The 82,769-nt window shown below is 52.8% G+C and carries 77 protein-coding genes and 1 pseudogene (1 of these 78 running past the window's edge); 58 read left to right on the plus strand and 20 right to left on the minus strand.

The window, feature by feature from the left end:
• From J2X61_RS19145 to J2X61_RS36405, 3 genes and pseudogenes are all read left to right on the plus strand, one after another.
• On the plus strand, window positions 1–31 hold the 3' portion of the coding sequence (locus tag J2X61_RS19145; protein ID WP_274469547.1) for a hydroxysqualene dehydroxylase. 1,616 nt of this gene lie to the left of the window's left edge; 31 of the gene's 1,647 nt are visible here — the last part of the coding sequence; its start codon lies off the left edge, out of view; the stop codon is at window positions 29–31.
• Window positions 32–119: 88 nt separating this feature from the next.
• A pseudogene (locus J2X61_RS19150) lies at window positions 120–4,808 on the plus strand (AAA family ATPase); the annotation flags it as partial.
• Window positions 4,809–4,811: 3 nt separating this feature from the next.
• Window positions 4,812–5,315 (plus strand): sensor histidine kinase, encoded by a 504-nt coding sequence (locus J2X61_RS36405; protein ID WP_379240343.1) that lies wholly within the window; start codon window positions 4,812–4,814, stop codon window positions 5,313–5,315.
• Window positions 5,316–5,353: 38 nt separating this feature from the next.
• On the opposite strand, the gene J2X61_RS19155 is transcribed toward J2X61_RS36405, so the two are convergent.
• Window positions 5,354–5,692 carry a L,D-transpeptidase gene (locus J2X61_RS19155; RefSeq protein ID WP_274469541.1) on the minus strand — a complete coding sequence of 113 codons (339 nt, stop codon included), beginning with the start codon at window positions 5,690–5,692 and terminating at the stop codon, window positions 5,354–5,356.
• Between the two features lie 124 nt (window positions 5,693–5,816).
• Between J2X61_RS19155 and J2X61_RS19160 the strand changes: the two genes are divergently transcribed.
• The 5 genes from J2X61_RS19160 to J2X61_RS19180 all read left to right on the plus strand — a co-directional run bounded on the left by J2X61_RS19160 (window position 5,817) and on the right by J2X61_RS19180 (window position 11,521).
• Window positions 5,817–6,983, plus strand: a complete 1,167-nt coding sequence (locus J2X61_RS19160) for an iron-containing alcohol dehydrogenase (protein WP_310189836.1) — start codon at window positions 5,817–5,819, stop codon at window positions 6,981–6,983.
• Window positions 6,980–7,906, plus strand: a complete 927-nt coding sequence (locus J2X61_RS19165) for an EamA family transporter (protein WP_310189838.1) — start codon at window positions 6,980–6,982, stop codon at window positions 7,904–7,906. Before J2X61_RS19160 ends, J2X61_RS19165 begins: the two co-directional genes overlap by 4 nt.
• A gap of 289 nt (window positions 7,907–8,195) precedes the next feature.
• A complete protein-coding gene (locus tag J2X61_RS19170; RefSeq protein ID WP_274469536.1) occupies window positions 8,196–9,668 on the plus strand; it encodes an RICIN domain-containing protein in 1,473 nt (490 codons plus the stop codon).
• A gap of 368 nt (window positions 9,669–10,036) precedes the next feature.
• The gene (locus J2X61_RS19175) at window positions 10,037–10,561 is read left to right on the plus strand and encodes a pentapeptide repeat-containing protein (RefSeq protein WP_310189839.1); all 525 of its coding nucleotides are present in this window, start codon (window positions 10,037–10,039) and stop codon (window positions 10,559–10,561) included.
• 168 nt (window positions 10,562–10,729) lie between these two features.
• On the plus strand, window positions 10,730–11,521 hold the full coding sequence (locus tag J2X61_RS19180) for a sporulation protein (RefSeq protein WP_310189841.1): 792 nt from the start codon (window positions 10,730–10,732) through the stop codon (window positions 11,519–11,521).
• A 42-nt stretch (window positions 11,522–11,563) separates the two neighbouring features.
• On the opposite strand, the gene J2X61_RS19185 is transcribed toward J2X61_RS19180, so the two are convergent.
• Both J2X61_RS19185 and J2X61_RS19190 read right to left on the minus strand, forming a co-directional pair.
• On the minus strand, window positions 11,564–13,339 hold the full coding sequence (locus J2X61_RS19185; protein WP_310189843.1) for a cache domain-containing sensor histidine kinase: 1,776 nt from the start codon (window positions 13,337–13,339) through the stop codon (window positions 11,564–11,566).
• A 46-nt stretch (window positions 13,340–13,385) separates the two neighbouring features.
• Entirely contained in the window at window positions 13,386–15,041 is a 1,656-nt protein-coding gene (locus J2X61_RS19190) for a response regulator (protein WP_310189845.1), read from the minus strand.
• Between the two features lie 219 nt (window positions 15,042–15,260).
• Here J2X61_RS19190 and J2X61_RS19195 point away from each other — a divergent pair, with 219 nt between their 5' ends.
• From J2X61_RS19195 to J2X61_RS19220, 6 genes are all read left to right on the plus strand, one after another.
• Window positions 15,261–16,646, plus strand: a complete 1,386-nt coding sequence (locus J2X61_RS19195) for an ABC transporter substrate-binding protein (protein ID WP_274469531.1) — start codon at window positions 15,261–15,263, stop codon at window positions 16,644–16,646.
• A 73-nt stretch (window positions 16,647–16,719) separates the two neighbouring features.
• Window positions 16,720–17,616: a carbohydrate ABC transporter permease gene (locus J2X61_RS19200; protein ID WP_310189847.1), complete on the plus strand. Its 897-nt coding sequence runs from the start codon at window positions 16,720–16,722 to the stop codon at window positions 17,614–17,616.
• 9 nt (window positions 17,617–17,625) lie between these two features.
• Window positions 17,626–18,519: a carbohydrate ABC transporter permease gene (locus J2X61_RS19205; RefSeq protein WP_310189850.1), complete on the plus strand. Its 894-nt coding sequence runs from the start codon at window positions 17,626–17,628 to the stop codon at window positions 18,517–18,519.
• Between the two features lie 343 nt (window positions 18,520–18,862).
• Complete coding sequence (locus tag J2X61_RS19210; RefSeq protein WP_310189851.1) at window positions 18,863–19,789, plus strand: dihydrodipicolinate synthase family protein; 927 nt, start codon at window positions 18,863–18,865, stop codon at window positions 19,787–19,789.
• Window positions 19,786–20,469 (plus strand): N-acetylmannosamine-6-phosphate 2-epimerase, encoded by a 684-nt coding sequence (locus J2X61_RS19215; RefSeq protein ID WP_310189853.1) that lies wholly within the window; start codon window positions 19,786–19,788, stop codon window positions 20,467–20,469. The genes J2X61_RS19210 and J2X61_RS19215 overlap by 4 nt, the downstream gene beginning before the upstream one ends.
• A 42-nt stretch (window positions 20,470–20,511) precedes the next feature.
• The gene (locus J2X61_RS19220; protein ID WP_310189855.1) at window positions 20,512–21,498 is read left to right on the plus strand and encodes an ROK family protein; all 987 of its coding nucleotides are present in this window, start codon (window positions 20,512–20,514) and stop codon (window positions 21,496–21,498) included.
• A 38-nt stretch (window positions 21,499–21,536) separates the two neighbouring features.
• Here the strand turns inward: J2X61_RS19220 and J2X61_RS19225 are convergent, their stop codons facing one another.
• Together J2X61_RS19225 and J2X61_RS19230 are read right to left on the minus strand one after the other, a co-directional pair.
• Window positions 21,537–22,961, minus strand: coding sequence for a discoidin domain-containing protein (locus J2X61_RS19225; protein WP_310189858.1), 1,425 nt, complete (start codon window positions 22,959–22,961; stop codon window positions 21,537–21,539).
• A 593-nt stretch (window positions 22,962–23,554) separates the two neighbouring features.
• Complete coding sequence (locus J2X61_RS19230) at window positions 23,555–23,962, minus strand: hypothetical protein (protein WP_310189859.1); 408 nt, start codon at window positions 23,960–23,962, stop codon at window positions 23,555–23,557.
• A gap of 744 nt (window positions 23,963–24,706) precedes the next feature.
• Here J2X61_RS19230 and J2X61_RS19235 point away from each other — a divergent pair.
• Entirely contained in the window at window positions 24,707–25,549 is an 843-nt protein-coding gene (locus J2X61_RS19235) for an SDR family oxidoreductase (protein ID WP_310189860.1), read from the plus strand.
• Between the two features lie 70 nt (window positions 25,550–25,619).
• A complete protein-coding gene (locus J2X61_RS19240; protein ID WP_274469521.1) occupies window positions 25,620–26,129 on the plus strand; it encodes a hypothetical protein in 510 nt (169 codons plus the stop codon).
• Between the two features lie 86 nt (window positions 26,130–26,215).
• Here J2X61_RS19240 and J2X61_RS19245 read toward each other — a convergent pair whose 3' ends face one another.
• Together J2X61_RS19245 and J2X61_RS19250 are read right to left on the minus strand one after the other, a co-directional pair.
• The gene (locus J2X61_RS19245; RefSeq protein ID WP_274469520.1) at window positions 26,216–26,527 is read right to left on the minus strand and encodes a hypothetical protein; all 312 of its coding nucleotides are present in this window, start codon (window positions 26,525–26,527) and stop codon (window positions 26,216–26,218) included.
• Between the two features lie 44 nt (window positions 26,528–26,571).
• Window positions 26,572–27,579 carry a LacI family DNA-binding transcriptional regulator gene (locus J2X61_RS19250; protein ID WP_274469519.1) on the minus strand — a complete coding sequence of 336 codons (1,008 nt, stop codon included), beginning with the start codon at window positions 27,577–27,579 and terminating at the stop codon, window positions 26,572–26,574.
• 159 nt (window positions 27,580–27,738) lie between these two features.
• Here J2X61_RS19250 and fucU point away from each other — a divergent pair, with 159 nt between their 5' ends.
• The 9 genes from fucU to J2X61_RS19295 all read left to right on the plus strand — a co-directional run bounded on the left by fucU (window position 27,739) and on the right by J2X61_RS19295 (window position 39,020).
• Window positions 27,739–28,164 carry an L-fucose mutarotase gene (gene fucU / locus J2X61_RS19255; protein ID WP_310189862.1) on the plus strand — a complete coding sequence of 142 codons (426 nt, stop codon included), beginning with the start codon at window positions 27,739–27,741 and terminating at the stop codon, window positions 28,162–28,164.
• Window positions 28,165–28,248: 84 nt separating this feature from the next.
• Entirely contained in the window at window positions 28,249–30,039 is a 1,791-nt protein-coding gene (locus J2X61_RS19260; protein ID WP_310189864.1) for an L-fucose isomerase, read from the plus strand.
• 20 nt (window positions 30,040–30,059) lie between these two features.
• On the plus strand, window positions 30,060–31,571 hold the full coding sequence (locus J2X61_RS19265; protein WP_310189866.1) for a rhamnulokinase: 1,512 nt from the start codon (window positions 30,060–30,062) through the stop codon (window positions 31,569–31,571).
• 7 nt (window positions 31,572–31,578) lie between these two features.
• Entirely contained in the window at window positions 31,579–32,238 is a 660-nt protein-coding gene (locus J2X61_RS19270; RefSeq protein ID WP_310189868.1) for a class II aldolase/adducin family protein, read from the plus strand.
• Window positions 32,239–32,403: 165 nt separating this feature from the next.
• Window positions 32,404–33,726, plus strand: a complete 1,323-nt coding sequence (locus J2X61_RS19275) for a response regulator transcription factor (RefSeq protein ID WP_274469514.1) — start codon at window positions 32,404–32,406, stop codon at window positions 33,724–33,726.
• Between the two features lie 109 nt (window positions 33,727–33,835).
• On the plus strand, window positions 33,836–35,263 hold the full coding sequence (locus J2X61_RS19280; RefSeq protein WP_310189871.1) for an ABC transporter substrate-binding protein: 1,428 nt from the start codon (window positions 33,836–33,838) through the stop codon (window positions 35,261–35,263).
• A gap of 65 nt (window positions 35,264–35,328) precedes the next feature.
• Entirely contained in the window at window positions 35,329–36,240 is a 912-nt protein-coding gene (locus J2X61_RS19285) for a carbohydrate ABC transporter permease (protein ID WP_274469512.1), read from the plus strand.
• Entirely contained in the window at window positions 36,237–37,118 is an 882-nt protein-coding gene (locus J2X61_RS19290; RefSeq protein ID WP_310189873.1) for a carbohydrate ABC transporter permease, read from the plus strand. The genes J2X61_RS19285 and J2X61_RS19290 overlap by 4 nt, the downstream gene beginning before the upstream one ends.
• 117 nt (window positions 37,119–37,235) lie before the next feature.
• On the plus strand, window positions 37,236–39,020 hold the full coding sequence (locus tag J2X61_RS19295; protein WP_274469510.1) for a sensor histidine kinase: 1,785 nt from the start codon (window positions 37,236–37,238) through the stop codon (window positions 39,018–39,020).
• A 743-nt stretch (window positions 39,021–39,763) separates the two neighbouring features.
• Here the strand turns inward: J2X61_RS19295 and J2X61_RS19300 are convergent.
• A complete protein-coding gene (locus J2X61_RS19300) occupies window positions 39,764–39,958 on the minus strand; it encodes a hypothetical protein (protein WP_274469509.1) in 195 nt (64 codons plus the stop codon).
• 449 nt (window positions 39,959–40,407) lie between these two features.
• On the opposite strand from J2X61_RS19300, the gene J2X61_RS19305 reads away from it, so the two are divergent.
• The 3 genes from J2X61_RS19305 to J2X61_RS19315 all read left to right on the plus strand — a co-directional run bounded on the left by J2X61_RS19305 (window position 40,408) and on the right by J2X61_RS19315 (window position 42,448).
• Window positions 40,408–40,734, plus strand: coding sequence for an HPr family phosphocarrier protein (locus J2X61_RS19305; RefSeq protein WP_274469508.1), 327 nt, complete (start codon window positions 40,408–40,410; stop codon window positions 40,732–40,734).
• A 65-nt stretch (window positions 40,735–40,799) separates the two neighbouring features.
• Window positions 40,800–41,807: an LLM class flavin-dependent oxidoreductase gene (locus J2X61_RS19310; RefSeq protein WP_274469507.1), complete on the plus strand. Its 1,008-nt coding sequence runs from the start codon at window positions 40,800–40,802 to the stop codon at window positions 41,805–41,807.
• A 167-nt stretch (window positions 41,808–41,974) separates the two neighbouring features.
• Entirely contained in the window at window positions 41,975–42,448 is a 474-nt protein-coding gene (locus J2X61_RS19315; RefSeq protein ID WP_274469506.1) for a GlcG/HbpS family heme-binding protein, read from the plus strand.
• Between the two features lie 48 nt (window positions 42,449–42,496).
• Here J2X61_RS19315 and J2X61_RS19320 read toward each other — a convergent pair whose 3' ends face one another.
• From J2X61_RS19320 to kduI, 4 genes are read right to left on the minus strand one after another with little or no spacing between them, the layout of a single operon-like run.
• Window positions 42,497–43,324 (minus strand): sugar phosphate isomerase/epimerase family protein, encoded by an 828-nt coding sequence (locus J2X61_RS19320; RefSeq protein ID WP_274469505.1) that lies wholly within the window; start codon window positions 43,322–43,324, stop codon window positions 42,497–42,499.
• Window positions 43,324–44,076: a 2-dehydro-3-deoxy-D-gluconate 5-dehydrogenase KduD gene (kduD, locus tag J2X61_RS19325; protein ID WP_274469504.1), complete on the minus strand. Its 753-nt coding sequence runs from the start codon at window positions 44,074–44,076 to the stop codon at window positions 43,324–43,326. The genes J2X61_RS19320 and kduD overlap by 1 nt, the downstream gene beginning before the upstream one ends.
• 18 nt (window positions 44,077–44,094) lie before the next feature.
• The gene (locus J2X61_RS19330; protein ID WP_310189879.1) at window positions 44,095–44,850 is read right to left on the minus strand and encodes a DeoR/GlpR family DNA-binding transcription regulator; all 756 of its coding nucleotides are present in this window, start codon (window positions 44,848–44,850) and stop codon (window positions 44,095–44,097) included.
• 35 nt (window positions 44,851–44,885) lie between these two features.
• Complete coding sequence (kduI, locus tag J2X61_RS19335; RefSeq protein ID WP_274469502.1) at window positions 44,886–45,719, minus strand: 5-dehydro-4-deoxy-D-glucuronate isomerase; 834 nt, start codon at window positions 45,717–45,719, stop codon at window positions 44,886–44,888.
• A 173-nt stretch (window positions 45,720–45,892) separates the two neighbouring features.
• Between kduI and J2X61_RS19340 the strand changes: the two genes are divergently transcribed.
• Window positions 45,893–46,048: a hypothetical protein gene (locus J2X61_RS19340; RefSeq protein ID WP_274469501.1), complete on the plus strand. Its 156-nt coding sequence runs from the start codon at window positions 45,893–45,895 to the stop codon at window positions 46,046–46,048.
• Between the two features lie 614 nt (window positions 46,049–46,662).
• On the opposite strand, the gene J2X61_RS19345 is transcribed toward J2X61_RS19340, so the two are convergent.
• Window positions 46,663–47,532 carry an AraC family transcriptional regulator gene (locus J2X61_RS19345; RefSeq protein WP_310189883.1) on the minus strand — a complete coding sequence of 290 codons (870 nt, stop codon included), beginning with the start codon at window positions 47,530–47,532 and terminating at the stop codon, window positions 46,663–46,665.
• A 132-nt stretch (window positions 47,533–47,664) separates the two neighbouring features.
• Between J2X61_RS19345 and J2X61_RS19350 the strand changes: the two genes are divergently transcribed.
• A complete protein-coding gene (locus J2X61_RS19350) occupies window positions 47,665–48,501 on the plus strand; it encodes a phytanoyl-CoA dioxygenase family protein (RefSeq protein WP_310189885.1) in 837 nt (278 codons plus the stop codon).
• Between the two features lie 73 nt (window positions 48,502–48,574).
• Here J2X61_RS19350 and J2X61_RS19355 read toward each other — a convergent pair whose 3' ends face one another.
• A complete protein-coding gene (locus tag J2X61_RS19355; protein WP_274469497.1) occupies window positions 48,575–49,786 on the minus strand; it encodes an aspartate aminotransferase family protein in 1,212 nt (403 codons plus the stop codon).
• A 204-nt stretch (window positions 49,787–49,990) separates the two neighbouring features.
• Here J2X61_RS19355 and J2X61_RS19360 point away from each other — a divergent pair, with 204 nt between their 5' ends.
• From J2X61_RS19360 to J2X61_RS19380, 5 genes are all read left to right on the plus strand, one after another.
• Complete coding sequence (locus tag J2X61_RS19360; protein WP_310189887.1) at window positions 49,991–50,896, plus strand: AraC family transcriptional regulator; 906 nt, start codon at window positions 49,991–49,993, stop codon at window positions 50,894–50,896.
• Window positions 50,897–51,003: 107 nt separating this feature from the next.
• On the plus strand, window positions 51,004–52,509 hold the full coding sequence (melA, locus tag J2X61_RS19365) for an alpha-glucosidase/alpha-galactosidase (RefSeq protein WP_310189889.1): 1,506 nt from the start codon (window positions 51,004–51,006) through the stop codon (window positions 52,507–52,509).
• Between the two features lie 154 nt (window positions 52,510–52,663).
• Complete coding sequence (locus J2X61_RS19370; RefSeq protein ID WP_145657127.1) at window positions 52,664–52,981, plus strand: cupin domain-containing protein; 318 nt, start codon at window positions 52,664–52,666, stop codon at window positions 52,979–52,981.
• Window positions 52,982–53,056: 75 nt separating this feature from the next.
• Window positions 53,057–54,901: a cache domain-containing sensor histidine kinase gene (locus tag J2X61_RS19375; protein WP_274469493.1), complete on the plus strand. Its 1,845-nt coding sequence runs from the start codon at window positions 53,057–53,059 to the stop codon at window positions 54,899–54,901.
• Window positions 54,902–54,906: 5 nt separating this feature from the next.
• Window positions 54,907–55,623 carry a response regulator transcription factor gene (locus J2X61_RS19380; RefSeq protein ID WP_274469492.1) on the plus strand — a complete coding sequence of 239 codons (717 nt, stop codon included), beginning with the start codon at window positions 54,907–54,909 and terminating at the stop codon, window positions 55,621–55,623.
• A gap of 49 nt (window positions 55,624–55,672) precedes the next feature.
• Here the strand turns inward: J2X61_RS19380 and J2X61_RS19385 are convergent, their stop codons facing one another.
• Genes J2X61_RS19385 through J2X61_RS19395 form a run of 3 tightly spaced genes read right to left on the minus strand, consistent with a single transcriptional unit; the run spans window position 55,673 to window position 58,564 of the window.
• Window positions 55,673–56,728, minus strand: coding sequence for a TRAP transporter substrate-binding protein (locus J2X61_RS19385; protein WP_310189892.1), 1,056 nt, complete (start codon window positions 56,726–56,728; stop codon window positions 55,673–55,675).
• A 40-nt stretch (window positions 56,729–56,768) separates the two neighbouring features.
• Complete coding sequence (locus tag J2X61_RS19390; RefSeq protein ID WP_310189894.1) at window positions 56,769–58,061, minus strand: TRAP transporter large permease; 1,293 nt, start codon at window positions 58,059–58,061, stop codon at window positions 56,769–56,771.
• Window positions 58,061–58,564, minus strand: coding sequence for a TRAP transporter small permease (locus J2X61_RS19395; protein WP_274469488.1), 504 nt, complete (start codon window positions 58,562–58,564; stop codon window positions 58,061–58,063). Before J2X61_RS19395 ends, J2X61_RS19390 begins: the two co-directional genes overlap by 1 nt.
• A gap of 99 nt (window positions 58,565–58,663) precedes the next feature.
• Between J2X61_RS19395 and J2X61_RS19400 the strand changes: the two genes are divergently transcribed.
• Complete coding sequence (locus J2X61_RS19400; RefSeq protein WP_274469487.1) at window positions 58,664–58,801, plus strand: hypothetical protein; 138 nt, start codon at window positions 58,664–58,666, stop codon at window positions 58,799–58,801.
• A 143-nt stretch (window positions 58,802–58,944) separates the two neighbouring features.
• Here J2X61_RS19400 and J2X61_RS19405 read toward each other — a convergent pair whose 3' ends face one another.
• Window positions 58,945–59,553 (minus strand): LysE/ArgO family amino acid transporter, encoded by a 609-nt coding sequence (locus J2X61_RS19405; protein WP_483861668.1) that lies wholly within the window; start codon window positions 59,551–59,553, stop codon window positions 58,945–58,947.
• A gap of 133 nt (window positions 59,554–59,686) precedes the next feature.
• On the opposite strand from J2X61_RS19405, the gene J2X61_RS19410 reads away from it, so the two are divergent.
• The 14 genes from J2X61_RS19410 (at window position 59,687) to J2X61_RS19475 (ending at window position 74,622) form a co-directional block, all read left to right on the plus strand.
• Window positions 59,687–61,135, plus strand: coding sequence for an aminotransferase-like domain-containing protein (locus J2X61_RS19410; protein WP_310189896.1), 1,449 nt, complete (start codon window positions 59,687–59,689; stop codon window positions 61,133–61,135).
• Between the two features lie 54 nt (window positions 61,136–61,189).
• Window positions 61,190–61,870, plus strand: coding sequence for a ribose-5-phosphate isomerase RpiA (rpiA, locus tag J2X61_RS19415; protein WP_310189898.1), 681 nt, complete (start codon window positions 61,190–61,192; stop codon window positions 61,868–61,870).
• A gap of 27 nt (window positions 61,871–61,897) precedes the next feature.
• The gene (locus tag J2X61_RS19420) at window positions 61,898–62,623 is read left to right on the plus strand and encodes an SDR family NAD(P)-dependent oxidoreductase (protein ID WP_274469484.1); all 726 of its coding nucleotides are present in this window, start codon (window positions 61,898–61,900) and stop codon (window positions 62,621–62,623) included.
• A gap of 27 nt (window positions 62,624–62,650) precedes the next feature.
• A complete protein-coding gene (locus tag J2X61_RS19425) occupies window positions 62,651–63,289 on the plus strand; it encodes a ThuA domain-containing protein (protein WP_274469483.1) in 639 nt (212 codons plus the stop codon).
• A gap of 72 nt (window positions 63,290–63,361) precedes the next feature.
• Window positions 63,362–63,832: a DinB family protein gene (locus tag J2X61_RS19430; protein WP_274469481.1), complete on the plus strand. Its 471-nt coding sequence runs from the start codon at window positions 63,362–63,364 to the stop codon at window positions 63,830–63,832.
• A 156-nt stretch (window positions 63,833–63,988) separates the two neighbouring features.
• Window positions 63,989–65,167: an MFS transporter gene (locus tag J2X61_RS19435; protein WP_310189901.1), complete on the plus strand. Its 1,179-nt coding sequence runs from the start codon at window positions 63,989–63,991 to the stop codon at window positions 65,165–65,167.
• A gap of 136 nt (window positions 65,168–65,303) precedes the next feature.
• Window positions 65,304–65,630 (plus strand): L-rhamnose mutarotase, encoded by a 327-nt coding sequence (locus tag J2X61_RS19440; RefSeq protein WP_274470857.1) that lies wholly within the window; start codon window positions 65,304–65,306, stop codon window positions 65,628–65,630.
• A gap of 206 nt (window positions 65,631–65,836) precedes the next feature.
• On the plus strand, window positions 65,837–67,609 hold the full coding sequence (locus J2X61_RS19445; protein ID WP_274469479.1) for a cache domain-containing sensor histidine kinase: 1,773 nt from the start codon (window positions 65,837–65,839) through the stop codon (window positions 67,607–67,609).
• Between the two features lie 3 nt (window positions 67,610–67,612).
• Window positions 67,613–69,166 carry a response regulator gene (locus J2X61_RS19450; RefSeq protein ID WP_310189903.1) on the plus strand — a complete coding sequence of 518 codons (1,554 nt, stop codon included), beginning with the start codon at window positions 67,613–67,615 and terminating at the stop codon, window positions 69,164–69,166.
• A gap of 114 nt (window positions 69,167–69,280) precedes the next feature.
• Window positions 69,281–70,603, plus strand: a complete 1,323-nt coding sequence (locus J2X61_RS19455; protein ID WP_310189905.1) for an ABC transporter substrate-binding protein — start codon at window positions 69,281–69,283, stop codon at window positions 70,601–70,603.
• 78 nt (window positions 70,604–70,681) lie between these two features.
• Window positions 70,682–71,569, plus strand: coding sequence for a carbohydrate ABC transporter permease (locus J2X61_RS19460; protein WP_274469476.1), 888 nt, complete (start codon window positions 70,682–70,684; stop codon window positions 71,567–71,569).
• A gap of 12 nt (window positions 71,570–71,581) precedes the next feature.
• The gene (locus J2X61_RS19465; protein WP_274469475.1) at window positions 71,582–72,427 is read left to right on the plus strand and encodes a carbohydrate ABC transporter permease; all 846 of its coding nucleotides are present in this window, start codon (window positions 71,582–71,584) and stop codon (window positions 72,425–72,427) included.
• Between the two features lie 43 nt (window positions 72,428–72,470).
• On the plus strand, window positions 72,471–73,496 hold the full coding sequence (locus J2X61_RS19470; protein ID WP_310189907.1) for a glycoside hydrolase family 88/105 protein: 1,026 nt from the start codon (window positions 72,471–72,473) through the stop codon (window positions 73,494–73,496).
• A 13-nt stretch (window positions 73,497–73,509) separates the two neighbouring features.
• Window positions 73,510–74,622: a rhamnogalacturonan acetylesterase gene (locus J2X61_RS19475; protein ID WP_310189909.1), complete on the plus strand. Its 1,113-nt coding sequence runs from the start codon at window positions 73,510–73,512 to the stop codon at window positions 74,620–74,622.
• A 60-nt stretch (window positions 74,623–74,682) separates the two neighbouring features.
• Here J2X61_RS19475 and J2X61_RS19480 read toward each other — a convergent pair whose 3' ends face one another.
• Window positions 74,683–76,956, minus strand: coding sequence for a carbohydrate-binding protein (locus J2X61_RS19480; protein WP_310189911.1), 2,274 nt, complete (start codon window positions 76,954–76,956; stop codon window positions 74,683–74,685).
• Window positions 76,957–77,193: 237 nt separating this feature from the next.
• Here J2X61_RS19480 and J2X61_RS19485 point away from each other — a divergent pair, with 237 nt between their 5' ends.
• The 3 genes from J2X61_RS19485 (at window position 77,194) to J2X61_RS19495 (ending at window position 79,217) form a co-directional block, all read left to right on the plus strand.
• Complete coding sequence (locus J2X61_RS19485) at window positions 77,194–78,162, plus strand: glycosyltransferase family 4 protein (RefSeq protein ID WP_310189913.1); 969 nt, start codon at window positions 77,194–77,196, stop codon at window positions 78,160–78,162.
• A 112-nt stretch (window positions 78,163–78,274) separates the two neighbouring features.
• Complete coding sequence (locus J2X61_RS19490; RefSeq protein ID WP_274469468.1) at window positions 78,275–79,042, plus strand: C1 family peptidase; 768 nt, start codon at window positions 78,275–78,277, stop codon at window positions 79,040–79,042.
• 34 nt (window positions 79,043–79,076) lie between these two features.
• Window positions 79,077–79,217, plus strand: coding sequence for an N-acetylmuramoyl-L-alanine amidase (locus J2X61_RS19495; RefSeq protein WP_274469467.1), 141 nt, complete (start codon window positions 79,077–79,079; stop codon window positions 79,215–79,217).
• Between the two features lie 184 nt (window positions 79,218–79,401).
• On the opposite strand, the gene J2X61_RS19500 is transcribed toward J2X61_RS19495, so the two are convergent.
• The gene (locus J2X61_RS19500) at window positions 79,402–79,608 is read right to left on the minus strand and encodes a DUF1657 domain-containing protein (RefSeq protein ID WP_274469466.1); all 207 of its coding nucleotides are present in this window, start codon (window positions 79,606–79,608) and stop codon (window positions 79,402–79,404) included.
• Window positions 79,609–79,805: 197 nt separating this feature from the next.
• Here J2X61_RS19500 and J2X61_RS19505 point away from each other — a divergent pair, with 197 nt between their 5' ends.
• From J2X61_RS19505 to J2X61_RS19525, 5 genes are all read left to right on the plus strand, one after another.
• Complete coding sequence (locus J2X61_RS19505) at window positions 79,806–80,666, plus strand: DUF421 domain-containing protein (RefSeq protein ID WP_274469465.1); 861 nt, start codon at window positions 79,806–79,808, stop codon at window positions 80,664–80,666.
• A 27-nt stretch (window positions 80,667–80,693) separates the two neighbouring features.
• A complete protein-coding gene (gene spoVAC / locus J2X61_RS19510) occupies window positions 80,694–81,167 on the plus strand; it encodes a stage V sporulation protein AC (RefSeq protein ID WP_310189918.1) in 474 nt (157 codons plus the stop codon).
• A 4-nt stretch (window positions 81,168–81,171) separates the two neighbouring features.
• Window positions 81,172–82,191 (plus strand): stage V sporulation protein AD, encoded by a 1,020-nt coding sequence (gene spoVAD / locus J2X61_RS19515; protein WP_274469462.1) that lies wholly within the window; start codon window positions 81,172–81,174, stop codon window positions 82,189–82,191.
• Window positions 82,188–82,538: a stage V sporulation protein AE gene (gene spoVAE, locus J2X61_RS19520; RefSeq protein WP_274469460.1), complete on the plus strand. Its 351-nt coding sequence runs from the start codon at window positions 82,188–82,190 to the stop codon at window positions 82,536–82,538. Before spoVAD ends, spoVAE begins: the two co-directional genes overlap by 4 nt.
• Window positions 82,539–82,561: 23 nt before the next feature.
• Window positions 82,562–82,769: hypothetical protein (locus J2X61_RS19525; protein WP_310189921.1), on the plus strand; the 208-nt coding region annotated here is incomplete at its 3' end.

Below are 82,769 nucleotides of genomic sequence, written 5' to 3' on the forward strand. Positions count from 1 at the left end.
AGGGCTTCCGTGGGACGGGAAATTGTTTTAACTACATAACCGCCGGCAATGCGCGCCCGGAAGCGGAGGGGCGCTTGTCTGCGACAGCATTTGGCAGCTAGGTTTACTAGGAGGAATGTATGTTAATTTTGCCGGAATACGAATTGATCAGACAGATTTATCAAGGCGACCGGACCGTGCTCTACCGGGCCATCCATAAGCCGACGATGGAGAAAGTGATTATCAAAACGCTGCGGTCGGATTATCCGGTTTCAGCAGATAGCGCGCGATTGAAGCGTGAATATGAAATCGGTAAAATGCTGGATATTTCCGGGATTGTGAAACCGTTGGCGCTGCCCAAATATCAGAACAGCGTCGCGCTCATTCTGGAGGATTTCGACGGAGATACGCTGTCGGCGTATTTTCCTATGTTCCGCCAATCGCTTGAAGCATTTCTGACGGCAGCTATTCAATTGGTCAAGATCGTCGGAGATATTCACCAGCGTTATGTTATTCATAAAGATATTAAACCGGGCAATATCATCATTAATCCTGATAAAAAGATCATGAAGATGGCGGATTTCAGCATTTCCTCCTTTACACGCGAACGTCAAGAAATGATAGACCCCCTCATGCTGGAAGGTACGCTCAGTTACATGTCTCCCGAGCAGACGGGGCGCATGAACCGGATGATCGATTATCGTTCCGATTATTATTCGCTCGGCGTGACCTTCTACGAAATGCTCACGGGCAGGCTTCCGTTCCAAACGGAAGATCCGGTTGAGCTTATTCACTGCCATTTTGCCGTGACGCCGACTCCTCCGGACAAGATCCGCATGGATATTCCGAAGCCGCTATCCGAGATTGTGATGAAGCTGCTCGCCAAGAATGCGGAGGACCGTTACCAAAGCGCCTACGGCATTATTCAGGATTTGGAGCATTGCCTCATGATGGTGAATGCGCCGCAGGAGTATCCCGATTTCCCTATTGGCCTATATGATATGACGGATATGTTTCAAATTCCCCAGGGGTTATACGGCAGAGCCCAGGAAACCGAAAGGCTGCTTCACGTCTACGGGCGCGCCGTGCATGGCTCGCTCGAGGCCGTCTGGGTGACGGGAGAGTCGGGATACGGCAAATCGTTTCTCATCGCCGAGACGATGAAGATGATTATGAAAGATAACAACTGGTTCTTGTCCGGGCGGTTCGAGCCTGGCAAACAGCATGTATCTTACCATGCGCTGTCCAGAGCGCTGCGCCAGCTCGTCCGCCAGCTGCTGACGGAGAAGGATCAGCAGATCGAAGATTATCGCGGGAAATTGCTCAAGGTGCTCGGCACGAGCGGCAAGGTGCTGACCGATCTGATACCAGAGCTGAGTCTGCTGATCGGGGAGCAGCCCAATGCGAAGCAGCTTCCGCCGCAGGAAACGCAGAATCGGCTGCACTTCTTGCTGCAGCAATTTCTGCTCATCTTCTGCTCCAAGGAAAGACCGATCGTCCTGTTCCTCGATGATTTGCAATGGGCGGATGCGGCGTCTCTGCAGTTCATCGATCTGCTGCTGAACGATTCGCAGATGAAGCATTTCCTGTTCATCGGCTCTTACCGGAGCGAATACGATACGAATTGGTTGTCCACCACGCATGTGCAGCTGCTTGACAAGCTGCCGGAGCGGCTCGTCTCGGAACGCATTGCGCTGAAGGCTTTCGAAATGACCGACGTGACGCAGCTCATCGCCGAATCGCTGAAGACCGAGCAGCGGCAGGTTGCCGATCTGGCGCAGCTCATTCTCCAAAAGACCGGAGGCAATCCGTTCTTCGTCAAACAATTTCTTACTGCGCTCTACGAGCAAAATTTGCTCGCTTACAGCTATGAAGCGAACCGCTGGATATGGGATATGAATGAAATCCAGAAGCTCCGCATAACCGATAATCTCATGTTCCTGCTCGCCGAGAAGCTGCAGCGCATGCCGGCCAGAACGCAATATCTATTGCGGCAAGCGGCATGCTTGGGAGCCACCTTCGATCTGGAGGCGCTCGGCATCATTGCGATGACCTCATTCGCCGAGGTGCTGCAGGAGCTGGAAGTTTCCATCCAGACGGGCTTGATCATTCCGGTCGGTACGGATTATAAATTTTATAATGATTCGCAGGGCAACTCGGCCGCTCAAGACATCCGCTTCATGTTCGTGCACGATTCCATCCAGGAAGCCGTTTACGGTTCGATCGAGCAAGCTCAGCTGCCGGAGATGCATCTGAATATTACGCGTCAACTGCTTGCGCATTTGTCGGAGGATCAGATCGAGCAGCGCTTGTTCGACATCGTGAACCATATGAATTTCGGATCCGTTCTATTAACGGAGCGGCAGGAGAAAATCAATCTGCTGGAGTTCAATCTCCGCGCAGGCCGCAAAGCCAAATCGTCCAACGCTTATCGTTCCGCGCTGCAGTATTACAACAAAGCCTTGGAGCTGCTCAAGCAGGTTGAGAACCAAGATATGGCGGAGTTCAGCTTCTCGATCCGGTTGGAGAAGTCGGAAGTGCTGTACCTGAACGGGCAAGCGGACGAAGCGGAAACTTCTTACGAGCAGCTGCTGCAGGATGCGCGCACGAGCGAGCTGAAGCTCGAAGTCTATAACCTGCAGGTCATTTTGTATACGAATGTCGGCAAACAGCGCAAGAGCGTCGAAGTGGGCTTGAAGGCGTTGGCCGAACAAGGGCTGCGCATTCCGAGCGAACCGACGGGCGTGAATATTTTCGCTGCATACATGAATTTGAAGGCCAAAATCGGTCGCAAAAATACACTGCAGCTGTACGATTTACCGATCATGGAAGATGAATACCGCTTCAAACTGATGAACTTGATGATGAGTATTGCGATCGCCGCTTATTTCGTCAATACGAACCTGTTCGTATTATTTATGCTGATCATGACCAAGCATGCCCTGAAATACGGCAATACGCCGGTTATGGCGTATGTATACGGCTCCTATGGCCTTATTCTCGGTTCCGGCTTCGGGGATTATCAGCTTGGCTATCAGTACGGGCAGCTCGGCGCCAGATTGAACGAGCGATTTCAGTCGCATCAATACCGCAGCAAAAGCCATTTCTCCTTCGGCTTATTCGTCACGCCGTGGGTGAAGCCGCTTAGCGTAAGTCTGGAGCATCTCAAAGATTCCTTCAAGAGCGGCATTGAGGACGGCGATTTGGTTTTTGCAGGCTATGCGCTGACTTACCAGGTGCTGGCCAAAGACTTCCAAGGGGTTCCGCTCCCCGAAGTGCAGGAGGATTTGAACAAGCACTATCGGATTTTGGAACAGACGAATCATCATGATACCTTGCTTATGTTGGAAATGCTGCGGATGGTCAACGAAAACCTGGAAGGAAAAGCCGGCAATCCGCTGATCCTCGGTGCTGACGAGGAACAGGAGGAGCGGTTTATCCGGAAGCTGGAGATTCATCCGAACCAAGTGATTTTGCACGAATATAAAGTTAAGAAAATGATGCTGTATTATTTATTCGGTCAATATGCGGATGCCTTAAAGACGGGCAAGGAAGCGGAGCCGATGCAGTCTGTTTCTTTCGGACTGTTCCACATCCCGGAGAATTACTTCTATTATGTGCTGGCGATTGCCGCCATGTACAAGGAAGCAGCAGTCCATGAGCAGAAGCAGCTCGCCAAGCAGGTCGGGAAGATGCTGCGCAAGATGGACAAATGGGCCGCGCACTGCCCGGAGAATTTCTCTCATCTCGTTTCCCTGATGCGGGCTGAATGGTACAGGGTTACCGGCAGCTTCCAGAAGGCCGAGCAGGAATACGAAACATCGATCCGGTTGGCGCGGGAACAGGGCTTTATCCAGCATGAGGCGATTGCGTGCGAGCTGGCGGGCAAGCTGTACCGGGATGCCGGCCGGGAGAAAATCGCGAAAACGTATCTCATCGATGCCTATTACGGGTATTTGAGCTGGGGGGCCAATGCCAAGGCGGATGAGCTGAAAATGCGCTACCCGAACTATTTGACCTCGCTGAAGGAACAGCAGGACTGGAGTGCGACGAATATTAGCGATTACTCGCTGCAGGCGCTCGATTTCATGACGATTATGAACACGTCGAGATCGCTGTCCAGTGAAGTGAATCTGGAGCAGCTGATTAAACGGCTCATGGAGATCGTTACCTATTCGTCAGGCGCGGAGCGCAGCATTCTTGTCCTGAAAGAAAAGGACAGTTTGTATGTTGAGGCCGAAATGCTCGCTATTGACGGCAAAGATTCCTGCATTGTAAGCTCAGTGGCCCTTGAGACGAGGGAGGACCTGCCGACGGCGGTCATTCAATTCGTTGCGCGCACGAAGGAAGGCGTCGTTCTCGACGATGCGGCGAACAAAGGGATTTTTACGCATGACCCTTATATTCGGGCAGCGGAAGGCCGATCGATTTTCTGCGAGCCGATTCTGCATCAGGGCAATCTGGTCGGCGTTTTTTATTTGGAAAATAATTTGATCCGCAATGCGTTCACCTCCGATCGGCTCGATATTATTAAGCTGCTGTCCGCTCAAGCGGCGATCTCGATTGAAAATGCAAGGCTGTACAACGATCTGGAGTCCAAGGTGAAAGAGCGGACGAATGAACTGATTTTGATGGAGACGTCGCGCAGAGACTTGCTGTCGAACATCTCCCATGATTTGGGGACGCCGTTAACGTCCATTCAGGGTTATGTCGAGGCGATTCTCGACGGGGTGATCCAGGAGCCGGAAGAACAGCGGAAGTATTTGTCCGTCGTTCATATGCGGATCGTCGGTATACAGCGATTGATTACCGATCTGTATCAACTGAGCCGGATGGAGACGAAGCAGTTTCATTTCCAACTGGCGCCGACCTCTTGCCAGACGATGGTGCGTCAACTGTTTGCCAAGTATGAGCTGGATTGCGCGAATGCGGGAATCACCTACACGCTGGAGATGGACCAAACCGATGGCGAGGAACTGCTGCTGACTGTGGATGCGGACCGGATCGAACAGGTCTACGCCAATATCATTTACAATGCGATCAAGTTCTCACCGCGAGGCGGGTTCATTCATGTCCGGGTAGAAATGAAAGGGGATCCCCAGGAGCTGGTCATTCGGGTGTCTGATACGGGTGTGGGTATTGGCGAAGAAGATTTGCCGCACATTTTCGAAAGGTTCTATAAGGTTTCCAAATCACGCAGCACATCCGGCGGCAGCGGCTTGGGCCTGGCTATCGCCAAAGAGATCGTCCAGTACCACGGGGGACAAATCTGGGCGGAGAGCCGGCTTGGCAAAGGCTGCACGATTTCGTTCTCCTTGCCGGTGCACCGGATCTAACCGTCAAAAACCGCACAGCTTGGCTGTGCGGTTTTTATTCATGGCCGAATTGTCACTCGCGTGTGGATGGGAACCAGAGCGGACAGCTGAAGCACATCCTCGTTATACATCCGGATGCACCCATGAGACGTATGCTTGCCGATGGAGGAGGGGTCATTGGTACCGTGAATGCCATAATGCGGCTTGCTTAAACCCATCCAGAGGACGCCGAAGGGCCCGCCGGGGTTAGGCTGTTTGTTAATGATGGTAAACTCGCCGGTAGGCGTTGTGGTCACCATCCGGCCGATGCCGACAGGGAAGCCCCGTACGACCCGGTTCCCATCGAGCAGGTACAGTTGGAAATCGGACAGGTCGATGATGATGCGGTAATTGGGCATGAAATCTTCACCTCAATCTATCATATGAGCCGGTTAGGCAAAGGAACTGGGCTGTTTTCGATATTGCATCGGACTTGTGGTATACTGCTGTAGTTAGACATCAGACATCAAGGGAGTAACAGGCATGCAATCATTTTTACAATGGAATCCTACCAAATTGTGGTTCGGCAAAGGGCAGATCGAGATGCTCGCGCAAGAGCTGGGCACAGCCGGCAAGAAAGTACTGCTCGTCTACGGCGGCGGCAGCATTAAGACCAACGGAGTTTATGAGGCTGTTAAGGCGCAGCTTAGCCATATGCAAGCGGAAGTCGTTGAGCTGTCCGGCGTTGAACCGAATCCGCGTCTGACGACGGTGAAGAGAGGCATCGACCTGTGCCGTGAGCATGGCATCGAGCTTATCCTGGCCGTTGGCGGCGGCAGTGTTATCGACTGCGTGAAAGCCATCGCGGTCGGCGTTTTTTACGAAGGCGACATGTGGGACATCATAACACGCAAAGCGGCTCCCGCCAGAGCGCTGCCTTTCGGAACCGTGCTGACGCTTGCGGCGACAGGCTCGGAGATGAACAATATTTCCGTGATTACCCACTGGGAGAAAAATGAGAAGCGCGGATGGAGCAGTCCTCTGGCATATCCGGCTTTTTCCATTCTAGATCCCGAATATACATACTCGGTTCCAATGGATCAGACTGTTTACGGCATCGTAGACATGATGACTCACGTGTTGGAGCAGTATTTCCACCTGACGGACAATACGCCGATGATGGACCGGTTCATGGAGTCTGTGCTACAGACGATTATCGAGGCTGCACCTAAGCTGCTGGAGAATCCTAACAGCTACGACCACCGGGCAACGATTATGTACGCAGGCACAATGGCTTTCAACGGGTTATTGTCGTGCGGGACGGACGGCGGGGACTGGGCTTCGCACCAGATCGAGCACGGATTGTCTGCTGTGTATGACATTCCGCATGGCGGCGGACTGGCCATTATTTATCCGAATTGGATGCGTCATTGTGCGGAGGACGATCCGTCGCGGATGAAGAAGCTGGCGATGGCCGTTTTCGGTGTGGACGGGATTGGCAAATCGGATCTTGAGATTGCGAATGAAGGAATTGACGCGCTGCGGTCCTTCTGGAATGCATTAGGTGCGCCGAATTGCTTGGCGGACTATGGGATCGATGATACGAAAATCGAAGAATTAATTCACAAATCATTTATGAAAAATCAAGTCGGACAATACAAGTTGATGACCCGTGATACGGTCAGAGATATCTTGATGCGATCCTTATGATGAAATATTATTTGTACGTACTCGCTGGCGCTTGTTCCTTCGGGCTGTTATCCACTTTCGTGAAGAAAGCGTATGAGTCGGGTTTTCATGTCGGAGATGTGGTGGGCAGCCAAAACTTGTTCGGCGTGCTCATGATCTGGACACTGGTCCTCGTCACCTCGAAGTCCGACAGAGGTGGCACGGGGGCTTCAACTGCGAAGTATAGGGTGTCGCCGCGGCAAGCTTTGTCGCTGATGGCGGTGGGCACGACTTCAGGATTGACCGGTATTTTTTATTATGGCGCCTTGCAGTATGTCTCGGCGTCCTTCGCTATCATCTTGCTTTTTCAATTTACATGGATAGGCATCGTGCTGGAAGCCGTGATCGAACGCAGGCGGCCGGGCAAGGAGAAAATATTCGCTCTCTGCCTGTTATTCGCCGGTATCCTTATGGCAAGCGGTTATTTGCACGGCGGGCAAGAAGCTCCTTCCTTGATCGGCATTGTGCTGGGACTATTGTCAGCTCTGACTTACGCGCTATTCATTTTGTTCAGCGGCAAAGTTTCCAGCCGTGTCGCGCCAATCACGCGAAGCGCCATTATGCAATCCGGCTCCATCATTCTCGTGATGGCGGTATATCCGCCGCACTTCCTATGGAACGGCTCTCTGCATGGGGAATTGCTGCCGTGGGCACTGCTGCTAGCTTTCTTCGGCGTAGTCATACCGCCGCTCTGCTTCGCCATCGGCGTCCCCCGGATCGGCGGGGGGATGGCAACGATCATGAGCGCGGCGGAATTGCCAACGGCCGTTATCATGTCTTATGTGGTGCTGCATGAGACCGTCCAAGCGGTTCAATGGATTGGCGTCGTTGTCACAATGCTTGGCATCGCACTGCCGGAGCTGATGAAATTCAGACAGCGGCAGAAGCAGCAGAATGCGGGCTAAGGAAAGAGCGAAATTGAACCTTCATCGGATGATGGGGGTTCTTTTTTGCGTAAAAATGAATGCGTTCACGTCTCCCAAAGTGCATCGACGAAAAGTTCACTCCGAAAAGTATGAAAAGTTCATAGATGTTCGCTTTCTGCAGTGGAAGCAGAGCCATGAATTCTTATATCGTAAAGGAGGAGGAGGTGATGGGAAAGTATAATTGTAAGCGCTTCATAATTAGCGGAGCTATTGTTGCGGCAGCAGGAAGAGACAGGAAACAAAATCGATGAGAGGACGGATGAATGTGATGGAAAAAAGGAAAAGACCGGCGCTGCGCTTATTCGGGTTCATACTGGCGATTGTTTTAACATGGCAAGTGCTGGGCGCAGCCTTGTTCGCCAAGGAGACGGAAGCTGCTGCCGTCACGCTTCAGAACGGCATCCAGTTCAAGGATACAAGCGGCAATGTCATTCATGCCCACGGCGGCGGCGTCATCAAGGTTGGCAGCTATTACTATTGGTTCGGTGAGAACCGGAACACGGACGGAACCTTCAATGCCGTGTCCTGCTACCGCTCGACGGATCTGAAAACATGGGAATTCCGCAGCAATGTGCTGACGAAAAATTCGGCGGCTGAGCTGAACGTATCCAATATCGAGCGGCCGAAAGTGATTTATAACAGCTCCACGGGCAAATTCGTGCTCTGGATGCATTGGGAGAACGGCGTTGATTACGGGCAGGCGCGAACGGCCGTCGCTTCCTCGAGCACCGTAGACGGCGCCTACACCTACCACGGCAGTTTCCGGCCGCTTGGTTACGATTCCAGGGATATGACCGTTTACAATGATAACGGCACCGCTTATTTGATTTCGGCTACGCGCGTCAATGCCGATTTGAACATCTACAAGCTGACTTCCGACTTCCTGGGCGTCGATTCTTTGGTTCAAACGCTCTGGACCGGCCAGTACCGGGAAGCGCCCGCCATGTTCAAGCGCGGCAGCGTCTATTTCCTGGTCACCTCCGGCGCAACCGGCTGGGATCCGAATCAGGGCAAGTATGCTACGGCCACGTCCATTGCCGGTACTTGGAGCGGCCTCAGCAACTTCGGCGACGGTACGACATATGACTCGCAGAGCGCTTATGTGCTCCCGGTTGAAGGCTCCAGCACCACCTCGTACTTGTATATGGGGGATCGCTGGGCGGGAGCATGGAGCGGGAAAGTCATGGAGTCCCGTTATGTTTGGCTGCCTTTGCAATTCCCGACGAGCACCTCGCTATCAATGAACTGGGGCAGCTATGTCACAATTGATACGAGCACGGGTACGATCAGCGCCTCTTCGCCGGCGATCGATACGAACGCGTACTATTGGCTGGAGAACCGGAATGGCGGCAAAGGGCTCAATGTCGTTGGCCAAGGTACGGCGAACGGGGATAACTTGGAGCAGTATATCGACAGCGGCTGGTACAGCCAGCAGTGGAAATTCATTAGCGCGGGAAGCGGCTACTATAAAATTCAGAACCGCGGCAGCGGCAAACTTATCGGCGTCGAGAACGGATCCACGACGAACGGGGCCGTGATCGAACAGTGGGATGACGGCGGCTGGACCAGCCAGCACTGGCAGGTTATCGACAGCGGAGCCGGCAGCTTTAAACTGAAAAACCGGGCGACCGGCAAGTTGATCGACATCTCCGGCGCTTCCGAAGAAAACGGGGCTCCGGCCATCCAATACACCGACAACGGCGGCAAAAATCAACAGTGGCGGCTGTTGAAGGTTGAATAAATGAAAACTTAAGGTACTCGAGGAATACCTGGCAGGTTCGATAATTTCGACGTGATGCATCCCGTGAGGGGCATCGCGTTTTTTTATGGATGTATGTAGATGATTTTTTGAATACAATATACCGATTTTGGTTCACTAGCGCCGAATGTGTATGATTTTTCGAATATATGTAACGATTTTCCCCCAATAGAGTAAAATTGCACATGATTTTTCGCATATAATTGCGCGAGTGGTAATTAGCGCCCTATCTGGATTGTTTCTGCGCCCGCGCTGCGCTGATGTGCCGAGGAGGCTTTGTCCGTTAGTAGCATAGTCTCGTAGAGATAAAAGAGAGTTTCGTGTAAAATGAAGGGGTATCACCCTAAATAATGAAACATGCATGGCATTTTAAAAAAGAGAGGTTGAGCGGTGTGGACTTGAAAACGGATCGTTTGAATGTGCAAATGAGCGATATCACAGGGTCAACGTTTAGCAAATTGCGTGCGGAGAATATGGCCTTTCACGATGTGAATCTGGCAGGGACAAGCATTCATAATGCGAATATGAGCGGCATGGCTTACAATGACATTAATATGCAGCGGTCGATGATCACCAACGTGAACTTGTCTAACACCCGAATTCAACATGCAAATCTAAGCAACGCTCAAGTGGATCATATCCACCTCTTCGGGACGACGTTCACGAATGTGGTTCTCCCGCAAAAGGGCGACGGCAATTACCGCGAAGATGGCGGCTACGCGCCAATCACTTTTGATCATTGCCAGTTATCCAATACGAGAATTACCAATTGCGATTTAAGCGGAGTAGAGATCGCGGACTGCGATATCACGGGTTTAAAAATCAATGGAATCCCGGTGGAACAATTACTTAAGCACTATTCATCCCATTCATAACGACAAGACGTCTTATCCGGGGGCGCAAATTTTTCAGTATACTGAAACCGCAATCGAGCCAATCGCGTATGAAGATACGGATCATTTTAATTTAACTAGAGATTTTTTGAATCAGCGGGAGCGGTAGTTTCGGGCTCTTTTTGATCGGGACGAAGAGGAGGAAGAACGATGTCTTTTTTTAAGAAAATGCTGGCAAGTGCAGGTATCGGTAATATTGAGGTGGATGCGCAGTTTCATACGAATCGATTCGTTCCGGGTGAGCTCGTTGATGGCATCGTCCTGATGAAAGGCGGCAGCGTCGAGCAAAAAGTGGAGAAGATTTATTTCCAGATCATGACGGAGTACTTGAAGCCGTCCCAGAGCGACTCTGATCGCAAGGAGAAAGTAACGGCGGCCGTAGCGAACATCCTGCTGGGAGAGCGGTTAACGATTGCAGCCGGAGAATCGGTTGAGATTCCGTTTCATTTCGAGCTTCCTCATGAGACGCCGATCTCGATCGGGGCTGGCCGAATCTGGATTCATACGGGACTGGATATCGATAACGCCGTGGATCCGTCCGACCGGGATTATATCCAGGTAGCTCCGCATCCGCACACCGCAATTTTATTCGAAGCGCTGGAGGAGATCGGCTTTCATCTGCATAAGGCCGAGAACGAGTATTATCCGCAGCGCAATTATCATCTTCCGTTTATTCAAAATTTCGAATTCGTGCCGTATCAGAACGGCGAATACCGCAGCTCGGTGGATGAGCTGGAGCTTGTCTTCTACCCGAACGAGAACGGCGTAGAAGTCATCATGGAGCTTGACCGCAGAGGCCGTGGTTTCGGCGGCATGCTGGCGGATTTGATGGACACCGACGAATCGCTTCACCGCTATTATTTCAGCATAGACGAGCTGGAGGCAGGCGCCGGGGCGGTAGCGGATCAATTGAGAGGCATTCTGGACGATTTGCTTGGGTAATAAAAGGAGCTAAGCGGCAGCGCTTAGCTCCTTTCATATTTCTCATGCCTCTCGCTTCCTCATCGGCAGGCGGATCGTGACGGTCGTCCCCTCACCGGCTTGACTCCGAACGGTCAGGCCATACGGCTCCCCGAAATAGAAACCAATCCGGTCGTGGACATTCTTGATCCCGATATGAGCCTCACCCAGTGTATCGGATGATTGGGCAAGCCGCTGCTGCAGCTGCTGCAGCTGTAGCTCATCCATCCCGGCCCCGTTGTCCTTGATGACGATCTCCATGTCGTTACCGGAACTTTGCGTCATCACTTCCAGCAGACCGGGGTGGCTGACCCGTTCCAGCCCGTGAATAATTGCATTCTCAACGAGCGGCTGTAGAGAGAAATGAAGTACCTGCTGCTCTTCGCTAGCCTCCGATAGCCGCTCCAAGTACTGAATTTTATCTGGAAAACGCAGCTGCTGGATCTTCACGTATAACCGGATATGCTCCAGTTCTTCCCGTAAGGTGACGGTCTCTTTCCCGGATTGAATATGAATCCGGAACAACCGCCCGATCATGCCGACCATATCGCTAATTTCCCGCTGCCCGTTCATAATCGCCTTCATTTGGATGGACTCCAGCACATTGGCCAGAAAATGCGGATTAATTTGGCTTTTCAGCGCGCCGAATTGGGCGATCTTCTGCTGCACCATCGCTGTGGCGGAACGCTCGATATAGCTTTGCAGATCCTCGGCCATCTTGCGGATGCCTTGGTACAGCACGCCGAATTCATCCTGCCGGTCAGTGCTCAAATCGACATCGAGCTTCCCTAATCCGATCAGTTTGACCTGCCGGCCCAGCAGAATGATTGGTTTGGTGACCCGCGCGGATAGAATGAACATGAACAACAACGCCGTTCCGAGCGATAGGATCGCCAAGGTCAGTATGATTTTGATTAAAATGTCGGCCTGCTTCGTCATCTCCTTCTCGTCGATATACTGAATCACTTTCCAGCCGGAGTAAGGGGAAGCGACATAGTTGAAGAAGGTATCCACACCGGCGAAGTCTGAGTAGAAGCTGCCCGAATCATGGTCCAGAGCGGCATGTATAGCGGGAGCTTGCAAGGAAGCCGAGATATCGGTCATCACTTGACTGCGCTCCGAATTATAGATCATGCCGCCCTTGTCGTCGAGGATGAGAAAAGACCGTTTACTGTCCTCCGAAAGCTTCAAAATCTCCCGCAGCGAATCAAGGCGGATATCGATCAGCATGACCCCGAGCGGCTGCTTGGTGCCGACTTTGTTAATGACTCTGGCGATCGAAATGACGGATTGTTTGGCATTCACGCGGTGAAACGGAAGATGTGCTCCGAAGAGCACGATGCCTCCCGCTTTACGTTGGGTCTGCAGGTACCAGTCTTCGTGCGTGAAATCGTTGACATCGTAATCCGAGCGATTGAAATTCATCGAGTAGAAGACGCGCGATCCGGCATAAATTTGGACGGAGTCCACATTTTTGATCGTCATCTCAATGGAAGAAATAAAATGCTCGATGATGTTGCCGTAGGCAATCATCCGGTCGCTGCCGCTGTCATCGCCAGCTGTCGTCCAATGCTCCAGCGCCGCTTGCAGCTGCCCGTCCATTTGAGCGTTGAGCGTGCCTTTCTCGATACTCTGCAAATATTGGTCAATATTGAAGGACAAGTTTTTCAAAATTAAATTGGAACTGTTCTGGTATTCGTTTTTGACCGCTTGAATGGAAAATACATAGATGATGACGGAGATAAGCAGCAACGGAACAGTGATGATAAGAATCGTCAGCACAAAGATTTGATGATTCACATGTTTCATCCGGATGGGAAAAGATAACCGCTTTGATTTGAACATATCAGGCCCAGCCCCATTTTTTTCGATATTCCGTAGGCGTCATCCGGGTGAGGCTGCCGAACGTTTTCACAAAATGCTTATAGCTTTTATAGCCGCACATCGTACAAATATCCGTAACGAGATGGTCGGGCTTCTTCAGCAGTTCTTGGGCATATGCCATACGGATTTCCGTCACGAAGCGCATATAGTTTTTGTTCAGTTTACGTTTGAACAGCCGGCTTAAATATGACGGGTTATAGTAGAACCGGTCGGCTACCATCTGCAGCGTCACTTCTTCGGCGATATGCTGCTTGATATAGGATGCGATCAGTTCGAAGATCAGCATGTCCTGCGGAGAATCAGACAGCGAGCTCTGGCGGCACATCATGCCAAGCTGAACCATCCATGCGCCCAGCCATTCGAACAGAGCCTCCAGCGTAGGGAAGTCGTCTACGAATGCCAGGCTTAACAATTTATCACTGTAAACGCCTTCATAAGGGACGCCGTTCCTGCCTGCGAATTGAAGGCAAGCGCTGATCAGCTCCTGCAGAAAGGCAAGCCAGCGTGCAGGCGAGAGCTGCTGCATGGGTTCCGCATGCTGCCCGGCGAAATGCTGGAGAAGCGCCTTGATTTGTTCGGCATCGGCATTCTCCAGGCATGCCAGCAGCTGCTTCTTGTTCGGCTCGTCCAGCTGCAGGAGAGCGGCGGATGTGATGTCGGTGATGTCATGTTGGCCGTTGCCGCTTCCCGCCATAAAGATATGCCTGTCAGGTATGAAATAGCGCTGCAGCAGCGCTTTATCCGCCTGTTTCATAGAAGGACCGAGTTCGGCTATCGAGGAGGTCGGTAAACCGACTGCTAGATAGAAGGAGGCTTGCGCGGTTAGCCCCGCCTGCTTGATCAGTTGCTCAGAAGGTCCTTCCGGCAGCCCTTGCTCATCTTGACTCCAGTTATGGACGAAGGCAATACCGTACAGCTTGTTCTTGTGCAGATAGGTCATGCATGGACGAACAAGCAGAGAGCTGTATAGGTTGGAAATCGCGCTTTCGATAATCGAGGCGGCCGCCTCTTTGACTGCATTTCTGGAAACGGGGGAAGCGGCAAGCGGTGGCAGCCAAGTCAGAACGAACGGCAAACAGCCGGCACTTGGCGATCCGAAGAGGCTGCTTGCCATCTCCTCGTGAAACGACTCGGACGGCTCATCCTCTAGCAGCAAACGAATCCATTCGCTTTCTCGGAACCGCTTCGTTTCTTGCACGGCAAACTCCATTTCCGCTAGCGCTTCGCGCTTCTTATGCCGGTTGGAAACCACCTCCATACACTCTTGAATGGTGGCTAGACTTTCCTCATATTCCAACGGCTTGATCAAGAAGGCGTGCACACCGCCCAAACGGATCGCTTGCTGCGCATAGGCAAATTCATTAAAGCCGGTCAAAATGATAAAAACGGTGTCGGGCAACCGGCCGCGCAGCCCTTCGATCATCGCCAAGCCGTCCATTTCCGGCATGCGAATATCCGTAATAATGAGATCGGGACGCTCCAGGAGCGCCAGCTCCAAACCTGATTTTCCATTGTCCGACGCCAAAATACGGGTGACCCCAAGTTCCTGCCAGGCAAAATAATGCTGGAGTCCCATGCGAATCAGCGGCTCATCCTCAACGATTAATAACGTATACATGAATTCCCCCGAAAATTGTGACCTGCTCTTCTCTTTACTTGAATTATATACTAAAATCGCTACAAAACGTGTTCATAAAAAACAGAAAACCGAACAGGTCATAATTGGACCATAGATGTCAAACCAGTGGGATTCTGCCATTGGACTTTATGATCTATGCTTAGGTCAAGGAATGAAACGAGTCCCGTAAATTCCTATAACGATAATGGGGGTACTTGAATGAGGACAATGAAAAAAGGGTTAATGACCGTGCTAAGCGTCGCGTTAGTTGGGTCCCTATTGGCTGCATGTACCGGCAATACAGAAACGGCCAAGCCGGCTGCATCACCGGATGCCTCGAAGCCGCCGGCTGCAGTAGCCAGCGCCAAACCGGTGGAGATTACGTGGTGGAATTTCCCTAACTTCCAGACGTTGGACGGTGAGGTAGGCAAATACGAGAAACAGATCATAGCCGCTTTCAACCAGAAATACCCCGAAATTAAAGTCAATTTGGAAATGATTACGTTCGACGGGGGGCCACAGAAGCTGAACGTGGCGATTGCCTCAAACACGGCGCCTGACGTCATCTACGACGCACCGGGGCGCATTATCGACTGGGGCAAAAAGAAACTGCTTGCACCGCTGAATGACATGGTTACACCAGAGGTGAAGAATGACATCGCCCCGGCTTTCTGGAAGCAGTCGACAGTTGGCGATCAAATCGTTATGTATCCGCTGAATACGGGGCCGTTCATGATGGCCGTCAATAAAACCGTATTTGAGAAAATCGGCGCGCTGGATTTGCTTCCGCTGGGCAGACCGGACAGAACGTGGACGGCAGCGGAATATGAGAAAGCACTGCAGGCGGTCAAAGAGAAGGCGCCTGACATGATTCCGACCGGATTTTTCGCCAAAAGCACAGCGGGGGACCAAGGCACTCGCGCCTACTTGGCGAATTTGGGGGTATCCCGATTCTTGACGGAGGACAACACGAAGGTTGCGATCAATACGGAGAATGCCGGCAAGGCGCTGGATTGGGTTGTTCAAGCGACCAAAAACAAACTGAGCGTAGCCGGAGCCGCTTCCTTGGCGGCATCCGACGTGAATGACTTGTTTCTGCAAGGGAAGCTGGCGTTTACACTGAATTATTCGCCGGTATTGAAAGCGCAGAACGTAGCGAATAAGAAAGTGCCTTTCGAAGATGTTTTGCTGCCGTTCCCTACGCTGGACGGTTCCAAACCTAAGCTGGAGCCGTTCCTGGGAGGTCTGGCCATCTTCAATAACGGCAATGCGGATAAGATCGCCGCATCCAAGAAATTTATCGATTTCGTCGTCAACGATCCTGTGTGGGGCAAGAAGAACGTCATTCAAACCGGCGGATTATCCGCCCGCACTTCCGTGACCGGTCTTTATGACGACCCTGAGTACAAGTATGCTGACCTCGCGCGTCAATTCATTACGGATCCGCCGACGATTGCAGACGGTTATGCAGAGATCCGCACGTTCTGGTTCCCTGAGCTGCAGCGTGCTTTGACCGGAGCGGCTACAGGCAAGGAAGCGCTGGATGCTTTTGCCGTCAAAGCGAATGAAGCGATGGCGAAGGCCCGGGCTCAAGTCCAGAAGTAGCAATGGGTTGGCAGGGGCAGTGCAAGGAAGTGCGCTGCCCCGTTCACTACACACAAGATAAGGGGATAAGGACATGGAGGCATCCATTGGCAAGTGGAGAACCAAAGCGCTGCGCGACTGGCTGATGAGCTATCTCTTTTTGCTTCCGGCGTTGGGATTTTTTCTCGTATTTGTTGCATACCCGATGCTAAGAGGCATTTATATCAGCTTTTTCGATTACTCGTTAAGAAATTTCGATTTCATCGGTCTGGATAACTATACGGCATTGCTTCATAACGAAATTTTTCTGAAATCCATGCGGAATACGGTATTGCTGGTCGTCATCGCCGTGCCGGTCGTTATCATTTTTTCCGTTTTCGTTGCGGTGAATATTTACAAGATGAAGGAAACGTGGAGATCGCTGTTTCGTGGCGTGTTCTATCTGCCTGCGGTCTCCTCGGTCGTCAGCGTTACCGTCGTGTGGGGATGGATCTACCATCCGAACTACGGCATTTTGAACTATCTCACAAGTCTCGCGGGACTCGAGCCGGTATCTTGGCTGGGCGATACGCGAACTGCATTGCTGGCGATTATTGCCGTACTGATCACGACATCGGTCGGACAGCCGATCATTCTGTACGTCGCCTCGCTGGGTAACATTCCTGCTTCGTATCTGGAAGCGGCGGAGATTGACCGGGCGACACCGTGGCAAATTTTCATCAAAATTGTGTGGCCGATGCTGATGCCGACGAACTTATATGTCATCGTCATTACGACGATCAATACGTTCCAATGCTTCGCGCTTATTCAATTGTTGACATCCGGCGGTCCGGTCTACAGCACGTCGACGGTGATGTACGGCGTTTATGAGCAAGCTTTTCTCTTGGGTCACTTCGGGCTTGCCTCGGCCATGGGCATTCTGCTCGCGATCGTGATTGGCATCATCTCGACGATTCAGTTCAAATATTTTGGCAGCGATGTAGAGTATTAGGAGGTCATCATGACGGCAAACGCATATGGGCAAGCGCGCTCCGGCGGTATGAGGCAAACTCGTTCTGCGGGCGTAAAACGAAAATGGACCCCGATCAAGGTGGTCTCCATGATCATTCTCCTGCTATCGACGATTGTATTTATTTTTCCGTTTTACTGGATCGTGACAGGTGCATTCAAAATACAAACGGTCGCGACGGCGATTCCGCCGGAATGGTTCCCGCTGGAGCCGACGATCGGCAACTGGCAGGAATTGTTCAAAAACCCGATAGGCCGCTGGACGCTGAACAGCTTCGTCATATCCATTGTGGAAATGTTCGCGGTATGCCTCGTCTCGTCAACGGCGGGCTACGTGCTCGCGAAAAAGCAATTTCCGGGCAGGAAAATCATTTTCACGATGTTTATCGCCGCTATGGCGCTGCCGAAGCAGGTCATACTCGTTCCTTTGTTCACGATGCTGGCTGCTTTCGGTTGGGTGAATACGTACTATGGGCTGATCCTGCCGGCTATCGGTTGGCCGTTCGGCGTTTTTCTGATGAAACAGTTCGCCCAGACGATTCCGGGGGAGCTGATGGAAGCGGCGAAGATGGACGGCTGCACGGAAATTCGGCTGTTCTCGACGATTATTTTGCCGTTGTTAAAGCCTGCTCTGGGAGCTCTCGCCATCTTCACCTTCATTGCTTCGTGGAACGATTATTTCAGTCAATTGATCATGATTCGCTCCACGCCGATGATGACGCTTCCGCTGGGTGTGTCCATGATGACGACGCAAAGCGAATTCATGACGAACTACGGCGTTCTGATGGCAGGTGCGCTGTTGGCATCCGTTCCGATGATTGCCATTTTCATCGTGTTCCAGAGAGCATTTACGCAGGGCATTACGATGGGTGCGGTGAAGGGTTAAGGGGCTGACGGTAGCGGGATTGTAACGGGGTAAGAAAGAGGAATGCAAGAAACTGCAGGAGTGCGAGACAGGGGAATGCAAGAAACGGTAGCGAAACGGTAAGCGTAAGAAGCAGCAGGGGTGCAAGTACAGATGGGAGCGCGGTAACCAGCTGCAGCAGTACACAAGTACAAGCAGGCGTGTAAGAGAGTAAAGTACGCTGGATCAAGCAGGAGCGCATTAAGTGGAGTACGTGGGAACAAGCAAAAGCGCGGTAAGTGGAGTACGTGAGAACAAGCAGGGGTGCAGTACGAGAGGTACGCAAGAGCAAGCAAAAGCGCAAGAAACAGGAGGTAAGATCAATATGAAAACCAACAATTCTGATGGGTTTAAGGGAATTACTATTGCGATGTATTCCTGCTATGACGACAACGGTGAGATAAGCAGAGAATCCGCACGCCGTTTAGCGAGGTCCTACGCACAGACCGGTGTCACAGGCTTGTACGTGGGCGGCTCCTCCGGTGAGGGCATGCTGCAATCCGTTGCAGAGCGGAAGGCGATGTTGGAGGCCGTGATCGAAGAAGTCGGCGACGAACTGACGGTTATCGCGCATGTCGGCGCACCGTCCACCCGTGACAGCGTAGAGCTCGCTGTGCACGCCGAGAAAGTCGGGGCACACGCAGTGTCAGCCGTGCCGGCTATCTATTACCGTCTGTCGGCACCAAGCGTAGAGGCGCATTGGCAGGCGATCATCGACAGCACATCGCTGCCGTTCATCATTTACCATATCCCGCAAACGACGGGCTTTCATTTGTCACTAAGCCTGCTGTCGCGTATGGCGGCACAAGACAAAGTGATCGGCGTCAAAATTTCCGCCGAAAGCACATTCGAGCTGCAGCAGTTCAAAGCGGCCGGGGGAGAAGGCTTCCTCGTTCTGAACGGACCGGACGAACAATACTTGGCAGGCAGGAGCATAGGCGCCGATGGAGGTATCGGGGGGACTTACGGAGTCATGCCGGAGCTGTTCCTTCACATCGAGCGATGCTTCCGTCAGGGTTTGATTGCTGAAGCGCAGAAGTGGCAGTTCATCGTGAATGAACTGATCACCGAGCTGCTGTCGTTCCCTTCCTTGTATGGGGCATGCAAAGCCATTTTGAAGGAGCGGGGTTATGAAACGGGGCAGCCCCGGTTGCCCTTACTGCCTGTTGCTGCAGCGGATCAACAACGGATTATAGCTTTGAATCAACGGATGCTGGGCTATATAGCTGAAGTGAATGGAGCCAGGCTATGATACATCGAGCTCGTGAATTATTCCCTTTGCGGGGGCTGATTGTTTCATGCCAAGCGCTCCCCCATGAACCGCTGCGAGGTGGCGATACGATGGCCAAAATGGCTAGAGCCGCTGTAAGTGCAGGGGCGTCCGGCATTCGCACGAACGGCGTGTTCGATATCATTGCGATCAAGCAAGAGGTGTCCGTGCCGGTAATCGGGCTAATTAAGAGAGAAAACGCCGGATCGGATATTTTCATAACGCCTACGCTGAATGAAGTGAAAGCAATTGTCATGGCCGGAGCAGAAGTCGTTGCGCTTGATGTTACGAAACGCGAAGGCCGCCTTGAGGCTGTTAAACCGCTTATTGAATGCGCGCATCAGATGGGGGCGGCGGTCATGGCCGACATCTCGACGCTGGAAGAGGGGCTGGCAGCGGAAAGGTTAGGCGCCGATTTCATCGGCACAACGCTTTCGGGATATACCGCTTATAGCCGCCAATCCGAGGAGCCGGATTTTCAGTTAATACAGGAGTTGAGTGAAGCGGTGCGAGTGCCTGTCGTCGCTGAGGGACGCATCTGGACGCCGGAGGAAGCGGCCAAAGCGCTGGACTGCGGAGCTGCTCAGGTCGTCGTCGGCAGTGCGATCACCCGTCCTCAGCTGATTACCGCCAAATTTATGCAAGCCATGAACAGACAGTAGTCCGGAATTGAGGGGAGAACAGGTGGAGGTGTGAAGGGAAGCATGGAAGTTAAGGTTTCGGCTGCGTTGGACCCTATGTCCGACTACGCCATCGGGATTGACATCGGGGGCACGAAAATCAATGCCGGCATCGTTCATTCGAGCGGCGAAGTAGAGCTTGCCGTCAGTATGGCGACACTTGCGGGAGTGGCGGACACTTCGGAGCGTGTGACGCTGACGTTGCGAAAGCTTCTCCAGGAAGCCGGTTCAGCCAGACCGGGACTGCGCTTCAAGGGGATCGGCGTAGGGAGCGCCGGGCAGATTGATTGGGCGAGCGGTAGTGTCCGGTCCGCATCCGAGCTGCTTCCGGGGTATGCCGGGACGCCGCTGAAGCAGCTGCTGCAATCTCAATTCGCTATGCCGGTATATGTTGACAATGACGTGAACGTCTTGGCGCTAACAGAGAAATATCTCGGCGCTGGCAAAGGAATGGACCATTTCCTTTGCGTGGCGCTGGGGACAGGTGTTGGTGGAGCGGTTGTTGTGAATGGGCAGCTTGTTCACGGTGTCTGGGGAGCGGGGGGAGAGCTCGGCCACCTGTCCGTGGATTGGAAGGGGGAGCCTTGCTTGTGCGGAGGCCAAGGGTGCTTGGAGCAATATGCCTCAGGCACGAATATTGCGCGAAGAATGGCCGTACGGTTGGAGAAAGCGGGGATGGGGCAGGTGCCGGTAGATTCGCGAGAAGTGTTCTCGCGCTGGCGGTTAGGAGACCCCCTTGCAGCCGAAGTGATGCAGGAGTCGATGTCGGCCGTCGGCGCAGGGTTGGCCTCGCTGATCCACATTTTTAATCCCCATTTAATTGTTGTTGGTGGCGGTGTGGCGGATGCGAGCGAGCTTTTTCTCGAAGGGATTCGGCGAGAAACGATGTCTAGGACGATGCCTTCGATGCGCGAGGGGGTGCGTATTGAGAAGGCCTACCGTGGAAATTGGGGCGGCATGATCGGCGCAGCCTTGCAGGTCTGGGAGTATGACATGGGTACACATGCATAGAAGGCCGGCTCCGTATGCCAAGGAGCCGGCCTCTCTCGTTAATTACCGTAAATGTCCACTTCGGTGATCGAATTCCAGCCGTTGCCGGAAGAATTGCCATGGCCGACGACACGGACGTACCTAGCACTCATATCCGCAAAGTCGTAGTCCACTTGTGATAAGGTCAAGGCACTGACTTTGCTCGCCAATACTGTCGTCCAGTTCGTGTTGTCCGTGGAAATCTGCACATCGAAAGTCGTTGTACGTACATCGCCTTGATGGAAAGCGATCGACGCATATTTGACGGTTTTGCTTGTGCCGAGATCGTACTTGATCCATTGGCCGTCACCTTGAGATGACCAGCGGGTGCTTAAGTTGTTATCCAGCGTATTAGATGCTACATTCCCGTCATTCCCGCTATCGCTAACGGCAGACACGGACAAAATATTAGGGGTTGGCGTCCCGTCAGAGCAGGATGTATACGTCGTTACGCCTGAGGTGTACATGTTGCCTGCCGGTGTGCGCGTATTGTTGCAAGCGGTGGCAGAACCGCCGTTGACAAGCACGACATAGGGGGCAGCGGTGTCCAAGTTGACGGTATTGTTGTAGAAATCATTGTTATATCCCCACCCCGGGGAACGTTCATGAACCTGAAACGCATCGACGATTATGGAATTACTGTTGCGGAACGCCGTGTTATTGCGGATGATGGAATTGTTCCCCTTGACGTCCATGAAGCTGTCCGCCGCATTGGCGCCGGAGATGCCGGTGCCGTTGAAGGTACTGTTTTCCACAATCGTTCCAGTCGTTCCTTCCTTAATGTCCACGGATTCAGCCGTCACGTTCGGACCGATCGTCACGTTCGTTATTCGGTTGTTGTTGGCTTCCTTGACATAAGTGCCCCACTTGCCGACGTCGGAGCCGACGTAGACGCCTTCGCCATAATCAGCCGTTACTTTCCCCGTATCGTAAACAGTGGAATTTTGGATGACGTTGTTGGAGCTCCCGTCGCGATAATGCACGCCTTCTTCTCCGATATTATACACTTCAACCCCGTCTATTAGGCCGTTGTTGGAGTTGTCAATCATAATGCCTTTCTTTGCATTCGTAATTTTTAAATTTTTGACTTGGGTGTAATCGCCGGTCAAATACAGCGTATAACCGCTGGAGGTTCCGCCGCCGTTCAATATGGCTTTATTCGTAGCGCTGGCGCTTTCGATGATGATCGGGTTCGCTGAGGTGCCATTGGTGCCAGAGACGAAATTGCCCGTGTATGTGCCCGCTGCAAGGACGATGTGGTCTCCAGGAGAGGCATTAGCCAAAGCGGTTGTCAGGCAGGCAGCGGTACTGCAGTTCACGGTTGCCGCTCCGGCTGGGGCTGGCAGCACGAAGGCAGCTGCTAATGCGGTGAGGGCAAGCAGATGTGGGAACCTGTTTTTTGAAGCGTTCGGACGGTTGGTTGACTGCTTAACGTAATGAGTCATTACATGAATCCACCTTTCATCGATTGAAATCGCTTACAATTATGACAATAGCATAATGCGAGGTTGTTATCAAACATTTTCGAACGAAAAGGTTAAAAATAGAACGTTTATAGGGCTGCCGGTGGGTGCGTGTATTTCCGTTTATGCCGGGGTGATGGATGGAAATGTAAATCAGGTTGAGCAAGGGACGGAATGGGTCGGGCAAACTGGCTAGCAGCAAGCGTAACTGGAATTTCTCCTGTTAATTTAGCGCAAAGATACCGCTGCAGGCGTAACAGCTGGAAAAACTCCTGTTAGATTCATGACAAAGCGCTGTATTCCATCTTCGATAGCTATTTTAACAGGAGAAATTCCCGTTATTCGTTCCAGTAGCCATTTACAGCTCTGAATAACGGGAGTTTTTCCATTTATCGGAGTGCAGGGGGAGTGGGACTTCGGCATCCGACAAGCGCTGAACCTTACCAGTTGGAGCTGACTTTCATCCAGGGGGAGTTGGCCATTGCCTGCAGGACCTGGTCCCTGACTCAGCAAGCACCCTGCCTGCAAAAGCTGCCCCTCAGGCAGGCCGCTTCAGTGACATGAGTCACTTGATCTTACGCATGCGCGAACTGCTCTGAACGATAGGTCATTGCCGTCATATATGTAAGTTCCGGTGCGGCGAACTTTTCCGCCAGCCGCCTAAGACGCATATATATGGTTCGTAAAATTACGCAATCCATCTGGGTAATGAGGCAGCGATTGCCGATAAAATCGTGCATGCTCACTTTGATCAAATCATCGCTGGCCCGCAGATCCCGAATTGATGGCTTGGATGGGCAACCTTCGTCAACGATATAGCGGGTTTGTTCCAAAGCCAGTTGATACAGTTCAGCGCATTTCCGGCTGATGCGAACATGCCTTTTGGCCCCCACGGCATCTGTAACGGTAAGCAGAAGGTTCATGCGATCCAATGAGCTCTTCTTCAAATAAACCATTTCATGCGCTTCGATACCTTCCGCCAACAACCGTATAATAATAGCGTCTTGCGGATTCGTGCAGCTTGCTTCAATACGATAAATGTTCTCCAGTGTAAGTATAAGAAATCAACTTCCCTTCCTGTGCCTGCATGATTTTCTGTAAAGGTTTCATGAAGCTTTCAATAATCACCAACTCTATATCCTATGCAGATGTACGGTCAGTTTATGCCTGATTACAAAAACTTTATGTTTCCGCAATACAGTAAGTAAGGTATTTCATCCACAAAATGTCGCCGAACGGCTGAACAGGCTTCTAACGGACTCAGCAGCCGCTAATCGGCGGAAATCGGTCCTGTTCCGGGGCTAACGGACACAGCGGCCGCTATTTAACGGTTTTCGGCGATTTCATGCCGAATTTGCACAAATAGCGGCACCTGTGTCCGTTAGCCTTCGCGGAACAGCCCGATAACGCCGGATAACGGCCGCTGTGTCCGTTAGAGCGGCCGGGCTGCCGGCGGCAGAGCCGGCTAGCGGGCAAACCACCCGCAAACCACCCGCAAACCACCCGCAAACCACCCGCAAACCACCCGCAAACCACCCGAATTTACCGCCCGATCGTCTGCGGCATTCACAAGTGATTAAAACCTCAACCATATGGGCATGCCTGAAGAAGGATGATTATGTTTCACAACTTTTACATCGACAATATGCGGTTTGTATGGGATTATGGGAGGTAGTGCTCATCGGTAGTGCTCATTAGTAGCACTCAATAAGAAGGGGGCAGCGCAAATGCGTTCTACACGCGAAGTCGCTCTGGTAACCGGCGCATCCAGCGGGTTCGGGTTAATCACATCCGTCGCGCTGGCTCAGAAAGGGTACCGCGTCATGGCAACGATGCGCGACTTGGGCAAAAGCGAGGCTTTGCTGCATCAGGCCCAGCGTGCCGGGGTTAGAGATTATATCGATACGATGGTCGTAGATGTAACGGTGAGTCCTTCGATTGAACAAGCTGTAGAGGCCGTCATGCGAGATCACGGACGGATCGATGTCCTCGTGAATAATGCGGGCTTCGCGCTCGGCGGCTACGTGGAAGACGTCCCGATGGAAGCGTGGAGAGCTCAGCTGGAGACGAATGTCTTCGGCGTGATCGCGATGACCAAAGCGGTTTTGCCGCATATGCGGGCTCAGCGGTCAGGCTGCATCGTGAACGTAAGCAGTGTTAGCGGACTTTCCGCTTTTCCGGGATATGCGCCTTACAGCACGTCCAAGTTCGCGATCGAAGGCTTTAGCGAGTCGCTGCGCTTGGAGATGATGCCGTTCGGCGTGCGTGTGGTCCTTGTGGAGCCTGGCGCTTACCGGACGGATATATGGCGCAAAGGCTTCGAGTCCGTTCACACGCCGGAGAACTCGCCTTACGCGCAGCGGCTAAGCCGCATGCTGGCATATTCGCGCAAAGCGTCTATGACCGCTCCGGATCCGCAGGAGGTTGCCGATCACATTGCGCACCTTGTGGACAACCCCCGCCCGAAGCTGCGGTATCCGCTTGGACGCGGTGTCCGGATGGGGCTGTGGGCGCGAAGCCTTTTGCCATGGAAGTGGTATGAAGGGCTAGTGCATCGAATGTTGAAATGAACGGACCGGCAAGTTGAGGAGAAGCAGAATAGCAGAAAAGCAGAAAAGCAGAATTCAAGGAGTGAACAGCATGTCACGCAAGTGGGAACGAATGGTCAGCAAGAACACGAAGAAATTAAACAAGGACAGAACGAAGAGAGGGATCGCCCCGATCTCCACAGATCCGGATCGCAGTGAGGTATTCAAGGGGAGAAGTATTATATTAGCGTTGTTTTTCGTCCTGGTTTCCGTTTTTTTATTGCTAACATTGACTAAAACGAGCGGAGATGCCATGTACTGGTATACGACTTTGGCTTACTTGGTTGTGGGGGTATTCGTCTATTTTGTTCGCAGGCCATATCTGAAGGTAAGCAAGTCGAGTCTGTCGAAGCGGGGGTTTGCCCGCGAGTTAATTCTTAATGCGGACAATATTAACGAGATTGAGTACGCTCCGGGTCAAGTTGTGATCCATCTGAAAGGGAAGTCGCCTCGTTGGGTATATAATCGAACGCTGAACCGATTCGATGTTGCGGCAATGGCGGCTAGATTGAAGAAGTTCGCCGAGCAGAATCACGTTTCTTTCGTAGATAAAAACGTATAGGGCTGTCCCTGAAGGTCATTGCTGATCTTCGGGGACAGTTTTTTCTTTATGGGAAATGATCCCGTTCATTAAGGTTTATGCGGAGCTTAATCGTATTTGTCCTCATCGACTCTCAGCAAATTGTCCAGGATCAGCTCGGCTTCCGTCTCGAAATTGAGGTGCAGGGGAGCGGGCAGGACGTCCAGGATGTCTTGAACCATATCCAAATCGAACAGTTCGCTCACCGTATGGGGACGCGGCAAGAGCGAGAGAACCCAGTCTCGGAAAACTTCGATGAATGCGTAGAAAGAGGACTGGAACTGGTCCGCTACGGCTTCCTGCTCATCGCCGTGGGAAGCGGTCATTGCGTTCCAGTTGTCGATGGTCGTTTGCAGCGCTTGCTTAACTGGAGGGTTCATAGGAACTCCTTTCACCTTTCATGTTCGCAGTGACGCAGAGCCGTCTATTGAACAGCTTGCGTGGATGATCGGATGAGCAGCTCGGAAGGAAGAATCATTTTGCGATTCTCTAGAGCCGCATCGCCCTCGATGCGTTCGATCAGCAGCTGCATGCCCAGCGCGCCGAACTGGTAGGCGGGCTGCGCCGCAGCCGTCAAGAACGGGTTGATCGCCTCGGCGTGTCCGAAGTCGTCGAAGCAGACGACCGACACGTCGCGGGGAACCTGCATGCCGCGCTTGCGCAGCGCTTGGATGACGCCGACAGCCAGCATATTGTTGGCTGCGAATATTGCGGTAGGCGGATCCTCGTGATGGATCAGGGCGTCCAAGGCGGATTCGTCATGGAAATCCCGGTAATTCATATGGACCACAAGCGAGTCTTCGACGGTTAACCCGTTCAGCAGATGCGCTTCGCGATAACCGGTATAGCGCAGGCGGGCCGTAGATACATCCGGCGACCCGTTGATCATCGCGATGCGGCGGTGCCCCAGGCCGATCAAATGCTCAACGAGCTTGCGTGCGCCCTCTTTGCTGTCTCCGAGCACGACATCCGCATCGATGCCGGGAATTTCGCGGTCCAGCACGACGAAAGGGATGTTATGCTTCCGCAGCTGGAGCAAGTTCTCCAGGGAATGATCCCCGGTCGGCGCGAACAGCACGCCGTCCACCCGCGTCGACAGCATCATATCGACATAGTCTTTCTCCTTCGCATAGTCCTCGTCGCTGTTGGCGAAGAGCAGCCGGTATCCGGCCCGCAGCGCCGTATCTTCGGCCCCGCGGGCAAGTGTTGTATAGAACGGATTCGTAATATCCGTAATGAGCAGCGACAATATTTTGGTCTTCTGGAGGACGAGGCTCCGCGCCATGGAGTTCGGGATGTAATGGAGCTCTTCCATGACTTTGCGCACGCGCTTGCGAGTCGCTTCGCTGATCCTCCCCGTGTTATTGATAACCCGCGAAACGGTCATAGCCGAAACGCCGGCTTTCTCTGCGATATCATAAATTGTAATCAAGTAACGTCACCTTTTTCGATTGATCGGAAGGACGACGATGTCGTTTATCCTTGTCTCTTGCTATTCGTCTATTGTATAGAAATTAAAGATTGACAGCAAGGCTTAAAGTTGTTAATTTTGAGTTATCGATAACACACATGATTTGAGGAGGTTATGAATATGCTGAAAGGGATACCCTCCATTCTGTCGCCTGAGCTGTTGAAGGTGCTGATGGAGATGGGCCATGGCGATGAAATCGTTCTGGCGGACGGCAACTTCCCGGCCGCCAGTCACACGAATCGCCTGCTTCGCTGCGACGGCCATGGTGTACCGGAATTATTGGAAGCGGTTTTATCGCTGTTCCCGCTAGATACGTACAGTGAACATCCGGTCGCTTTGATGGCGGTTGTACCGGGTGACAAGGTGGAAACGCCGATTTGGGACACTTATACGGATCTGATTCGCAAGCACTCGACACCAGCGATTGAGCATATAGACCGCTTTGCTTTTTATGAAAGAGCGAAGCAAGCTTACGCCATCGTGGCAACGAGCGAGAAGGCGTTATACGCCAATGTTATTTTGAAAAAAGGCGTTATTTCCACATAGTTTGAATTATCGGTAACTCTCTAATCGTGTCAATAAAGTGTCAGCATATCCATGCAGTTACTCAAAACTTAGGAGGAACATACGATGGCAAACAGCACGCACAGATGGAATCAGGAATTCCCGAAGATTGGCATCCGGCCAACGATCGACGGTAGAAGAAAAGGTGTTCGCGAATCGCTCGAAGAGCAGACGATGAACATGGCGAAAGCCGTGGCCGCTTTGCTCAGCGAGACGTTGAAATATCCGAACGGCCAGCCCGTCGAATGCATCATCGCAGATACATGCATCGGCGGCGTAGCGGAAGCTGCGGCGGCAGCCAGCAAATTCGCCAAAGCGGGCGTAGGCGTATCCATTACCGTTACCCCTTGCTGGTGCTACGGAACGGAAACGATGGATATGGATCCGTCGACACCGAAAGCGATCTGGGGCTTTAACGGCACAGAGCGTCCGGGCGCCGTCTACTTGGCAGCGGTTCTATCCGGTCATGCGCAGAAAGGAATTCCGGCGTTCGGCATTTATGGGAAGGACGTGCAGGATGCCGGAACGACGGACATTCCGCAGGATGTTCAAGAGAAGCTGATCCGCTTCGCCAAAGCCGGCCTCGCAGCCGCTTATATGAAAGGCAAATCGTACCTCGCAATCGGCTCCGTGTCCATGGGCATCGCCGGTTCGATCGTCAACGAGGAGCTGTTCCAGAACTACCTCGGCATGCGCAACGAATATGTGGACATGTCGGAATTGGTCCGCCGAATCGATGAGGAAATTTTCGATCCGGAAGAGTACCAATTGGCCTTGAACTGGGTGAAAGAAAATTGTGCGGAAGGTCCGGACAAGAACCCGGCCGAGATCCAAACGTCGCGCGAGAAAAAAGATCAGGACTGGGAAACGGTCGTGAAGATGTCCTTGATCGTTCGAGATCTTATGGTAGGCAACCCGCGTCTGGCCGATCTCGAATTCGGCGAAGAGGCGCTGGGCCACAATGCTATTCTGTCCGGCTTCCAAGGACAGCGGCATTGGACGGATCATTTCCCGAACGGAGATTTCATGGAGGCGATCCTGAACACGTCCTTCGACTGGAACGGGAAGCGCGCGCCTTATTTGGTCGCTACGGAGAACGACAGCTTGAACGGGGTTGCGATGCTGTTCGGCAATCTGTTGACGAATACGGCGCAAATTTTCGCCGACGTAAGAACATACTGGAGCCCGGATGCAGTGAAACGGGTAACCGGTCACACCTTAAGCGGCGCTGCCAAAGACGGTATCCTGCATTTGATCAACTCCGGTCCTGCGGCGCTGGACGGAACAGGCGAGCAGTCGCGTGACGGCAAGCCGGCTATGAAGCCTTACTGGGAGATTGCGGACGAGGAAGTGGACAAATGCTTGAAAGCGACATCCTGGCGTCCGGCTTCCGTTGAATACTTCCGCGGAGGCGGCTACTCTTCGGATTTCCTGACGAAAGGCGGCATGCCGGTTACGATGTCCCGGATCAATCTTGTGAGAGGTTTGGGTCCCGTGCTGCAGCTGGCAGAGGGCTACTCGGTAGATTTGCCTGAGGATGTTCATAAGACGTTGGACGACCGTACGGATTCCACTTGGCCGACAACATGGTTCGCTCCGATTCTGACAGGCGAGGGCTCGTTCACGGATGTATATTCCGTTATGGATAATTGGGGCTCTAATCACGGCTCGATCAGCTATGGCCATATCGGCGCCGATTTGATCACGCTGGCGGCGATACTTCGAATCCCGGTATCCATGCACAACGTGGCCAAAGAACACATCTTCCGTCCTCGCGTATGGAGCAATTTCGGCACGTCCGATCCGGAAGGCGCGGATTTCAGAGCTTGCGCTTCCTTCGGTCCATTATATAAGTAACACGAATTGAGGTGGCGCCGGTGAGCACGAACATGAGCACGAATTCGCTGGGCATGTTGGCCGTCGACTTCGGGGCTAGCAGCGGCAGAACGATTCTGGGACGTTGGAACGGCTCCAAGCTGACAGTCGAAGAGATTCATCGCTTCGCCAATGATCCGGTTGAACTGAGCGGCAGATTGTATTGGGATTTTCTAAGACTTTTTCATGAGCTCAAAAAAGGCATTCACGCCTTCAAACAGCATGAAACAGGCAGCCCCGCATCCATTGCCGTGGATACGTGGGGTGTGGATTACGGCTTCGTTGACGGCAAGGGAAGATTGCTCGGCAACCCGTATCACTATCGGGAAGCCCGCAATGCCCAAGCGATGGAAGCTTTGCTTGAGCAGACTTCCCAGCAAGATCTATACAGCCGATCAGGTATTCAGCCCTTATCCTTTAATACGATTTTTCAGCTGTACGCCGAGAGAAGCGAGCAGGGGCTGGACCTCCCGGACGATGTGCGTCTCCTGCTGATGCCGGACCTTTTCCGTTTCTACTTGTCCGGCGTCCGCTCCACGGAGTACACGATCGCCAGCACGACCGGGCTGCTCGATTCAGCGGCAAGAGACTGGGATCGAAGCTTGCTGCACAGGCTCGGCATCCCGGACAGCCTCTTCACGAGCATCGTGATGCCCGGGACGATCGAAGGCCAATTGCGCAGCGAGATTACCAAGGAGCTGCAGATCGGGCCGGTCTCCGTCGTCGCTTCGGCTTCTCACGACACGGCTTCTGCCGTCGTTTCCATACCGTCTCTGGAGACGGACTACGCCTTCATTTCTTGCGGCACGTGGTCGCTGATGGGCGTTGAGCTCGATCAGCCGATCCTGACGGAAGCAAGTCTCCAGTACGGCTTTACGAACGAAGGCGGGGCCGAGCATAAGATTCGCATGCTCAAAAATATTATGGGCCTGTGGCTGCTCCAGGAATGCCGGAGACAGTGGGAGCTGGAGGGCGTTTCCCTCAGCTTCGCCGACATGCAGGAGATCGCCAAGGCGGAGCCGGGGCTGCGCAGCTATGTCGACGCCCAAGACCCGGTATTCCTCGCTCCCGGCAATATGCCGGAACGTATTCGCCGCTATTGCGCGGAGACGGGGCAATCCGTTCCGCAATCGAAAGCGGAAATTATCCGCTGTGTTGTCGACAGCTTGGCGATGAAATTCAAACAAACGCTGGACGAAATCGAAGAGCTGCTGGAGCGCAAGCTGCAAACGATTCATATGGTCGGCGGCGGCATTCAAAACCAGCTGCTCTGCCAGTTGACGGCCAATGCGACGGGGCGTCCGGTTATCGCCGGTCCTGTAGAGGCGACGGCCATCGGCAATATCATGATGCAGGTCAAAGCGCACGGCGAGGTCTCGTCACTCGATCAAATCCGCCAAGCCGTAAGGGATTCGTTCCCGCCTGATCGGTACGCGTCCAAGGATGAAGAGCAGTGGCAGGAAGCTTACCATACCTATCGGCAAGTGATTGCCAACCATTCTGTAAGGAGCTGAAAGAGCAATGTCTGAGCAGCACATCCGAGAAGAATTAACGAAATATGCCCGCAAAAGCGTTGCCAAAGGCCTCGTCGTAGGTCCTGGCGGCAATATAAGCGCAAGATTCGAAGATACGATGTTCCTATCGCCGAGCGGCTTCGCGCTTGAGGATATCGAGCCGGAGCAGTGGGTGCCGGTTGATATTCCTTCGGGGACTATTCTGGACACAACGTATCGTCCGTCCTCCGAGGTGCTGATGCACTTGTTCTGCTACCGTGTCAATCCGAATATGACCGCCATCGTGCACACGCATCCGGCTTACTGCATCGCTTTGACGCTCGTTGACGACGAACTGCCGATGCTGTTCCCGGACCAAGCGGCGCTGGTCGGCGACGTAGCCTTCGTGCCGTACGTCGTGCCGACGACCGACAAGCTGGCCAATCTCGTAGCGGAGAAAGCGGACCGGTACAGCTCTATTTTGCTGAAAAATCACGGGCTTGTGACCACCGGCAAAAATTTGCGCGAAGCTTACTACCGCACGGAAGTGATGGAGGAAAGCGCGAAAATTTATATGATCGCCAAGTCGGTCGGTACCCCGAGAAGGCTGACGGAGGAAGAGTACAAGGAAATTCAAGGCTTGGAAAGCGAAGCCTACCGCGTCAATTTACTGCAGCAAATGAAATAAAGATGAATGGGATTAAACCGTTCTCATCGCTTGCGATGGGGGCGGTTTTTTATTGTTGGCTTTCCCGCTATATCCGACACGTTGATCGTAATAAAACTCATTGGAAACCCGTCCGTTGTACCATACAATGAAGAGGATGCTTGTGAAGGATGAAGAGGTGGCAAAATGGTCAATATTTTGGTTGTGGATGACGAACCGATGATTTGCAAAGGCGTGGCTGCGATTTTGAAGCAGTCCAAGCTGGATATCGGCGAAGTTTTTATCGCGTATAACGGTTTTGAGGCGTTGGACTTTATTCATTTGGAGAAGATCGATCTCGTGTTTACCGATATCCAAATGGACCAAATGAACGGCATTGAGTTGATTGAAAATATATTCATGGAGGATCCGTCGATCCCCATCGTCATTTTATCGGCACACGGTGAATTTGAATACGCCCAGAAAGCGATCCGTTTCGGAGCGAAGGAATATCTGGTCAAGCCGATCACTCCGCCGCAGCTCCTGTCCGTCACATCCAAGCTGTTGAAAGAGAAGGATGAGCGGCAGCAGCATTTCTCGAATTGGGAAACGGGCAGCACAATCGCAGACGTAACCGACCTGCAGTTAAACTATTATTTAAGCGAAATTGTTACCGGCACCGTTCATGAATCCGAGGTGCCCGACATTCGGGAGAGGCTGGGCGGCCGCTTGACCGGCACACATTTCAGCATGCTGTTGATCAAGCTGTCGCTGGACCGTGGCGGCATTCGCGACGAGCCCATATCGACCCTGAAGGACCGCAACCTGCTCAAGTACGCTGCTCTCAACATTATGACAGAGACGGCAGGCTCATGGAGCCATTTTGTTATTCATACGCACAATTCAACGTTCGCCCTGCTGATGCAAATGCCGGAGGAAGTGAAGCATGGCACCCTTGGCATGAACCAGATGCTGATGATGGCCCAGATGGTGCATACGAATCTGCAGAAGTATGTCAATGTCAAGTGCCAGATTGGGATTTCCCGTATTCGCGAAGGGATCGTACAGTGGCCGCACATTTACGATGAAGCCATGGAGAGTTTGGCTTGGGGCGAAAAGCAGAAAGACCATTACATGTTCTATATCGAGGATATCGGCAAGACGACGAATCAGCAGCAAATGACGAACACGCAGGTCGACGAGGCCAATAACCGGATTGTTTATCATGCCAAAACATACATTGAGCTTCATTACTGCAACAAGGGGTTGAAGCTTCAGGATATCGCCGACAGCGTGCATTTGAGTCCGAACTATTTGAGCTATTTGTTCAAAAGAGTGATGGGCATCAATATTTGGGATTATGTGACGCAGCTGCGCATGGAGAAAGGCAAGCAGCTGATCCTGACGACCGACAAGCGCCGGTACGAAATATCCGAAGAGATCGGGTACGAGTCGCCGGAGCATTTCAGCAAAATTTTCAAGAAGCATTATGGCATGAATATTTCGGAATTGAAGTCATCCGGTACGTAATATGCGACACGATAAGCGTAACAGGGCACATCGCTCCAGAGCAGGGCTCCCTTTATAATCGTAATTGCAGCAGTACTTAAGATTACATGATTGGAAAGGGGAACCACATATGAAAGCCAAACAAACATCCGCACTCGGTGTCATTGCGCTGACGGTCCTGCTCGCAGGATGCGGGACGCAGCCGGCGGCGACGAGCGCGCCAAGCACGCCAGGCACGAGCCCGTCAACAACCGGAGGAACGACCGCTACAGCGGCTCCAGCGAAAAAAGTGACGATTACCGCACAAGGGTTCAAGCCGGATCAGAAGGAAAAGAACGATCAGCTCGATCAGCGAATCGCCCGCTTTAAGGCGAAAAATCCGAACGTCGAGTTCAAGAAAGACGATTGGCAGTACAATCCGCTGGAAATCGGCATTAAGATGGCCTCCAACAGCGCGCCGACGGAGTATACGACGTATGCGACCGAAGGCAAGGTGCTGGTTGACAAGAAATGGGTAGCTGACATTACCGATTCGATGAATGCCTGGGCACATGCTCAAGATATGAACGATCTGCTCTCCAAGCCTTTTGTCGTGAACGGCAAAACGTACGGCGTGCCGATTGACGGCTACGTGATGACGATTACGCTGAACAAGAAGCTGTTCAAGGAGAAAGGCGTAGAGCTGCCTCCGATGGATTGGACATGGGACGATCTGCTTGAAGCAGCGAGGAAAATCAACGATCCGGCCAAAGGGATTGCAGGCTTCATTCCGATGGGCAAGGGGCCGGAGGCAGGGTGGAACTGGACGAATTTCCTGTATGCGGCGGGCGGCGACGTGCAGAAGCTTGACGGCGGCAAGGTCGTCAGTGTATTCAATTCCGAAGCTGGATTGAAAGCGCTTGAATTTTATAAAAAGCTCAAGGACGAGAACCTCATTCCCAAAAACTGGGCTCTCGGTTACGGTGATGCTTTGAACGCGTTCTCGCAAGGGCGCGGCGCGATGGTCATGTGCGGAAGCGGCAACGCGGCGGACACGGCCATTAATGAAGGCGGCATTGCCAAAGAGGATCTGATCGTGTATCCGATGCCGGCATTGACCAAAGGCGGCAAGCATACCGGCGTGCTCGGCGGCAACTACCGCGTGATCAATCCGAAGAGCGACAAGGATCAGCAGGCGGTTGCTTTCAAATGGATTACCGACGAATATTTCACGGACGATTTCCTGAACTCAACGCAGAAAGAAATCGAAGACCGCAAAACGAAGAAACGGGTGTACATTCCGCAGCCGATCAACTACTGGAAAGACTCCTCCGAATTCGGCAAGAAGTATACGGACCTTCTGGCGAAGTATGACAACGTATTCAAATATGATCCGCAATTGATCTCCTTATGGGACGGCAAACCGGAAGCGCAGTACGAAGCGCAAAAATACTACACAGAGATGGCCAATGTGATCCAGAAAGTGTTCACAACCAAAGACGTCGATTTGAAAAAGACGTTGGCCGACGCTTCGAACAAAGTGCAAACCGAAGTATTTGACAAAGTCAAAGTCGAATAACGGCCGGAACGATTCGGATCTAAGCCGTCAGCGGTTTAGGTCCGATTTCATAAGGAGTGTTGCAGATGAGTGCAGAATTGAGCGCACAGCCCGCAGTTGCGGCAAAATCAGCGAGAAAGAAAATCAATTGGTATTTGTGGGGGACGCTGTTCATACTCCCGGAGCTCGTGATCTTTATTCTTTTCCTGTGGGTGCCGATTGTCAAAGGAATTATCTACAGCTTTTACAATATTGATTTTGTCGAGGGCAATCATTTTATCGGGTTGGCTAATTACCTGAATATTTTTCAGGATGAGCTGCTGCTTATGTCGGTCAAAAATACGTTGATCTATATGGGGCTCGGGATTGTTATCGGTTTCTGGATACCGCCGCTGATTGCGATCGCTGTCACGGAACTGAAGCGGTTCCAAGGCGGAGCGCGCATCGTCGGCTACTTGCCCAGCGCCATACCGGCTATCGTGCTCTATGGGATGTGGCAGTGGTTTTACGATGCGGTAGGGCCGATCAACTCCTTCCTGCAGCGTATCGGCCTTCCGCAGCTGGAGTTTTTCAGCCCTGGGCTGGCGATGGGCTCCATCGTTGTCATGGAGACATGGCAGAGCTTCGGCGCAGCGACGCTCATCTATATTGCTGCGATCGTCGGTATCCCGAGGGATATATACGAAGCGGCGGAGATCGATGGAGCTAGCGTCTGGCAGCGTATTCGTTACATCACCTTGCCAAGCATTCGCACGTTAATGATGCTGCTGCTGATGCTGCAGGTGATCACGACATCGCAGGGCTTTCAAGCGCAGCTGTCGATGACCGACGGCGGACCGAATAATGCGACGCTGACCTATTTGCTGTGGCTGAACCATACGGCTTTTCGCGATCTTGATTTCGGCAAAGCAAGCGCTATGGGCAGTTTGATGTTTTTCGTCCTGGTGCTGCTGTCCGTCCTGTATAATTTGCTCCAGCGCAGAGGTGAGAAGGCATGAAGCATCAAGAACGCGGCATTATTTCCAGGTACGATATGAAAAAAGGCCCCGTCCGCACCGGCTATACACTCATGGTGCTGCTGCTGCTGCTGATGGCCCTGACGATGCTGTATCCTTTCTTCGATACATTTTTCGGCTCGCTCAAAACACGTGAGGAGTTTTTCGCTTTCCCCCCGACCTTTCTTCCGGAGAGCTGGGTATGGACGAATTATAAGGACGCTTTCACGGGATTTGACCTGCCGCTCCTTACTTTTCTCAAAAATACGGTGTTCATCTATGTCGGCAATGTGGCTGTATCCTTGCTTCTGATCGGTTTGGCGGCATACGCGCTGTCGCATCTGAAAGTGCCTTTCAAACGGTGGGTGACGCTGTTCTTCTTCTCGACGCTGCTCATCCCCCCGGCCGCCTATATGGTGCCGAACCTGCTTAATTTGAAGAGTATGGGCATGCTGAATACGTATTGGGCATTCTGGCTGCCGGCTGCAGCGAATGCGTACTTCATGCTGCTGCTTAAGAACTTCTTCGACGGCATCCATCAAGAAGTTCTGGAAGCGGCGCGAATCGACGGAGCGGGGGAGTTCTCCTCGTTCGTCCGGATCGCCGTACCGCTGTCCACGCCGATTATCGGGACGCTGCTCATGCTGTCTTTCTCCGCGACATGGAACGATTTCTACTGGCCAAGTCTGGTGATGACCGAAAGAAGCATGTACCCGCTCGCCACAGGCATCTATCTGTATGTCGTCTATTCGACCTCGGTCATTCCGTGGAGTGTGCGCTTTGCTGTGCTGACGATGGCGATGCTGCCGCCTGTGCTGTTTTTTCTCGTTTTTCAAAAGTTCATTATCCGGGGCATTTCGGTATCCAGCGTCAAAGGATAGTCGAGGAACGCTTATCAGAACTCCGTTCTGGTGGCGTTCTCTTATGCTTAAAGGAGATTGTGTGCCAAGTATCGAAGTAGGGAGCAGATCGTGCGGTTGAAAGGCAGGTAAGTAAGTATGTTGCAAATGCTGCGTAATATGAATCTGATGAAAAAGCTGATTGTGCTGCTCATCACGTTCGTCGTCATCCCGATCCTGGTGCTGGATCTGGTTGTCGCCAAGAAGCTCGAATCGATTACCGAGGAGCAGGTGGGGAATGCTTTGCTCCAATTGGTGCGGGGCAGCCACCTTACGCTCGACCGGGAAAGCAGCGATTTCGACGAGAAAACCGAGAAAATCATGATCTCCCAAGAGATTCAACAGCTTGCCAGTCTGCCTTCCTTTTCGGAATATGAGCGGTTTGAAATTTTCAAGACATTGGATAAATATTTGAACAATTATTCGACGAATGCGATCCGGTATTCGATGTTTTTCTCGGATAAGGATAAGCAGTATTCGTTCGTGCCGAATCCCGATATTTTAAACAACGGCATTTTTTATGCGACGGATTTGGATGCGCTTTCTTGGTACCGTGAAGTTAGCCAGGCGAAGGGGAAAGGCGTGCTTCAGATCATCGATAAATTCGGCTACAATCCGAACAAGGTGAAAACCGTCGCGTATATGAGACAGATGAACAGCATTTATCATGGCGAAAGTGTTATCGGCTATTTGGTCGTTTCGGGTATCGAGACGCCTTTGCAGCAGGATTTCACGCCATTCGAGAAGTACGCCGACGCCCAGATCATGCTGCTGAATCCGAACAATGTCGTGCTGGCGACGAATACGCCTAAATTCGAGATTGGCGATAGCGTCCCCGTAGCGGCGGGCAAATCGGAAGGCGTCTATAAGCTGAAGGAAGATGGCGTGGCATACATGCATGTGCTTCATACGAGCGAAGTGACGAATACGAAGCTGCTGATGCGCGTCCCCGTGCAATCGATCATTATCGATCATATCAGCGTACAGAAGCTGGTGCACTGGATCATGGTCATTTATTTTTTTATACTCATTCTGGCGTCCATGTACTTCATTCAGTCGATCCTGAAGCCGATCTCCAGACTGGCGCGCATCACCAACTCGTACCACCCCGGCAGGCCGCTGGCCATTACGATGCATTCGGAGAGCAAGAACGAGATCGTGCTGCTCAGCAACCATTTCATACGGATGACGGACCGGTTAAATCAGACGATATACGATCAATATGAGCTGGAATTGAAGCATAAAGAGATTGAGCTGTCGATTCTGCACACGCAAATTAACCCGCATCTCCTCTACAATACCTTGGAATCCGTCTACTGGCATACCTTCATGGAAGGAGCGGCGGAGTCGGCGGAAATGATCAAAGATTTATCGCTCATCATGCGGATCGGATTGAGTAAAGGCAAGCTGCTCATTCCGGTGGCGGAGGAGATCAATCACGCTGAAGCTTACGTGCGTTTGCAATTGTTCCGGTACGAATATGCGTTCAAGGTACATTGGGACATTGAGGAAGAGGCGAAAAAGTTCCTCGTACCGAAGGTCATCCTGCAGCCGATTATTGAGAATGCGATCCTCCACGGCATTAAGAACATGAGCCAGGACGGGGAATTGTGGATTAAGGTGCGAAGCGGCGGCGGCATCGTTACACTCAGCGTTGAGGATAACGGCTACCGGCAAGCGGATATCCAGCTGATGAACGCCATTCTGGGCGGGAAGGAAAGCAATCGGGGCTTCGGCATCATTAACGTGCAAAAGAGGATCCAACTGCATTACGGCAAGCGTTACGGCTTGCATTACAGTCTTCGTGACGATCAGGGGGTATGTGCCCGGATTGAGCTTCCGTCGATGCGGGATGAAAATGAAATCAAGCAGCCCCCGGCCTAAGGCGGGGTTGCGCGAAAACACCTCTGCACAGGAACATTTCGGCAGATTAACGGGAGATATTCCAGTTATTCTGCTATAACTGCTCTTTGCGGTAAAATTAACTGGAGGAATTCCTGTTAACAGTCATGGCATCCGCACCGCTCGCTGACGTCACTTAAACGCGCCTGACTAATCTAGCTACTCTAAGTAATCACAGCTCTACCACAAATCAAGCTACTCTAAGTAACCACAACTCCACCACAAGTCAAGCTACTCTAAGTCATCCACATCACAACTTCATATCACGCAAACGCTCAAGTCTTACATAGAACGCACGCATCATCTACATCAACCACAGTTCACGGCCGGAAGTGGCTGCGTATTGCTCCGATGGCAGCCCGGATAGTTGCTCCATCCTCAGCCCCTACTAGCGAACAGCAGGAAATTCTCCCGTTAAAATCTTCGAAGTCCCGTTTACTAGCTGCCATAACTGGAAATTGTCACGTTATTTCGCACGAAAATGCCTCTGCAAAGCGACAACGCGGCAGATTAACGGGAGACATTCCAGTTATCCTGTTATAACTGCTCCTTAAGGTAAAATTAACAGGAGGAATTCCTGTAATCGTTCATGGCATCCTGGCATCCTGTACCACTCACCCAAATACACCCACCGGTGCCTCGCAAAAGCCAGAAAGCCAGCGGAAAGATCCTCCGCCAGCTTTCAAATGTATTCCCGTTCCGGGGCTCCGTACATATGTAGTCGTTTAGTTTTGCGGCAAACCAAACTCGTTCTCTGATGAATTGCTGCTGTCCGTTATCTCTACGTATTGATCGACCGTATCCAGAACCTGGCTCAGCTGCCAACGGCTAAACACCACACGGTCCGAATAGATCGCATTATATGTGCTATCTTCCTTGCTGATCTTAAAGCCCCGGTAATTCTCATAAATGGTTCTCATTCTGATCTCTCCCTCGCTTTGATGTATATCTTAAACTATCATCAAACGGCTATTTTTGGTAGAGGTGTAAATTGAGAGATATTGTCTAATCATGACTAATTCCATCAGAAATTTATGAATGGCTTCATATTTGCTGCTAGTAAAGGGATCGAGGCACTCGATTCGCTGCTTGAACGCAATGGAGAAGTCGGCGATTTCGCATAAGGTATTGGAATTTTGTTCCAAAGTTAGTGCAGCCACGTTCCTTTTTCAAGGAGTTGAAAGGTTGACAAAGTTCAGTTGGCGATGATAAGATTAACGCAACAAATTAAACCTTAGTAAACTTATAGGAATTAACTGAAATTGTAACGAGCCGAACTGACCGGAAAACCGGAAGCGTGGATGCGGAATCCATGCTTTTTTTTATGGCATCATGCAGAATCAAGACATTCATAAAGGAGCGAATGAAAATGAAAATTGAGTGGTCATTTGAAATGAACCGGCCGTGGACGATAGATCAAGTACTTAACTTTGTTACGATTGCGAACCGATTCAAAAGTCAGATTTATGTGGGGGCCAAAGGGCGAATGCTCAATGCCAAAGGGCATCTCGGTGTCGTGTCACTAAGTCTTTCGGTTCCTCCCAATGCTACGATTTTGTTGGAGATAGAGGGGGAGGATGCGCAAGAAGCGTTCGAAGGGGTAGCGGTTTATTTGCAAAATGAAGAGCAGCGCGAGCGGGCAGCCCGGTTGCCCTCATCCTCCTTGATCAAGCGGCGGTCACGTGTCGCTCAATAGCGTCCAGGTCACCTTTTGCTATTCTGTTCCTATTTGTGTTACAGTTAAGGCAGAGGTGATTTACGATGTTGAAATTGGGGATTTTGGACCAATCACAAATAGGGGAAGGCCGCACGGCGGCACAAACGCTCGTTGAAACGACAGAGCTGGCGCAAGAAGCGGACCGGTTGGGGTATACGCGGTATTGGGTATCGGAGCATCATGCTTCGCAGGCGCTTGCGCATTCGAGTCCGGAGGTGCTGATCGCGCATCTGGCTGCCAAAACAAACCGGATACGTCTCGGTTCCGGCGGCATTATGCTGCCGCATTACAGCGCGTACAAAGTAGCGGAAAATTTCCGCCTGCTCGAAGCGCTGCATCCCGGGCGGATCGACGTCGGGTTGGGACGCGCTCCCGGCGGCATGCCGATATCGACACGCGCACTGCAGGAAGGTAAATATACGAGCGTTGATCAATACCCGCAGCAGGTTGCTGATTTGACCGGATATTTGTACGATTCATTGCCGGCCAACCACCGGTTCGCGGCGCTGCATGCCTCGCCAATCATTGCGACAGCGCCGGAGATTTGGCTGCTGGGCTCTTCCTACGACAGCGCCCGAATTGCTGCCGATCAAGGGGCTGCCTTCGGTTTTGCACAATTTTTCGGGAATGCGGATTGTGAACAGGCTTTGCGCATTTACCGCGAACATTTTACACCGTCTAATTTAAATGAGAAGCCGCATTCGTTGGCAGCCGTGTTGGTCATCTGTGCGGATACGGAAGAGGAGGCGAAACGGCTGGCCACCAGCACGGACCTGTTCTTCCTCTCGCTTGGTCGCGGCGCGCTATTGCCGTCCTTCCCATCGGTCGAAACAGCGATGAATTATCCGTACACGCCAGGAGATTTGGCTATGATCCAGGACCGCCAGCACAAACGGATCGTAGGCACACCGCAGCAGGTGAAAGCGGAGATCCTGCGGCTCAACGAGGCTTATCAGGCTGATGAAATCATGGTTGTTTCGCCAATTCATGATATTGCAGCCAGAGTTCATTCATACCGCTTGCTGGCTGAAGTGTTCGAGCTTCAAGGGTAATCCAGTCATCGCATCGCATCACAGCCTATTCGGTCTCAGCTGAGCCGGATAGGCTGTTTTAGTAGGGTTCAGAGCCGCAGATCCAGACATAATCCTCCCGCATCTCCATATGTATGAAAGAGGGTTTGGCGTCATATCGTGTCGGAATGTTGGGAGGGCGGCTGGGAATGAAATCTGTATTCAAGCTGGAATTGGAAGAAGCGCGAGTAATGATCGCGGCGGGCCTTGCAGCGGCGGCCGCTGCGCATGCCGCGGAAACGATCTGCATCGTCGACGACGGCGGATATGTGATCGCCATGGAACGAATGAACGGCGCGCGCAATACGAGCCCGGAACTGGCCATGGCCAAAGCATTCACCGCGAGCGGCCATCGGCGCTCGACGCATCTGTTCAATAGGCGGGGAGGTCCGGCGGCGGCCGATGGTGAAGCGTTCGGTATCCATGCGATGATGCCCGGCAAATTTGCCATTTTTGTCGGCGGGTTCCCTATCGTAGTGAACGGAAGCGTCATAGGCGGAATCGGAGTAAGCGGCGGGGCCGGCGAGGATGATATTGCGGTTGGCGTTGCCGCGCTGAAGGCGCTGCAGTCGTATTTAGGCGACAAGTATGAAGTGATAACGGAACCTGACATTCAGAAATAAATGCAGGAAAGCCCCTATCCTCCAATCGGAGGACGGGGCTTATTGCTGCTACAGCAAGTTTCTTACATAATGCAGTGTTTCATTTATCGTTTCATCTGTAAGCTGCTCCAAAGAAATGTCGACGCCAGGTTTGGCCTGATGGAGTTTCTGCAGGAATGTCTTGGTTTGGAAAATCCCTTGGCCGGACCGCAGCTGAATCAACTTACCGTCCTGGACGGCAACGTCCTTCAAGTGCGCCAGCACGATGCGGTCGCCAAAAGCGGCAAAGGCTTCATCCAAGAAAGCCTCTTGCGTGTCCAAAGAAGAAGGCGGCAGCAAATTGACCGGATCAAATACGACGCCTATGTTGCTGGACGGTACTTCTTCCATGATCCGAACCATTTTTTCGATGCTGGACAATGTGTGTGTGAACACCGGTTCGAGACCGATGTGCACGCCCCAACGTTCCGCTTCCTCAGCCAACTCCTCGACAGTTTGTTTAAAAAGCTGCCAACCGATCGCTTCGTAGCGCTCAGCATCCTGAGAAAGATAGGTCGTCAAGTCGGCCGTCTCCGTCGCTACAATGGACGTTCCGAAATCCCGGGCATAGCGCAGATGCTCCTTGAACCGATTGATTTCGCGGCGGCGCTGCTCCGGATCCGGATGGATCGGATTGATGTAACAACCGAGTACGCCGATGCGAATGCCGGCGTTGTTGAACTGCTCGCCGATGTGGCTGGCAAGTCCGGGACTTAGCTTACCTAAGCTTGTATCGATATCACTGATAGCTTTGCCAAGAGCCAGTTGGACGAAATCAATGCCGCGTCCGCGCAGCTTCTCGGTTAGCTGGTTCAGCGGAAGATGACCGACGGTATGTGCGAGCGTCCCGATTCCCATTATCTCGCCATCCATCCGCCGTCCACGCACAGCACGTGTCCGTTCATATAGTCGGAAGCGCTGGAGGACAAGAACACGACAGGACCTTTGAGATCCTCCGGAGCACCCCAACGGCCGGCAGGAATGCGTTCCGTGATCGACTTCGTACGGTTCTCGTCCTTCAGGATCGGTGCCGTATTGTTCGTCGTCATGTATCCTGGTGCGATCGCATTCACTTGCACGCCTTTGCTTGCCCATTCGTTCGCCAAAGCTTTGGTTACACCGGCGATCGCATGCTTACTGGCTGTGTAGCCAGGTACATTGATCCCGCCTTGGTACGTGAGCATGGAGGCAATGTTGATGATTTTCCCGCTTCCGCGTTCGATCATATGGCGTCCGATCAGCTGGCACAGGAAGAAGGCGGAGTTCAAGTTCAGATCGATGACATCGTGCCAGTCTTGACGGGCATGGTCGGCCGCCGGCGTACGGCGAATGATTCCTGCATTGTTGACGAGAATGTCGATCCCGCCGTAAATGCCGATCGCTTTAGCCACAACATCCTCGAGAATGTCTTCGTTGCTCAGATCTGCCGCGATTAATTCCGCTTGGCCGCCAAGAGCGCGAATGGCTTCGACCGTGGCTACGCTTTCGGAAGAGGAGACGGCAATGACGTTGGCGCCTGCTTCCGCAAGGCCGATGGCCATCGCTTGGCCCAGACCGCCGGATGCGCCGGTTACGAAGGCTGTTTTTCCTGCTAGGTTAAAAAGTGTCATGATAAGTACTCCTTCTCACTAATTCGTGACGATTTGAATGCCGGCATCACGGTATTGCTTGGCCGTTTCCGCAGGCAGTTGGCTATCGGTAATAATCATGGCCACCTCGGAGAGAGAGGCAAAAGTGCGAAGGGCGCACTGGCCGAACTTATAGTGATCGGCAACACCATAGACGGTTGCGCTCGAACCGATCAGCGCCCGCTTGTAATCTGCATGATCGCTCGTATAAATCGTAAATCCATGCTGGAGGTGTACGCCTGTCGCAGAGATGAACGATTTCTGAATGTTGAGGGAGTTCACATAGGCCACGGCTTCAGGACCTGCAAGCATATTGCGCAGCCGGTAGCCGCCGGGAACGACAAGCCGGATTTCCTCTTTATGAAGCAGCTCGGCAATAATGTGCAAATCGTTCGTCACAACAGTAAGCGCCTGATTATCCAGCCGCCTGGCAATTTCCAATGTTGTGCTCCCGCCGTCCAGGGCAATGATGTCCCCCGGCTGAATATACCGCAGCGCGATTGCGGCAATCTCCGATTTCTCATCGGCATGCTTCACGATCGGCTCCTTCGCCGAGAGAATGCCAAGCTGGTCGCTCTGGGCAAGCATCGCGCCGCCGTGAATGCGGACGAGCAGCCCTTTCTCCTCCAGCTTGGCCAGGTCTTCGCGAATGGTTTTGCCTGTCACGTCCAGTCGTTCGCTAAGCTCGTTAACGGTCACTTCTTTCTGTGCCAGGAGTATTTCCATAATGACTTCATATCTGCGTAAAGGATTCATCGGATATCATCACTTTCCCAAAGAGAGATGACCGATTATTTCAAATCTTTCATTGCGACGGCGTCCATATCGTCGAACATTTGGTTCTCGCCGGCCATACCCCAGATGAAGGTGTAGTTGTTCGTGCCCACACCGCTGTGAATGGACCAGCTTGGGGAGATGATCGCTTGCTCATTGCGCATAACGACGTGACGCGTTTGTTGAGGCTCGCCCATCATGTGGAAAACGACGGCATCTTCCGGCATATCAAAGTAGAAGTAAACCTCGGAACGGCGGTTATGCGTATGGGAAGGCATAGTGTTCCACATGTTGCCCGGTTTCAGAAGCGTCATACCCATAACAAGCTGACAGCTTTGGATGCCGTCCAGGTGGATGTATTTGTAGATTGTGCGCTCATTGGATGTGTTAATGCTGCCCAGGTGAGCGGGCGTTGCTTCGCTGATTGCCGCTTTGACCGTAGGGTATGTTTTGTGAGCCGGTGTGGAGTTGAAGTAGAATTTGGCAGGCTCGGCGGCGTTCTCGCTGGCGAAGGAAACTTCTTTGGCGCCAAGTCCGATATAGATGCAATCTTTAGGATCCATGTTGTAAACCGTGCCGTCAACGGTAACCGTACCGCGTCCGCCAACGTTGATGATACCGATTTCGCGGCGCTCCAGGAAGTAGTCGGCTGCCATTTCTTTTTTATCAGCTTGCAGCTGCAGGGAACCAGTAATTGGAAGAACGCCCCCGATGATGAAACGGTCAACGTGAGAGTATACTAATTTAATCTCGTTAGGGACAAACAGTTGGTTAATTTGAAACTCGGCTTGCAGACGCTCTGTGTCGAATTGTTTGACTTCGTTTGGGTGGGAAGCATAGCGGATATCCATGTGAAAATCGCTCCTTCGGATCGTTTATTTGGGTTGATATTAGTTCATATAGGTTTAATTTACTCCATTCATGGCGATATGGCAAGTCCTTTTGCTAGGTGTTTCAAATCTTTCGAAAATGGTGAATAAGGGATATAGATTCAGGAAAAAACAACTTTACAGGAGGTTATGTTATGGATAAAAGTCATTATTTCGATCACGTGTGCAACGATACGATTCCGACCCTCCCCGATGAAGAGGATACGACGCCGACAGATATGGTGAGCGATGCGGTCGAGGAAATCATGGATAATATTAAGGATGCATTCTCGACAGAGGAGCGGGATTAACGCCAAAAAAACGAAGCAGGCCTGTGCCTGCTTCGTTTTTTTTTGATATTTTCTCGGCCTGCGGCAGATGAAGAAAGCCCGGCTCCCTCAGCGAGGTACATCAGTGGAAGAACGAGAAGATACATATGCAGAACGAGAGGACAGCCCCCGACGAGAGCCAAGCCCAGAGACAGACCGAGAAGAGCCAAGCCCAGAGGTAGAATGAGAAGACAGTCCCCTCAACGAGAGCAGCCCAGAGGCAGAACGAGAAGAAGACACACCTCCTCAACGAGAGCCAATACCAGAGGCAGAACGAGAAGACACACCTCTTCGAACGAGAACCAATCCCAGAGGTAGAACGAGAAGACACACCTCCTTGAACGAGAGTCAAGCCCATAACGGGAATTTCTCCTGTTAAATGCAGCGTGACGGAGCCTCGAATGCTGGATAACTGGAAAAAATACCGTTATTCGGCCCGTTCCCGCCGTCTCTACACGAAAAGGGGATGAATTAACGGTAGGAATTCCCTTTATTCGCACAACTGGGCTAATTTTCGCAGGAATAACGGGAGAAATTCCAGTTACGATCTGCGGCTGATGAAGAAAGCCCGGCTCACTCATCGAGGCCGCCCGCCATCATTGTCCTACTCCGGATCTTGCATAGGTCCGCCACTGCAGCGGTGTCATGCCGATGATTCGCTTAAACACCGTCGCGAAATGCTGGGAAGAAGCATAGCCAAGTGATCCGGCAATGTCCGTAACGGAAGCGTCGCTCTCCGCAAGCCGGCTGCACGCCGCCCGGATGCGCATTCGTTCAATATAGACCATCGGCGGAAGCCCGGAATAGGCTTGGAAGGTGCGAAAGAAATGGGAAGGGCTGAGCCGCACGCCCAGCGCCAGCTCCTCGATGCTCGGCCGCCATTGCGGCTCTTCCTCGATCCGTTTGACCAGTCTCTCGAACTGCCGGGTCAAATCTTCGGCAAGCGGCAGCTGCCGTCCGTACGGCTGCAAAATAACCAGCAGCAAACCGAGCGCGGCTTGCCGGATTGCGGAGGAGCGCAAAGGACTGTCGCCGATCAGAGCTGCTTTCAGCTTCGCGAAGCTTTGAGCGGCGTCGTGACCAAGGTGGCAGACGCGAGGGAGCGCCTGCAGCGCGCGCCTGAAGCTTTCGCATTCGCTTGCCGGCAGCCGAAACCAGCCATCCCCTTGCGGCGGGGTGACGATAAACCACCAGAACCGGCTCGGCTCAATCACGTTGAAGCCTCCGCGGTGAAGCTCGTCCGGACGGGTGTGGAACAAGTCTCCCGCCTTCGTCTCATAAACCGTTCCGTCCAGCTCCCAGCTTGCCTTCCCGCGTTCAACCAGCACAAACTCATACCCGTCATGCTTGTGGAAAGTCAGCGGAAGCGCCGATCGGATCTCATCAAATCCGAATAGCAGCAGCTCCGGGACATCCGGTATTTCATGTTCCGAGGCAAGGTCGTAGGTCCATCGCTTAGTCGCCATAGAAGAAACCTCCTAATTTCATAAACATTCTCGATACTCGCTATGTTTCTCATACTACTCTGGAGCAAATTGGACGTCAACGGAAGCCGAAAACCGTATGATGAAATCAAGATATGGAAGGAGACATGCCAAATGGCGCTGCACGCAGATAGAACCTACAAAATTACGGCTCAGGATAAGGAAATTTTTGAAAGGGACGGTTACTGGATTTCACCCAAACTGTTGGACGACGATCAGATTGCTCGGCTGCGGCAAGCGCATGAGCGGGTATGGTCCGGGGATTACGACGGGGACGGGCTGCCCATGAATCATTACCGGCCCAGCTCCAATCCCGACGCTCTGCGCAAGCTGGACAACGGTTGGTGGATTAACGATGAGATACGCCGCGCAGTCACGGATCCTTGGATCGGCGAGCTTGCCGCTGACCTGCTGAATACGGATGAGATTCGGCTGTGGCATGACCAGGTGATCTACAAGCCGGGGGTAGGCGATAAGATCACGTCGTCAGGAAACGTAGGCTGGCATCAGGATTACGGGTACTGGCAATGCTCCGACAACCCGAATATGGTGACGGTGTGGATAGCTCTGCAGGACACGGATTTGACGAACGGCGGGATGATGACGATCGTCGGCTCGCATAAGTGGGGGTTGATCCCGGATAGCGATACGTTTTTCAATCCGAATATGGAAGAGCTGCGGGACAAATATGCGGCCGGTCGCGAGTGGGTGGAGGAACCGTGCATCTTGAAGGCAGGGCAGGCCAGCTTTCATCATGGGCTTACGTTCCACGGTTCGGGTGCGAACCGGACGAATGAGCCCCGCATGTCGGTTGTCGCGCACTTGATGCCCGGCGGCACAAGCTATCGCGCCGGCATTCAGCGGCATGACAACATCCGCTTGCTAGGACCGCGCCCTGTGAACGGACAGCCTTTTGCGAATCCGTATTTTCCGGTTTTGTTCGCGCGCTGAATGCGAAAGAAACCCATCGGCAGGCAGATCGTTCGATCTGCCGGACCGATGGGTTTTTGCATAAGTGCAGCAATTAGGAAAGCAAACATTGATCCAGCGCTTCACTCAATAGGCGGATCATGTCATCGATGTCGTCCTTCGTGACGATGAGAGCGGGCATCAGACGAATCGTCTTCGGATTCGGCGAATTAATGAGGAGGCCGGCTTGCATGCAGATGGCGGCGAGCTCGGCTCCGCAAGGCCGCGGAAGATCGAAGCCAAGCAGCAAGCCTTTGCCCCGAATCTCTTGCAAGCCGTAGCGGTCTTGGATCGCATAAAGCTTAGACAGCAAATAGGCTCCTTGTTCCGCCGCTTGCTGAGGCAGGCCTCTGCGCAGCACCTCGCTTACAACAGCAAGGCCAACGGCCATAGCGAGCGGCTGACCTGTGTAGGTTCCGCCTTGATCGCCGGGCTCGAACAGGTTGTAGGCTTCCTTCGTCAGCATCGCCGAAAGCGGAAAACCGCCGCCAATCCCTTTCGCCAAGGTCAGTACATCCGGGAGCACGCCATAATACTGGTAGCCGAACATGGTGCCGGTACGTCCGATCCCGGTCTGCACCTCATCGAAGATGAGCAGAATGCCGTTCTCGTCGCAGAGCTTGCGCAGCTCTTGGATGTAAGGGACATTCGCTTCATAGACGCCGCCTTCTCCCTGGATGAGCTCCAGCATGACCGCGCAAGTATGCTCGTTCACGGCGGACTTCACAGCCTCGATGTCATTGAAAGACACTTTCACGAAGCCGGGTACTTGCGGCGTGAACATCGTCTCCCAGCCCGGCTTCCCGGTCGCGGCCATGGTGGCTAGGGAGCGGCCATGGAAGCTGCGTTTGGCCGTAATGATCTCGTAGGCTCCGCCTTTGCGGACGGCGCCGTATTTGCGCGCCAGCTTAATGGCGCTTTCGTTGGCTTCCGCTCCCGTGCTCCCGAAGAATACGCGCTCCAGCCCTGTGAGCGACGTCAACATGCGCGCGAATTCCACCATCGGCTTGTTATAGAAGCCGGGACCCGCATGGACCAGCTTGCCGGCCTGTTCCGCCAGCGCATCGCTGACGACCTGCGGTGCGTGCCCGAGACAGGTGACTGCCCACCCCCCGATAAAATCCAGATACTTGTTGCCGTCCGTATCCCACATATACATGCCCTCGCCGCGCTCCATGACGACCTGTGGCCTATTCGCCACGAATAAAGTAGAATGGTTTGCCGCTTGCAGAAGATCATCCGTCAATGTCTTCGTATGTTGTATCATGCCTGTCACTCCCTTATGTTCAATAATGAATAATTATACGTATATTTGTATTTTTATTCAATACAAAAATTGCCAAACAAACAAAACAGATTCTTGGCGTCTTGGAACGATTTTCTTTTCGGCACCGGGCGGTTACAATGACCTTAGGATCTTAACGGGAGCGGCGTTTTAACGAGCTATCCATTCAGAAAGGGGAAATGAAGGATGACAAGTGAAGCTGCGCTATTCCCGGCGCTCATGTCGCAGGAGCATGGCCACCCGCAGGTGATGGCGTACTATTTCAAGCAATGGCGCGGCTTTACCATGCCGTTTCACCGTCACGATGCGACGGAAATTATGTATACGATTCAAGGCAGTTGTTTGGTCGAGGTGCAAGAAGGGCCGTCACATACCGAGAAGGTTGCGCTCACAAAAGGGGAGTTCATTATTATTAATGCGGATGTCCCGCACCGCCTGATTGTGGACGAAACCTGCAGAATGCTGAACGTGGAATTTCGTTTTCCGCAGGGCAAAGGGGTATTTCCGTCCATTCAGGAATTAGCCGCCGAAGACCGCTTGCTGCTCACGCTGCTGGAGGCCGAAACCGCTTATTTGGTGCTGCGCGACGGCGACGAAGTCTACCATACGATGAGAAGTCTCGTGCTCGAGCTGGATAAAGCGGCCGCCAAAAGCGACCTGATGGTCCAACTGCTCATCGCGCAGCTGCTGATCCGCATAGCCCGGCTCTGGCAGGAATCGGTGGGCAGCGGGCTCGCGCCTAGCGAGAGATACGTCCGGCTTAGCACGGAATATTTGCATCAGAACTACGACCGCGATATTCAAGTGAAAGACATAGCAGGAGCCGTTAATCTGCATCCGGGATATTTGCAGCGATTGTTCAAGGCGCATACGGGCCAAACGTTAATGGCTTACTTGACGGTCATCCGGATGGAGAAAGCCAAGATGCTGCTGCTCGAAACGGACGTGCCGATCGCCGACATCTGCGATTATATCGGAGTGGGCAGCCGGCAATATTTTCACATGCTGTTCAAAGAGCATACGGGGCTCACGCCGGCGGATTTCCGCAAATCCGTCTATAAGGAGCAGCGCAACTATCCTGAAAAAAGTTAGGATTTTTGACAAAACGGCGCAGATGAAGTTAGAAAATTGATAACGGTTTCGCCTTCGTGCTTGTTACAATGTGAAGGGTAGAGCACATGAGAGAGAGGGCGAGATAGATGTCATTTAAAGTAGCTTTTATCGGTGCAGGAAGTATTGGATTTACCCGCGGTTTGCTCCGCGATTTGTTGACGGTGCCGGAGTTTCACGATATTGAAGTCGCTTTTACAGACATTAATCAGCACAATCTGGACATGGTGACGGAGCTATGCCAGAGAGACATTCGGGAGAACGGATTGAATATCCGGATTGAAGCGAGCACGGATCGCAGAGAAGCTTTGAAAGACGCGAAGTATGTTTTATGTACTATACGTGTGGGAGGGCTGGAGGCATTCGCCACCGACGTCGATATCCCGCTCAAATACGGCATCGACCAATGCGTAGGCGACACGCTGTGCGCCGGCGGCATTATGTACGGGCAGCGCGGCATCGCCGAGATGCTGCGGATTTGCCAGGACATTCGCGACGTAGCTTCGCCGGACGTGCTGCTTTTGAACTACGCGAATCCCATGGCGATGCTGACTTGGGCTTGCAACAAGTATGGCGGCGTGCGGACAATCGGCTTATGTCACGGCGTACAGCACGGTCACCGGCAAATTGCCGAGGTATACGGCCTTAAGAAAGAGGAAGTCGACATTATTTGTGCGGGCATCAATCACCAAACCTGGTATATTCAGGCCCGCCATCAAGGCAAGGATCTGACCGAGGGACTGCTCGAAGCGTTCGAGAAGCATCCGGAATTCGCCCGGACGGAGAAAGTCCGGATCGACATGCTGCGCCGGTTCGGCTACTACAGCACGGAGTCGAACGGGCATCTCAGCGAGTATGTGCCTTGGTACCGCAAACGGGCGGACGAAATCCAGGATTGGATCGATCTGGGGAGCTGGATCAATGGCGAGACCGGCGGCTACTTGCGCGTGTGCACGGAAGGCCGGAATTGGTTCGAAACGGATTTTCCGAACTGGATGAAAGACAAGGCGATGGTATACGCGGCAGAGAAACGCAGCGAAGAGCACGGCTCCTATATTATAGAAGGCTTGGAAACAGGCCGGCTGTATCGCGGTCATTTCAATATGGTGAATCAAGGCGTCATCGCCAACTTGCCTGATGATGCCATCATCGAAGCGCCGGGTTATGTGGACGGCAACGGCATCTCCATGCCGCATGTCGGCAACCTGCCGTTAGGCCCGGCGGCGGTCTGCAACGTCAGCATCTCCGTGCAGCGGCTGGCGGTGGAAGCGGCTGTGCACGGCGATGACAAGCTGCTGCGCCAAGCGTTCATGATGGATCCGCTCGTCGGAGCCGTCTGCAATCCGAAGGAAATATGGCAGCTGGTCGATGAAATGCTCGTTGCCCAAGAGAAATGGCTGCCGCAGTACGGCTCGGCGGTCGAAGAAGCCAAGAAACGTCTGGCTGCAGGTAACCTCATACCGACACGCGATTATGAAGGCGCAGCTCGCTTGAAGGTGAAAACGGTTCAGGAAATGCAGCAGGACCGGGAAGCCGCTACGAAGAATGCGGGCGAAGCCGACAAAGGCAAGGATCGCGCGTCTGTCAATTCTTGAGGAGTCGGCAGAACAAATTGCACCCGCTTGATGTTCGTTTATTTTCAAGTATGTTCATTTAGGTTCTTTTGAGGTATAATATACGGTGTAAGTGAAGGACCGCTTGCGGTCCTTTTTTACGTGAATATGATCGCTTATGGAGAGGGGAAGCCAAATGTCGAATATTGGCGTGTGGGAACCGGCAGAGCCGGGCGTGAAACGCTGCATTTTGAAAGCGGAAGTCGGTCTGATGATGATGGAGGTTCACTTCGAGCCGGGGGCCGTCGGATATCAGCACAGTCACGTGCACGAACAAATGTCCTATTGCTTAAAAGGCAAGATTGAGTTTACGATAGATGGTGTAGTGACGGTCATCGAACAAGGCCAAACGGTCTACATCCCTAGCGGCGCTCAGCATGGTGTAACTGCGCTTGAGGCATCCGCTTTGCTGGATGTATTTACACCGATTCGTGAAGATCTTGTGAAACGTTAACCAGTTGCTCTTGCAGCTGGTTTTTTTATTGATTGGTTGAATGCGTTTACATTTGAATGAATAAGGGGGAGACGTATGGGGAAAAGAAGCCGCAGAGCCTGGGTCTGGTTTTATCGAAGCCTGTTCCTACGCGATCGCCCGCTAACGGTGAAGCTGCTCGTATATTCCGCTATGCTGGTCGTCATTCCGCTGCTCGCCGTCGGTCTGATCTCCTACCAGAAATCTTCACAAGTGCTGCGGGAGGAAGCGAATTTGAGCAACGAACAAATTATCGAGCAGGTCAAACTGCACATTGAATACTATATCCGGGATTTTGAGATCGACTCGATCCGCATGCAAAATCACCCCGCCATGCAGCAATTTCTGCGCATGACAAGCGAGCAGGAGGTGCAGAGCTCCGGCATTCGCGAACCGATGATGCAGCTTCTGAAGGATACGGCTTATTCGCGTGCCGATATTTCCCGGATCATGCTTGTAACGGAGAACCAAGCCGTACTGGATACGAGCATGAACAAAAATGTGACGCCCGCCCTCGAACTGATCAAGGAGCCGTGGTTCGCCAATGTGCCTGCGAACAGCGATATTATGCTCATCATCAGGCCGCCTTCCGAGCGGTATGAGCTCGAAGGTGTGCCGGTCCTGTCGATCGTCAAGCGACTGGTCAGCCCCAACACACTGGAGCCTGTTGCCACGCTCATCATGGAAGTGAATTTCAAACGGATTCAAGAAATTGCCGAACGGGTGACGATTGGCCGAACCGGCTATTTATCGATTCTGGACTCCTATGGAAGATACATCTATTCGCCGGAATACGCAAAGATCGGGCATCTTGCGCTTTGGGAAACGCTGAATGATATGTTGCAGCAGGAGAGCGGCTCTTACCAGGCGCAAACCGGAGACAAGCCGTTCTACACGTTCAGCCGGTCCGCATATTTGAATTGGCGGCTCGTGACGGTCATCCCGGAAGAAGAGCTGACGAGGGGGACGCATTATATCCGGCAAACGATCTGGTGGACGGTAGCGGTCACCTTGGTCCTCGCGTACCTGATCGGGATCGGATTCGCTTCCAGCATCGTCAGGCCGGTGCGGGCTTTGCAATATTTCATGAAGCGGGTCAAAGCAGGCGACTTCAGAGCTCGTGCGGACATCGAATCCAAGGATGAGATCGGCCAACTAACGAACGATTTTAATAAAATGGTGGAGAAACTGCAAAATCTGCTCGACGAGATTACATACTCGCAGCTGCGCGAGAAGGATCTCCAGCTCCGGCAGAAGGAAACCGAGCTCAAGGTGCTTCAATCCCAAGTGAACCCCCATTTCCTGATGAATGCGCTGGAAACGGTGAGGGGCATGGCGTTGGAGCACGATATGACGGACATCTCCGTGCTGGTCGCGTCGCTTGCAAGGCTGCTGCGCTATAACCTGAATCATGCGGGAGCGACGATATCGGTGCAGCAGGAGGTCCACATCTGCGAGATGTACCTGCGCATTCAGCAATACCGCTTTGAGGAGAAGCTCAGTTATGAGTTTCGGATTCCGCAGTGGGCGGAGCAGCAGCAGATTGCGAAATTCGCGCTCCAGCCATTGGTCGAGAACTGCGTCATTCACGGTATCGAAACGGGCGACCGGCCGGTCCATGTCGTGATTTCGGCTGAGCGCGCCGGCGAGCAGCAGTTCAGAATCTGCATTCAGGATACCGGGGCTGGCATACCGGCGGACAAACTCCGGGCTCTGCAGCTCGATCTGCTGCAGAAGGATATGGTGACGGCCGTCTCCCAAATCGGCATCGTCAATGTGCACCGGCGTATTGCCTATTTATTCGGAGATGCTTACGGGTTGGAGCTGGAGAGCAGCGCCGGCGCCGGCACGCGGGTCAGCATCAAACTGCCACTCGGAGTCGGCATGAAGGAAGGAGCGTAGTGGCGGTGTACAAAATTATTCTCGCGGACGATGAGAAATGGGTTAGAGTTGTTCTGCGCAAGGCAGTGGAAGGCACACAGCTCCCGGTAACGATCGTGCAGGAGTGCGCGAACGGGCTGGATGCGCTGGACGCGCTGCGCCTCCATGATGCGGACTTGGTCATCTCCGACGTGAAAATGCCGGTCATGGACGGCATCGGATTGGCGGAGCAGATGGCGGCCATGCGCGCAAGCCTGGTGCTGGTCAGCGGGTATGACGACTTTCAATTCGCGCAGAAAGCGATTCGGTATGGCGTCAAAGACTACTTATTGAAGCCGGTGGAAATGGAAGCCATGGCGGATTGCTTGGGCAGGTGGCTGCAAAGCTTGGACATAGGGGAGCCCGCTTTGCCGGCGGAAGCGGCGGAGCTGTCCGTCATTGAGCAAGTGCAGCAGTTTGTCGCTGCTAATCTGGCGAGCGATATTACACTCACCGATGCGGCTGCGCATGTTCACTTGAATTCCAGCTATTTGAGCCAGCTGTTCAAGCAGCAAACGGGAGGCAAATTCGTCGATTACGTGATCGAGATGCGGATGGAAGAAGCGAAGAAGCTGCTTGTCAAAACGGCGCTGCGCGTGTCCGAAATCGCGGAGCGGCTGGGGTACGGGGATACGGCTTATTTCAGCCATACGTTCAAGAAGCTGACGGGGAGCACTCCGCTGGAATACCGCAAAAGGAACTAGAAAGAGGAGCCGCAGCATTCAGCCGCAAGCTCCTCTTTTTTTGGGCGTATTAGTTTCTCGCTTTCTCAATCGCTTCCAGCGTTTCTTTGTATTCGTTGCGGTATTTGTCAATGACCGGCTTGACTGCGTCCTGCCAAGGCTTCAGATCGGAGACTTCGGTAATCGTGACACCTGCGGCTTTGACTTTGGCTTCGGAATCTTTCTCGAATTTATCCCATTCGGCTTTCTGAGTTTTGACCGATTCCAGCGCCGCTTTCTTGATCAATGCTTTATCGTCGTTGGACAGCTTATCCCACGCGACCTTCGAGATCAGCAGCACTTCCGGCACGCGCTGGTGTTGGTCAAGGATGAGGTTCTTGGCCTGCTGGAAATGGTTGGATGAGAAGTAGCTCGGATAGTTGTTCTCCGCTGCGTCGATGACGCCGGTTTGCAGCGCATTGAACACATCGCCGTACGGCATAGGCGTCGCATTAGCACCGAGCGCGTTCATGAGGTCGATATTGACCTTGTTTTGAATGACGCGGATTTTCATTCCTTTCAGATCGGCAATCGTTTTGATCGGCTTCTTCGAATAGAAGTGACGAGCTCCGGAGCTGTAATAAGCCAGCCCCTTCATACGGGAGGACTCCAAGCTGTCCAGCAGCTTCGTGCCCTGCTCGCTTTCGAGAAATTTCCACTGATGGTTATCATTGTCGAAAATGTAGGGCAGGCTGAATACTTCATATTGCTTATTGAAGCCTCCCAGCGCGCCAGTTGATACGCGTGTGAATTCAATTGCACCTAGCTGCACCTGCTCGATGACCGCTTTCTCTTCGCCAAGCTGGGAGGCCGGGAATACGTCGATCTTGATGCGGCCGTTAGAGGCTTGATTCACGAGCTCGGCGAACTTCTTATCGCCGATCGTCGTCGGATAATCCGCAGGATGTGTTTCGGCGAGCCGGAAATTCAGCTTAGGTCCTTCGGCTTTCTGGGCTGCCGCAGGACTGGCTGCGCCGGGCGTAGCGGCGGATCCTCCGGTTGCCGGGGCGCTGCCTCCGCCGCATGCGGCGAGCAGCAAGCTTGCGCCTACCATGGTGCTGAGAGCGGTGATATAAGATTTCTTCATTTTCATATGGGGAATCATCCTTTTCATCAATAGGTATGGGTTATTTCATTAGGTTAGGCAGCCACATGACAAGACCCGGGATATAGGTCAGGATCAAGAGCACGACGCACATGACATAGAAGAACGGCATCATGGCTTTGGTGCCTTCGGATATCGAGATATTGCCGATGGCCGAGCCAACGAACAGCACGGTGCCAACCGGCGGCGTCAACAAGCCGATGCCTAAGTTTAACATCATAATGATCCCGAAGTGAACAGGATCCATCCCGAGCGCGGTGACGACCGGCAGCAGAATAGGCGTCATAATGAGAATGAGCGGAGCCATATCCATCGGCGCCCCGAGCAGCAGCAATAGGACGTTGATGATGAGCAGAATGACGATCGGACTGTCGGTAATGCCGAGCATCCAATCGGTGAGCATGCCGGGAACTTTCAGGAAAGCCAGCACATAGCTGAAGGTTGCGGAGGCGGCGATCAGGAATAGTACCATGGCAACCGTGCGAAATGTTCGCTTCAGGATGATCCACATGCGGGAGAGCGGGATGTCGCGATAAACCAGAAATGTCAGGATAAACGCATACAAACAAGCCAGCGCGCCGCTTTCGGTCGCTGTGAACCAACCGGTGAAAATACCGCCGAGAATAATAACCGCAGTCATGAGGGACAGCAGTCCGTCGCGTACTATGCGCGGCACATCCCGCAGGGGAACGGATTCGCTCTTGGTGTAGCCGCGTTTGACGGCGATCACGTAGCTTGTAATCATGAGCGATATGCACAAGATGAGTCCCGGCACGATCCCGGCAAGGAACAGTGAGGCGATGGAGATCCCGCCTCCGGCGGCGAGGGAGTAGAGCACAAGATTGTGGCTTGGCGGTACGACGACGCCCTGGATCGCAGCGGACACTGTGACGCCTACGGCGTAGTCGGTATCGTAGCCCTTCTTCTTCATCATCGGGATCATGACGGAGCCGATGGAAGATACGTCCGCAATGGCCGAGCCGGAAATGTTGCCGAAGAACATGCAGGCTACGCAGTTGACCATGGCAAGACCTCCGCGGATGCCGCCTACGAGCACTTGAGCGAGATTAATGAGGCGCAGGGCCATCTGGCCTTCACTCATGATTTGACCGGCTAAGATGAAGAACGGGATGGTCAGCAGGGAGTAGGAGTTCATCCCTTGAATCATCGTCTGGCCAACTGTTGCCAGCGGGACTTTCAAATACAGCAAGGTGAGCAGCGAGGAGCCTGCAAGTGCCAGCGAGATCGGGAAGCGCAGCACGATCAGAAGTACGAAGGAGACGATAAGAATGAGAATAGCGATGGTCGGATCCATTAATGGCCGTCTCCTTCCTGGAGATGAGCGTGCCGCTTCGTCTCGATACCGCAAAGCTGCAGGAGTGCGTAGGCGCAGGTCATGATGCCCGTGATCGGCATGATCGCATACAGCGTGCTGTTCGGCAGACCCGTGGCCGGCAGTTCGGATTCATGCATCATGACGGTGAAATCCCAGCCATAGGACACAAGGTAGATGCCGAAAGCAAGGATGACGAGCTGAATGATTTTGTCCAGCGCTTTGTTGATCGCAGGCGGCAGCTTGTGTGTGAAGGAATCGATGCCTAGATGAAGCTTCTCCCGAAAGCCGATCGCGATGCCCATGAACGAAAACCAGACGAGCAGCAGCATGGTGACCTCTTCCGACCAGAAGAAGACGAAATCGAACAGCTTGCGTGTCATCACCTGCAGCGTGACGATGATAATCATCGTGAGCAGTCCGATGAGTGCGGCGGATTCAATGCATGTATCGATCCAGAGCGCAATTTTTCTTATGTAGTGCATGGTTAAAAGCGGACCTCCCTTCCCTTTTCACTATTTTTGTAAGTGCTTTCATTTGAGCTGACTTTAGTATAGCGTTCCGCGGGGAGGGGGGGTACGCCATTGTTTTTAGGTTTTTTTGTAATTTTTTTAGGAAGTTGGGTGAGCCGTTTGCCGGAGGAAAAGGTGGTTGATGCGATTCTTAATATGTCGGTGGTGCGAGGACAAGCAGCGTTGCCGAGCGGACCATTCGGGTTCTAACGGACCTGGCAGCCGCTATTCCTCCGAATTACGCATGATTTCGGTTCAAAGGCAGCGAATAGCGATTCTGGTGTCCGTTAGTTTTGGAAACGGGGCCGCATCGGTGGAATAGCATCCGCTGTGTCCGTTAGCGGAGGAGGGGCTCACCAAAATTGCAGCCCCATATATATAGCAACGGCCCAGATCATACAAGCCGAAACCTTGTTCAATCCGGCGATGAAACGCCCGCCCGTATCGCGTTTGCGGGTCAAACGGCCGGCGAACGCCAAGCCGAAAAACCACAGCCAGGAGACGAGCATAATGGTGAGCATGAACACCCACTTGGCGGCTCCGGCATAATGCAAGGAGTTCGTTCCGATGACGCCGACCGTATCCAGGATGGCATGCGGGTTCAGCAAGGAGACCGATGCCGCGAACAATATCTGTTTTCTCGGATGGCTGTTCTCCTGCGAGGAGACGGCGCCGGGTTTGCTGCGCCAAATCACCCAGCCCATGTAGAGCAGGAAGAAGAAGCCGATGCCGTAAAGCGCCGCTTGCAGCCATGAGAAGGTGAAAACGACGAGGGACACGCCCATCACGGCCGCCCCAATAAGCAGGGTGTCGCAGAGCGATGCCGTCACGATGACAGGCAGCACCTGCCAATAGGTCCGCTGGCTGGCCCCCTGATTGAATACATAAACATTTTGAACCCCGACGGGTAAAATGAGGCCGAAACCTAAAATTAAAGCGTGCAAAACTGTCTGAAACAACATGATCTCTCCTAACCTGGTGTCGAATGCCGATTTCCCTTTAGTATAAGAGTTTCTCGCGGTATGTCTCCGACCAAATGGATGGCATCATACCCAACCAAATGATATAGTAAAGGAGACAGGAAAGGATGAGCACATGGAATGGCAACCGGACTTTTCGTCTGAGATACCGCTGTACGTTCAAATCAAGCAATATATCATGGACAAAATTTCGCTCGGGGAATGGGCCGTAGGCACCAAGATTCCGTCGCAGCGCGCGCTAGCCGAGCTATTCGGCGTCAATCGGAGCACGGTTGTGACCGCAGTCAGCGAGTTGATGGCGGAAGGGTTGCTCGAGGGCAACTCGAGGGGCGGGACCCGGGTCATCAACGCCTCGTGGAATGTGCTGGCCGCTTCCCCTCCGCCGGATTGGAGCTTTTATGTGGAGGCAGGCACGCATTACCCCAATCAACCGGCTATCCAGCACATTAATCGGGCCGAGTTTCAGGAAGGCATCATCCGTCTAGGCACCGGCGAGCTTTCGCCGGAGCTGCTTCCGGCCGCTAAGATGCAAAAGCTTTTCGCAGAGAGCGCAGCCCGGCCGTTCACGCTCGGTTATGAAGAGCCCAAAGGAAACTTGAACTTGCGCGGGCAAATCGCCACTTATTTGCAGGGCATCGGGATTCATACCTCGCCGGCGAACATTCTTATCGTATCCGGTGCGCTTCAAGCGCTGCAGCTCATCTCCATCGGGCTGCTTCCCCGCGGATCGTCCATTCTAGTGGAGAAGCCGTCATATTTGTATTCCGTGCACGTCTTTCAATCGAACAACATCAAGCTGGCCGGATTGCCAATGGATGCGGAAGGGGTCCAGACGGGAGGCATTGCACGCTACAAGGAAAGTTATCAAGCCTCGCTCTTGTACACGATCCCGACATTCCACAATCCGACGGGCATCTTGATGACGGAGGGCAGACGCCAGGAGCTGATGCGCGTCTGTATGGGAGCGGGGCTGCCGATCATCGAGGACGATGCGTACCGCGAGCTGTGGTTCGACGAACCGCCTCCTCAGCCGCTTAAGGCGCGGGATCCGCATGCGCTCGTACTCTATTTGGGGACCTTGTCCAAATCGTTGAGCCCTGGGCTGCGCATCGGTTGGGTCGTAGCACCCGAGCCGGTCATTGACCGGTTGGCCGATATCAAGATGCAGAACGATTACGGCTCAAGCTCTTTATCCCAATGGGCGGCGGCAGAATGGTTCGGAAGAGGTCTGTACGCGGAGAATTTGGTTTGGATCCGGCGGGAACTGAAGCATAAAAGGGATGTGACGGTTCAGCTGTTAACGGCGTATTGGGGTGATTTTGCCATGTGGACGGTTCCGGACGGGGGCTTCTATATTTGGGTGCGGCTCAACGTGAAAGTGCCGATGCAGATGCTTTTTGAACGTGCTTGGAAAGCAGGTATTTTGTTAAATCCCGGTTCGATTTATAATCGACATGCAGGGAATGAATTACGGATCTCATACGCTTATGCCGCACTGCCTGAATTGGAATGGGGGCTGCAGCAAGTCGCGGTGCTGATTCGGAAGCTGGCTGAGAAAGAATGAAGACGGGAAGAAGAATGACAGGATGTCTCGAACAGAAGGGAATGAGAATGGCCGATGGCTCATGAGAACAGCAAACGGGCGGCAGCCGAGAAAGCGGTAGAGGCAATTCAGGACGGGATGATCGTAGGCTTGGGTACGGGCTCGACGGCCTATTGGGCTATCCAGCAGATTGGCAGAAAAGTAAAAGGCGGACTCCGGATTCAAGCGGCGGCGACATCCGTGCAGTCCGAGCGGCTGGCCGTGGAGCTGGGCATCCCCTTGATCCCGCTCGCCGACATCGAAGAGCTGGATATCACGATTGACGGCGCGGACGAAGTCGATGGCGCGTGGAATGTAATCAAAGGCGGCGGAGGCGCACTGCTTCGCGAGAAGATTATAGCCGCGGCAAGCAGGAAGCTGATCGTCGTTGTGGATGAGAGCAAAGTCGTCCGGGAACTGGGACGATTCCATCTGCCGGTGGAGGTCGTGCCCTTCGGTTGGGAGCTTACTCGCAAGAAGCTGCGCGCGTTAGGCTGCGAGCCCCATGTGAGAATGGTTGAAGGACAGCCCTACGTTACGGATAACTGCAATTACATCATGGATTGCGAGTTCCAGCGAATCGCGCTCCCGAGCGAATGCCACGATGCCATCAACCGCATTCCGGGCGTTGTCGATAACGGGTTATTCATCGGCATGGTGGCGGGCGTCATCGTAGGCTGCAGCGACGGCACGGTGAAAGAACTGAAGCAAGGCTAAATTATGGGGCTTGGGGGAGGACGTCGAATGTTACAGGGGAAATCCGTTTGTATTACGGGAACAGACCGGGGCATTGGCCTCGCGATGACGGAACGGCTGCTTGGTCAAGGATGTATCGTATACGCAGGAGGGATTCGCGGCTGCCATGAGGAGCTGGCAAAGCTTGCCGAGCGGTATCCGGACAAGCTGCAGGCGTTCCGGCTGGACGTCGGTTCCGACGAAAGCGTGAAAGAGGCTGCGAAGTTCATCACAAGCAAGACCGATCGGCTGGACCTGCTCATTAACAATGCGGCGATTCTGGGCGACACGGTCAAGACGGTGCATGACGAGCTGGATTTCGACGACATTCAGCGGGTGTACAATGTGACGGCCGTCGGCGCCATCCGGGTGTCGAACGCGTTAATCGAACCGGTCATGAACGGCGGCAAGCTGATTGTCAACATTTCTTCCGAAGCTGGCAGCGTCGGGAGCAGCAACCGGGAAGCATGGTTCGGATACTGTATGGCCAAAGCCGCGCTCAATATGGGCTCCACGATTATACATAACAAGATTCGCAAGGAAGGCGGAAGGGTGCTCCTGATTCATCCCGGCTGGGTCAAATCGTATATGAGCGGGGAATGGAATCCGGCCGGCACGTATACGGCGGAGGAAGCTGCAGCTCATATCGTAAGCCGGATCGAGGAGCACGGGGACCAGCTTCGCGAGCTGCCGCTGTATATCGAAGCGGATACCGGAAACGAACTGCCTTGGTAAACTTGGGAGATGAGGAGAGAAGAGGCTATGAACAAGCGTACGAGAATATGGATGGTCGGTGATATGGCGGATGCTCCTTGGCATCCGTTAGAGCCGGCGAGAAGCGAGCTTGCCGGCATACTCGGAGACGAATTCGAATTGACGGCTACGGAGAATTATGACAGCTTCGCCTGCCTTGAGCCGGAGGCGTATCCCGTTTGCATTTCCTATACCGATTGCTGGAAGAGAGACCTCACTCGCGGGCAAACGGCGGGGCTGCTTCGCTATGTAGCCGGCGGGGGAAGTCTGCTTGTCATTCACAACGGCATCTCGCTTCAGCGCAGCTACGAGCTGCTGCAAATGATAGGCGCCCAATTCACCGGGCATCCCCCCTATCAGAAGCTGGCTTATTACGGAACTGACGCCAATCATCCTCTCCTGGAAGGCGTAGCCGATTTTGTACTGGAGGAAGAGCCTTACATGTTCGAGTTCGATCCATTCACGAAGAAGAACGTGTTCATGGAGTTTGAATACGAAGGCAAGCGGTATCCCGCCGCATGGGAGCATGCATATGGACTTGGGAAGGTCGTTTATCTGCAGCCCGGCCATCATGCCCCATCCTTCTCGCCTCAGGCTTACCGGCGGTTAGTGCTGAACAGTGTGCGTTGGCTAAGCCAAAGGACCTGAAATTCCATGTACTTCCAATCGGAGAAATATGCTACAATAGGCCACAAATGAAAAACTGGAGGAGTGAGGACGATGGAGCACTTTTTATTCAATCAGCTGGATTTCGTAAGATCGCAGGTTCTCAAAGCGGTGGAGGGAATCTCCGAGGAGACGGCAGACCGGATTCCGGATGGCTTCCGCAATTCGATCCGGTGGCAGCTAGGCCATATTTATGTCGTATTGGAACGGTTTGCTTTTCAATTCACGGGACGTCCTACGCTCGTTCCCGAAGGATTCAAGGAACAGTTCGAATTCAAGACGTCTCCGTTAACGGCGCCGCCTGGCCTTGCCGTCCCGACCTTGCAAGAGCTGACGGCCTTGCTGAAGGAACAGCCGGCGCGAATCCGCCAGCTTGCGCCCTATCTGCAAGACGAGGTGCCTCCTTATACGACTTCGGCAGGAATGAAGCTGGAATCGCTCGAGCAATTTCTCAGTTTTAATTTGTATCATGAAGGTATGCACTTTAGCGTTATTAAACAATATAAGGTATTGTTAGCCCAATAAATGGCTGTTACAAGACGGAGAAGGAGCGCGCGCATGATGAGATTGGCTGCGTTAGCCAGACCGCCCTGCTAAGACCTGATCTTCTGCTGCTCGCGGGCCCCGCCGTTGCGGTTGCGTGTTTAATACACACTTCCATAACGGAAAGGAGCTTCGCGCATGGCAAGCCGATTCAACTTACGGATTTTGTTTGCTTTTCGTTTTTTCTCAAGCCTCATCCCGGCCTACGTGATCGAACGGTTGTACTGGGAGGAACGGGGCATGACCATTCCGATGGTCGTGTATACGGAAATCATATTTGCCCTGACTATCGTGCTGTTGGAGGTGCCGACCGGCATTCTGGCAGACAAGTGGGGCCGTAAAAACATGCTCCTGCTGAGCGCGCTGCTCGGATGCAGCGAATTCGCCATTCTGATCTGCGCGAGTGAGTTTTGGCACTTTGCGCTGGTCACTTTCTTGGCGGGCATTTCGCGCTGTGCGAGCAGCGGTTCGGAGAATGCTCTGCTCTATGATACGCTGCAGGAGCAAGGGAAGGCGCCGCTGTTCGAGCGAACGCTGGGACGATTGAACGCCTGTGATTTCGTCGCCGCCATCCTGGCGGCGCTCAGCGGAAGCTTTCTGGCGGGCCACTTCGGTCTGAAGCTGAACTATTGGATTTCATTGGTCAGCGCAGCGATAGCGCTTCTACTGGCTTTCCTGCTTGTCGAGCCGCGGAGAGAAGCTGCGGAGGAGGAAGCCTCGATCCCAGCGAGCGCTTATGTGAAGGAATCGCTGCGATTCTTTCGGCGCAACCCGAAGATCTGTCTCGTGATGATCTCCGGCATGGTAACCGGTGCGGCGATGAGCTATATCGAAGAGTTCTGGCAGCTGTACGCCAGCCGGCTCGGCATGCCGGTCCTGTTCTTCGGCGCCCTGTCCGCCGCCATCATGCTGCTGCAGCTGCCGGGCAATCTGCTCGCTTATACACTGGTGCGCCGGTACAGCTACCGCACGTTGATTGTTGTTATCACGGGTGGCATGACCCTTGGCTTCGCCTGTGTGTCGCTGAGTCAGGGCTATGCGGGACTCGCCGCCATGCTGGCTGTCTGCTTGTTCGCAGGCGTCATGGAGCCTCTGTCGGCAGGCTACCTGCACCATCGAATCGGCTCCTCGATGCGGGCGACCATCGATTCTTTCCAATCGCTTGGCGAACATGCGCTGAATACGTTCGCCGGCTTGGGCTTCGGCTATTTCGCAGGGAAGCATGACATTTTTGGCGGGTACGGCTTCCTTGCATTTCTTTGTTTCGCTTTCTTTATTTGGTTTTTGATCGTGACGATCAAAGAAAAACAAATTTAAAGACAAAAAAACGGCGGCCTCCAGGGCTTCCGTTTTTTGTTTTTCTTTATTTTTATGAGGATAAGCATTGACGGAACGAGGTGGGCGCGCTAAAGTAAAAGCATGAGTGATCCAACATTAGGAGAGGGTGAAACGCATGACAGGCAGCGGTAAATTCGCATGGACATGGACGATTCGGGAGGAAGATCTGGAGGAATACGTACGTATGCATTTGGCTCCTTGGCCGGAAATTATGGTGGAGCACAGCAAAGCGGGGATCCGGGATTATTCCATTTTCCAGAACGGCAATCAATTTTTCTATGTGTTCCACTGCGACGATTTGGAGAAAGCTTTCGCTTACTTGGCTGAGAGCGAAGCTTGCAACCGTTGGAACGCGATTACGTCCAAGATGGTCGTGGGCTCATTCGATTTCCGTGAAGCCGTCCCGATTCAGCCGATGCGCGAAGTATTTTATTTGGCCTAGAGGCTTCGTTCACAAGCAGTCAACGGTAACCGTTATTGCGGAGATGCCGTATCAAGCCAATCCATGGATTGCCCCAAATATTTGACCGCCAAGGATGTTGGGAATCATTCCCAACGTCCTTTTTTACTTTTTATAAAGGGAATAATATGCCCAACCGCGAAGACTGCTACAGGTCTCTTACTTAGAACGAAATGTGGTGATCCATCATGAAAATGGGCTTTCGCCTATGGTTTGACGAAATCCGTAATATGCGCATTAAAGCCAAACTGTTCTTGCTGATTACGATCTCAATGGCTGTCAGCTCAAGTATTTCATTAGTCGGGCTGCAGATCGCCTTCTCGATGTACGATCAGCAAATCTATGAAAAATCTTCTCAAGTATTGAATCTCTCATCGACCTTGATCGAGAATGAGTTGAATAAAGTGGAGCGGTTGACGTTCTCGATTATGTCCGACGAACAGATTCAGCAGCACTTGATCGTGATGAATTCGAACGAATCCGATTATATCCGCATTCAGTCCCGCGCTAAGCTCGTTGACCGGCTGGTGCAGTATATGAACTCGGAGACGTATATTATGGCGGCTGATATTACCGATGTGAAGGGGAACAGCTATTCCAGCGGCAACTTGACAACGCTTACGCCGGAACGGAGACAATTGATTCAAGAAACGTCGGACCGCGGCGCCGGCAGCTTGGGTTGGGTGAACCCGGACGACTTGGATTACAGTCTGATCGCAACCCGGCAGATCCGATCCTCCGACAATTTGGAGCTGAAGAAGCTGGGCAGTCTCGTGCTGCATGTCAACTTGGATAAAATGGTGAATCAGTATGCCAGAGAAGCGGTCACCCGAGAAGGGGAGCTGGTCATCGTCTCCGACGGCCATCTGATTTACCCCCGTTCGGTCAGCACCACTTCGTTGATTAGCGAAGACAGCACATTCGGACTATCGCCGAAAGGGTTTCGCATCCTGGAGCAGGACGGCGACCAATATTTCGTGTCCCATATTCATTCGGACTATTTGGGCTGGACATATTATAACACGCTGCCGTTCCAAACGATTTTCCACAATATCATATTGATGAAAAATTGGATGATCGCCGCGTTCCTCATCTCCTTCTTCCTGCTTGTCGGTTTCGGTATGGCGGTTGCCCGTAGTGTTACACGGCCGATCGAGGGCTTGATCAGCAACATGCGGGGACTGCAAATCGGGGATCTGGAGAATTCGGAGCTGCCGCCGCTGCTGCCTGTCTCCAATCAAATGGATGAAGTAGGGCTGCTCCAACGAACATACCGCATGATGATCGTGCGGATACAGGAACTGATCAAAGAGAACTATACGAAGCAGCTTATCATCAAAGAAACCGAGTTCCGCTCCCTGCAAGCGCAAATTAATCCGCATTTTCTATATAACACGCTGGAATCCATCAACTGGATCTCCAAGATGAACGGACAAAAGCAAGTCTCCCAAATGGTCGAATCGCTGGGCTATCTGCTGCGCTCGTCGATCAGCCTTAAACAGGATATGATTGCGATCGAAGACGAGTTGAAGCTGGTGGAGCATTATATCACCATTCAGAAGGTCCGCTTCGAGGAACGGCTGGATTTCCGGTTGGATGTTCCCGATTCGATTAAGACGCAGAGCATCCCGAAGCTGACACTTCAGCCGCTGCTGGAGAATGCGATTAAGTATGCGGTAGAAGTGATGCTGGAGCCGTGCCAAATTCGGATAACCGGCAGAGAAGAGGATGAGACGGTACTGCTTGTTGTCGAAGATAACGGTCCAGGTATCGATGAAGGGTACTTGGAGCAGATATTGAACGGCGAGCGCAAATCCAAAGGCACAGGCATCGGCTTGAAAAATATCGATGAACGGATCAAGCTGACGTTCGGCGACGATTACGGCATTCAGGTTGAGAATCGCGCGTCCGGCGGTGCCTGCATTACGATACGAATTCCGATGACGAAAAGAGGTTCATGACCTATGTATAAAGTGCTGTTGGTTGACGATGAACGAATGATACTGGAAGGGATTTCCTCGATCGTGGACTGGCCGTCCGCCGGAACGAAGCTGATCGGCACGGCGCGCAACGGCATCGAGGCTTATGCCTTCATTTGCGAGCATGAGCCTGATATCGTGATCAGCGATATTCGGATGCCGGGTATGGACGGTCTGCAGTTGGTGGCCAAAACGAAGGAGACGCACCCGCATACCCGTTTTATTATGCTGTCGGGGTTCGACGAATTCGAATATGCGCAAATCGCGATGCAGCACGGTGTCAAACATTATTTGCTGAAGCCATGCAACGAGAACAGCATTCTGAAGGCGCTGGGCGAAATTGTCGCGGAGTATAAGCAAGAGGAGAGCAAGGAGGATTTCGTCCGATCGATGAAAGCGAACCTGCAGAAGGTGCTGCCTCACGTGAAAGAGCAGTTTCTGAAGGAATTCGTAACGAATAAATCGTACGGGAGCCGGGATTGGGAATATTATCAGGATTTGTTCGGGCTGCATGTCAGCGGGAAGAAAGTCCGGCTGCTGATGTTCCGGATGGAGGACAAGTTCGAGTACGAGCATTTGTTTGCAGTGAAAAATATTGCCGAAGACATTCTTGACGAGCCGCTGTTAAGCTCGACCGTAGCGGAACAGATCATCGTTCTGATCGAGGATCAAGAAGATATGCAGCGTCTGCACGAGCAAATTGCAGAAATCCGGCGTATTTTCATGCTGTATTATAAAATTGATACGACGGCCGCCTTAAGTGAAGCCGGGGAGATCGGGGAAGCCCGCAGGCTCTACTTGCAAGCGCTGGATTGCTTAAGCCACCGGTTCTACCTGGGCGAAGGCGGTCTGATTACGATGCGCGATATTTTGGATTCCGCTGTGCCCAGCCAAGCGGATTTCGTTCACGACGAAGACCGGATCCTGCTGCCGATTCGGGCAGGCAACTGGGAGGAAGCCGAAGCGGGTATCGAAGCCTTTCAAGACCTGCTGGTCAATTCCCGGTTGGACATCGAGACGACGAAATCGTACGTCATCCAAACGTTCATCTCCATGACGAGGCTTTGCGCGGAACCGCAAATGCATCAGTACATGGGCCTAATCGGGCAAATCTCGCTGATGGAGACGCTTCAGGGAAGCATTCAACTGCTGAAACAAACCGCTTCCGAGATTACCCGCGGGATCTTCGAGCAGAACCGGAACAAGCATTCACAGGTCGTTCAGAAGGTCATCGATATCGTGAATGCGGAGCTGGCCAACCCGGAATTGTCGCTGAACTGGGTTGCGCACAAAATGCTGTATATGAATCCGGACTATTTGGGAAAATTGTTCAAAAAAGAGACCGGTGAGCGATTCTCGAACTATGTGGTGACCGTTCGCATCAAGAAAGCGATGGAGCTTATTAAAGCGAACGACGACGTCAAAATGTTCGAATTGGCCGAACAATTAGGCTTCGGCGACAATCCGCAATACTTCTCGCAAGTGTTCAAGAAGATTGCCGGCTGTGCGCCTTCGGAGTATAAGAAGCTGTCGATGTGACAGGGGTATACACTGTTTTTTAAACATTTATCGCGGTAATTTTGATTCAACTTTGGCTCCTGTAAGCCCATAATAAGAAATGTGGAGCGCAAGGTATTTAGGGGGAAGCGAACGATGAAACGCAGAAGATTACCGTCCCTGCTCCTGATTCCACTGATGATGGCTATGATCGGATGCAGCGCGAATCAACCGCCAGCAAGCGGAACGCCTAAGACCGTTGAGAGCGGAAATAACGATCGCAAGCAAGAGGTCAAGCTGAGGATAGCCTGGTGGGGCGGCCAAGCCAGACACGACTATACGTTGAAGCTGATCGAAATGTACCGGAAGCAGAATCCGAACGTGCAGATCGATACCGAGTATGCCGGCTTCGACGACTACTGGAAGAAGCTTGCACCGCAAGCGGCGGCCAATCAACTGCCGGATATTATTCAGATGGACATCTCGTACTTGACCCAATACGGGACGAAAGAACAATTGGAAGATTTGTCGGAGCTTGCGCGCAGCGGAACGATCGATGTGAGCTCGGCAGTGCCGAAGTCGGTCGATGCCGGCCGGGTCGAAGGCAAACTGTACGGCATTCCGCTCGGATTTAATGCGATGGGCACAACTTTCGATGCCACGATGCTGCAGGAAGCGGGGATCTCCTCGATACCTGCGAACTGGACGTGGAACGATTTGGAGCAAATCGCCAAGCGAATGAAGCAGCAAGGCAAAGTGCTGGATCATATGCGGTTCGATCAGTTTTTTCCGTATTATTTGCGCACGCAGAATCAGCATTATTTCAACCCGGATGGCACAAGTCTTGGGTTTAGCGACCCCCGATATTTCATAGATTACTTCACGATGTATCTCAAATGGTACGAAGCCGGCTACATGCGAAGCTGGGATAAAGAGTCTCTGTCCAAGCTGACGCCGGAGGAAAACCCCATTGCGCTGGGGGACGGGTTCATGACGATGGCTTGGTCCAATCAATTCGCGACGCTGCAGGAGGCGGCCAAGAAGCCTCTGAACTTAATCGGGCTGCCTGGGCCGAATGGGAAGCTGGGCTTATACTTGAAGCCCACGATGCTGTTCTCCATTGCCAAGAGCTCCAAGCAGAAGACGGAAGCTGCGAAATTCATCTCCTGGTTTCTGAACGATGTGGAAGCCAACAAGCTGATCAATGGCGACCGGGGGATTCCGATTTCGAGCAAAGTGAAGGAAGCTCTGAAGCCTTCGCTGTCCGTCGAAGACCGGAAGGTCTACGATTATATCGCCTGGGCGGAGCAGAACAGCAGCCCGATGGACCCGCCCGATCCGATCGGATCGGCGGAAGTGAGCAAGCTGCTGCGGGATATGCAGGAACAAATCTTGTTCCGCAAAATTTCGGTCGAAGAAGCCGCCATCAAATTTATGAGTGAAGCGAATGCCATTTTAGCCAAAAATAAGAAGCACTAACGCAAGCTGTAACGCAGGGCGGCTCAATTTGAAAATGGGGGCCGCCCCCCTATAAATAGAGCAAAAGGAAGTGGAACTATGAAACTACGTGAAAATGATCACATAGTCGGCTATGTGTTTGTCTCGCCTTTCATTCTCGGATTTCTTATCTTCACGCTGTTTCCGATGTTTTCATCGCTGTATTTCTCATTCACCGAATATGATTTGCTGTCGCCTCCGAGATGGGTAGGGCTGGCGAATTACGAGAAAATGTTCACCAATGACGACAAAATCATAGACTCAATTCGTGTAACACTCATTTATGTCCTTACGTCAGTCCCGATGCGGCTGATTATCGCTTTGTTGGTTGCCATGCTGCTAAACCGCGCAGTAAGAGGGATTGGGTTCTACCGCGCAACGTACTACTTGCCGTCTTTGATTGGCGGAAGCGTTGCGGTATCGATTATGTGGCGCCAAATTTTCGGTGACAAAGGTTTGATTAACGCGTTCCTGGACAATATCGGCATTCACACGACAACCTCCTGGATCGGGTATCCGGCAACGGCGCTCGGCACGCTCGTGCTCCTGTCCGTATGGCAGTTCGGATCGTCGATGCTCATTTTCCTGGCCGGTCTGAAGAACATTCCCGGTTCGTATTACGAGGCTGCAAGCGTTGACGGCGCCAGCAAGGTTCGCCAATTTTTCAATATCACGCTGCCGCTGCTAAGTCCAATCATTCTGTTCAACTTGATTTTGCAAACGATTTCGGGCTTCCTGACGTTCACACCGGCGTACATTATCTCCAATGGTGAAGGCGGACCGCTTAACAATACACTGCTATATTCGTTGTACTTATTCCACCGGGCGTTCACCTTCTTCGAGATGGGTTATGCTTCCGCCATGGCTTGGTTTATGCTGATCTTGATCGGTGTTATCACGCTGATCATTTTCAAAACGTCGAAATATTGGGTTCACTACGAGAACTAGGAGGGGTCTGACATGGCTCTACGCGCTAAAAATATCAAAACCGTGCTGTACCATCTCATCGTTTGTCTGATTGCGATAACAGCGATTTATCCGATACTGTGGCTGGTCGCCAGTTCTCTGAAGCCTAATGAAGAAATCTATACGACCGCCACCAGCCTGATTCCAAGCCGCTTGGAGTGGAGCAATTATTTGTCCGGATGGAAAGGCTTTGCGGGCATTACCTTCGCAACCTTTATGAAAAACAGCTTCATCATCGTCATCTTGTCGACCATTGGTGCAGTCGCTTCCTCAGCCCTGGTGGGTTACGGTTTCGCACGCATCAAGTTCGCAGGAAGCCAATTCTGGTTTTCCATGGTCATGCTGACACTGCTGCTGCCGCATGATGTTACAATCATCTCGCAGTATGTATTGTTCGCCAAGATCGGCTGGTTATCCAGCTTCAAACCGATTATCGTACCGCAATTTTTCGGCATTCCGTTCTTTATCTTTCTCATTATGCAATTCATTCGCACGATTCCGGGCGAGCTTGACGAGGCGGCCAAAATGGACGGCTGCAGCAAATACAGCATTTTCTTCAAAATTATCGTACCGCTCATTGTTCCGGCCCTTGTTACGGCGGCGATCTTCTCCTTCTACTGGAGATGGGACGATTTCTATACCCCGCTGCTTTACTTGAACAACGCGGAGATGTATCCGGTTTCACTTGCACTGAAGCTGTTCCTGGATAGCGAATCCTTGAACAACTGGGGCGGTATGTTCGCGATGTCAACCGTATCGCTTCTTCCGATCTTTATCGTATTTATCATCTTCCAGAAGTATATTGTTGACGGGATCTCAACGAGCGGTTTGAAAGGATAGCAGGAAGCGTATGACATACGACCAACAAGGAGGAACTGAAGAGATGCCGGCTTTACAATTCGATCAAGATGAAATTCGCAACGTGATAGACCGTGTCGTTCATCGAACGTTTCGCATGGACTTTAATTGGGATTGGCCGGGGGGCGTGGCTTTCTATGGGGTTACGGAAGCTTATGAAGCAACCGGCAAAGCCGAGTATTTGCAGCTGTTGAAAGATTGGGTTGACGAGAAGCTGGAGGACGGGTTGCCGAAGCTGTCCGTCAACGGCATCTCGATCGGACATTCCCTGTTGACGCTGTACAAGGAAACAGGGGAAGAGCGCTATATCGAAATTGCGACGCAGATGGCGGATTTCCTGGCCCACGAAGCGGAGCGCTTCGGAGACGGCATTTTCCAGCATACCGTAAACTCGGAGACGTACAATTTCCCTGAACAGGCCTGGGTGGATACGATGTTCATGGCGGGATACTTCCTTGTGCGTATCGGTTCCATGCTCAAGCGGGACGATTATCTCGAAGACGGGCTGAAGCAGTACCACGGTCATGAGAATTGTTTGCAGGACGGGACGACGAACCTGTACTATCACGGCTGGGACAATCTGGCGCAGAATCATATGTCAGGCATTTATTGGGCGCGCGGCAATTCTTGGGCTGCCATTACGATGGCTCGCGCCTTGCAATTGGTGCATGTGACGCACCCTTCGTTCATGATGATCGAAGGCTCTCTGCGCGATCAATTAAGCGCTCTGGTTCGTTTGCAGGATGAGAGCGGCCTCTGGCATACGGTGCTAACGGACAAGGATTCCTATTTGGAGACCTCTGGCTCGGCCGGTATCGCCGCAGCGCTTGTCGGCGCCGGACCGCTATATAACAAATATACGAACAAGTCGATTCAAGGCATCCTCTCCCGGATCAGCGAAGACGGTACGGTGACGGGCGTGTCGGCGGGCACCGCGGTCATGAGGGATCTCGCCGGGTACAAAGGGGTGCCGTATAAGCGGATTCAAGGCTGGGGTCAAGGGCTGGGCTTGACGTTCTTATCCTCCCTGCTGAACCGCAGAGAATGGTAGGAAGGTACAGCTGATGAGCATACATTTGAAGTTCGACTTCGGTCCGGAAACAAGCAGCGCGAAAGCCGGATTCACGAAGATTAGCGGCAGTACGACGTATAATGCGAAGAGCGGATACGGCTTCATGGAAGGCGCGGCAATCTATGAGCGTGATCGCGGGAAGCCGGGTACGCTGCGGCAGGACTTCTGTATTCCGCTCGGCGCCGTCTTTATCGCGGATGTGCCGGACGGGAACTACACGATTCATGCATTGATGGGCGATGCAAAATCCGCCACTTGTACGGGCTTGAAGGTCGGTGAAGGAAGGCTGCTGCTGGCGGAGTGCCGGACAGCCGAAGGCGAATTTGCCGCGAACAGCTTTAGCGTGCACGTCACAGACGGGCAGCTACGGCTCGCCTTCTCAGGGATTGCCCCGAGGATCAACGCCTTGGAAATCGTGTCCGCGCCGCAAGCGGCTACCCTCTACCTGGTGGGAGACTCCACAGTGACCGATCAGCCGCTGGAAGGTTATCCGTACGCGGGATGGGGGCAGATGTTCCCGATGTTCTTCAAAGCGGACGCCGCGGTTGCGAACTATGCGGTCTCCGGCCGCAGTTCCAAAAGCTTTCTGAATGAAGGGCGGTTCGAACCGATCCTCGAGAAGCTCAATGCGAACGATTATTTGTTCATACAATTCGGACATAATGACCAGAAGCTGGATGAGGAGCGGGCGACTTCTCCTTATACAACGTACAAAGAGCACTTGTCGATCTATATCGGCGAAGCCCGGAAGCGGGGAGCGACTCCGATTCTGGTAACGCCGGTGCAGCGCAGATTTTTCGATAACGAAGGTAAGCTCATAGATACGCATGGCGATTATATTACGGCAATGAAGGAGCTGGCCGAAGCGGAAGAGGTCATTCTGATCGATTTGGCCGCAGAGAGCAAGCGATTGTTTGAAGCGCTCGGCCCGGAAGAGACGAAGTCGCTATTCTTATGGGCCTGGCCGGGAGAGTTCCCGAACTTCCCCCAAGGGGCCGAGGACAACACGCATTTCCAGCAACAAGGCGGCATTGCCGTCGCAGAGCTGGTTGCTGCCTGTATTCGCAAGCAGGGAATACTGCCGCTTCAACGCTATTTGAGATAAACTGCAAGTGAAAGCCCGCAACGATGGTTAACATCGTTGCGGGCTTTTTGCGGCGGCTTCTTACTTCGTTTTCTCCACCGTCACCTGATCGATTTGCAAGGAAGTCAGGCCCGGCGAATCCACGTAAAATCCGATATCCAGCCTTCCGTTCGAAACTTTGGCGCTAGCTTGAATGCGTACATAGCCTGCTGTAGGGACGATGTTCTTATACACCGGTGATCCGCCGTATTCGCTAAGCTCCATTCGGACCGTGTTCGGCTTGTTCCCGTAGACCGTCTCTTTCACCCGGGCGCTTACGGTATAAGTGCCGTTCGGCAGCCCGGTGAGCATCTGATGGACGCTCTGTTTGTAAGCTTGGGTATTCCAGAAGTATAGCTTATAGCTGCCCTGGTAGGCGTCAAACGAATCTACGCCGTACGCGGGGGCTTGGCCGGCCGGGTGCCACTCGCGCCAACCGTGAATGTCACCGCTTTCCCAATCGCCGTTCATCACCCGCAGTGCATTCGCGTTTGCCAGAGGGTTCGTATCCAGCGTAATGCCGTCCAAATGAATTTCGCCCTGATCGGAGTTCTGCCGCTCCAGCGTAATCAGATTCACGCCTTTCTTCAGATGGACGCGGCCGGTCGTATTGGACCAATGGCTCCATCCGGCGGTAGAAGCAAAGGCGACTGCCCGCGTAGGCTGAACGGCAGCACCTTGCTCATCGGTAACGCTTACATGCAGCGTACTCTTTGCACTTGAACCCTTGTCACCTGTAGCATAGCGGTAGGACAGCGCATAGTCGCCGTCTTCCGGTGCCTCCACCGCGTACACGATTTTCGCGCCAGCGGCGTTCAAGCCGTCGACGAATCCGAAGCCTTCATAACCCGCATAGTTATTGTTAAAATGCGTGCCGCCAACCCATGTCGCAACTTCTGCCGCATAATTCACAGTCGAGCCTTCCGGCTCAATTTTCACCACGCGGGAGCCGTGCTTGGGCAGCGAAGGGGAGTAGGCCGCAAGCTTGCCAAGCGATGCCCCGGTCCATAGCTCCGTTGTTGCCGCAGGCATCTTCAGTCCCAAGTCTTTGGCATAATCGATAGAGCGCACGGCGGCTTGATCGGAGCGGTTGAACAATCCGACAACCCAGCTGCCGTCCGGCAATTGGCCGAGCCATTTCTCGGAATTTCTGGCCTGCGGATCGCTGCTGAACGAATTCCCATTGTTGTAGTAAGGCTTCCCTACGAAGCCTTGATTATGCAGCTCCAGCATATTTTTGTTCTTATAGAAGGCGCCGGTGCTGCCGATGGTGGCGTATTGGTCCGTGATGGCGATCGGCGAGCCGGCCATTGTGAACAAATTGATGATGCTTTTGCGTTCTTCATCGGTTCGGAACGTATTCATCCGGATGAAATCGCCATCCAGAATCATGTTGGAGCCGCGTCCGGCAATGTCGGAGAAGCCCGTGAAGCCTTGGAACGGGTTCGCCCACTGCGACCAGCCGTTCATCCAATTTTGCCGTTGTCCGCTCAGGTTTTCCCAGCCGCCGTGAGCCAGATCTTCGTTAATCCGCACCATGTCGCCATAAGGCAGCTCGCCTGCAGCATGGTTGTTCAGATGCGGCATCACAAGGCTCAGCTCCATCTCGTCGCCGGCCGCTTCTTTCATCCAGCGCAGCGCGGTTTGATAGTTTGCCGATCCGTGATTCACACCGATCGTTCTGCCTTTATCCGTGCCGGTCTCGTACCAGGAGAGGAAGTCGATTCTCAAATAAGGAACCCCGAGATTTTTGAAATATTGGATATAACCCTGAATATATTCCTTGGCTCCTGGCTTGCTGACATCGACCCAGTACAGATCGTCGTTGAACTTATCGGCGGAAGAGGCAATATCGCTAATTTTGTAGTTCGTTCCGATGACCTTCTTGGTCGGATCGGCTGCAGCGCTTCGGGTTACCCAGAGCGGATTGTAATAGACGCCAAGCTTCATGCCCTTCTTCTGAATATAAGAAGACCAATACGCCCAATCGTGCTGCCAGCCATCGTTATGGGATAAAATGTATCCGTTTTCATTTGTGCGCTGAGCGCCCTCGATCCAGCCGTCAGAGGCAATCATGTCGTACCCGGCCTGTTTGTAATCGTTCGCAATCCAGTCGATGTTTTTTTTCCATTCCGCCTCGTCCATAGGGGCATTATGTGTATATTGATATTCATAGGTGCTCCAATAGAGGGGCCCCGTACCGTTTCTAGTAAACTGGCTCTCACGAGCCGTTGCGGGAGCTGCCAGAGCCGCAGCCATTACAAGACCGGCCAGACCCATTGTGCACGTTCGAGTCAAAGATGTCAGTTGTCTCATAGCAGTCGGTCCTTTCTTCATAAGTGATTCGTCGTCACAGGTCTATCATAGCCGAAAGTGAAAGCGCTGCCTATGACCTCTTTTAACCAGTATTTTTGGAGAGAAAGATACTTGTCCGTGGCAATGCATGGAGTCTTGCATATTTTGAACAGAGAGCTTAGCAATCTTGCGAACGTATTTCGATATGTTACAAGATTCATATGACGATAATATAAAGGAAACGGAGTGAACCTGTGAATGAAACGTCTTCACATTGTGCAAGTGATATCCAATTATCCGGATGCCCAGAAGCTGCCGCCGACGAATCAGGGAGGAACGGAAAAGGTTGTTCATGAATTGACCGAAAGCCTTGTACGAAAGGGTCACAAGGTTATCCTGTTCGCGGCTAAAGGCAGTCGGACACGTGCCAGACTCATTCCGTTCCCCAAAGGGCTTCGCGACGCCGGGATCGGGGGGTACGTGCTGCGCAAATTGCCTCCGCGCGTCGACGTCATTCACGATCACACGTTCACCTCGGCTTTGGGTACGCGCAAACTCCGAATTCCTACGGTGTGCACGATGCATCTGCCCGTTCGGCAGCGCGTCAAGCATCCTGTCTATGTATCCAGACGGGCGAAGATGGTCATGGGTAACAATCGCGGCTATTTCATCTACAACGGTATTAATCCGAACGAATATGAATTCAGTTCCAAAAAGAGCGACGTCATGGTGTTTATGGGACGAATTTTGCGTGAGAAAGGGGTCCTGTATGCCATCGAGATTGCCGAAAAAACGAACCGCAAGCTCATCATTGCCGGGCCCGTCAAGGACGCGGCTTTGTTTCGCAAGGAAATTATGCCGCGCATTCGCAGCAATCCCAACATTAAATTCGTCGGCCCTGTAGGCGGCAGAAGAAAACAGAAGCTGTTGAAGCACGCCTCCTGCCTGTTGTTCCCTACGGTCTGGGAGGAGCCCTTCGGGCTAGTCATGATTGAAGCGATGGCCTGCGGTACGCCGGTCATTGCGTTGAACCATGGTGCGGTGCCTGAGGTCATGGCGGGCTTCCCCGAGCTGATCTGCCGGTCCGTCCCCGAAATGATCGCCAAAGTCAAGCAGGGGCGTTTCCCCGAACCGGCAGCGCTCCGCAGGTACGTCATACGCCGGTTCTCGACGTCCCGAATGACGAACCGATACTTAGCCGTTTACCGGAAAGCGATGAAAAAATAAATACGCAGGATCGGCCGCGCGCATGCCTCTGGTATGCGCGCTTTTGGCACGCTGCAGCCCATGGGTGAATACACTGGATTACACGGGCGCGAAGCATCGGGGAGGGGAACGGATGAAACGGAAACTGACGGTAAGACGGGATCCGCGCGACTTTCGCGATTTGTATTACCGAAGCGCAAATTATGTTCGGGAATCTCAACTGCCTGCTGCCGTCGACTTGCGTAAGGGACTGTCTCCTGTAGTGAATCAAGGGAGCCTTGGTTCTTGCACGTCGAATGCGATTGTCAGCGGGCTTCGCGAATATTGGCTGAGACAGAACGGATACCCGGACGCCAATCTGCGGTTATCCCGGCTGTTTCACTATTGGCACGAACGCGATTTGGAGGGAACGGTCAATCGGGATTCCGGCGCCACCATTCGCGACGGCATGAAGGTGCTGCAGAAGATCGGTGTGTGTCCCGAAAGCGAGTGGCCTTATCAGATAGCTAAATTCAAAGTGAAGCCGGACCGCGAAGCGGAAGCGACCGCCGGTGAGTACCGCATCGAGAGCTATCACCGCATTCACGATTTGGCAGGAATCAAAGCGGCGTTGGCCGACGGCCAGCCGGTCGTATTCGGCATATGGATTTATGCCTCGTTCGAGAGCCTTGCGGCGGCGCGGACCGGGCGAATTCCGTATCCTAACCGGAGCAAGGAGATGCTGCTCGGCGGCCATGCCATGCTTGCCGTAGGCTATAGAGACGGCAAGAAGAAAGGCCAGGGCGTTGTCATCGCGAGGAATTCGTGGGGCCGGGGTTGGGGGGACCAAGGGTATTGTTATTTGCCTTACGCCTTCTTCAAGAACAGATTGCTGACGTTTGACTATTGGACCGGGAAGTAAACCCGGTACAACGATGTAAGGAGGGGACACAGCAGTGTTGAGTGCGGAAGACGCGAATAAAATCATTGCCTTCTTGTCTGCGGCGTATATGGCTACGGAAGACCCGCAAGCAAGAGAAGAATTTCACCGCTTGGCCAACGAGCTGCGGAAAGCATCCGGCCAGCCGTTGCAATAAAGGATATTTCATTCGAAACGAGGGCGGCTCTTATGGAGCAGGAAGATCGATTGATTTTGTTTGTTTTGGTACTTTTCGTATTGCTTGCAGTCATCCTTTTGATGTTATATTAATCCCAATGTGAACAGCCCTTAACGACTTCTGTCGTTAAGGGCTGTTTTTGGCTTGCCCGCCAATCGGTGAATTAGAAGCCTTTGTACTGCGGTTCTTCATTCTCCAATTGCTGTACGCGGGAAGCGACTTGGTTGACGATATCTTGCGCAGCCATTGCAGCCGTTTCATAAAGCTGCTTGGCCTCCTGATTTTGCGTGCTCAAAGCGAATGTTTCAAGGCTTGCTTGTGCGCTTTTCAAGGAGGCTAACGTCGTTTTTACTTGGGAAGCTACAGTCATCTCGGCACCTCTTCGTCATGGATTGGGATTGCAAGCAAATTGTTTAGGATGATTTCATTTGTTTGCGCTCATTAATATACCCCGACTTTCCGTAGTCATTATTGACAATTTAATCCATCAAGACAGAGGTGATAGCAGGCTCTTCTTTTGTGCATAATGTTTTTGTTTAGAGCTTTAGGAAGGAGCGTGGAACGATTGTGGCGGATTGGTTGCATATCGTTATCAGAGCGTTCAGCTCACTAGTCATTCTTTTTGTAATGACGCGGATTCTCGGGAAGAAGCAAATTTCGCAGCTGACATTTTTCGAATATGTCATCGGAATTACATTAGGGGATTTGGCGGGAGTCATCTCTACGGACGTGGAAAGCAATTTTTGGCATGGCATCATCGCTATATTGGTTTGGTGTCTGCTCCCTTTCTTTTTGGAATTGTTGACGCTCAAAAGCAAGACGCTGCGCAACTGGTTTGAGGGCAAGGGCACGGTGTTGATCAAAGACGGCAAAGTGCTTGAGGATAATTTGAAAAAAGAAAGATATACGGGAGACGAGCTTCTGGAGCAGCTGCGAACCAAAAGCGTATTCCGGGTAGCGGATGTCGAGTTCGCGATGCTGGAGTCCAGCGGCGACTTAAGCGTTCTGCTGAAGAGTGAACTGCAGCCGTTAACGCCAAAGCATCTGGGGATGAAGCTGGTTCAGGAGAAGCCGACCCAAACCGTCATTATGGACGGTGTCATACAGGAAGAGCCGCTGGCTGAGGCTGGCAAAGGAGTCGGATGGTTGCAAGCGGAACTGGATAAGCTAGGAGTAACGAAAGAAAATGTTTTTCTTGGTCAAGTGAATACGCACGGTGAATTGACCGTCGACCTGTACGACGATAAATTGCAAGTGCCTGGGCCTGCCGAGCGTCCGGCGCTGTTGGCCATGTTGAAGAAATGCGAAGCCGATCTAGAACTTTTTTCTTTGACGACGGAGCATCCCGAGGCCAAGCTGATGTATGAAAATTGCTCCGAAAGGCTGACGAAGGTGATTCAAGATCTTCATGTCTTGTTGAGATCGTAAGAGTACGGAATATCCAGGAGGGAACGTATGGCCAACAATAAAAAGAAAAATCTGACCATGACGCAGCAGGAGTATCAGGATCTAGCGAAACGGATCGAGCCGAAGCGGCCGGTATTGAAAAATTGCTTGCGGGCTTTTCTCGTTGGAGGCATGATCTGCTTGATCGGTGAATGCTTCATGCAAATTTTTATCAACTATTTCGGCTTTACGGAAAAAACGGCGGGCAATCCAACGGTTGCTTGCCTGATTATCATTTCCGTCATCCTGACGAGCTTCGGCATCTACGACAAAATGGCCCAATGGGCGGGAGCAGGATCCTCGGTACCCGTCACGGGCTTTGCCAACTCGCTCTGCTCCGCGGCCATCGAGCACAGGGCGGAGGGGCTTGTGCTGGGGGTCGGCGGCAACATGTTCAAATTGGCGGGATCGGTAATTGTGTACGGCACCGTGGCTGCTTTCGTTGTCGGCCTTTTGCATCTTATTATCAAGGGTGGGGGTTGACCATATGTTGAAGGGGCATCAGAGCTGGATATTCGAGAATCGGCCGGTCATTCTCTCGACAGGCACGGTTGTCGGACCCGATGAAGGCAAGGGGCCTATCGCGGAAGATTTCGATATCGTGCACGGAGATCTGACTATCGGCCAGAAAACGTGGGAAAAAGCGGAGAAAGCGCTGCTGGAAGAAGCCGCGCAGCAAGCGCTCGATCATGCCGGACTCACCGGCGGACAAATTCAGTTCTACATCGGGGGCGATCTGATGAATCAGATTATCTCCAACACATTCGCCGCACGCACATTGGGCATGCCGTATCTTGGCATCTTCGGCGCCTGCTCGACGTCGATGGAGGGGCTCGCGATCGCCGCGCAGCTGCTGGATTCCGGGGCGGCCAACTACGCGATGGCCGGCACGTGCAGCCATAACTGCACCGCCGAGAAGCAGTTCCGCTACCCGACGGAGTACGGCTCACAGAAGCCGCCGACGGCGCAGTATACGGTGACCGGGGCGGGAGTCGCCGTGCTCGGCAAGAGCGGAGACGGCCCCGTCATAACCGGCGCCACCATCGGGCGGATCGTGGACATGGGGATTACCGATCCGTTCAATATGGGCGCCGCTATGGCGCCTGCCGCAGTCGATACGATTCAGGCCCACTTCCGCGACACGGGACGCGAGCCGGGGTATTATGACCTGATCGTAACCGGGGATCTCGCCGCCGTAGGGTCCGAGATCGCCCGCGAGCTGTTTCACAAGCATCACGTCCCGATCGAACAGACGACGTATGATGATTGCGGGCTGATGATCTACCACCGCGACAAGCAGCATGTGCAAGCGGGGGGCAGCGGCTGCGGCTGCTCGGCCACCGTTACATACGGTCATCTGCTCAAACGTATGAAGAAGGGGGAACTGAAGCGGATCCTGGTCGTTGCGACAGGCGCTCTGCTTTCTCCGCTTTCGTTCCAGCAAGGGGAAAGCATTCCGTGTATCGCTCATGCGGTTGCTATTGAGTCAGGAGGGTTGTACGCATGAACTTTTTTTGGGCTTTTGTCATCGGCGGTGCCATCTGTGTATTCGGGCAGCTGCTGATGGATCTCGGCAAGCTGACGCCGGCGCACACGATGAGCACGCTCGTCGTTCTGGGCGCTATCGCCGACGGTTTGAACTTGTATGATCCGTTCATCGAATTCGCGGGCGCGGGTGCGACCGTTCCGATTACGAGCTTCGGCAACGCGCTTGTGCACGGGGCACTCGAGGAGCTGCATAAGGAAGGCTATATCGGTATCATCACCGGTATATTTAAAGTGACGAGCGCGGGTATATCCGCGGCGATTATTTTCTCGTTTATCGCGGCCGTATTCGTGAAACCGAAAGGCTGAGCGGCAGTATTCGGATATAAAGGATGTCCATAGGTCATGTAAATGGCTTGGGACATCTTTTTTTGTGCGCCGTTGCAGGATCGGCGGTCGGCAACGGCAAGGGCAACGGCAACGGCATCGGCGGCGCCGGCACCACGTGGCCGGCTAACGGACACAGATGCGCTTATTCGGCCGTTTCGGGCCGAATTGCCGAGCTAACGGACACCAGCGCAGCTATTTGGCGAATTCGAG

It is taken from the genome of Bacillus sp. 3255 (genome assembly GCF_031456485.1).
Classification (GTDB): Bacteria; Bacillota; Bacilli; order Paenibacillales; family NBRC-103111; genus Paenibacillus_E.

What these genes read in the sequence shown, in the direction of transcription:
- J2X61_RS36405 (WP_379240343.1), top strand. Translation starts at nt 4,812, where the DNA reads ATGGAGACGAAGCAGTTTCATTTCCAACTGGCGCCGACCTCTTGCCAG.
- J2X61_RS19155 (WP_274469541.1), bottom strand. Translation starts at nt 5,692, where the DNA reads ATGCCCAATTACCGCATCATCATCGACCTGTCCGATTTCCAACTGTAC.
- J2X61_RS19160 (WP_310189836.1), top strand. Translation starts at nt 5,817, where the DNA reads ATGCAATCATTTTTACAATGGAATCCTACCAAATTGTGGTTCGGCAAA.
- J2X61_RS19165 (WP_310189838.1), top strand. Translation starts at nt 6,980, where the DNA reads ATGATGAAATATTATTTGTACGTACTCGCTGGCGCTTGTTCCTTCGGG.
- J2X61_RS19170 (WP_274469536.1), top strand. Translation starts at nt 8,196, where the DNA reads ATGGAAAAAAGGAAAAGACCGGCGCTGCGCTTATTCGGGTTCATACTG.
- J2X61_RS19175 (WP_310189839.1), top strand. Translation starts at nt 10,037, where the DNA reads ATGAAACATGCATGGCATTTTAAAAAAGAGAGGTTGAGCGGTGTGGAC.
- J2X61_RS19180 (WP_310189841.1), top strand. Translation starts at nt 10,730, where the DNA reads ATGTCTTTTTTTAAGAAAATGCTGGCAAGTGCAGGTATCGGTAATATT.
- J2X61_RS19190 (WP_310189845.1), bottom strand. Translation starts at nt 15,041, where the DNA reads ATGTATACGTTATTAATCGTTGAGGATGAGCCGCTGATTCGCATGGGA.
- J2X61_RS19195 (WP_274469531.1), top strand. Translation starts at nt 15,261, where the DNA reads ATGAGGACAATGAAAAAAGGGTTAATGACCGTGCTAAGCGTCGCGTTA.
- J2X61_RS19200 (WP_310189847.1), top strand. Translation starts at nt 16,720, where the DNA reads ATGGAGGCATCCATTGGCAAGTGGAGAACCAAAGCGCTGCGCGACTGG.
- J2X61_RS19205 (WP_310189850.1), top strand. Translation starts at nt 17,626, where the DNA reads ATGACGGCAAACGCATATGGGCAAGCGCGCTCCGGCGGTATGAGGCAA.
- J2X61_RS19210 (WP_310189851.1), top strand. Translation starts at nt 18,863, where the DNA reads ATGAAAACCAACAATTCTGATGGGTTTAAGGGAATTACTATTGCGATG.
- J2X61_RS19215 (WP_310189853.1), top strand. Translation starts at nt 19,786, where the DNA reads ATGATACATCGAGCTCGTGAATTATTCCCTTTGCGGGGGCTGATTGTT.
- J2X61_RS19220 (WP_310189855.1), top strand. Translation starts at nt 20,512, where the DNA reads ATGGAAGTTAAGGTTTCGGCTGCGTTGGACCCTATGTCCGACTACGCC.
- J2X61_RS19225 (WP_310189858.1), bottom strand. Translation starts at nt 22,961, where the DNA reads ATGACTCATTACGTTAAGCAGTCAACCAACCGTCCGAACGCTTCAAAA.
- J2X61_RS19235 (WP_310189860.1), top strand. Translation starts at nt 24,707, where the DNA reads ATGCGTTCTACACGCGAAGTCGCTCTGGTAACCGGCGCATCCAGCGGG.
- J2X61_RS19240 (WP_274469521.1), top strand. Translation starts at nt 25,620, where the DNA reads ATGTCACGCAAGTGGGAACGAATGGTCAGCAAGAACACGAAGAAATTA.
- J2X61_RS19245 (WP_274469520.1), bottom strand. Translation starts at nt 26,527, where the DNA reads ATGAACCCTCCAGTTAAGCAAGCGCTGCAAACGACCATCGACAACTGG.
- fucU (WP_310189862.1), top strand. Translation starts at nt 27,739, where the DNA reads ATGCTGAAAGGGATACCCTCCATTCTGTCGCCTGAGCTGTTGAAGGTG.
- J2X61_RS19260 (WP_310189864.1), top strand. Translation starts at nt 28,249, where the DNA reads ATGGCAAACAGCACGCACAGATGGAATCAGGAATTCCCGAAGATTGGC.
- J2X61_RS19270 (WP_310189868.1), top strand. Translation starts at nt 31,579, where the DNA reads ATGTCTGAGCAGCACATCCGAGAAGAATTAACGAAATATGCCCGCAAA.
- J2X61_RS19275 (WP_274469514.1), top strand. Translation starts at nt 32,404, where the DNA reads ATGGTCAATATTTTGGTTGTGGATGACGAACCGATGATTTGCAAAGGC.
- J2X61_RS19280 (WP_310189871.1), top strand. Translation starts at nt 33,836, where the DNA reads ATGAAAGCCAAACAAACATCCGCACTCGGTGTCATTGCGCTGACGGTC.
- J2X61_RS19285 (WP_274469512.1), top strand. Translation starts at nt 35,329, where the DNA reads ATGAGTGCAGAATTGAGCGCACAGCCCGCAGTTGCGGCAAAATCAGCG.
- J2X61_RS19290 (WP_310189873.1), top strand. Translation starts at nt 36,237, where the DNA reads ATGAAGCATCAAGAACGCGGCATTATTTCCAGGTACGATATGAAAAAA.
- J2X61_RS19295 (WP_274469510.1), top strand. Translation starts at nt 37,236, where the DNA reads ATGTTGCAAATGCTGCGTAATATGAATCTGATGAAAAAGCTGATTGTG.
- J2X61_RS19300 (WP_274469509.1), bottom strand. Translation starts at nt 39,958, where the DNA reads ATGAGAACCATTTATGAGAATTACCGGGGCTTTAAGATCAGCAAGGAA.
- J2X61_RS19305 (WP_274469508.1), top strand. Translation starts at nt 40,408, where the DNA reads ATGAAAATTGAGTGGTCATTTGAAATGAACCGGCCGTGGACGATAGAT.
- J2X61_RS19310 (WP_274469507.1), top strand. Translation starts at nt 40,800, where the DNA reads ATGTTGAAATTGGGGATTTTGGACCAATCACAAATAGGGGAAGGCCGC.
- J2X61_RS19315 (WP_274469506.1), top strand. Translation starts at nt 41,975, where the DNA reads ATGAAATCTGTATTCAAGCTGGAATTGGAAGAAGCGCGAGTAATGATC.
- J2X61_RS19320 (WP_274469505.1), bottom strand. Translation starts at nt 43,324, where the DNA reads ATGGGAATCGGGACGCTCGCACATACCGTCGGTCATCTTCCGCTGAAC.
- kduD (WP_274469504.1), bottom strand. Translation starts at nt 44,076, where the DNA reads ATGACACTTTTTAACCTAGCAGGAAAAACAGCCTTCGTAACCGGCGCA.
- J2X61_RS19330 (WP_310189879.1), bottom strand. Translation starts at nt 44,850, where the DNA reads ATGAATCCTTTACGCAGATATGAAGTCATTATGGAAATACTCCTGGCA.
- kduI (WP_274469502.1), bottom strand. Translation starts at nt 45,719, where the DNA reads ATGGATATCCGCTATGCTTCCCACCCAAACGAAGTCAAACAATTCGAC.
- J2X61_RS19340 (WP_274469501.1), top strand. Translation starts at nt 45,893, where the DNA reads ATGGATAAAAGTCATTATTTCGATCACGTGTGCAACGATACGATTCCG.
- J2X61_RS19345 (WP_310189883.1), bottom strand. Translation starts at nt 47,532, where the DNA reads ATGGCGACTAAGCGATGGACCTACGACCTTGCCTCGGAACATGAAATA.
- J2X61_RS19350 (WP_310189885.1), top strand. Translation starts at nt 47,665, where the DNA reads ATGGCGCTGCACGCAGATAGAACCTACAAAATTACGGCTCAGGATAAG.
- J2X61_RS19355 (WP_274469497.1), bottom strand. Translation starts at nt 49,786, where the DNA reads ATGATACAACATACGAAGACATTGACGGATGATCTTCTGCAAGCGGCA.
- J2X61_RS19360 (WP_310189887.1), top strand. Translation starts at nt 49,991, where the DNA reads ATGACAAGTGAAGCTGCGCTATTCCCGGCGCTCATGTCGCAGGAGCAT.
- melA (WP_310189889.1), top strand. Translation starts at nt 51,004, where the DNA reads ATGTCATTTAAAGTAGCTTTTATCGGTGCAGGAAGTATTGGATTTACC.
- J2X61_RS19370 (WP_145657127.1), top strand. Translation starts at nt 52,664, where the DNA reads ATGTCGAATATTGGCGTGTGGGAACCGGCAGAGCCGGGCGTGAAACGC.
- J2X61_RS19375 (WP_274469493.1), top strand. Translation starts at nt 53,057, where the DNA reads ATGGGGAAAAGAAGCCGCAGAGCCTGGGTCTGGTTTTATCGAAGCCTG.
- J2X61_RS19385 (WP_310189892.1), bottom strand. Translation starts at nt 56,728, where the DNA reads ATGAAGAAATCTTATATCACCGCTCTCAGCACCATGGTAGGCGCAAGC.
- J2X61_RS19390 (WP_310189894.1), bottom strand. Translation starts at nt 58,061, where the DNA reads ATGGATCCGACCATCGCTATTCTCATTCTTATCGTCTCCTTCGTACTT.
- J2X61_RS19395 (WP_274469488.1), bottom strand. Translation starts at nt 58,564, where the DNA reads ATGCACTACATAAGAAAAATTGCGCTCTGGATCGATACATGCATTGAA.
- J2X61_RS19405 (WP_483861668.1), bottom strand. Translation starts at nt 59,553, where the DNA reads ATGTTGTTTCAGACAGTTTTGCACGCTTTAATTTTAGGTTTCGGCCTC.
- J2X61_RS19410 (WP_310189896.1), top strand. Translation starts at nt 59,687, where the DNA reads ATGGAATGGCAACCGGACTTTTCGTCTGAGATACCGCTGTACGTTCAA.
- rpiA (WP_310189898.1), top strand. Translation starts at nt 61,190, where the DNA reads ATGGCTCATGAGAACAGCAAACGGGCGGCAGCCGAGAAAGCGGTAGAG.
- J2X61_RS19420 (WP_274469484.1), top strand. Translation starts at nt 61,898, where the DNA reads ATGTTACAGGGGAAATCCGTTTGTATTACGGGAACAGACCGGGGCATT.
- J2X61_RS19425 (WP_274469483.1), top strand. Translation starts at nt 62,651, where the DNA reads ATGAACAAGCGTACGAGAATATGGATGGTCGGTGATATGGCGGATGCT.
- J2X61_RS19430 (WP_274469481.1), top strand. Translation starts at nt 63,362, where the DNA reads ATGGAGCACTTTTTATTCAATCAGCTGGATTTCGTAAGATCGCAGGTT.
- J2X61_RS19435 (WP_310189901.1), top strand. Translation starts at nt 63,989, where the DNA reads ATGGCAAGCCGATTCAACTTACGGATTTTGTTTGCTTTTCGTTTTTTC.
- J2X61_RS19440 (WP_274470857.1), top strand. Translation starts at nt 65,304, where the DNA reads ATGACAGGCAGCGGTAAATTCGCATGGACATGGACGATTCGGGAGGAA.
- J2X61_RS19445 (WP_274469479.1), top strand. Translation starts at nt 65,837, where the DNA reads ATGAAAATGGGCTTTCGCCTATGGTTTGACGAAATCCGTAATATGCGC.
- J2X61_RS19450 (WP_310189903.1), top strand. Translation starts at nt 67,613, where the DNA reads ATGTATAAAGTGCTGTTGGTTGACGATGAACGAATGATACTGGAAGGG.
- J2X61_RS19455 (WP_310189905.1), top strand. Translation starts at nt 69,281, where the DNA reads ATGAAACGCAGAAGATTACCGTCCCTGCTCCTGATTCCACTGATGATG.
- J2X61_RS19460 (WP_274469476.1), top strand. Translation starts at nt 70,682, where the DNA reads ATGAAACTACGTGAAAATGATCACATAGTCGGCTATGTGTTTGTCTCG.
- J2X61_RS19465 (WP_274469475.1), top strand. Translation starts at nt 71,582, where the DNA reads ATGGCTCTACGCGCTAAAAATATCAAAACCGTGCTGTACCATCTCATC.
- J2X61_RS19470 (WP_310189907.1), top strand. Translation starts at nt 72,471, where the DNA reads ATGCCGGCTTTACAATTCGATCAAGATGAAATTCGCAACGTGATAGAC.
- J2X61_RS19475 (WP_310189909.1), top strand. Translation starts at nt 73,510, where the DNA reads ATGAGCATACATTTGAAGTTCGACTTCGGTCCGGAAACAAGCAGCGCG.
- J2X61_RS19480 (WP_310189911.1), bottom strand. Translation starts at nt 76,956, where the DNA reads ATGAGACAACTGACATCTTTGACTCGAACGTGCACAATGGGTCTGGCC.
- J2X61_RS19485 (WP_310189913.1), top strand. Translation starts at nt 77,194, where the DNA reads ATGAAACGTCTTCACATTGTGCAAGTGATATCCAATTATCCGGATGCC.
- J2X61_RS19490 (WP_274469468.1), top strand. Translation starts at nt 78,275, where the DNA reads ATGAAACGGAAACTGACGGTAAGACGGGATCCGCGCGACTTTCGCGAT.
- J2X61_RS19500 (WP_274469466.1), bottom strand. Translation starts at nt 79,608, where the DNA reads ATGACTGTAGCTTCCCAAGTAAAAACGACGTTAGCCTCCTTGAAAAGC.
- spoVAC (WP_310189918.1), top strand. Translation starts at nt 80,694, where the DNA reads ATGGCCAACAATAAAAAGAAAAATCTGACCATGACGCAGCAGGAGTAT.
- spoVAD (WP_274469462.1), top strand. Translation starts at nt 81,172, where the DNA reads ATGTTGAAGGGGCATCAGAGCTGGATATTCGAGAATCGGCCGGTCATT.
- spoVAE (WP_274469460.1), top strand. Translation starts at nt 82,188, where the DNA reads ATGAACTTTTTTTGGGCTTTTGTCATCGGCGGTGCCATCTGTGTATTC.